At 61.1% G+C, this 109,750-nt stretch carries 76 protein-coding genes and 1 pseudogene (1 of these 77 running past the window's edge); 43 read left to right on the top strand and 34 right to left on the bottom strand.

Annotated elements, in window-relative coordinates; all coding sequences use genetic code 11:
• Positions 1-25 precede the first annotated feature (25 nt).
• Both FYK55_RS22615 and lpdA read right to left on the bottom strand, forming a co-directional pair.
• Entirely contained in the window at positions 26-520 is a 495-nt protein-coding gene (locus FYK55_RS22615; protein ID WP_161604689.1) for a DUF4870 domain-containing protein, read from the bottom strand.
• 281 nt (positions 521-801) lie between these two features.
• Positions 802-2,193 carry a dihydrolipoyl dehydrogenase gene (gene lpdA, locus FYK55_RS22610; protein ID WP_150078882.1) on the bottom strand — a complete coding sequence of 464 codons (1,392 nt, stop codon included), beginning with the start codon at positions 2,191-2,193 and terminating at the stop codon, positions 802-804.
• A gap of 412 nt (positions 2,194-2,605) precedes the next feature.
• Between lpdA and FYK55_RS22605 the strand changes: the two genes are divergently transcribed.
• The 3 genes from FYK55_RS22605 to FYK55_RS22595 all read left to right on the top strand — a co-directional run bounded on the left by FYK55_RS22605 (position 2,606) and on the right by FYK55_RS22595 (position 8,463).
• Complete coding sequence (locus FYK55_RS22605) at positions 2,606-3,640, top strand: UPF0104 family protein (protein WP_235908910.1); 1,035 nt, start codon at positions 2,606-2,608, stop codon at positions 3,638-3,640.
• 271 nt (positions 3,641-3,911) lie between these two features.
• Positions 3,912-6,950 (top strand): DUF1549 domain-containing protein, encoded by a 3,039-nt coding sequence (locus tag FYK55_RS22600; RefSeq protein ID WP_161604688.1) that lies wholly within the window; start codon positions 3,912-3,914, stop codon positions 6,948-6,950.
• Positions 6,951-6,978: 28 nt separating this feature from the next.
• The gene (locus FYK55_RS22595) at positions 6,979-8,463 is read left to right on the top strand and encodes a DUF1501 domain-containing protein (RefSeq protein WP_150078880.1); all 1,485 of its coding nucleotides are present in this window, start codon (positions 6,979-6,981) and stop codon (positions 8,461-8,463) included.
• A 19-nt stretch (positions 8,464-8,482) separates the two neighbouring features.
• Here FYK55_RS22595 and FYK55_RS30215 read toward each other — a convergent pair whose 3' ends face one another.
• From FYK55_RS30215 to FYK55_RS22585, 3 genes and pseudogenes are all read right to left on the bottom strand, one after another.
• Entirely contained in the window at positions 8,483-9,523 is a 1,041-nt protein-coding gene (locus FYK55_RS30215) for an ABC transporter permease (RefSeq protein WP_449314229.1), read from the bottom strand.
• Positions 9,523-10,120, bottom strand: a pseudogene (locus FYK55_RS30210) (ATP-binding cassette domain-containing protein); the annotation flags it as partial. The gene FYK55_RS30215 and the pseudogene FYK55_RS30210, both read right to left, overlap by 1 nt.
• Before the next feature lie 3 nt (positions 10,121-10,123).
• Positions 10,124-11,455, bottom strand: a complete 1,332-nt coding sequence (locus FYK55_RS22585; protein ID WP_235908909.1) for a hypothetical protein — start codon at positions 11,453-11,455, stop codon at positions 10,124-10,126.
• A gap of 600 nt (positions 11,456-12,055) precedes the next feature.
• Between FYK55_RS22585 and FYK55_RS22580 the strand changes: the two genes are divergently transcribed.
• Complete coding sequence (locus tag FYK55_RS22580; protein WP_235908908.1) at positions 12,056-13,195, top strand: leucine-rich repeat domain-containing protein; 1,140 nt, start codon at positions 12,056-12,058, stop codon at positions 13,193-13,195.
• A gap of 193 nt (positions 13,196-13,388) precedes the next feature.
• On the opposite strand, the gene FYK55_RS22575 is transcribed toward FYK55_RS22580, so the two are convergent.
• From FYK55_RS22575 to FYK55_RS22545, 7 genes are all read right to left on the bottom strand, one after another.
• Positions 13,389-15,014, bottom strand: coding sequence for a hypothetical protein (locus FYK55_RS22575; protein WP_150078877.1), 1,626 nt, complete (start codon positions 15,012-15,014; stop codon positions 13,389-13,391).
• A 7-nt stretch (positions 15,015-15,021) separates the two neighbouring features.
• Complete coding sequence (locus FYK55_RS22570; protein WP_150078876.1) at positions 15,022-15,798, bottom strand: glycosyltransferase family 2 protein; 777 nt, start codon at positions 15,796-15,798, stop codon at positions 15,022-15,024.
• A 415-nt stretch (positions 15,799-16,213) separates the two neighbouring features.
• On the bottom strand, positions 16,214-17,008 hold the full coding sequence (locus tag FYK55_RS22565) for a Nif3-like dinuclear metal center hexameric protein (RefSeq protein ID WP_150078875.1): 795 nt from the start codon (positions 17,006-17,008) through the stop codon (positions 16,214-16,216).
• Positions 17,009-17,010: 2 nt separating this feature from the next.
• A complete protein-coding gene (infC, locus tag FYK55_RS22560; protein ID WP_150078874.1) occupies positions 17,011-17,538 on the bottom strand; it encodes a translation initiation factor IF-3 in 528 nt (175 codons plus the stop codon).
• Between the two features lie 268 nt (positions 17,539-17,806).
• Entirely contained in the window at positions 17,807-18,148 is a 342-nt protein-coding gene (locus FYK55_RS30160) for an RNA-binding S4 domain-containing protein (protein ID WP_390621757.1), read from the bottom strand.
• Positions 18,145-19,305, bottom strand: a complete 1,161-nt coding sequence (locus FYK55_RS22550; protein WP_235908907.1) for an endonuclease/exonuclease/phosphatase family protein — start codon at positions 19,303-19,305, stop codon at positions 18,145-18,147. Before FYK55_RS22550 ends, FYK55_RS30160 begins: the two co-directional genes overlap by 4 nt.
• 93 nt (positions 19,306-19,398) lie before the next feature.
• The gene (locus tag FYK55_RS22545; protein WP_150078873.1) at positions 19,399-21,906 is read right to left on the bottom strand and encodes a hypothetical protein; all 2,508 of its coding nucleotides are present in this window, start codon (positions 21,904-21,906) and stop codon (positions 19,399-19,401) included.
• Between the two features lie 500 nt (positions 21,907-22,406).
• Between FYK55_RS22545 and FYK55_RS22540 the strand changes: the two genes are divergently transcribed.
• Both FYK55_RS22540 and dusB read left to right on the top strand, forming a co-directional pair.
• Entirely contained in the window at positions 22,407-23,453 is a 1,047-nt protein-coding gene (locus FYK55_RS22540; protein WP_150078872.1) for a transporter, read from the top strand.
• Positions 23,454-23,489: 36 nt separating this feature from the next.
• On the top strand, positions 23,490-24,536 hold the full coding sequence (dusB, locus tag FYK55_RS22535; RefSeq protein ID WP_150078871.1) for a tRNA dihydrouridine synthase DusB: 1,047 nt from the start codon (positions 23,490-23,492) through the stop codon (positions 24,534-24,536).
• A gap of 141 nt (positions 24,537-24,677) precedes the next feature.
• On the opposite strand, the gene FYK55_RS22530 is transcribed toward dusB, so the two are convergent.
• Together FYK55_RS22530 and FYK55_RS22525 are read right to left on the bottom strand one after the other, a co-directional pair.
• Positions 24,678-27,293, bottom strand: coding sequence for a DNA gyrase subunit B (locus FYK55_RS22530; protein ID WP_150078870.1), 2,616 nt, complete (start codon positions 27,291-27,293; stop codon positions 24,678-24,680).
• A 227-nt stretch (positions 27,294-27,520) separates the two neighbouring features.
• Positions 27,521-28,153, bottom strand: a complete 633-nt coding sequence (locus tag FYK55_RS22525) for a thymidine kinase (protein WP_150078869.1) — start codon at positions 28,151-28,153, stop codon at positions 27,521-27,523.
• Positions 28,154-28,285: 132 nt separating this feature from the next.
• Between FYK55_RS22525 and leuS the strand changes: the two genes are divergently transcribed.
• A complete protein-coding gene (leuS, locus tag FYK55_RS22520; RefSeq protein WP_150078868.1) occupies positions 28,286-31,120 on the top strand; it encodes a leucine--tRNA ligase in 2,835 nt (944 codons plus the stop codon).
• 328 nt (positions 31,121-31,448) lie between these two features.
• Here the strand turns inward: leuS and FYK55_RS22515 are convergent, their stop codons facing one another.
• Both FYK55_RS22515 and FYK55_RS22510 read right to left on the bottom strand, forming a co-directional pair.
• Positions 31,449-32,918 (bottom strand): DUF1501 domain-containing protein, encoded by a 1,470-nt coding sequence (locus FYK55_RS22515; protein ID WP_150078867.1) that lies wholly within the window; start codon positions 32,916-32,918, stop codon positions 31,449-31,451.
• A gap of 31 nt (positions 32,919-32,949) precedes the next feature.
• Positions 32,950-38,070, bottom strand: a complete 5,121-nt coding sequence (locus FYK55_RS22510; RefSeq protein ID WP_235908906.1) for a DUF1549 domain-containing protein — start codon at positions 38,068-38,070, stop codon at positions 32,950-32,952.
• A gap of 1,081 nt (positions 38,071-39,151) precedes the next feature.
• Between FYK55_RS22510 and FYK55_RS22505 the strand changes: the two genes are divergently transcribed.
• Positions 39,152-40,249, top strand: coding sequence for a DUF1559 domain-containing protein (locus FYK55_RS22505; protein ID WP_235908905.1), 1,098 nt, complete (start codon positions 39,152-39,154; stop codon positions 40,247-40,249).
• A 274-nt stretch (positions 40,250-40,523) separates the two neighbouring features.
• A complete protein-coding gene (locus FYK55_RS22500; protein ID WP_150078866.1) occupies positions 40,524-41,015 on the top strand; it encodes a carboxypeptidase-like regulatory domain-containing protein in 492 nt (163 codons plus the stop codon).
• Positions 41,016-41,254: 239 nt separating this feature from the next.
• On the opposite strand, the gene FYK55_RS22495 is transcribed toward FYK55_RS22500, so the two are convergent.
• Both FYK55_RS22495 and FYK55_RS22490 read right to left on the bottom strand, forming a co-directional pair.
• Positions 41,255-42,082: a phytanoyl-CoA dioxygenase family protein gene (locus FYK55_RS22495; RefSeq protein WP_150078865.1), complete on the bottom strand. Its 828-nt coding sequence runs from the start codon at positions 42,080-42,082 to the stop codon at positions 41,255-41,257.
• A gap of 146 nt (positions 42,083-42,228) precedes the next feature.
• Entirely contained in the window at positions 42,229-44,691 is a 2,463-nt protein-coding gene (locus tag FYK55_RS22490; protein WP_150078864.1) for an ATP-binding protein, read from the bottom strand.
• Between the two features lie 212 nt (positions 44,692-44,903).
• On the opposite strand from FYK55_RS22490, the gene FYK55_RS22485 reads away from it, so the two are divergent.
• From FYK55_RS22485 to FYK55_RS22470, 4 genes are all read left to right on the top strand, one after another.
• The gene (locus FYK55_RS22485; RefSeq protein ID WP_150078863.1) at positions 44,904-45,743 is read left to right on the top strand and encodes a purine-nucleoside phosphorylase; all 840 of its coding nucleotides are present in this window, start codon (positions 44,904-44,906) and stop codon (positions 45,741-45,743) included.
• The gene (locus FYK55_RS22480; protein WP_150078862.1) at positions 45,740-46,687 is read left to right on the top strand and encodes a purine-nucleoside phosphorylase; all 948 of its coding nucleotides are present in this window, start codon (positions 45,740-45,742) and stop codon (positions 46,685-46,687) included. Before FYK55_RS22485 ends, FYK55_RS22480 begins: the two co-directional genes overlap by 4 nt.
• Positions 46,688-46,782: 95 nt before the next feature.
• Complete coding sequence (locus FYK55_RS22475; protein WP_235908904.1) at positions 46,783-47,628, top strand: tributyrin esterase; 846 nt, start codon at positions 46,783-46,785, stop codon at positions 47,626-47,628.
• Positions 47,629-47,673: 45 nt separating this feature from the next.
• Positions 47,674-48,789: a hypothetical protein gene (locus FYK55_RS22470; protein ID WP_150078861.1), complete on the top strand. Its 1,116-nt coding sequence runs from the start codon at positions 47,674-47,676 to the stop codon at positions 48,787-48,789.
• A gap of 90 nt (positions 48,790-48,879) precedes the next feature.
• On the opposite strand, the gene FYK55_RS22465 is transcribed toward FYK55_RS22470, so the two are convergent.
• The gene (locus tag FYK55_RS22465) at positions 48,880-49,473 is read right to left on the bottom strand and encodes a histidine phosphatase family protein (RefSeq protein ID WP_150078860.1); all 594 of its coding nucleotides are present in this window, start codon (positions 49,471-49,473) and stop codon (positions 48,880-48,882) included.
• Complete coding sequence (rpe, locus tag FYK55_RS22460; protein ID WP_150078859.1) at positions 49,473-50,162, bottom strand: ribulose-phosphate 3-epimerase; 690 nt, start codon at positions 50,160-50,162, stop codon at positions 49,473-49,475. Before rpe ends, FYK55_RS22465 begins: the two co-directional genes overlap by 1 nt.
• Positions 50,163-50,663: 501 nt before the next feature.
• Between rpe and FYK55_RS22455 the strand changes: the two genes are divergently transcribed.
• From FYK55_RS22455 to FYK55_RS22445, 3 genes are read left to right on the top strand one after another with little or no spacing between them, the layout of a single operon-like run.
• Positions 50,664-51,824: an NAD-dependent epimerase/dehydratase family protein gene (locus tag FYK55_RS22455; protein WP_150078858.1), complete on the top strand. Its 1,161-nt coding sequence runs from the start codon at positions 50,664-50,666 to the stop codon at positions 51,822-51,824.
• A gap of 51 nt (positions 51,825-51,875) precedes the next feature.
• Positions 51,876-55,445 (top strand): hypothetical protein, encoded by a 3,570-nt coding sequence (locus FYK55_RS22450; protein WP_150078857.1) that lies wholly within the window; start codon positions 51,876-51,878, stop codon positions 55,443-55,445.
• Between the two features lie 15 nt (positions 55,446-55,460).
• The gene (locus FYK55_RS22445; protein WP_150078856.1) at positions 55,461-56,303 is read left to right on the top strand and encodes a hypothetical protein; all 843 of its coding nucleotides are present in this window, start codon (positions 55,461-55,463) and stop codon (positions 56,301-56,303) included.
• 117 nt (positions 56,304-56,420) lie between these two features.
• Here the strand turns inward: FYK55_RS22445 and FYK55_RS22440 are convergent, their stop codons facing one another.
• Positions 56,421-57,026 (bottom strand): hypothetical protein, encoded by a 606-nt coding sequence (locus FYK55_RS22440; protein WP_150078855.1) that lies wholly within the window; start codon positions 57,024-57,026, stop codon positions 56,421-56,423.
• 174 nt (positions 57,027-57,200) lie between these two features.
• On the opposite strand from FYK55_RS22440, the gene FYK55_RS22435 reads away from it, so the two are divergent.
• Both FYK55_RS22435 and FYK55_RS22430 read left to right on the top strand, forming a co-directional pair.
• Positions 57,201-58,502: an adenosylmethionine--8-amino-7-oxononanoate transaminase gene (locus FYK55_RS22435; protein WP_235908903.1), complete on the top strand. Its 1,302-nt coding sequence runs from the start codon at positions 57,201-57,203 to the stop codon at positions 58,500-58,502.
• A gap of 107 nt (positions 58,503-58,609) precedes the next feature.
• Complete coding sequence (locus FYK55_RS22430; protein ID WP_150078854.1) at positions 58,610-60,517, top strand: PQQ-dependent sugar dehydrogenase; 1,908 nt, start codon at positions 58,610-58,612, stop codon at positions 60,515-60,517.
• Between the two features lie 224 nt (positions 60,518-60,741).
• Here FYK55_RS22430 and FYK55_RS29525 read toward each other — a convergent pair whose 3' ends face one another.
• Positions 60,742-63,708: a hypothetical protein gene (locus FYK55_RS29525; RefSeq protein WP_201743782.1), complete on the bottom strand. Its 2,967-nt coding sequence runs from the start codon at positions 63,706-63,708 to the stop codon at positions 60,742-60,744.
• Between the two features lie 1,069 nt (positions 63,709-64,777).
• Between FYK55_RS29525 and pilM the strand changes: the two genes are divergently transcribed.
• The 4 genes from pilM to hemB all read left to right on the top strand — a co-directional run bounded on the left by pilM (position 64,778) and on the right by hemB (position 72,155).
• The gene (gene pilM / locus FYK55_RS22420) at positions 64,778-66,982 is read left to right on the top strand and encodes a type IV pilus assembly protein PilM (protein WP_150078853.1); all 2,205 of its coding nucleotides are present in this window, start codon (positions 64,778-64,780) and stop codon (positions 66,980-66,982) included.
• A 120-nt stretch (positions 66,983-67,102) separates the two neighbouring features.
• Positions 67,103-68,965: a hypothetical protein gene (locus tag FYK55_RS22415; protein ID WP_201743781.1), complete on the top strand. Its 1,863-nt coding sequence runs from the start codon at positions 67,103-67,105 to the stop codon at positions 68,963-68,965.
• A 91-nt stretch (positions 68,966-69,056) separates the two neighbouring features.
• On the top strand, positions 69,057-71,114 hold the full coding sequence (locus FYK55_RS22410; RefSeq protein WP_150078852.1) for a hypothetical protein: 2,058 nt from the start codon (positions 69,057-69,059) through the stop codon (positions 71,112-71,114).
• Between the two features lie 39 nt (positions 71,115-71,153).
• Positions 71,154-72,155 carry a porphobilinogen synthase gene (gene hemB, locus FYK55_RS22405; protein ID WP_150078851.1) on the top strand — a complete coding sequence of 334 codons (1,002 nt, stop codon included), beginning with the start codon at positions 71,154-71,156 and terminating at the stop codon, positions 72,153-72,155.
• A 174-nt stretch (positions 72,156-72,329) separates the two neighbouring features.
• Here the strand turns inward: hemB and FYK55_RS22400 are convergent, their stop codons facing one another.
• Positions 72,330-73,640 carry a DUF1552 domain-containing protein gene (locus tag FYK55_RS22400; protein ID WP_150078850.1) on the bottom strand — a complete coding sequence of 437 codons (1,311 nt, stop codon included), beginning with the start codon at positions 73,638-73,640 and terminating at the stop codon, positions 72,330-72,332.
• 8 nt (positions 73,641-73,648) lie between these two features.
• Positions 73,649-76,147, bottom strand: a complete 2,499-nt coding sequence (locus FYK55_RS22395) for a DUF1592 domain-containing protein (protein ID WP_235908902.1) — start codon at positions 76,145-76,147, stop codon at positions 73,649-73,651.
• Between the two features lie 661 nt (positions 76,148-76,808).
• On the opposite strand from FYK55_RS22395, the gene FYK55_RS22390 reads away from it, so the two are divergent.
• The gene (locus FYK55_RS22390; protein ID WP_150078849.1) at positions 76,809-77,627 is read left to right on the top strand and encodes a site-2 protease family protein; all 819 of its coding nucleotides are present in this window, start codon (positions 76,809-76,811) and stop codon (positions 77,625-77,627) included.
• Between the two features lie 22 nt (positions 77,628-77,649).
• Here FYK55_RS22390 and FYK55_RS22385 read toward each other — a convergent pair whose 3' ends face one another.
• Positions 77,650-78,030 (bottom strand): hypothetical protein, encoded by a 381-nt coding sequence (locus FYK55_RS22385; RefSeq protein WP_150078848.1) that lies wholly within the window; start codon positions 78,028-78,030, stop codon positions 77,650-77,652.
• A 58-nt stretch (positions 78,031-78,088) separates the two neighbouring features.
• On the opposite strand from FYK55_RS22385, the gene FYK55_RS29520 reads away from it, so the two are divergent.
• On the top strand, positions 78,089-78,265 hold the full coding sequence (locus FYK55_RS29520) for a hypothetical protein (RefSeq protein ID WP_201743780.1): 177 nt from the start codon (positions 78,089-78,091) through the stop codon (positions 78,263-78,265).
• Positions 78,266-78,313: 48 nt separating this feature from the next.
• Entirely contained in the window at positions 78,314-78,556 is a 243-nt protein-coding gene (locus FYK55_RS22380) for a hypothetical protein (RefSeq protein WP_201743779.1), read from the top strand.
• Between the two features lie 242 nt (positions 78,557-78,798).
• Here the strand turns inward: FYK55_RS22380 and FYK55_RS22375 are convergent, their stop codons facing one another.
• Both FYK55_RS22375 and FYK55_RS29810 read right to left on the bottom strand, forming a co-directional pair.
• The gene (locus tag FYK55_RS22375) at positions 78,799-79,893 is read right to left on the bottom strand and encodes an Mrp/NBP35 family ATP-binding protein (protein ID WP_150078847.1); all 1,095 of its coding nucleotides are present in this window, start codon (positions 79,891-79,893) and stop codon (positions 78,799-78,801) included.
• A 534-nt stretch (positions 79,894-80,427) separates the two neighbouring features.
• A complete protein-coding gene (locus tag FYK55_RS29810) occupies positions 80,428-80,715 on the bottom strand; it encodes a hypothetical protein (protein ID WP_235908901.1) in 288 nt (95 codons plus the stop codon).
• 1,177 nt (positions 80,716-81,892) lie between these two features.
• Here FYK55_RS29810 and FYK55_RS22365 point away from each other — a divergent pair.
• The 8 genes from FYK55_RS22365 to FYK55_RS22330 all read left to right on the top strand — a co-directional run bounded on the left by FYK55_RS22365 (position 81,893) and on the right by FYK55_RS22330 (position 90,787).
• Positions 81,893-82,246 carry a cupin domain-containing protein gene (locus FYK55_RS22365; protein WP_150078845.1) on the top strand — a complete coding sequence of 118 codons (354 nt, stop codon included), beginning with the start codon at positions 81,893-81,895 and terminating at the stop codon, positions 82,244-82,246.
• 264 nt (positions 82,247-82,510) lie between these two features.
• Positions 82,511-84,775, top strand: coding sequence for an outer membrane protein assembly factor BamB family protein (locus tag FYK55_RS22360; RefSeq protein WP_150078844.1), 2,265 nt, complete (start codon positions 82,511-82,513; stop codon positions 84,773-84,775).
• Positions 84,776-85,052: 277 nt separating this feature from the next.
• On the top strand, positions 85,053-87,224 hold the full coding sequence (locus tag FYK55_RS22355) for an outer membrane protein assembly factor BamB family protein (RefSeq protein WP_150078843.1): 2,172 nt from the start codon (positions 85,053-85,055) through the stop codon (positions 87,222-87,224).
• Complete coding sequence (locus tag FYK55_RS22350; protein ID WP_150078842.1) at positions 87,221-87,598, top strand: response regulator transcription factor; 378 nt, start codon at positions 87,221-87,223, stop codon at positions 87,596-87,598. Before FYK55_RS22355 ends, FYK55_RS22350 begins: the two co-directional genes overlap by 4 nt.
• Positions 87,595-88,119 (top strand): aspartate 1-decarboxylase, encoded by a 525-nt coding sequence (panD, locus tag FYK55_RS22345; protein WP_150078841.1) that lies wholly within the window; start codon positions 87,595-87,597, stop codon positions 88,117-88,119. Before FYK55_RS22350 ends, panD begins: the two co-directional genes overlap by 4 nt.
• Positions 88,116-88,697, top strand: coding sequence for a DMT family transporter (locus FYK55_RS22340; protein ID WP_150078840.1), 582 nt, complete (start codon positions 88,116-88,118; stop codon positions 88,695-88,697). The genes panD and FYK55_RS22340 overlap by 4 nt, the downstream gene beginning before the upstream one ends.
• A gap of 97 nt (positions 88,698-88,794) precedes the next feature.
• Complete coding sequence (locus tag FYK55_RS22335) at positions 88,795-89,427, top strand: sigma-70 family RNA polymerase sigma factor (protein ID WP_150078839.1); 633 nt, start codon at positions 88,795-88,797, stop codon at positions 89,425-89,427.
• The gene (locus FYK55_RS22330; protein WP_161604687.1) at positions 89,417-90,787 is read left to right on the top strand and encodes a hypothetical protein; all 1,371 of its coding nucleotides are present in this window, start codon (positions 89,417-89,419) and stop codon (positions 90,785-90,787) included. Before FYK55_RS22335 ends, FYK55_RS22330 begins: the two co-directional genes overlap by 11 nt.
• A 157-nt stretch (positions 90,788-90,944) precedes the next feature.
• Here FYK55_RS22330 and FYK55_RS22325 read toward each other — a convergent pair whose 3' ends face one another.
• Positions 90,945-92,600: a sulfatase family protein gene (locus FYK55_RS22325; RefSeq protein WP_235908900.1), complete on the bottom strand. Its 1,656-nt coding sequence runs from the start codon at positions 92,598-92,600 to the stop codon at positions 90,945-90,947.
• 291 nt (positions 92,601-92,891) lie between these two features.
• Between FYK55_RS22325 and FYK55_RS22320 the strand changes: the two genes are divergently transcribed.
• Positions 92,892-93,911 (top strand): DUF3500 domain-containing protein, encoded by a 1,020-nt coding sequence (locus FYK55_RS22320; protein WP_235908899.1) that lies wholly within the window; start codon positions 92,892-92,894, stop codon positions 93,909-93,911.
• A gap of 45 nt (positions 93,912-93,956) precedes the next feature.
• Here the strand turns inward: FYK55_RS22320 and FYK55_RS22315 are convergent, their stop codons facing one another.
• Together FYK55_RS22315 and FYK55_RS22310 are read right to left on the bottom strand one after the other, a co-directional pair.
• Positions 93,957-94,649 carry an MIP/aquaporin family protein gene (locus FYK55_RS22315; protein ID WP_150078836.1) on the bottom strand — a complete coding sequence of 231 codons (693 nt, stop codon included), beginning with the start codon at positions 94,647-94,649 and terminating at the stop codon, positions 93,957-93,959.
• Positions 94,650-94,652: 3 nt separating this feature from the next.
• Complete coding sequence (locus FYK55_RS22310; protein WP_315854071.1) at positions 94,653-95,186, bottom strand: NUDIX hydrolase; 534 nt, start codon at positions 95,184-95,186, stop codon at positions 94,653-94,655.
• Positions 95,187-95,422: 236 nt separating this feature from the next.
• Here FYK55_RS22310 and truB point away from each other — a divergent pair, with 236 nt between their 5' ends.
• Positions 95,423-96,337 carry a tRNA pseudouridine(55) synthase TruB gene (truB, locus tag FYK55_RS22305; RefSeq protein ID WP_150078835.1) on the top strand — a complete coding sequence of 305 codons (915 nt, stop codon included), beginning with the start codon at positions 95,423-95,425 and terminating at the stop codon, positions 96,335-96,337.
• Positions 96,338-96,345: 8 nt separating this feature from the next.
• On the opposite strand, the gene FYK55_RS22300 is transcribed toward truB, so the two are convergent.
• The gene (locus FYK55_RS22300) at positions 96,346-97,629 is read right to left on the bottom strand and encodes a cytochrome-c peroxidase (protein ID WP_150078834.1); all 1,284 of its coding nucleotides are present in this window, start codon (positions 97,627-97,629) and stop codon (positions 96,346-96,348) included.
• 251 nt (positions 97,630-97,880) lie between these two features.
• Here FYK55_RS22300 and FYK55_RS22295 point away from each other — a divergent pair, with 251 nt between their 5' ends.
• Together FYK55_RS22295 and FYK55_RS22290 are read left to right on the top strand one after the other, a co-directional pair.
• On the top strand, positions 97,881-98,582 hold the full coding sequence (locus tag FYK55_RS22295) for a LuxR C-terminal-related transcriptional regulator (protein WP_161604686.1): 702 nt from the start codon (positions 97,881-97,883) through the stop codon (positions 98,580-98,582).
• Between the two features lie 425 nt (positions 98,583-99,007).
• Positions 99,008-101,098, top strand: coding sequence for an FAD-dependent oxidoreductase (locus FYK55_RS22290; protein WP_150078832.1), 2,091 nt, complete (start codon positions 99,008-99,010; stop codon positions 101,096-101,098).
• Here FYK55_RS22290 and FYK55_RS22285 read toward each other — a convergent pair.
• Positions 101,077-102,357 (bottom strand): Hpt domain-containing protein, encoded by a 1,281-nt coding sequence (locus FYK55_RS22285; RefSeq protein ID WP_161604685.1) that lies wholly within the window; start codon positions 102,355-102,357, stop codon positions 101,077-101,079. The two genes, FYK55_RS22290 and FYK55_RS22285, sit on opposite strands and share 22 nt — an antisense overlap.
• Before the next feature lie 289 nt (positions 102,358-102,646).
• Here FYK55_RS22285 and FYK55_RS30000 point away from each other — a divergent pair, with 289 nt between their 5' ends.
• Complete coding sequence (locus FYK55_RS30000) at positions 102,647-102,775, top strand: hypothetical protein (protein ID WP_261344962.1); 129 nt, start codon at positions 102,647-102,649, stop codon at positions 102,773-102,775.
• A gap of 184 nt (positions 102,776-102,959) precedes the next feature.
• Positions 102,960-104,090: a tetratricopeptide repeat protein gene (locus FYK55_RS22280; RefSeq protein WP_161604684.1), complete on the top strand. Its 1,131-nt coding sequence runs from the start codon at positions 102,960-102,962 to the stop codon at positions 104,088-104,090.
• Positions 104,091-104,225: 135 nt separating this feature from the next.
• Here the strand turns inward: FYK55_RS22280 and FYK55_RS22275 are convergent, their stop codons facing one another.
• The gene (locus tag FYK55_RS22275; protein ID WP_235908898.1) at positions 104,226-104,780 is read right to left on the bottom strand and encodes a tRNA (cytidine(34)-2'-O)-methyltransferase; all 555 of its coding nucleotides are present in this window, start codon (positions 104,778-104,780) and stop codon (positions 104,226-104,228) included.
• A gap of 223 nt (positions 104,781-105,003) precedes the next feature.
• Here FYK55_RS22275 and FYK55_RS22270 point away from each other — a divergent pair, with 223 nt between their 5' ends.
• From FYK55_RS22270 to FYK55_RS22255, 4 genes are all read left to right on the top strand, one after another.
• Positions 105,004-105,666 (top strand): hypothetical protein, encoded by a 663-nt coding sequence (locus FYK55_RS22270; RefSeq protein WP_235908897.1) that lies wholly within the window; start codon positions 105,004-105,006, stop codon positions 105,664-105,666.
• Between the two features lie 46 nt (positions 105,667-105,712).
• The gene (locus FYK55_RS22265) at positions 105,713-107,116 is read left to right on the top strand and encodes an HD domain-containing protein (protein ID WP_150078827.1); all 1,404 of its coding nucleotides are present in this window, start codon (positions 105,713-105,715) and stop codon (positions 107,114-107,116) included.
• Positions 107,113-107,868: a glucosamine-6-phosphate deaminase gene (gene nagB / locus FYK55_RS22260; protein ID WP_235908896.1), complete on the top strand. Its 756-nt coding sequence runs from the start codon at positions 107,113-107,115 to the stop codon at positions 107,866-107,868. Before FYK55_RS22265 ends, nagB begins: the two co-directional genes overlap by 4 nt.
• 97 nt (positions 107,869-107,965) lie before the next feature.
• Complete coding sequence (locus FYK55_RS22255) at positions 107,966-109,060, top strand: NAD(P)-binding domain-containing protein (protein ID WP_161604683.1); 1,095 nt, start codon at positions 107,966-107,968, stop codon at positions 109,058-109,060.
• Here the strand turns inward: FYK55_RS22255 and miaA are convergent.
• Positions 109,057-109,750: the 3' portion of a tRNA (adenosine(37)-N6)-dimethylallyltransferase MiaA gene (miaA, locus tag FYK55_RS22250; RefSeq protein ID WP_150078825.1), read on the bottom strand. 287 nt of this gene lie beyond the right edge of the window; 694 of the gene's 981 nt are visible here — the last part of the coding sequence; its start codon lies beyond the right edge, outside the window — the gene reads right to left on this strand; it ends in the stop codon at positions 109,057-109,059. The two genes, FYK55_RS22255 and miaA, sit on opposite strands and share 4 nt — an antisense overlap.

Here is a 109,750-nt window from a genome sequence, read left to right as displayed (position 1 = left end):
ACCCCCGTCCCCTTTTCCGCTCGCGTTAGTCTTCCTGGAAGAACCGGATCGCCAAGGGGTAGGACCACAGCTTGCCGTCATTGGCTTTGACGGCGGCCACGATCGGAAAGATGAAGTCCAGGATCGCGACCAGAATCAGCAACGGGATTCCGATCAGGACCATACTCAGCAGGGCTCCGGCCGCGGCGTAAATCAAACTGCTGAGCAGCCAGTTCATCATCCTCGCGCCGTGGCGACGGGAGGCATCGGATTGATCCTTGCTGACCAGCCACATCGCGATGGGCACAATGATTCCCAGCCCGGAGTAGACCAGCAGTTGGGACAGGTGCATTAGCGCGCACCAGGTCTCTTCCTTCAATCCGTAAACCTGCCCGGGAACCGACGTGCCGCCAAACGGCGTTGCCCCGGGGGACTGATGTTCGTCAATGACGCGACGCTTCGCCTGCTCAAACTCGATCTCGCTGAGCGATCCCGAACGTCGCAATTCTTCCAGGCGTGCCAGTTCGTCGGACAGGTTCATGTTTTGCTCTGGAAATGAGGGAGGACCGGGGAATGCGCACCATGTTTCCCAGAACGGGTCGTTTCCGAGCATGTGGTCTGGGAAACATCGTCTTCGGGACCTGATGCAATTGCCGCGCCGATCGACCAATCACGTCTCGTCGCGCGGCGGCGTCGTTCCTTTGGACAGGAGGGGCCTGTCGTACGGGAGCTCGTGCAGGTTTGCATCCCGCACGAATTCCTAGGCCGAAATCCACGCCGGTCAGGGCGCTCCCCCCCTCGTTTCCAGCCAAGCGTCAGCGTTCAGGCGGTGTGAATGGCACGCTTGTCGACGGCCAAGGCCGCCTCATGCACGGCCTCCGACAGGGTCGGGTGAGCGTGGCAGGTCCTGGCGATGTCCTCGCTGCTGGCCCCGAATTCCATCGCTGCGGCGGCTTCGGCAATCATGTCACCCGCGCGGGCGCCGATGATGTGCACGCCCAGCACGCGGTCGGTTTTTGCGTCGGCCAAGATTTTCACGCGGCCTTCCGGTTCGGCAAGCGTTCGGGCGCGACCGTTGGCGCCGTAGGGGCACACGCCCTTGTTGTACTCGATGCCGGCTTCCTTCAGTTCGTCTTCCATCTTTCCGACGCTGGCAATCTCCGGGTGCGTGTAGACGATCGCCGGGATCACATCGTAGTTGACGTGGGTGTGCATCCCGGCCATCCGTTCGACACAGACCACGCCTTCTTCCATCGCTTTGTGGGCCAGCATGGCTCCGCCGATGCAGTCCCCCGTGGCGAACACGTTCTCCACCGACGTTTCGTAGTTCTCGTTGACCGGGATGAAGCCGCGGTTGTCGGTCTCCAGTCCAATCGATTCCAATCCGACGTCGTCGGTGCGGGGGCGGCGACCGGTTGCCAGCAAGACCCGATCGCACTCGATCGGATCTCCATCTTGGATTTCCACAACGCAGCGTTTCCCGTCCACCCGGGCGGATTTGACAAACGTCTCGGTGTGAATTTCCAGGCCCTGACGTTTGAGCACGCGGTGGGCAAGGTTGGCCAGTTCCGAATCGATGCCCGGAAAGATGCGATTCATGGCTTCGAGCACGACGACTTCGCTGCCCAGGCGATTCCAGACGCTGCCAAGTTCCATGCCGATGTAACCGCCGCCAATCACGACCAGCTTCTTGGGGACCTCCGTGTAGGACAGCGCGGCGGTGCTGTTTCCGATCCGGTCACCGTCTTCCTCGACCCCGCGCAGCGAGGCCGCGACGCTCCCGGTGCACAGCAGGATCCGATCGGCTTCGATGATCACCGGTTCGTCGCCTTCGACCACGACCGAATTGACGTCCCGGAGCTTTCCACGACCGCAATACGCGGTGACTTTTTGTTTCTTGAACAACATGTCGATGCCGCCGGTCAGCGTTTCGACCACCTTGTCTTTGCGGGCCATCATCGTTTCCAGGTCCAATTGGACGCCATCGACCTGCACGCCGTGTTGGCCCAGCCGGTGATTGGCTTCCTCAAACAGGTGGCTGGATTCCAGCAGGGCCTTGCTGGGGATGCAGCCCACGCGGACGCAGGTTCCACCGAAACGAGGGTTTTCGTCGATGCACGCGGTGTCGAATCCCAACTGTGCGGCGCGGATTGCCGCGACATAACCTGCCGGGCCGCCGCCCAGAACCACCAACTCGTGTCGAACCGTCTTCATGGGCCTGTTTCGTTTGAAAAGGAAGGTCTTGGAGCCTTGTCGGTGGTGATTTCAATCGTTCCGGCCCGGCGTTGGAAGAGGGGGCACGGGAGGAAGTTCGGCCGGCAGGCAGGAATTCGCGATCGTCTGCCAGGATGCCGGAGTGGAAGCCCGACAGGAAGTCGACCGGCCAGGAAAAGCCGGGTTCCGAGGCGGTCCCGGGAGAAGTCGCTCGGCGATTCGGCCCAGCGGTCGGGTGCCCGTTGGCACCGTCGGGGATCGCCGCTGAGGGAGCAGGCAGGAGAATGGCCGCCCGCTTGGGGCTTGTCAGCGGGGTGTGTCGCAGGACAATTCCCGACGAGCGACCGGACGCTTCGGCGGACACCGTTCGCCGCCTTCCCCGCCTTCCTACCGACCGGAAATCGTTTTTTCCTTGGCCAAATCACGCATCCGCAAGTACGCCGGTCCGGCCCTGGCAATCGCCCTGTTCCTGCTGGCGGTGCGTTTGCTCTATCACGAAGCCAAGCAAATCACGTGGGAAGAATTTGTCAGTGGCCTGACAGGCGTGCCCTTGAGCCAGTTGTTCATCGCCGCCTTTTTGATCGCGCTCAATTACGGGCTGCTGATCGCCTACGACATACTGGCGCTACGGTATGTCGCACGCTCGCTGCCCCTGCGGCGGATCGCCCTGGTGTCCTTCTCAGGTTTTTCGCTGGGCAACAATTTGGGCACGTTGCTGGCTGCGGCTCCGATTCGTTTCCGCTTTTATTCGATGTGGGGGCTGACCGCGGGACAGATCGTAGCCCTGATCTCGATCGTGGGGCTGACGTTTTGGAGCGGCTGGTGGTTCTTGGGCGGAATGGTGCTGATTTGGGTCCCGATCCAGCTGCCGGCCGACGTGGCGTTGCCTTTCGGGACGCGGACGATGGGGTTCGTGTTGATGTCCTTGGCCGTGACTTATTCGCTGATCTGCCTGTTGTGGCGCAAGCCCTGGCCGATCGGGGAGCTTCACTTGAGGCCTCCGGCGCCGGGGCTGATGTTTGTCCAGGCGTCGATCGCGGCGGTGGATCTGTTGATATCGGCGACCGCGTTGTACCTGGTCCTGCCCGCCGATTCCGCGGCCCCGTTCGCTCAGGTGTTGGCCGCCTATCTGGTCGCCATCGGCGTGGCGATGATGACTCAAGTTCCCGGGGGGTTGGGTGTGCTGGAGGTGATTCTGTTGACCCTCCTGAAGGGCAGCGTCGGCGACGCGGTGCTGGCGTCCGTTTTGATCTTTCGTGTGCTTTACTACTGGCTGCCCTTGCTGGGCGGCATGATTGCGTTGGTCGGCTACGAGATCTACGGCGGTGCGGTCACGGCTCGATCGGCGGTCGAGGGCGGCGTGCCGGAGGTCCCGGACACGAGCGAACCGGTGGTGTTGGAAACTGATTCGGGGGTGACCGAGGAAGACACCGGTGGGGTCAGCTGAGTCGCCATGGTGCCGGATCATTTGGCTGGGGTTCGCAACGCAGATATATTGGATCACTGACTGAGAAACGTTTGGGTCCGGTTTTGAACGATGCCGAAGTCGTCCGGATCCGCCCGGTTGCCGGGTTTGCGACAAGGCCTGGTCCGCAAACGTCTCCCGGTTGCCGTCCCCTTCGGTCCCGCCTCCTTCGCCTTTCCCCCCGCCTGTCATGTCGTTCCGCGATCTTGGTCCGTTTCCACGGCGCCGGCTTCCTGCCGTCTTTCGGCGCGGCATGTTTGTTTGCCGAATCGGACTTGCTTGTTTGGTCGGACAGTTGTTTCTGGCCGATCCCAGCTCGGTCCGGGCGGGGGAATCCGACGTCGACTATGGACGTCACGTGCGTCCGATTCTGGCCAAGCACTGCTTCACGTGTCACGGTCCTGACGAGGACGCTCGCCAGGCCGGTTTGCGATTGGACCAGCAAGAGGACGCGCACGCCGACCTGGGCGGCTATGCGGCGGTCACGCCGGGAGATCCGGAACACAGCGAGCTGATGGTGCGGGTGACTAGCGAGGATGAAGATCTGCGGATGCCACCGGCCGACGCGGACAACGCCCTTTCGCCCTCGCAGATTGAAACGCTTCGGCAATGGATCCAATCGGGCGGCCAGTACACACGTCACTGGGCGTTCGTTCCCGCACAGAAGCCGGCGCTGCCGAGCACGCGGCAGGCCGGATGGTGCCGGGGGCCGATCGACCGGTTTGTGCTCAAGCGGATGGAGCAGGCCGGTTTGGCGCCGGCCCCGGAGGCCGATCCGGAGACGCTGATCCGTCGCGTCTACCTGGATCTGTTGGGGCTGACCCCGACGCCGGAGGAAGTTCAGAGGTTCCTGGACGATTCCCATCCCGACGCCTACGAACGATTGGTCGATCGTCTGCTTGCGTCGCCCGCCTACGGAGAAAGGTTCGCGCGGTCGTGGTTGGACTTGGCCCGCTACAGCGATACCAACGGTTACGAGAAGGATCGTCCCCGAACCATTTGGCCCTATCGCGATTGGGTGATCGACGCGTTGAATCGCGACCTCCCGTACGACCAGTTTTCGATCGAACAGCTGGCCGGTGACATGCTCGCGAACGCCACGCGTGAGCAAAAGATTGCGACCGGATTTCACCGCAACACCATGTTGAACGAGGAAGGCGGGATCGATCCGTTGGAATACCGCTTTTACGCGCTGGTCGATCGCGTCGCGACGACCGGAACCGTTTGGATGGGGCTGACGACCGGCTGCGCGCAATGCCACACGCACAAGTACGACCCGATCACGCACAGCGACTATTACGCGCTGATGGCGTTGATGGACAATGCCGATGAACCGGAGCTGAATGCGGATCCGCCCGACGTGCTGGAACGTCGCCAGTCGTTGCTGGAACAAGTCCGTCAGGCGGAACAGGATCTGGTCGACCGGACGCTCTTTTCGCCGCAAGGTTCGGCGGACATCAAAGACGCTTTCGGTGAGTACTGCCGGCGGCAGCGGCAGCAGGTTTCCCGTTGGCGCACCGTCCCTCCCGATCGGCTGGAATCGACCAAGCCGCTGTTGACGCTGCAGCCGGACGGCTCGGTGTTGGCGTCGGGCGACGCGACCAAGCGGGATGTCTACACGCTGACGATGCCGCCACTTGATGGTTCCGATCCGGTGACCGCAATTCGCATCGAGGCGATGCCGCATCGGTCGTTGCCGGATACCGGACCGGGGTTGGCGTTCTACGAAGGACGCCGTGGGGACTTCTTTCTGAGCGAGTTGAAACTGGCGGCCGGTGAGGCTCCGATTGATTTGGGAATCGGTTCCACGACCGTTGCGGGCGGCGGAAAAAAGAACGGGACGACTTTTCCCGGAAACGTTTTGGACGGTGACGGTTCGACCGGTTGGTCCATCCCCCAGAATCAGGACAAGACCCAGCGGTTGGTGATTCCGTTGAAACAACCACGGCGGTTGGATCAGCCCTGGACGATCGAAATGCTGTTCGAGCGGCACTACGTCGCGGGACTGGGCCACTTCCGCATCGATGTCACGACGGACGACGCGCCCACCGCCAATGCTCTCTCCAGTGATCTTCAGCAACAGTTGGTGCGACATCAGGATGACGAAGCCCTGCCCGATTCGACCCGCCGCGGTCTGGCGATTGCCTTCGCGCGAACCTCCGAGATGCTTGCCGGCGATCGCAAGCCGATCGAACAGCTGCGGAAACAGATCCCCGATCCGGTGCGCACGCTGGTGATGCGCGAGCGACCGGCGTCCAATCAACGAGTCACCCGACGACACCACCGCGGCGAATACTTGCAACCGAAAGAAGTCGTGGAAGGTGGCATCCCCAGCGTCTTCGGTAGCGCAGCATCTGAACCCGCAGCATCTGAGGCCGCGGAATCGGGCCGATCCGACGTCGATCAACCGACCAATCGGCTGGAGCTGGCGCGGTGGTTGGTCAGCCGGAACAATCCGTTGGTGGGCAGGGTCACCGCGAATCGTGCTTGGCGAGAATTTTTCGGTGCCGGCATCGTGCGCACCTCCGGCGACTTCGGGACGCAGAGTGAACCACCAACGCATCCCGAATTGATCGATTGGCTGGATCGCTGGCTGCGAGATTCCTCTCCCTCGGGCGGCCGGTGGTCGATGAAACGACTGCATCGTCAAATCGTTCTATCGGCAACTTACCGCCAAGCCACGGGAGCGCCGCCGAGCGAGGATCCGGACAACCGTCTGTTGTCGGTCTTTCCGTATCGGCGGCTGGACGCGGAGCAGATTCGTGACGCGTTCTTGTCGGCAGCGGGACTGTTATCGCGCCCGATCGGAGGACCGAGTGTTTACCCGCCCCAACCTGAATCCGTGATGCAAATGGCGTACGGCAAGCCGGGCTGGCCGACGTCCGCAGGGGCCGATCGGTTTCGTCGCTCGTTGTACACGTTCAGCAAGCGGACGGCACCGTTTGCGGCATTCACGACCTTTGATGCTCCCTCGGGCGAGCTTTGCATTGCCCGCCGCGACCGCAGCACGACTCCGTTGCAGGCCCTGACCCTGCTGAATGATGCCATGTATTTGGAGATGGCCGAAGGAGTGGCCGACGATGCCGTGCGGCAAGTTCGCAGCCAGAACCCTGAAGCGGGCGATCGAGAGATCGCGACGTTCCTGTTCCGGAAGCTGCTGGTCCGCACTCCCGACCCTGCGGAGTTGGAATCGATCATGGCTTTCTACCACAGCCAATCCGATCATCCCGAGGCGTGGATGTTGGTCGCCCGCGCGCTGATGAATACCGATGAAGCGATCACGGCCCCGTGATCCGCGATCCCCATTTGAGATAACCGTGATGAGTTTTCGAAGTCGCAGCAGCAAGGATCCTGCGGAGACCTGCCACCAGGTCTCCGCCGCCAAGCAGGTGACGCGTCGCCAATTGTTTCAGTCCTGCGGCGTCGGGCTGGGGAAGATTTCCCTGGCATCAATGTTGGCGTCGGATTTCGCAATGGCCTCGGGCGATTCCGGTCCGTCGGCGAGTGCCGGGGACGCACCCGGATTGCACTTTCCTGCCAAGATCAAGCGGGTCATCTACCTGTTCATGGCGGGAGCACCCAGCCAGTTGGATCTGTTCGATCACAAACCCGAACTGACGCGATTGGAAGGCAAGCCGATCCCGCCGTCAGTTATCGCCGGCCAACGCTACGCCTTCATCCAGCCCGACGCGGCGGTGCTATCACCACGTTTTTCGTTCCAGCGTTACGGACAGTGCGGTGCGGAACTGGCCGAAACACTGCCGCACCTGTCGAAGGTGGTGGATGACCTGGCGATCATCCGCAGCGTGCACACCGACCAGTTCAATCATGCCCCGGCGCAGATCTTCGTCAATACCGGCAGCCCCATTCCCGGACGTCCCGCCATGGGCTCATGGCTCAGCTACGGAATCGGCAGCGACGCCGATGACTTGCCCGGGTTCGTGGTGCTCAAAAGCGGTGGGAACCTGTCCGGTGGCGCGGCGATGTGGAGCAACGGATTCTTGCCGGGACAGCACCAGGGCGTTCCGTTTCGTTCGGCCGGCGATCCGATCTTGCACGTCGCGACGCCTCAGGGGATCAGCCGCCAGACCCAGCGGGAAACGTTGGACCTGGTCGCTGATTTGAATCGTCACCGGTTGAACGATTTGGATGTCGACGGCATCCGGGCCCGCATCGATTCCTACGAGATGGCCTACCGAATGCAGTCGCGGGCTCCCGAGTTGATGGATTTTTCATCCGAGTCCGACGAGACGCTGGCCTTGTACGGGACGTCGCGGGAGGACGCCGGATCGTTCGCCAAGAACTGTCTTTTGGCGCGCCGTCTGGCCGAACGCGGTGTGCGGTTCATTCAGCTGTACCACGCCGGCTGGGATCATCACAGCAATGTCGAAGGCGGTCTGAGGACCCAGTGCAAACAAACCGATCAGGGTTGCGCCGCGCTGGTTCAAGACTTAAAACGTCGCGGGATGCTGGAAGACACCTTGGTGGTGTGGGGAGGCGAATTCGGACGCACTCCGATGGTGGAAGCGAGCGCCGCACTGGGCCGATCTCTCGGACGCGATCACCATCCGCAGGCATTCACGATGTGGATGGCCGGTGGCGGGATTCGCGCCGGACAGACGCTGGGAAAGACCGACGACCTTGGATTTCATCCCGTTGAAGATCCCGTGCACGTGCATGACATCCAGGCGACGATTTTGTACCTGTTGGGCATCGATCACGAGCGGCTCACTTTCACGTTTGCCGGACGCCCCTTCCGATTGACCGACGTCCATGGTCACGTCGTCGAGAAACTTGTCACCTGAAGCACAACCGGCGGTGCGATCAGAACTCCATCAACGCCACGGCGAAATGGACAACCAACACGAACAGCGTCGTCCACAACACGGTGGAAGTGATCGCGGCGCTGACGTCGCTGGCCGAGTGCTTCGGTCGCAGCCCCTGGTGATAGGCAATCGCGGCGGTTCCCAGGCCGCACGTGAGGTTCTTTAACAGGACCCAGGCCCATCCTTTGAACCACCAGGCCGAACCATCGATCAGATTGCGTTCAAAGTGCTGATCCCAGAAGTAGGGGCCGATTTGAGGATAAGAACCGGAGAAAGCAAGCATGCTGATGAACCGCGCGGCCTCAAACGCGACCCATTCCAGAATCGGCGTTCCGACCAGAAAGGCGATCGCGATCGGCAACATCAGGTAGGCACGCGGCGTGACATCCAACGTCCGCATCGCGTCGATCTGGCCGCCATATTGCTTGACACCCACGTCGGCGGCGACGGCCGCACCGCAGCGGGCCGCGATCAAAATCGTCGCCAAGATTGGGACCAGGATCCGGTACAACGCGAATCCGATCGAAGCCAACAGCTCGTCGATCAACAACGGTTGAGTGTACAAGCGGAACGGTAAGAATCGGAACGTGAAGTACGTCGATGTGAATCCGATGATCAGCCCGGCCAGGATCAGATAGATCCACGCCGACGGGCCGGCGACCAACCGGAGATAGTGCAACGTGAAGCGCGCCGCCCAGCGGACCCGCGGTACCACCGGAAGCAAATCACGCGGAAGTTGCAACGCGGCCGAGATCGCTCCGCCGGTGCCCTCAAAGAAATGCTGAACCAGTGCACCGGCGCGTTGACGCAGTGTTGTTGGGGGCGGTGCCGAATCGTCGTGACGTAACGCCGCGACAGGTACCATGCGGTCGGGTAACGCCTGCCACTGGTCCTCCGGGATTTCGACCAGTTTCTGCTGGGAGGGATCCAGCAAGTAAACTTTGTCAGCGATCGGCAGCAGCGTTTCGTAGTCGTGCGTGACGACGATGCTGGTGCGGTGATGGACCGACTGCGTTCTGCGGATCAGGTCGGCCACCATGCGACCGGTCGCGGAGTCCAAGCCGCTGGTGGGTTCGTCGTAAAGAAGCACATCGGGTGAAGACGCCAGGGTGCGGGCGATAGCCAGTCGCTGTTTCTGGCCACCGCTGAGCGCCGTGATGGGCGTGTTCTGCGGAACTCCCAAGTGTTCCAGCCATTGTCGGGCATTCCATTCTTCCGGTGGTTCTGCCGCGGCCCGTGGGTCGGCATCTTCATCGGGCCGAACTTCGGATCGATCCGCTGGCCGCCGCCGATGGTCGATCGCGAATTGAACGTTGCCGGCAGCTGACAATTCGTCGAACAACGCGAATTGTTGAAAGACGATGCCGACGCTTGGGCGATCGGTCGCGGCGCCGGTTTCTGCGACGGTGCCGGTCCAGTGCACCGCGTCACCCTGCGGCGGAAGCAACCCGGCCAGGATCCGCAGCAACACGCTCTTCCCCGCGCCGCTGCCGCCGACAATGACCGTAATCTTTGATCCGGGAAATGTCGCATCGACGCCGTCGAGTAGGCATCGATCACCGGCCCGGATCGTCAAATCGGAAAGGACCAGCGACTTGTCGGTCGCAGCCGTCGAATCGGAATCACGCTCACGCACCGTCTAGTCCTGATCGGCGAGGTAAACCAGCGGGTAGGCCATCGGACCGGTGGCAAGATGGATCCAGTCGTCGGCTGCGGCGTTGGCGTCGGCAATGATCCAACGTCGATCTTTCTTCAGGATTTGGCTTCGCAGGACGCGAGCAAAGTCGGGATCGATTCCGGTTTGCTCGCTGCCGAAGATCTCATCACCGATTTCGCGGATCACCGGTTCCAATCGTTCACTGGCCACCGCCAGAGCCTGCCTGGCGCGTTCACTGGACCAGACTTCGGCCCAGACCTGTTGCAAGCGTTGGTTTTGCACGAACGTGTCTTTCAGGATTGCTTTGATCAATTCGCGGCTGGCGGGATCATTGGCGATCTCTTGGGCGACCGCTCCCAACTCATCCCGGACAGCCTGGTTCGCCGCGACGTCGCGCATGCTGCGCTGGATCGCCACGACGACTTCATCCATGTGTTCGTTCAGAACCGGAAGTGCTTCGTCCTGGACGAACCGCTGCCATTCCTCCTGGAGCAAGTCTCGCCGCGGCAACGGAGTCTGGTCATAGATTGCCCGCCAGCCAAACCGGAACAGGGAAGCCCGATCCCAGATCTCTCGACCGATCGTTTCCACGGGTTCCTGTCCGTGTTGGCGGACGATGGGCAGGATCTCACGACGCGCCAACGGGATCAGGCGCTGGTCGACCACCTCGCGATTCCAGCGTTCCATGGCGACATCGATTTCATCGCGATGCTTGGCAACCGATCGACGGAATTCCTGTTCGATCACCGGCAACGACCGTTTCAAACTCTCCTCGACCAACGGAACGAACACGCGGGAAAGTTCCTCCCCGTGCCGCGTCATCACGTCCGCCAAGCGTTGGCGAATTCGCTCGCGTTTCTCCGGTGGCATCAACGTCGCCACCACCTCGCTCAAGCTTCCCGTGCTGTGATGCTGGGTCAGCTGGTAGTTGGCCGGAGCCTCCCCGCCGTACCACTGAAGCATCAATTCACGCGGATCGCCGCCAGCAACTTCCAGGACGGTACCGACCTGACGGAATTGGCCCGAAGCGTCTGCTTGAAACACCGGGTCACCCGGCCGGAGAAGCTGAGCCGGGTCCTTGCGCCGAATGGTGGTCTGGTCGCCCCACAGAAAGCTTCCAACGGACGATGCCGTCTGTTTCCACGTCACGGTTTCGCCGGAGGCCCCGGACAAACGGAAGCCCCAGAAGCATGCGACGGCCAACGCGAGGATCCAAAAGCTCTGGCCGAGCAGTCGTTTTTGGGAGCGGTTCAAAATGTGTGCGTCCTTCCCGAAAGATGTCGATTCGATCGTCAGCTTAACCGGTTTTTCCATGCTTTGGCGATGCATGGCTTGGTCCTGGTGTGTAGGGCTCCGTTGGAATCATTCTGAGGCGCAACGTTCGGCCTGACGGGTGTCCGAGAGCTGGCGGAGCCAGCTTGCCAGTGCGTTCCCGGGCGGGAGCCCGGGAACGAGGTGTGCGTCTTTCTGGTTCCAAGGCTCCGCCTTGGAACCCGCTGAAGGGCAGGCTCCGCCTGCCGGTTGAGATGCCGAGAGCTGGCGGAACCAGCGTGCCATTGCGTACCCGGGCGGGAGCCCGGGAACGAGGAGCGTGTCGTTCTGGTTCCAAAGCTCCGCCTTGGAACCCGCTGAAAAGCAGGCTCCGCCTGCGGATCTCTCAGTTGGCAGTTGGCGGCCCCGGCGTGCCGGTTTCGATCCATTCCCCCGACGGGCCTGCGATTCGACGCCGAGGCGGTTGATGAATTAAACTGGAGATCGCCGCGGCAGCCGCGGCAGATTCGTTCCCGAAAGGACCGCCGTGCGGGGGGCGTAGCCGAGACGTCGCCGCCTTGCGAAGGCTTTCCAACTGAGCAGGCGTTCCAGCCACCGAATCCATTTCCCACCCGCCTTCCCCACCCACCTTAGATGCTTTCGATGCAACGATTTCGACGGTTCTCCCACGTTCGCTTCATCCTCCTGTCAGCCATGTTGACGGGACTTCCGTCCGCAGTTGTCTGGGCCGACGAAAAGCCTGCCGCTGGTTCGCCGCAAGCAGCCGAACCGTCCCCTGCCGAGCAACCGTCCGACGAGAGTGGCAAGGCCGAGGGCAAACCGGCGGCGGACGAAAAAGCCGCCAAAGATGCCGATTCAAAGTCCCAGGAAAAAAAGAACGACGAAGCCAAACCGGAGGACAAGGCGGCTGATCCGGCGAAGGACAAGCCAAAAGCTGAGGACGACAAAAAGAAGCCGGCCAAGCCGAAGGAGATGAAGAAGAAGCCGGCCGACGAAAAGCCGAAAGAAGAGCCGGTCGCAGCGAAATCGGTCTTTCCCGACAAAGCGCTTGAAGAAGCGGTGCGCCAGGAAGTGTTTGCCAAACGCTACAACGATGAACCGATCACCGCCGATGATGTGGCAAAGATCTCTCGAGTGGTCGGAGTCGGAAAGCAGATCAAGGATCTGTCCGGGTTGGAGCATTGTCACGCTCTGATGCTGATCGATCTGCAAGACAACCAGATTGCAGATCTGAAACCGATTGCCGATCTGAAGCGTTTGCAGTCGGTCACGTTGTCGGGCAACAGGATCAAGGATTTGACGCCGCTGAGTGAGCTGACCGCCATGCAATTGCTGGATGTCTCACGCAACGAAGTTTCGGATCTGAAACCGTTGGAAAAGATGTCCAACCTGCGCACCCTGTACGTGGCGGAAAACAACATTGAAACGTTGCAGCCGATCGCCGAGTTGTCAAAGATCTGGTCGCTCGACGCCTCGGGCAACGAATTGAAAGCGGTCGACCCGGTCGCAAATCTGAAGTGGTTGACTTCGCTGGACCTGAGGAACAACGCCATCAGTGACGTCAGCCCGATTAGCCAACTTCCGGACATCAAAACGTTGTTGTTGGAGAACAACCAGATCAAAGATCTGACGCCGCTGGTCAACGCGGTTCAACAGGACAGCAATGGTGAGAATCGTTTCGCACCCTACCTGCGTTTGTATCTGGGCGGAAACCCGATTCCCGACGATCAAAAGCAAAAGTGGGTCGAGACGCTGAAAAGCTGCGGCGTCCGGATCAATTGACAGCGGGTTTTGCCACTTGAGTTCACCTTCCGTTCCAGGGAGGGTCGGGCGCAGGGAGGGGATAAGTCGCTCTTCTCGCTGACGGGTTGCTGTCGCCGCTTCGCGGCAGGTGGGACTGGCGATGTCCGTCGGCTGATTCCGACGGCAGGAAGCTTTCGTCGCAACGTGAGTTCCCGTCGTTTGGGACGGGACTTCAGCCGACGTGAAGCATGGATCGAAAGGTGTCCTGCAACCCCGCAAGCGGGTAGATGCAAAACGGATGTTCGCGGCTGTTCCAAATGGACGCCGCGCGGCTGCGGCGCTCCAACTGTTGGAACTGTTGATCCAATTCGGCCTCGATGTGTCGCAGACGCGAGGACATTTGCCGGTTCAATTCCGTCAGTTGATGATGCCACTGCGAGCGGTGACCCCGGGCCGGGATAGATGCCAACAGAGATCGTTTTTCTTCAATCAACTGGTCGGGGAGCTCTCCCGAGTCGGCAAAGCGTTCCGGCTGGTAGACCAGATCGCGTCGTCGTCGCTTCAGAGCGGCCAGGGCTTGTTCGATGTCCCTCGGGGAGTGGCTTTCAGCTTGCGGCAGCAGCGCGGTGGCGGAGATGACCATCATCTCCGGGGGCTGCAGGTTCCAAAACGCCGCGCTGATCAGGTCGCCCAGTTGATCGTACTTGCCGCCACCGATGCCGTGCAGAAACAAGTCGCTCAGCACCAGGCGGGCGTACATGGTGGTCACGAGTGCCCGGCTGCGGAGCTTGAACTCGGGGCTGCTCAGTGAGGCGAATGCGGCGTCCGCTGAGGGATCGTCGGCGTTTTCGATGGTGCGAAGTCGTTTGTCACGGTCGCTGATTTCCATCGTTTTTCCGCCGCGCGACAGCCGAACCCAGACGCTTCGGCGACGCGGTGATTGGTTTCCGTACAGCCAGAACGGGGCCTCCCACCAGTCGCCTTCGGTGCGAAGGTTCGGTACCGGGTGGGCATTGCTTCGAATCCCGTGGGCCAAACGGTAGCGATCCGCCGATCCGTTGTAACACCGGTGGTACCTGGGAAGATCCCGCAGGATGTGCATCGCAAACGACGCGAAGGCGTCGCTGCGACAAACAACACTTTGAGGAATCTCCAGAGTGTTCAGCCCCAATTCTGCTTCCAGACCATGGCGGGCCTGTGCAAGAGCGCAGCCGGCGAAACCGCAACGCTGAATCGCTTCGCGGGCGTGCCGCCATAACGGAACAACGGAAGGTCGTGAAACGATTCCGGCAAGCGCTTCCGCCACGCGTTGATCGAAGGTGTCAAAAAGTTGGCGATCTTGGACGAGCGATTGCTCGTAGGGAACCCCGGCGGTGCCGCGATCATAGCGGACCGTGGTGTAGCCGATTGAACCGTCGTGCGCCGAAAGGGATGGGACACGGATCGAATTGACACCCGAAACATCACTGTCCACCACCAAATTGATCGCCACGCTTGCGGTGGCTGACGCGACGTGATCCAAGGCAAAATTCTTGAACCAGACGCCTGGATGGAAGAGTTCCGGCTGGTGACCCGCCATCACGATGCGAGCATCGGCGGTGGGAACGGGGCCGACGTTCCGGTACGCGGACGTGTATCGGCCGGCGTCCCGAAGCAATTGCGCGCGAGCATCGGCCCGCAGAGAACTCAACTCGGGCGGATACGCTTCCGCCCGCTCCCGATTTTCAGAAATGGATTGGCCGGCCCGGCTGAGCTCAGGCTGAATCAATCGCTCCCCGTGTCCGCGCGGCGCGCGGAATTCCCGGAACTGTGGCAGCGGCTCAGCAAGCGAATCGGTTGACCCAATGTTCAACTTCAAACGTCTCTCAGTCCGTGGGGTGCGAGCAGACCAGATCGCCGCTGGAAGCGTGGGTGACGTGTCGGCCGGAAGCGCAAAGCCGAGCGATCTCGGTGTCGATGACGGCATTGTAATGAGCCAAACGCGTCTCGGCGTGATCGAGCGCGCCACCGAACGAACGTTCCAGATCCAGGTAGATCAATGGAACGGCCATCTCGACGATTCGCAGCCCGGCCTCGGCCGCCTGCACCCACAACTGCAGCGGCATGGCGTAGCCGGTGTCGGTGATCTCGAATTGACGCAGCGCCTCGCTGCGATAAGCCTTGAACCCGCAGAAGGAGTCTGTCAGCTTCAGCCCCAACCGGCGGTTCAAATCCGCCGTGATCCGGCGATTGATAAACATTCGCTCTTCGGGCGGAGCATCGTCACCATCGAAGTGGTGTAGGTAGCGGCTGCCGGAAACGATGTCAGCCGATTGGGCCGAATCGATGAACGCGGGGATCCGCTTGGGCTGGTGCTGGCCGTCACAGTCCAACGTGACCACGCCGTCGTAGCCTTGGTCCAACGTGTATTCGAACGCCGTTTTCAACGCGGCACCGTAGCCACGGTTTTGTTCGTGACGGATCACCGAAACGTCGCTTCGTTTCGCTAGCCGCTCGGAAGTTCCGTCGGTCGAGCCGTCATCGACAACCAGGACGTGATCGGCGTACTGGACCACCTGATCCAGAATTCCGTCCACGAAGTCGACTTCGTTGTAGACCGGCAATGCAGCCAGCCACGTTTCGGTTCCAGTTCGTCTCGTCATCTCGTTTCCTGGGGATCAAATCTCAGCCGTGCAACGGCTCTCGCAATCAGCGGCGTCGGCCATCGGAGGCGTCTCCGCCACAACCGTTAACGATGCCTTCCGCCTTGGAATACCCGTTCAACGGGCAGCCCCTTACATTTCAACGCGGGATCGCAGGCATTTTGGCGCCGGTACGGGGTTCAAATCCGGCGCCATCGGCAGGGCAAACGCCTGCCTTGGCAATGCTGGAAAGTTCTGCAATCTTTGCGCCGGATCGCGACCAGGTGCCGGATCCGCTGATAAAACGATAGGGGACCAGCAACCGCGCGGCGTTTCGTGGGCGATGCCCCCAGTGAGAACCCGCGGAGGTCCCCGGTGCGGGCCGTCCACGCTGCGTTAAACGCCCATTCTAGGGGTTGCGCCCCGTCGCACAGGCTCACAGTTGAACAATCGGATCCGATTCCCGACGGCTTGGCCAAATTGACAGTTGCGGCCAGTTGGCCGCCATTTTTTCTGCCAGGATTTCCATTGCGAAGCGTTCGCTCTGGTAGTGACCCAGCAAACCCAGCCCCATGCCCAATGCTTCCGCTTCCAGGCACTGGTGAAACGTTGCTTCACCGGTGATCAGCAACTGACAACCGGCGCGGTGGGCGGCGCTGACAAAGGAACCACCGCTGCCACAAGCGAAACCGACGCGTGTGACCGCCGAATCGGGGGTGCCGACCATCCGGACGGGGCCGGGCGAGGCAGCTTGCCGGGCGCAGCGTCGAACAATTTCCCCCACGGGCTGGGGTGCTGGCAGGTCACCGTAGCGGCCGCTACCAAGCGTGGCGGCGCCCTCGGGGGGCAAGATCGACTGGACGTTTCGCAGCTCCAACGACTCCGCCCACGTCTGGTTGATGCCTTCGGACGCCGAATCGAACGCGGTGTGGGCGCTGTAAACGGCGGTTTGCGAACCGCACAGGCTCCACAGCCATCGGCCCGTGAGCGTGTCGCTAGTAATTTGCGACAGGGGGCGGAACGGGATCGGGTGATGCGAGACGATCAGGTCGACACGTTCCTGGACGGCTTCGTCGACGACCGAATCGGTCACCGTCAGGCACGTCATCACGCGTTCGACCGACCGATTCGGGTCTCCGAGCAACAATCCGACGTTGTCCCAGGATTCGGCGAGTCCGAGTGGGGCGATTTCGGCCAGCCAACCGCAGACCGATTCGAGGGAAACCGACATCGCTACTTCGGAGCGATCATGCAGATCATCCGGCGGCCGTGCTGCTGCGGAGCGGTTTCGACCTTGCCGAATTCGCTGAGCAACTCGATGACCTGTTCCATCACCTTGCGGCCTTCTTCGATGTGAGCCATTTCGCGTCCTCGGAACAGCACGCTGACTTGGACCTTGTCCTTGTGCTTCAAAAACTTCTCGGCGCGGCGAATCTTCGTGCGAATGTCTTCGTCGCCGGTTTTGGGACGCAACCGAATTTCTTTGGTCTTGGTATGGCTCTGATTTCGGTTGGTTTTCTTGTTCTTGTCATACTTATATTTGCCGTAATCCATGATCCGGCAAACCGGTGGCCGCTCGTTTGGGGCGACCTCAACAAGGTCCAAACCGACATCCCGAGCACGTTCCAGCGCGTCTTCGGTGGGGATCACTCCTAACTGTTCGCCCGTTTCGCTTACCACACGGATGGGGCTGATTCGGATGCTGGAATTGATGCGGACGGTGTCGCGATTGTCTTGTTGGTTTCTTCGTGCCAATGCCACTAAAGAGTACTTCTCCTGCCGGTTGGCATTCCGGACATGATTGAAAGGGCCCGAACGGGAAACGTCCGGACCCCAATGGTCCGGCTCTTGTTCGGGGAAACAACGATCCGCAACGTGCGGGCGTTGCCATTAAACATAGCGTAGTCGAGCGTCCCGCGGGGAATAGGGGGCAAAAAACCGCCTCCGCCGGTGCACTCGCGGCATTAAGTATCGAGCGGTCGATCGGCGAGCGTCAACACTGAATTCAGCGGATCGCCGGACTTTTCGGCTAACATTCGAAAAACGATTCGTCCAAAACGACCCGTTGGCCCATGGTTTCCACGATGTCGCCGAGGAAAAGTTGTTTTCGACGCCGAGTCTCCACTTCTCCGTTGACCCGCACCTGACCATCCTGGATCCAGATCTTGGCTTGGCCGCCGGTCCCCACCAGCCCGCAACGTTTGAGAACGTCGTCCAGACGCATCATCGGCCGATCCTCCCCCGGCCGATCCCGCAGCCGTCCGGAAGCATCGTCGCCCTCGGGGCCGCTGGCGTTTTCTGCGACTGAGTCTTGTCGCGGGAGCGAATCCCCCGCTTGGGATGAGGCATCGTGCGGCGGCGGTGTGGTCATCGGATCCTAAAACTCGCCAGGACAGGGTAGTGATCGCTCAGGTCTCGTTCCTCGTCGGGGATCTCCCAGAAGTGTTCCCAGTGCCGCAGGGGATCGTCCCGTTCAGCCCGGATCGCCAGCGCCGGCAAAACAGAGACCGATTCGAAAACCAGATCCGGTGCCGCAGGATCGTCGTCCAGCAGCGACTGGCTGACCAGAATCCTGTCAAAGTGCTTGCCCAGCAGGTGCGTGCTACGCTCCGCCGCGGGCAGTTGCCGGGTCAAATCAACCAGGTCGTCATCGATGGCATCGGTTTCCATGCCGCACAGGATACCCAGGTCGGTCCCTGGCCGTGGCTCGTCGCCCGTTTCTTCGGTGTTGAAATCGCCCAGCACGATGACGTTGCCGCCTGCGGCGATCGCGTCGGCAATCCAATGATGCGCCAGGCGGGCCTGGCGTTGACGAATCGAGGCCGCTTCCGGACGGGAACGCATGTGAACGTTCAAGATCGTGACCCTTTCCTGACGGTCGCCGGCCGGGACCGAAAAAACGCCGAACAGATGTTTGCTGAGGTCAAAGAATGTTTGACTGCGTCGCATCGCCCGCGTCTGCTTTTGATGGGAAATCGAGAGTAGATCCGCGGGGTCGCGCACCAAAAATCCGACGTCCTGTTCGGTGTAATGGTCTTCGCTTTCCATCGCAAATTCTCGATACGCCTGCCGATGGTGTCGCGCAATCGCCCGGGTCAGGTACCACAGCACCCGTCGGCTTTCAACTTCTTGCACCGCGACCACCGTTGGCGACCGGGAGGCGATCGCCGATGCGACCGCGTCGCGACGCCCGTTCCAATCGTCTCGCGACGGGGAGGATTTCTCTTTCGCCAAAGCGCTGTGGTTATCGCCTTGGTACTCGTCAAAAAACCACTCCAGGTTCCAAGACATGACCGAAAACTCAGTCGGCGGTTCCTGAGCTTGGATGCGAATCCAGCGATCCGGCAGGCAGGCCGTCAAAACCAGCGAGATCAAAAGAACGGAACAACGCACGGCGGAAACATCGGGCGAGAGAGGATCGGAGTCGTGTCCCAGGCGGACCCGGCACTTCCGAAATCCTAACGCGTCGCACACGATTTGTCCCGTGTCCAGCAGGACCCCGCGGCGTTGAAACGGAAAGCTCGCCAAGCACGGGATCGGGTGGCCTGCTCCGCGAAAAGCGGCGTTGAGCGACGCGGCCTTCACGGATTGAAAGCCATCTCTAGAAAACCGGCCCGGCTGCTAAGCCGCCTGCTGTCGATCGCCGTCATCCAAGCCGTCAACCGCCGCACGCTCGCGTCGCAGCGATCGGATGGTGGCGGTTTGCTGATGAAGTTCTTCCTGCAGATTGCGAATCGTGGCGTGGGCCTGTTCGTTTGCGATCAGGCTTTGCTCGTGTTCGTCGCTGACACGTTTGAGATGCGTCATCAGGTCGGTGTTCTTCGCGCTCAGCAGGTCGTTGTCGGCTTGAAGCTGGTGCGCTTTGGCCAGCTCCTTTTCCAACTGGCTGACCACGGCCGATTGTGACTTTAGGTCGTCGGCTGTTTGCTGGTACTGCGAAACCAAAGTTTCACACTGCGTCGATTTGGCGGCCAGTTGGCGCTGCAGCTCTTCGATCGCCACGGCCTGGCTCTGGATCTCGGTCCCCAGATTCTCCAACTGCTGTTTCATCTGGACGTTCTCGGCACCCAAAGATTCGGCCAACTCGGTTGCGGCGGTCAAACGCTGCTGAGCGGTCTGCAGCTGTTTTTCGGTGACCTCCAGGCCGGCGAGTTGTTCGCGAAGTCGAACCACCTCGTCACGCTGCTCGGCAAAGGCCCTGGTTTGCAAGCCGCTTTGCTGTTTTAGCTGCACGACGTCTCGTTCGCTTTGGTGCAGCCGCTTTTCAAGTTCCACGACCGAATCGATCCGCGTTCGCAAGGCGTCGGCTTCCTGGCAGCGCCGGTCCAATTCTTCGGCAAGCTGTTCACCGTGTTGTTGGGATCGCAGCAGGCGATCCTGTTCGCTGGCAAGCTGTTGCTCCAGTTCATCCATCACCTGAAGCTGCTGCTCCAGTTGCTCAACAAGGGATTGCTGATCGGTCAATTGGGCAAGCAGGCGTCGGGTCTCGTTCTCGCTGTCCTGAATCGTCCGGTCACGATCGACCAGATCCTGTTGCAGCATCGCGTATTGCCGTTCGATTTCTCGCAGCGATTCGATTTCGCGATCTTGATCGTCAAGGCTTTCCCGCAGTCCGGCTGCATCCTTTTCCAAGGTGACAATGCGTGCCTCCAGCGTTTCCTTGCGTTGCAGCAGTTCCTGGTGGTTGGCATGCAGGGTTTCAAAGTCCCGCTGACTTGCCTCCAAGTCTTCCACGGTTTGTTCTCGCTCCGTCAACTGGCGTGTCAGTTGCTCGATGGTTTCCAGATGGGATTCCAGCTTTTCAGCGAGCGATTGGGATTCCAGTTCCAGCGGGGCGATCCGTTCGCAGCGTTTTGCCAGCTCGGCAATCTGCGTGGTTTTTTCGCTGACGTTCTGTTCCAGAGAAACCTTCGCGGCTGTTTCCTGTTCCAGTGATTCGGCCAAGGTCTCGGCGGCCGCAAGGTGTTGCTTCAGGTCGTCGCGCAGGGTCGCGATCAGGCGATCGCGATCGGTGACTTCGGCGGATCGGCTTTCGAGCTGTTCCTGCAGTTCGGCGAGTTCTGATTCGGCAACCGACAACGTTTGCGATTGCTGCTCCAGGCGTTCGATTTGCGCCTGTTTGTCCTCCACCAGGTCCGCCAACCGCTCGTTCTGGTCCGCCGTCCGTTCGGCCTGGTCCAGAGCGGCCACCAGTTGTTGCTGCATCGTTTCGATGTTACCGACGGTGGCGGTGTATTTTTCGGTCGCCCGATCGCGCTGCTGCCGGAGCGTCTCGATTTCATGACGCTGCCAATCCAGGGTTTCGTTGTGGTCGGTCGATTGTTCGGCTGCGTCGCGCGAAGATTGTTCGGCCGCCTCGCGCATGGCGTCCAGTTGCGAATTGAGTTGATCGATCACCTCGCCGCGGCGATGAATGACGGTTTCGCTTTGACCGATCTTCTCGTTCAGTGAGGCGACTTCCTGGCGCAAGGCGTCGGCGGTTTCCTGCGTCTGTTCAAGCTCCGCTTTGTACTGGCTGATCAGCGCTTCACGTTCCTGGACATCGGTCTGCGTGTGCGACCCCATGAACTCGATCCGTTCCTGCAACGCTTGGATGTCGTCCTGGCGAGCGAGGAGTTGTGCGCTCAGTGTTTCCATTTGCTCGCCCTGGAGGCGCAGCTGTTCTTCCGCGGACTGAGCCGACCGCTGATGCTCGGCAGCCTGATCCTGAGCGGTTTGTTTCTCGGACGTGGCGGCGTCCAGCTTTTCGACGAGTTGATTCTGCTCCCGCTGGGCTGCTTGAAGTTGCTCGGTCAGTTGCTGCAGTTGCTCGTTGGCGTCGTCATCGTCGTGGGAGGGTGCTTCAAATGCCGCTTGTTCCAGTTTTGAGTTCTCGCGGCGAAGTTCCGCAAGCGATTCGCGGGCACGTTTCAGGTCCTCGTGACTCTCCTGCAGCGATTTGGTCAGGGTCAGCTGTTCCTCGCGATTCGCTGCGGCATCGTGGTCGGCGACGGCCAGACGCTCTTCGTGCTCTTGAAGTTGCTGCTTGAGGGCCCCGGTGTCCTGGTACCAGATCAAATGGCCCAGCAGCAGACCGGCCGCAATGAAGATCAAGATCGAAACGATCGGGAGACCAAAGATAACGCCCATCTGATGATTCCGTTCTGCGTCAAATTGCACTCGCGGACCAGGGCCACCGCCGTCCGGCCATGGGGGAACACGAGAAAATGCGTGATTGGAGGTCTTTCAACCCGCGAAACCGGGGCTACACCCTCGGCACCGCCTGGGCGTATAGCAAACACCGTCGGTCAGCGTCGAGCCAGATTCGTGGCCCGCGGGCAGGGATGCGGAAGGTTGGCAGGCGGAGCCTGGGGGGCCGTGGGTTCCAAGGCGGGAGCCTTGGAACCAGAGGCGTGTCGGGTTCCGCCAGGGATCGTGTCGGGCTCCGCCTGGGACTTGGCGTAGCGACGCTCGCCAGAGCGTGGCGGTTGCCGCTCAGTCAGGCCCTTCATCGCCATCGGGTTTTCCGATTCTGTCGATCGGGCTGGCTGAACGGGATTCGTTGCGACGGGTGCTCGGGTTGGTCGATTCAGATGGCAACGGCTCTTGCCGCCCCCCCGGCTCACGCTCGACTCCGAATGGGATGCTCCATGGCCAAGTTTCAACTCTCCTGCCTGCTTTCGCTCGGCCTGTTCGTTGGGGCGACGACGGCCTGGGGCGACGATTCCGGACGCAAAGGGTTGGCGGACAAACACGGACCGGCGGGCATCATGGGGGACCACCTTCACGAGCAGGGTGAATGGATGGTGGAGTACCGGTACATGAACATGTACATGGACGACAACCGAGTCGGTGAAACGACGCTGAGCGATAGCCAGGCGATCGCATACGGTGCCACCAGCAACCCGATCACCAATCGCGGCGCGACGCCGACCCAGATGACGATGGAGATGCACATGGTGCACGTCATGTATGGTGCCAGCGATGACGTCACGCTTTACACCATGTTGATGTTGCCCAGCTTGACGATGGATCACCTGCGTGGCCCGGCGAACCCCGCGGGGCCCGGGACCGATTTCACGACACACAACAGCGGTTTCGGCGACACGACATTGGGGGCGTTGATCCGTCTGTACAGCACCGAACGCTGCGATTGGATCCTGAATCTGGGCGCATCGGTTCCCACCGGCGACATTTATCGCACCAGTTCGGCGCCGACCGGGGGCCTGGTCTCCCAGCCCTTGCCCTACCCGATGCGTTTGGGCAGCGGGACGTTCAACGCCCGTCCCGGGATGACGGTCAAGTACTTTGCGGATTGGTGGAGCTGGGGGGGACAGATCCAAACGGATCTGCCGATCGGAAAGAATTACCGCGACTACCAAGTCGGGTCGGAGGTGCGTCTGAACACCTGGACGCAGTACCTGTTGACCGATCAGGTGGCGTTGTCCTGGCGGGGTGAGCACGTGTGGCGTGACAACTACGACGGGGCCGATCCCGACACGCCCGATGCTTTGATCAGCACCAATGTCGAAAGTTTTCGTGGCGGCTATTGGTACAACATGGGATTCGGTGCCCAGGCGATGTGGCGGGGAAACTATTTCAACGCCGAAATCGTCCCCACGCTGGGTCAGGATTTGAACGGGATCCAGTTGGAGACGGACTACTCGATCATTGCCAGTTGGTCGCGGGCGTTTTAGAGTGACGGTGTTTCCACACCCCGCTCTGACTGTCCCATGTCGCGTCCCTTCCCGCCCCCGCCGTTTCGCATCGGCGACCTGGTCGTTGATCCGCCCTTGTTGCAGGCCCCGATGGCCGGATTCACGAACGCCGCTTTCCGCCAGATGGTGCGGGAGTACGGCGGCGTCGGTTTGATCGCCACGGAAATGGTCAACGCCCGCGGCTTCGCCTGGATGGACGAGCACGTGGCCGAGCACCCCGAACGTCTGTGGGGGGTCGCCGACGAAGCCCGTCCGCTGGCCGTGCAAATCTGGGACAACGATCCGGCGACGATGAGCAAGGTCGGACGGCGGCTGGTCGAGGAGTATCAGGTCAGCGTGGTCGACATCAATTTCGGCTGCCCGGTGCGTCAAGTCACCGAAAAGGCCCACAGCGGCAGCTACCTGCTGCGAACACCCGGGCGGATGTTTGAAATCATTTCCCGCCTGGTCAAGGCCTGTGCCCCGACGCCGGTCACGGCCAAGATCCGCTTGGGCTGCAGCCCCGAGACGATCAATTGCAATGAGGTCGCCCGGGTGGTCGAAGAAGCGGGCGCGGCGGCGTTGACGGTCCACGGCCGCACCGCCAAGGACATGTTCCGCGGGCATGCCGACTGGGATCGAATCAGCGAAATCAAGTCGCATCTGAAGCAGATCCCATTGATCGGCAACGGCGACTTGGACTCGGCCCAGAAAGTGGTCGATGCATTCAAGCGGTACGACGTCGACGGCGTGATGATCGCACGGGCCTGCCTGGGGCGACCTTGGTTGTTTGCCCAGGCCGCCGCGGCGCTTCGTGGGGAACCGGTGCCTGCGGATCCCTCACTGGCTCAACAGCGTGACTGCATGCTGCATCATTACGAGCTGGTCAAGCAGCGGTTCGGGGAAGAGAAGGGAACCGTGCTGATGCGGAAGTACGCCTGCTGCTATGCCCAGGGAAAGTACGGCGCCCGGCACTTCCGATCCCATGTCGCCAACGTCTCCTCGGCGGACGAGTTCTACCGGGTGGTCGAAGAGCATTTCCCGATGAAGTCCAAGGAAGAAATGAAGGCCGAAATGGCCTGAGGCGGCAGCGGCTGCTGTCGCCCCTCCGGGGCTCGGAAGCGGGAGAGGTCGGAAACCGGGGCCTGGCGGCCCCGGCAGGTGTCTGTCGGGCCGCCGGCCCTGAGTGTTGCCGGCCCTGAGTGTTGCCGGGCAGGTTGCCGGCTACACGTCCAGGTTGCGGACGTCCAAGGCGTGCTTCTCGATGAATTCGCGTCGCGGTTCGACTTTGTCACCCATCAGCAGGCGGAACATTTCGTCGGCCGCACCGGCATCCTTCATGTTGACTTTGATCAGCGTCCGGTTTTCCGGATCGAGGGTGGTCTCGCGAAGTTCTTCCGCGTTCATTTCACCCAGCCCTTTAAAGCGGGTGACCTGCAATCCTTTTTCACCGGCGGCGCGGATTTCGGGAAGCAGTTCCCGCAGGTCTTCCATCGGCCGGCGGATGTCTTCCCCGCGAACCAGTTCAAAGCGGGGCGTGGTCAATCCGGTTCGATCCGCCGGGATCAGGTCTTCCAGGTTGAAACCCAGCACCGCCAATTCTTTCAGCCCGCTGTTGATCGTGTTGACCTCGTGCAGTTCGGTCAGGTGGGCGATCAGCCGCGGCGGTTCCTCGGATTCCGCCTCGGAGGTGGCTTCGGACTCGCTACCCCCAGCGGCTTCTTCGCCAGCGGCTTCATCCTCAACGCCTTCTTCCTCGGGGGCTTCATCTCCCAGGGTTTCGTCGTCGAGCACCAAATGGTTTTCGTTCAGGAAATCTTCCACGCCGTCGGGGCTTTGAAACCACCGTTCTTCGTTGCCAAACGTGAGGTGCCAGGCGGGCAGCCTGTTGGAGACCGGATCGAGCCGCTGGGAATGGATTCGCAGATTCACCCCGCGGCGTTCCAGTGCCAGGATGGCGTCCTCCATCGAAGCCAACGCGGTGCACAGCTTCCGCATCAGTTCGCCTTCGATGCGGCGACCATCCTCGGCTTCAAACTGCGTGTCGCTCAAACCGCGGTCAAGCAGCTGGCTTTTCATCTCCTCTTCGGTCTGGACGTAGTACTTGGACCGCCCGTGGGTGACCCGGAACAGCGGCGGCTGGGCGACGTAGACGTGCCCGTCGGCAACCAACTGATACATTTGCCGATAGAAGAAGCACAGCAGCAGCGTGCGGATGTGGCTGCCGTCGACGTCGGCATCGGTCATGATCACGATTTTGTTGTACCGACGTTTGGAAATGTCCTGGTCGGCACCGATCCCGGTGCCGATGGCCTGGATCATGGACCGCACCTCCTCGTTGGCCAGGACCTTGTCTTCGCGGCTCTTGTAGGCGTTGATGATTTTTCCGCGGAGCGGCAGGATGGCTTGGTAGTCGCGCATCCGACCCCCTTCGGCCGATCCACCGGCCGAGTCACCTTCCACCAGGTACAGTTCGCAGCGATCCATTTCCTTGCTGATGCAATCGCGAAGCTTGCCGGGCAAGCCGCCGCCGCCCAGCGCGTCTTTCCGTTTCCGCAACAGATCCTTGGCTTTCCGAGCCGCCTCGCGAGCCTCGCTGGCCAGCAAGGCTTTGCGGACAATCGTTTTGGCGGTGCGCGGATTCTCTTCCAAGTACTTGGCCAGGCTTTCGCCGACCACGGTGTTAAGCGTGCTTTCAACTTCGGCGTTGGAAAGCTTGTTCTTGGTCTGACTTTGGAACCGCGGTTCGGGCACGCGAACGCTGATGATGGCCGTCAAGCCTTCGCGGAAATCATCGCCCGTGGGCGGATTGCCTTTGAACAGGTTTTCCTTCCTGCCGTAGTTGTTCAGCGTCCTCGTCAGGGCGCTGCGGAATCCGCTGACGTGGGTTCCGCCGTCTTCGGTGTGAATGTTGTTGACGTACGATTGCACACTCTCGGAGTATTCCGTGGTGTACTGCATCGCGATTTCGTATTCGATGTCATCGCGGGTCCCGCTGAATTCGATCACATCGGAATGGATGGGATCGCTGGTGCGGTTGAGGTGTTCGATGAATTCCGCGACGCCGCGTTCGTACTTGTAATCGCCGCCTTCGCCGTTGCGCTCGTCCAGGAACTTGATCCGCACGCCGGAGTTCAGGAACGCCAACTCCTGCAGCCGGCGATTGAGGACGTCGAAGACGAATTTGGTGGTGGAGAAGATCTCCGGGTCGGGTTTGAACGTCGTCTTGGTGCCGGTCTTTTTGGTCGCGTGACCGCGTTTGACCGGTTCGACCGCGACGCCGCGTTCGTATTGTTGGTGCCAGGTGTACCCGTCGCGGCTGACTTCGACCTCGGCCCACTGCGACAGGAAGTTGACGACGGTCACGCCGACGCCGTGCAGCCCGCCGGAGGTTTGGTACGCGCCTTTTTGAAACTTGCCACCGAATTTCAGCACCGTCATCACGCCTTCCAGGGTGCTGACTTCGCGCTCGGCTTCGGCGGAGAGCTGTTCGTGTTTGGCGACCGGAATGCCGCGCCCGTCGTCCTCGACCGTGACGCTGCCGTCGTTGTGCACGGTGACCGAGACGGTCGTCGCGAACCCCGCCATGGCTTCATCGATCGAGTTGTCCACGACCTCGCTGACCAGGTGGTGCAGCCCGTTGCGGTCGGTGTCACCGACGTACATCCCGGGCCGTTCGCGGACGTGTTCCAAGTCCGACAAGTGTTGCAGGTCGTCGCTGTCGTAGGCGTCGTTGGCCGTCCTGGCGATCGATTCCGCGACCGAGCGGGGCGTGGGTTCGACCGGGGGGGTGTGTTCGGGTTCGGGGGCGGACGAGTCGGAAGAGGGAGCGTCGCTCATTGAGACCTGAAAAGGAGGCGTGAATGGGGGCCGCGTGGGTGGATCACTACGATGCGAAAATCCGCCGAAAACCGGGCAAATCGCCGAAACCGCGGAGGCCGGAGCTGGGTCCCGACGCGAGCCGCATTTGGCAGCCGAATTGTAGCGTTTTTAGGTGACTTCCGCGACGTGGGGTGGCCGCCGACCGGGCACGCCAACGAGAGCCGAAAACGGCCCGCCGAGCCGTCTCAGGCCGGCTCGGAATCGTCCAGGGTGTCCAACAGCGGCAACTCCCCGGCGGCCGGCCGGCTCAGTCCCTCCTTGAAATGTCGCCGGCACACCGAAATGTACCGCTCGTTGCCGCCGATCTGGATTTGACGGCCGTCCTTGATCGGCCGCCCCCGGTCGTCGATTCGCAACACCATCGTGGCTTTGCGTCCACAATGGCAAATCGTTTTGATTTCGCTGATCGTGTCGGCCCAGGCGAGCAACATTTCGCTTCCGGCGAACAAATTGCCCTGGAAATCGGTCCTCAGCCCATAGGCCATCACCGGAACGTCCAGCCCGTCGCAAACGTCGCTCAGCTGGCGGACCTGCGGACGTGTCAGGAATTGGGCTTCATCGACCAGGACACAGTGCAGGGCGGACTCCTCGTGGGCGCGGTCAACGATTCCGTGCAGGTTATCGGCGGTGGTGAACGTTCGCGCGGGCGCCTGCAACCCGATCCGGCTGGCCACCGTCCCCGCCTTCACGCGGGTATCGATCTCCGGCAGCAGGATCATCGTCCGCATGCCACGTTCGCGGTAGTTGTGACTGCACTGCAACAGGATCGTTGATTTTCCCGCGTTCATCGCGGAGTAATAAAAGTACAGCTTTGCCACGCTTGACCCGCTACTTACGCCAAAATCGCCAATCCTTAGAATCTGCTACCACCGACGCCCAAACCAGGCCGGCGCGACCGGCAACGGCGGTCGGCCGTCTCCCGCTATCCCAACCATCCCCATTCGACCGACATGCCGCGTTACAACCCTGCCGATATCGAACCGCGTTGGCAAGCCTACTGGGAAGAGAATAAGACCTTTGCGACGCCCGAAAACCCGGGCGGCAAGAAGCGCTACGTGTTGGACATGTTCCCCTATCCCAGCGGCGACGGCCTGCATGTCGGCCATCCGGAGGGCTACACCGCCACCGACATCGTTTCCCGCTTTGCCCGGATGCGTGGGGAAAGCGTGTTGCACCCGATGGGCTTCGATGCCTTCGGGTTGCCCGCCGAGGAACACGCGATCAAGACCGGGGAGCATCCCCGGATTCAGACTCAACGCAACATCGATAACTTCACCCGCCAGTTGAAGATGTTGGGTTTCAGCTACGACTGGGACCGTGTCCTTGCCACCACCGACGAAGCCTATTTTCGTTGGACCCAGTGGATCTTCCTGGTGCTCTTTGACACCTGGTTTGATGCGGAACAGCAAGTCGGCCGCCCGATCGCCGAATTGCCGATCCCCGATTCGGTTCGCGCCGAAGGCCCCCGTGCGGTGGACGCGTACGTGGATTCCCGCCGCCTGGCCTACCAAGACGACGCCCTGGTCAACTGGTGCCCGGAACTGGGGACGGTGCTGGCCAACGAGGAAGTCGTCGACGGCAAGAGCGAGGTCGGCGGGCACCCGGTGAAGCGGATCCCGTTGCGGCAGTGGATGTTGCGGATCACCGACTACGCCGAACGGTTGTTGGAGGGGCTGGACGATTTGGAGTGGCCCGAAGGAATCAAAAAACTGCAGTCCGACTGGATCGGACGAAGCACGGGAGCGGAGGTCGATTTTTTCGTCGGCCAGGAGGAGCAGTTCGAAACATGGAAATCGGCCCGCGGTGAATCGGGATTTCCCCAACGCCCCGGCGGCGACGCGCTGCGCGTTTACACGACCCGGCCGGACACGTTGTTCGGGGCGACCTACATGGTGGTGTCGCCGGAACATCCGATGTTGCCGCAGTTGACCGCGTCCGATCAGGCCGATGCGGTCACGGCTTACTGCGAGAAAGCTTCGTTCAAGTCGGATCGCGAACGGACCGAAGGTGACCGGGAAAAAACCGGGGTGTTCACCGGCAGCCACGCCATCAATCCGGTGAACGGAAAACCCATTCCGATCTGGGTGGCCGACTACGTCCTGGCCGGCTACGGAACCGGGGCGATCATGGCCGTCCCGGCGCACGATGAACGTGACTTCGAGTTTGCCGTGAAATACGACCTGCCGGTGATTGCCGTCGTTGAGCCGCCGGCCGACGCGGAGAACCGAGCTGAAATCCTGGCCGGCAAGGCTTGCTTCGCCGCCGTCGGAAACGCCATCAACAGCGGATCGCTGGATGGACTGGACACCGCGGAAGTCAAAACGAAGATCACCGCCCGACTGTCCGGCGAAGGCTTGGGAAAACAAGCGGTCAACTACAAATTACGGGACTGGTTGTTCAGCCGACAACGGTTCTGGGGGGAACCGTTCCCGATCCTGCACGAAGTCGATCAGGACGGACGCGAAACCGGCCGGATGCGCGGCGTTGATCCGTCCGAGCTGCCCGTGCGGCTGCCGGAACTGGAGGACTTCAAACCCCATGGACGTCCGGAGCCGCCGTTGGCCAAAGCCGGTGAGGATTGGCTGTACGTGACCATCGACGGCCAACGCTACCGAAGAGAGACCAACACGATGCCGCAGTGGGCCGGATCCTGCTGGTACTACCTGCGGTACATCGATCCGCACAACGATGCCCGGTTGGTGGATCCGGAGAAGGAATCCGCCTGGATGCCAGTCGACCTGTATGTCGGAGGTGCGGAGCACGCCGTGCTGCACCTGCTGTATTCGCGGTTCTGGCACAAGGTGTTGTACGATCGCGGTCACGTGTCCACGCCCGAGCCGTTCCGGCGATTGGTCAACCAGGGCATGATCCTGGGCGAGGTGGAGTTCACCGCTTACTTCGATCCCGACGACCAGCCCGTGAGCAGCCAACACGTTCGCAAGAGTCCGGAAGGGGGACGTCAAAGCAAGGACGGTCGCCCCGTCGTCGCCAAGCCCGTCGCCGAAGACCAGGTCGAGAAGAAAGGTGAAGGCTTCGTGTTGAAATCCGATCCGTCGATCCGCATCGACAGTCGGGCTCACAAGATGTCCAAAAGTCGCGGCAACGTGGTCAATCCCGATGTGGTGGTCAAAGAATACGGCGCCGACGCCTTGCGGCTGTATGAGATGTTCATGGGGCCGCTGGAAGCCACCAAGCCTTGGTCCATGGCAGGCGTCGGCGGGGTCCGCAGTTTTCTCGATCGTGTTTGGCGGATGATCGTGGATGATCAGTGCGACGATCTGGTGCTGCAACCCGGATTGAGCGACGCCGACGGCGACGAAGACCAGAATCGGATGTTGCACGCGACGATCAAGAAGGTCACCGAAGACACCGAGTCGATGAGCTTCAACACGGCGATCGCCCGGATGATGGAGTTCACCAATTTCTTCACTCGCTGCGAAACTCGCCCCGTCGCCGCGATGAAAAACTTCCTGATTCTGCTGTCGCCCTATGCCCCGCACCTGTGCGAAGAATTATGGAAGATCCTTGGTCAGCAGGGATCCATCGCACACCAACCCTGGCCGAGTTGGGACGAAGCCGCTTTGGTCCAAAGCTCGATCGAAGTTCCCGTCCAGTTCAACGGCAAGGTCAAGACGAAGATTCACGTGTCGCCCGATTCGAAGCCCGATCAGATGATCGAAGCGGCGTTGGCCGATGACCGCGTGCAGGAAATGTTGGCCGGGAAAAACGTCGTGAAAAAAATCGCCGTCCCCGGCCGTCTGGTCAACCTGGTCGTGAAGCCTTAAAGGCAACCGGCCTGAGAATGAGGTGAAGCAAAAAAAGCAAAGCCTCCGGTCGCAAGACGACGAAAGCTCCCTGACATCGGCGCAAGCCGACGGAAACGGCGGGGCAGGAAAAGACGCGATTATCTGAAATTCACCCTCCCTCCGGGAGGGTCAAAGGTGAGGCACGAGCCTTTGGGGAGGGTGCCTTAAGGAACCAGCTGAAATCAATGCGTCGGCCGTGCCCTCCCCGCGTCGTCGCAAGCTCCTCCGCGACCCTCCCGGAGGGAGGGTGAAGCAAAGCTGCACGACCGAAAGGCGCGAGGATACAAAGCTTCAACCGCTGCGGAAATCAGCTCAGCAGCGACGTCAACGCGTGGGCCTTGACCAGTTCGCGGGGCTGGTTCAAGTGGTTGTAGACGATTGTTTCGGGATCGATCCCGAAACTGTGATAGATCGTCGCCAGCAATTCTGACGGATGGACGGGGTCTTCCAGCGGGGCCGAAGCCGTTTTGTCGCTCTTGCCGTGCACGTAGCCGCGACGTGTTCCCGCGCCGGCCATGACCGCCGTGTAGCAATAGGGCCAGTGATCGCGGCCGTCGTCGGAATTGTTGTTGCCGCTGGTGCTGACACCGCGTTGCGGGCTGCGTCCGAATTCGCCGACGGCGACGACCAGCGTGTCTTCCAGCATGCCCCGCTGGTCCAGGTCTTCGATCAAAGACGACAGGCCGTTGTCCAGCATCGGCGCCGATTGGTCTTTCATCCGTTTGCTCAACCCGCTGTGGTGGTCCCAGGAGTGGTTGTCGCTGTTGGCGACCTTGGGCCAGATCACCTCCACCACGCGCGTGCCGGCTTCGACCAGGCGTCGGGCCAACAGGCAGCTCTGGCCGAAGGTGTTGCGCCCGTACTGGTCGCGCAAGGCATCCGGTTCGCTGTTCAGGTCGAACGCTTCGCGGGCCCGGCCGGAGACGATCAGCGACAGAGCGCGGTCGTAGTACTCGTCCAGTTCGAAGTTCTCCACGGCCTTGTTGATTTCCGGCATTTGCGCGTTCAGCAGATCCCTCAACTGGGCTCGGCGTTGCAACCGCACGCTGAACACCTCGGGACGCAACCGCAGATCTTCGACCTTGATGCGATTCATCTTGCTCATGTCCATGTCGTCGCCATCCGGATACAGCGTGTACGGATCGAACGACTTGCCCAGGAATCCCGCGGTGCCGCCTTTGCCGACGACATTGGATTCCTGCAGCGGACGTGGCAACATGACGAACGGCAGCATCGGTTCGTCGATCGGGCGCATCTTGATGATGTTGCTGCCGAAGTTTGGGAAGTCCTTGGGGCTGGGCGGTTCCAACTGTCCCGACGGGCTGACCTTGTCGGTCGTGTAGCCGGTCATCATCTGGTAGATCGCCGCGGTGTGGTTGAACAGACCGTTGGGCGTGTAAGACATCGACCGGATCATGGTGAAGCGATCGTTCAGCTGACTCAGCCGCGGCAGGTTTTCCGTGAACTTGATGCCCGGCAGCTTCGTGCTGATCGGATTGAACTGGCTTTTGACGTTGTCGGGAACGTTTTCCTTGGGGTCCCAGAGGTCCAAGTGGCTGGGGCCTCCCTGCAGGTAGACCATGATGATGCTTTTGGCCTTGCCCCAGCCGGCACCGCCGACGGAGGCTTCGCCGGCCGAGGCGCTTTGCAGTTGCAGCAATGAGGGGAGCGACAAGCCCAACATCCCACAGCCACCGACGCGCAGAAACGTCCGGCGGGTCGGTGCGAGATGAGGATCGCACAGATCTTTCGCGGGAAAGCCTTTGAAAGAAAGCATGGCGGAATCTCCGGGTCGGGGTGGAGTGGGATCAGTGATTGAACAGGAATGCGGGGCTGTTGATCAGCGCCCAGGTCAAGTCTTCGGCGGCCGTCAAACGCAGGTGTCCGACTTGCTCGGTGCTTTGCTGGACGTCTTCGCGCAACTGCACCAACGAAGGATCATCCGGGGTGGGTTGGCGGAGTGCATCACGGCGTTGTTCCAGGCGGACCACGTCGGGGTGCGGCGGCACCGCTCGTTTCGCTTCGGCGACCGCGGCTTGCGCTTTGGCAAGTTCGGCGTCGGTCTTGGCGAAGTAGTCGCGGAGCAGCTTCTTGTCTTCGTCGCTACGGGCATCGGCCGAGTTGGAGACGACGGCCCGCAGCGTTTCGGGAAGGTCCAGCGGGATCTCACCGGTCGCGGTGGTCACACTGATGCGGAAACGCCCCAAGCGGTGCTCGGCGGCGTTGTGGAACTGGTGCAGTTTGAACGTCAGCACGCAGCCGTCCGGATTCTCGATCGGTTCCTTCAGCGTGAAGGTTGCCCAGTGGTCGACGCCGGTCGCGCCGGACACGGCCCATCCGCCCTGGTCACGCGTTTTTCCGTCGAAAGTCGCCTCTGCCGAGAAGTTCGATTGCAGAAAGTCCGCTTTGCCGCTGGCGATCGCGACCGACTGCGGTTTCGACTTTTCGCCCTTTGGCGACTGGCTCAGTTCCACCTCGGTCAGCACAAAGTTTCCGTTCGCTGGCAGTCCGGGGCCGGAGGAGGGCAACCGCGAATCCGAAAGCGCCTCGATCCGAAAGCCGGTGATCCGCGGCAGCGAGGTGGGGTATTGAATCGTGTAGACGCCTTTGTCCTTGGGCCCGGATGCCAGGATCGATCGATCGTCCAGCGTCGTCAGCACCGCCTTGTTCGTGGCGGTCGCTCGCGAGGGCAGCAGCGGATGCCATTCGACGGCCTGCTGGTGGTCTTTTTCCCACTGGACGATCCGCTGCGTCAGGCTTTCGTCGGCAGCTTGCCGTTGCTTCTCCGCTTCGGCGATTCTGGCTTCACGCTCCTTTGCCAGGCGTTCCTGTTCCGGCCGGACCGCTTCGATCTTGGCCTGCAACTCCGCTTCGACCTTGGCCAGGGCATCCTGACGCTGTTGTTCCAGTTCGGCTTTGCGAACCTTCCACTGCTCCTCCTTGGTTTGCAGTTGCTGCAGCAGACGTTCGTGGTCCCGCTGGATCTGTTGCTTGATTTGATCAAAGGCGGCAAATTCGGCTTCGGTCGGCAGGCGACCCAGCGAACGCAAAAAGATCTCTTCGGCCAAAGCTCGGTCGTCGGGGCACTCCGCGACGATCTGCTCCAATTCGTTCTTCGGATCGGAAATCGCCGATGCGATGGTGGGGCCGCTGATCAGCGCCATGATCGGACCGAGCTGCAATTCACTGGAGCGTTCGCATTCACAGGCGCTCTCGCGTGCCGGTCGGCCCAGATTCTGCAGGAATCCGTCCGCTAATTTGACTCCCGAATCGGTCAGCTCGGCGGCGCGAGTCCCTTTGGGCATGCCGGGGATTTCCGTGACGGCGCCGGTCAGTCGATGGACGGCGTCGTAGATCACCTCCGCCGGCAATCGCCGCGGCAGGGCGTGCGAGTAATTCAACGCGTCGTCTTCATTCAGCGGGTTCGTCTGGACGCCCAACTGGTAGGTGCGGCTGTTGCAAATCTCCCTCAGCACCGACTTCACGTCGAAGTTGGACGCGATGAATTCTCGGGTCAGGTGGTCCAGCAATTCCGGATTGGTCGGTGGGTTGCCCGCCCGGATGTCGTCGATCGGTTCGATCAGCCCCTTGCCCAGCAGGTAGCCCCACAAGCGGTTGGCAAAGCTGCGTGCGAAGTACGGGTTGTCCGGGTCCGTCATCCACTCGGCCAACTGTTCGCGCCGGGTCGCGTCGGGATCGATCTGGCAGGGAACCTCGTAGGGGAACAGCGGCGGGGCGACTTCACCGGTGCGGGCGTGTTCCATTTCGCCTTCGCCCCTGTCGACGACTTTTTCGTACAGCGGTTTGGCGCCTTCGACCGCGGTGCCTCCGATCCGCTTGTTGCCCGAGGCCGGATCGGTTTCCAGCCCGACCCGGCTGAAGAACGCCGCCAATTCGTAATACTGGTCCTGGGTCCAGCGTTCAAACGGATGGTCGTGGCACTTGTTGCAATTGAATCGGATGCCCAAGAACAGGTGAGTGGTGTTCTCCATCGTGTCCTCGGGATTCCGCAAGACCTTGAAATAGCTGGCCGCGGGGTTGTCCTTATTGGACCCGGACGCCGTCAGAATCTGGCGGACGAATTCGTCGTACGGACGGTTCTCGGCAATCGCACTGCGAATCCACTCGCGGTACTTCTGGCTGCCCTCAACTCCCAGGAACTTTCGATTGACCTGCAACAGGTCCGCCCATTTGTTCGTCCAGTATTCGACGTAGGCCTCGCTGGAAAGCAATTCGTCGACGACACGTGAGCGCTTAACACGGGTCGGAGCGGGGTCCTGCAGGAACGCTCGCACCGCTTCGCTGGTCGGCGGCAGCCCGGTCAGGTCCAGGGTGACGCGTCGCAGGAACGTGGCGTCATCGGCCAGGTCACTGGGGACGACCTTGACGCGATCCCACTTCTTGGCGACCAATTCGTCGATCTTCGACCACGTTTCGTACTCTCGCGTCTGGTAGCCCGGGCGTTCCCCCATCACCGTCAACGTGGTCGCGACATAGTTCCCTTCGTAGCGTGCCAGGATCGGCGCTTCCCCACGGCGGACCGCCGTCACCAGGCCGGTGCGATCGGTGGTGGCGACCTCGGAATTGCCGCTCTCGACAAACGCCTCGCGTGTCACATCGCGTCGGCTGCCGTCGGTGTAATGAGCCACCAGGCGAACCTGCTGCTGCGTGCCGATGGACTGGACGACCGGATTGCTGGGGAAGATCTCCAAGCGGTTGACGCGCGGGGCGTCCAGGTTCAGCTGGCTACCGTCGGCAATCCAACGCCGCAGGATGGCGTGGTACGGATCGCACTGGCTCATCAACGCGCCGCCCTGGTGCGGCGCCAGACCCAGCGGTTTTCGCAGCATCAACGATTCCTGAGGCGCCGCCGGGTTGATTCGTCGCGCGGCCAGGTCGTCGGTCAACGCTCGCAGGTCAAAGATCGGGTCGTAGCCACGCAGGGAAAGTTTGAAGCCCGCCTTGCCCTTCTGAGCACCGTGGCAGGTTCCCTGGTTGCAGCCCAATCGGCTGAGCACCGGATTGACGTCACGGATGAAGTCGACCTTGCCTGGATCAGCCAGTTCATCCGACCCCGAGACCGCGGTCGCGGCGATCGGAACGGAGGCCTGCAGTTGTCCGAAGTGGACCAGCAGTTCGCCGCTGCCGTCGCCGATCGGACGCACCATTCCGGTGCCCGTGTGGGTCAGCCAATCCGGCGCCACGATGTCGCATTGACGCGTGACATCCACCTTCGTTCCATCCGCGGTGGTCGCGGTGACGAGCAGCTGGCAGTAGGCGTAAGGAGAATTCAGTTCGATGGAGGACGGTTGGATTTCGATCGCAGAGACCGATGCGTCGTCCACCGGATCTTCGGAACGCGTTTCAATTTGCTCGGTCCAATTCGCTGCGTCGAACGTGTTCGCGATGGAAACTTCGCTGTCCGAATCCGGGACGACGTTGAACGTCTCCGCGAGCTGGCCGTCGGGCGTCAAGCGTCGCAGTTGTCCATCGGAGGACGTGATCACCAGAGACTGGTCCGGCGCGAAACTGATCGCGTACACGGCCGCATCGTCCAACGACCAGGCGGCCAGTTGTTGCGTCGACTTACCGCGGTATTCGTCAATCTTCTGTTTCTCTTCGGCCGAGCGATCGGCAATCCGCTTGGCCATCATTTTCTTTAGCTCGTCGGTCAGCGTCCCATCGAAGTCGTAGCTCCAGACGCGGACTTCGCTCTTCCCGTTCAAGGTCGCCGCCGCAGCAATCCGGGATCCGTCGTCACTGATGTCGACGCTGAAGATGCGGCCGCGTAGTTCCGGAAGTTCCCGGATCAAGTTGGCGTCGTCGCCGATCTTGCGCGCCGTTTCCCGGAAGATGCGGTAGACCTTGGCGACGCCGTCGGCACCCCCGACCACGATCTCGTTCCGCGAGGGGTGCACCGCGACGCTGGACAGTCCGCCGGACAGGGCTCCCGGAGTGATCGACGTGACGTTGTCGACAAACCGCTCGGTGGCCACCTCGGTCAATTTGCAGGACATGTCTCTGGCCACCGAAACCAGGTGGGTCCCGTCGGGTGTGAATCCGACGTCCTGGATCCAGTCTTCGTGGGCACCCTGAAACAGGACCTGTTCTCCGGTTTCCGCATCGATCGCGCGGACGACGTTGTCGGTTGCGCCGAACGCCAGTTTCGTGGCATCGGGTGACCAACCCAATCCGGCGAGTGCGTCATAGGTCAGGGTTTTCGAGAGTAACAAGTCTCCTGAAGCGGGGTCCCAGATCTGGACTTCGCCCTGGACCGAAGGCGTGCCACCGACCGCTGCCAACTTCTTTCCGTCCGGCGAGAAACCGACGGCATTGATTCGAGGACTCATGCCAACCAGCCGGGCAACCAGGCTTCCGTCCTGGGCGTCCAGCAACAAGACCTCGTGATACGCGGCCAGGGCGATCCGCTTGCCGTCCGGCGAGACATCGACCGAAGGAATCGACGGAGCCGCACTGTATTGTGGCGGGTTGGTCCGGCTATAGATCGGCCCGGTATCGCCGAGGTCGTTCTCGGCGCCCTGGGCGATCCAGCGGCGGATCAATTCAACTTCGACGTCGCTGAGCGGTTTGGCGGGCGGGAGCGGCATCGCCGCCTGGCCGTCGTCGACGGTGATTTGCGAGACCAGATAACTTTGATCGGGTTTGCCGGGAACGATCGCCGGTTCTCCGGTTTCCCCGCCGGCGACCAGCGACTGGAAGTTGGTCATCAGGTAATCGCCGCGCTGCTTGGCACCTTGGTGGCACCCGTAGCAGTTCTTCCGCAGAATCGGTTCGATCTGCTCCTTGAAGCTGATGGGCGATTCTGTCGCCGATTCGGCCGGACGCGGTTCGTCAGCGGTAACGGTCGTGACGACGAGCAGGGCAAGCGCAGCGGAGATCCCGCTGCCAAGATCGATCAATGATTTCACGGTAGATACCTGCGAGCAAATCGAGCGTGCCCGTGAGAGTCGATCGCCTTTGCGTGTGACTGGGTGTCGATTCGAACCAGCGAATCACGTCACAAGGGGGACGATTCTCGGCGAGGACGCGTCTTTCTGACAAACGCCGGTCCGACACCGAGAACGCCCGTTAGAGTGACCAGGACGTTCCGTGCAGGTAGCCCAGGAAGGGGCAGGCGGGGTCGCCAAATCCGACGCAAGGGAAAGATTCGGCACCCCTAAACGATACTGCGGGAAGATTGATTCGTCAACATTCTTCCTGCCGCCACGCAAGCTGCCCCGGCGGTGATGCGCAGGGCGAAATCCAGTTTCCCGGGCCTGGAAAAGACCTGCCTTCTGAGATTCATCCTCCCCGCGTCGTCGCGTGCCCCGCCGCGACCTCCCGGCGGCTGGTTGAAATCTGTCGTCACCGATCTTCGCCGCGGATCTGCCACGTTTCACGCCAAGCTGGGCCAGCAGATTGCGTGCGGTGGGAGGTCGTCATTGGACCGGGCGGAGGCGTCATTGGATCGGGCGGTTCGGCCGGTCAGTCTCTCTTGAATGCCCCGGCGGGGCCGTGGTGGGCTCAATTGCCCACATCTTGAGCGTTGCCGGTTGGATCGTCTTGCCAGGATCGCCCAACCCGATCGGCGGCCGGCCGACAGCTGTTTGGGGTGGCGTGCGACCGATGACCACACCCGATCCGGATCGCGGCTGCCCGTTTGGGTAGCAGATTGCCCGAGACGCGCGCGACTCGCCTCGGGTAACCCGATCGGGTGCGGTGTCGGCCCGGCGCCAATCGCCGCGGCGAGGAAAAAAACTTCAGATTTGGTCCCGCTTGAATGGGACTCTGTTCAGTTTCACGCGGGGTTGAGGGGATTCATCTCACCGCAATTTGATTTCGTCACCCCGGTGGGCGGTGCGACGTGGATCGATGGGCGACCGCTTTGGCACCCCTGCTGCTTACGAGCGGGACCGAGCGACGTCCCTCACCGGGCGTCTGGAAATTACACAGCATGTGAATGGTTCACATGCAAACGATTCTTCGATACAGGCAGATGATTTGCCTCCAATGAACATGACCCACCCTTCCATCCAATCTTTCGTTACCCGTTCGTCCCTGGACCGTCGTCGTTGCAAACGTGCCCGCCACGCCTTCACGTTGGTGGAGCTGTTGGTGGTGATCGCGATCATCGGTGTGATGGTTGGTTTGCTGCTGCCGGCCGTCCAGTCGGCGCGGGAAGCCGCCCGCCGCATGTCCTGCTCCAACAATCTCAAGCAGGTCGGCTTGGCGCTGCACATGTACCACAACACTTACAAGCAGATGCCGACGGCATCGACCACGGCGGAGATCACCGAGCAGCGACCGCCATCCTGGCTGGTCAAGATCCTGCCGTTCATGGAGCAGTCCGCGGCCTGGGACCGGACGACCTTCAATGGAACCGACTTTGCCTCGCGCAACGACGGCATCAACCGCAACTGGGAAACTTACAACGGATTGATCGTGCCGTCGTTCAATTGCCCGTCCAGTCCGTTGCCCCAGTCGCGATTTGATGATGCCAGTCCCGAAACCGTGGCGCTGGGGGCGCCGGAGACGTTGGAGATTCAAATTCCCAACTACGTCGGGGTGGCCGGTGATTACAACGAACGAAAGTCGCAGTGGAACGGCTATGCCGGGATGAGCGACTACAACGGCGTGATCGTCGCGTTGGACAACGGCAACCACGAACCGGTGAAGTTTGCATCGATCCTGGACGGAACTTCTCACACGCTGGCCGTGGGCGAGCAAAGTGACTTTGTTCGCGTCCGACCGCCGGGACAGACCGAGCCCGAATTCTACGACCAGCGGGCCGGCAACTGGTTCGGTGGTGCCTGGTCCGGAGGCGGCGGCGGTCCCAACAACGGTCCGGAGGGTTACCGGATGAATGTCGCCTCGACGCGCGTCGGGATCAACTACTCGCCGACCAACCGCTTCCTGGATCCCTACGGCATCGGGCCTTACTGGTACGGCCGTCCGGGCAACCACACCATCTTCAACTCCACGCACGGCGGCGGGGCGCAGTTCCTCAAGAGCGACGGATCGGTTGAGTTCATCAGCGAGAACATCCGCTTTGAAATCTTCTCGCTGCTCTCCAACCGCGAAGACCGCAAGGTCATCGAGCAGTTCTGAACTGGCCCCACAGGCTCCATCGGGCAGACGAGGTCCTGTCTGAAAACGGGCCCTGTCTGAGAACTGGCAAAACCCGGTAGCTGCTGTCGCCAGATGGCAGAAAGCCATGCTCTGGCGAGTGTAGCTACTTGTTTCAAGCAAAGCCTATCGCCGGCGGCGGATGCCCGTCGTTCGGCGAGGTCGGCACACGACGGGCTCGGACGACCGGCCGTGGTTCTCCGGGCCCGTTTTTCGATTCACATCCAACCACAAACATTCCGAAAGATTTCACGAGATGATTTTGAAAGAGAAAGCTTTTTATGCTTTGTCCCTGGCCACGGGCCTGTGCTTGGCGACCGTTGCCGGCTGCGGCAGCAGCGATCGACCTGAACTGGCGTCGGTCACCGGCAAGCTGACCAAGGACGGTATTCCGTACGTGAATGCCCGCGTGGAGTTCCATCCGACGACCAGCGGCGGAACGTCTTATGGCACCACGGACGACAACGGCGAGTTTGAATTGCGGTATTCCACCGGCGAACCCGGTGCCGCCATCGATACGCACAGCGTGACTGTCATCGGTGGCCAACCGAAGGGCGGGCGTCAGCCGGCTGTCACGTTGCCGGACACCGAAACGATTGAGAACGCGGCGGAAGGGGCCTTGGCTCCCATGGGCGACCCCACCGCGATGGCCCGACGCCGTGGCGGCGGGGGGCCGAAAGAGGTCAGCGGTCTGAAGGCTGTGATCAGCGAGGGTGGCGACAACCACGTGGAGCTGACGCTGCCCTGAACCCTTTCCGGTTCTGGATCCCGTGACGTGGAACCCGCCGCCGACGGGAAGCGTTTCCGAATCGGGTGAAAGCATTCACCGCCCATCCGCCCGCCAAACTTTCTTTGCGAAAACACCGACGAGCCGGCCGCCGTTCTTAGCGTCGGCCGCTTGTCGGTGTTTTTTTTTGAGGCCGTCGCTGGATAACGCCGGCGGGGGCTGCGCCGCGCCGATGCGATGGGGGGGCCATCGGGTCGAGATCAGGCGTCCGCCGGTCGTGGTTGATTGCTCCAGTGGCCACTGGGATCGGCGCCGCGAACGAAGACGCCTTTCTCGTTCCAGCCCAGCGCGGCGTGAACGTCCGCGCTGCAGTAACGGAGCGTCAGACCGCAGCGTCGCCGCGCGGAGTGATTGGCTTCGCTGCCGTGCAACAGCAGGTCGGCGTGAATGGAAGCCTGGCCGGCCCGCAGCGGGTCATACACCAGTTCGCCATACTGCTCCGGGTCATCGATCGTTTGGTTCAACACGTTGTGCTCGGTGGAGTCGCTGGGACGGTAGGTCATGTGTCCCTTGGTGTGCGAGCCGGCAATGAACTTCATGCACCCGTTCTCCTGATCGGCGTCGTCGATTGCCAACCACACGGTGACTGCTTTGCTGGGTGACAGCGGCCAGTAGCTGGCGTCCTGGTGCCAGGCGACACTTTTGCCGTCGCGGGGCATCTTGCAGAAAAAGTGGGATCCCCATCCGATCACGTTCTCGCCCAGCAGGTCGCTAACCGGTGAGACAATCCTGGCATCGGTCAACAGGTCATGGACCGGCCCGTACTTCAGATGGGCGGAGCTGATCGAGTAGCTGTCTCCGCCGCCGGCCGTGACCCGCCGCAACAGGTCGTCGAAGTATTCCCGAATCTTTCCGATTTCATCCGCCGTGAAGATCTCCAGCGGGGCGATGTAGCCTCGATCGTTGAAGTGGCGAATCTGGTCGGCCGACAGGGTTTCGGGGTGCTCGACTCCCGCCGGATGAAACGTCAGGTCACGCTGCAGCGATTCGAGTTCATCGTCGGTCGGGATGATTTGAAAGTCTTTCATCGGATGCTCATGGGGGAGGGGCGTTGTGTGAATGAGTGACGACGCCAAGGGCCAGATGAATCTCAAACGCCAGGTCAATAGCAAAGGCCTGGCCAATGGCAAATGCCTAATCGGCGCCCAAGGGCCGGTCAATGCGTCACGCTTGTTCAGCCGACGTGGTCCGGTTGGCTGTTCCCGGCGGGGAGGGTGTCAAACAACGGGATGGCAATTCCCGCGTCGTCCACTTGCCACGGTGTCCACAACACGGCGATGTCGTCGGTTTTTAAATCACTTTTGCGAGGGGCGATGTCCGTCGATTCCAATTCAATGTGGTCGATGTCACAGGACTCGGCCAGTTCCCGGATTTCATTTTGCAGATCGTGTTCCAATTCGCGGAGATCGTCTCGCAACAGTTCGACGGCCTGCTCGGCGCGCAGGACGTCGTCCCGCTGTTGCGATGCGCGACCGACGCCGCGGGCTGCCGTGGCGACGCCGCCGCGGCGACCGCCGACGAACGCACCCAGGATGGACGAACCGACCGAGACCAGGGTGGACCAGCGGGCCTGGTCGTATTGTGATTCTTCACGCCGCACCCGGTCCTCGGCCGTGCGGATCTTCTTTTCCAGCGACTCCATCTTGCTCTGGTATTTCGCCCGCAGCTTTTCCGTTTCCAGGTCGCGTTTTTCACGCAGGAGCTGTTGGAAATGGAGTCGCGCTTCGGCACGCGTGCTGCCGCCGGGCGCGTAGCCGGACAGCCCCGGGCACTTGTACAGCGTCATCGTGCAGTGGCGGTACAGGAAGTCTTTGAATTGCGATTTGTAACTTCGGAACTTGGATTTGCCGCCGACCGTCGCGGGCAGTTCGCTGAACGCGATTCCCGGTTCGGGATCGGTAAGCAACTCATTCTCCGGCGGGAGAGCTTGACTGATTTCCCACAGCGTGTCAGGGAAGCCTTCGGCGGTGCAGGGAAGGATGCGGCGGGTGTCGTGCCAGCGGTCCAAGTCGGCGCTGGCCCGGATGAAGTGCAGCGAGCCTTCGCCCAGCAGCGCCGGGCGGTACACCCGTTTCGCGTCCGCCTGCGGCGATTGCCAGCTCTCCAGGAAAAGCTCATCGATTCCGGCCGGCACGACGGGTCGGGCGACCGTCGCCGCTTCCGATTCGACCAACTCCCCGGCCTGTTCCAGCCGGTTCCGTCGGGTCTGCTTTTGTTCGGCCATCAGATCGGCGATCTGCCGCCGCGCCAGGGGGCCGGCCAGGAAGGACATTGCCCAGCGTGTTTGGAAGGTGACCGGGGCGTCGTCGTGGACGTTGTTCATCAAAAACACCCCCTTGCCCAGTGAAGCCAGGATCCGTTCCATCGCTCCACGATCGAATGTCGTTCCCGACTCGCCGGCCGCGCCTTCCAGGCCCTCCAGGACGCGCGCCTTGTCTCGTTCGGTTTGCAGACGTCCCAGGAACCAGGTGCCGATGTTAGAAAGTCCCTTGTAATCCAGGTCGACCGGGTTTTGCGTGGCCAGGACGATGCCCAGGCCGAACGCCCTGGCCTGTTTCAACAACGTCAGCATCGGCGGTTTGCTGGGCGGTTTGGCGACCGGCGGGAAGTAGCCGGCGACCTCGTCCATGTAAAACAACGCTCGCAACGAACTGGTCCCGGTCTGGGTTCGCATCCAGGTGACCAACTCATTGAGCAGGATGGTGACGAAGAACATCCGTTCGCTTTCGCTCAGGTGCGAGATCGACAGGATCGACAACCGGGGTTTTCCGTCGGCGGTGTGCAGCAACCGCTGGATCGACAGCGATTCGCCTTCCAGCCACGATGCGAATGCGGGGGAGGCCAGCAGGTTGTTCAATTTCATCGCCAACGCTGCCCGGTCGGCGACGGGCATAAACGTGTCCAGGTCCACAACGCCGACGCGGTCCAGTGGAGGAGATTGGATCAGACGAATCAGGCCGCCGATGGTGACGTTCTTGCCCGAGAGCCACTGATGACGCAGGATCGATGCGATCAAAATATGTTCGGGGGACGTCAGGGGATCGACGTTCATGCCCAGCAGCGACAGCAACCCGGACACGGCCGCGGTGATCCGCTCGCCCAGGGCTTCGGTGTCCGCCCGGACTTCGGGCGTTGGTGCGTCAAAGCTCTTCAACACGGTCAGGGGCAACCCGATCGAACTGCCCGGTGTGTAGATGGAGACTTCGGCGGCGTCCTTGAGGGCTCGAATTCGATCCGGCGACTGCCCCCAGGATGCCAAGCCTTCGGCCCACGACGTCGCCGTCTGTTGAGCGAACTCCTGGAGCGTGATCCCCCGCCGCGTCGCTTCACTTTGCTGCAACCAGGGCTGAAAGTCCTCCGGTTTCAGGTCGGGGAACGTCAGCATCAAATTCGCCAGATCGCCTTTGGGGTCCACGCAAATGGCGGGGATGCCGTCCAGGGCGGCTTCCTCCAATAGCGACAGGCACAGCCCGGTTTTGCCGCTGCCGGTCATCCCCACGCACATGGCGTGCGTGCACAGATCCTTGGCGTCGTACATCAGCAGGTGATCCAGCAATTGACGATTGCTCAAATCGTATTGACGTCCCAAATAGAACGATGCCAGTTTTTCGAAATCCGCTGGATCGGGGCAAGTCATGTGTCAGTGACCGTCCGTGTTTGGAAACGTTGGATGGTGGGGGCGATGCGGCGCGGGTCCAAAGTCTAACAATTCACCCACGCCGTGGCAGTGATCCGGCGGTGCGTTATCATCGGGCCGGCCGAAACGGATCGGTCTGCCCGGCGGCCCGAGAGGGTTCCCGGCAGCCGAAATCCACTTCCTTTATTCCGCCCGCTTTCCACTCTGATCCGATGCTTGATCTGTACGAAAAAATTGAAGACGCCGTCGCCGTGATTCGCAAGGAGTTCGACGAAACACCACGCGTGGCCATCGTGCTGGGGACGGGACTGGGCGGGCTGGTTGAAAAGATCGACGTCAAAGCCAGCATCGACTACGGGGACATTCCGCACTTTCCGACGTCCACCGCGACGGGGCACCGTGGCAGGCTGGTTTGCGGCCATTACCGTGGGGTCCCCGTGATGGCGATGGAAGGCCGCTTTCATCTGTACGAAGGCTACTCGTTGAAACAGATCACCTTGCCGATCCGTGTCTTCAAGCGGTTGGGCGCGGAATTGTTGATCGTCAGCAACGCCTGCGGAGGTCTGAATCCGTATTACCAAGGCGGCGACATCATGATGATCGAAGACCAGATCAACTTGATGGGTGACAATCCGTTGATCGGAATCAACGACGATCGCTTGGGGCCCCGTTTCCCCGACATGTGTGAGCCGTATGACCAGCAATGGATTGATCGGGCGATGGCGCTGGCGCGGCGGGAAGACATGGTGCTGCACAAGGGCGTGTTTGTCGCGGTCGCCGGCCCGAATCTGGAAACACGCGCCGAATATCGGTTTCTGCGCACCATTGGTGCCGACGTGGTCGGGATGAGCACGGTTCCCGAAACGATCGTTGCCGTCCACTGTGGACTTAAGGTGGTCGGAGTCAGTGTGATCACCGACATGTGTCTGCCCGATTCGCTGAAACCGGCCAACGTGGAGGAGATCATCGCCACGGCCCAGAGCGCGGCGCCCAAGTTGGAAACCCTGGTCGGCGGATTGGTTGTCCAGGCAGGTCAGACGCGCGTCGCATGACTTGCCAATCGACTCCCCCCGGTTCCCCGTCCCCCGACGTCCGGCAGGCCGTTGACGACATCTGTCGGCGGATCGGTCGCCCAAGTCCTGCCCACCCAAATGCTGCCGATTCAGATCTTGCTCGGCCGCACGTCGATCCGGCCGAACTGCCAACCACCGGGATCGTTCTGGGAAGCGGGTTGGGAGCTCTCGCCGATCGCATCGCCCCGGTGCGATCGATTCCGTTTGGGGAGATTCATGGCTTTGCCCGATCGACCGCGGCCGGACACCGGGGGCAATTGATCGTCGGGGATCTGATGGGGACGCGGGTGATCGCGATGGCCGGGCGGCTGCACCGCTATGAGGGTTGGACAGAGGCCCAGGTGCGTTTTCCGGTCCGGGTGATGGCGGCGCTGGGAGTGCGGACCTTGATCACCAGCAACGCCGCGGGCGGGGTCAACCCGCGATTACGCGTCGGTGACATCGTCGTCATCCGCGATCACATCAATTGGTTGCATTGCCGGCGGCAACCGGAGCAGGCGGAGAACCCGCCGCGGTCCGGCACTGAAATTCCCGGCCGCGACGGCGACGTCTATGACCGGCCGTTGGCTCGGACCGCGCTTGCCGCGGCCCGCCGCGAGGGATTTTGTGCCCAGGAAGGGACGTACCTGGCGACCTTGGGGCCGAATTATGAGACCCGTGCCGAATACCGCATGATGCGACGATTGGGAGCCGACGTGGTTGGGATGAGCACGGTTTCGGAAGTCCTGGCAGCGGCCCAGTGCCGGCTGGCGGTGTTGGCCCTGTCGATTGTTAGCAACGTAGCAGACCCCGATCGGCCGATCGTCGCCGATCACGCCGATGTATTGCAGGCAGGCGATGCCGCAGCCGTTAAGATGGAATGCATCGTCCGAGAAATCCTCACCCGTCCACCGGAATCCGAGGTGCCGTCTGACCCCGATTGATTTTCGCAGTCACGAAACGTCTTTTCTTTCCGCACATCACACCCGAGCGCACGTGATCGATCGACACCGCGGCTGTCGACCACGATCACGAATTGATGATGGCAAAAAAACAGGCTTCCGCCAAATCAACGCCAGCGGCCCGTCGGGGCCAGCTGCCGCTTGAACCCAAAACCATGACGGATTCGTCGGTCGGCTTTGACCGCGATTCGGGCATGTTGTTGGGCGGCGGTGCGACGCGACACGAGTTTTTGATGAACGAACTGTCGGCAAGCGAACTGGTGCAGGCCATCGCCACGGTGCCGCCGGCGTTGGACGAGGAGGAAATGACGCGCGTCGAGATCGTCGGCGCGGAGGGCCAGCACGGGGCGATGATGCGTTTGGACCACCCGGTCAAGCTCCGGGTTCGCGGGACGTTGGGGGACTACGCTTTTGCCTTCAATGCCCAAGCCATCGCCAAGGTGTTTGGCGACGTCGGCCACGGTGTCGGCGACGGCATGCTCAGCGGTTCGGTGCGTGTTCGGGGCAATGCGGGGCATGCGGCCGGAGTGGGCATGATTGGCGGGACGTTGGGCGTCTATGGTTCGGCGGGCGATCGCGTCGGTGCGATGTTGCGGGGCGGAGGCATTTTCGTCCGGCGGAATGTGGGTAACGATGCGGGCTCCGGGGCGATCTCCGGAACGATCGTGATTGGCGGTGACGCCGGCGAGAACCTGGGGGACGCCCGCAGCGATGTTTCGGTGTTCATCCGGGGACAGGCCGCCAGCCTCTCCGCCGGTGTGACGGAAGCTCCTTTGCGGAAGAAGCAGGAGGTTCAGTTGGGCTTGCTATTGATCAGCGCGGGGATCCGCGGCGACGCATCGGAGTTTCGACGCGTGGTCCCGATTGCCAAACTGGAAGCGGAAAAGGCGGCGCGCGGAGAAGTCGTCCCGAACTGGCGATGAGCGAATTTTGACTTGGGCCCTCAAAACTGGATCGAACCCCATCGCATGAATCATCGACTTGCTCCGCTGCAATTGTTGCCGCCCCGCGCCTTTACCAGCTGGTCGCCCGGGCAGCTGAATCCGGTCGCGTCGGCCATCAAACGGCCCGATGGGGCGGAGGTCCCTGTGCAAATGCCGCTGTTTTGGTACCAGCCGGCGTGGATTCGGCTGCAGCCCGCCCTCGCCGACCGTTTGGCCGCCGCGGTGGCTGGCCAGGACGTGATGGTTTCCGCGTTGCGCCGTGACCTGCAAACCGAGGATGATCCGATCGAACTGATGCGTGTGGTCGAACCGGCGGGCGAGGATGACGCGAGTGAAACCGACGCGCAGACAGATGTTCAGCGTCCCATTCACTTGCCTCGGATGACGCCTTATCGGATTGAGCGCTATGGTTTGTTGGTCGAAGATTTCGATGGGGCGCAAGTCATCGACGTCAGGTTGTCGCCGTCGCGGGACGGTTCCGGACGGTTGGCCTATTCGCCGGATCAGATGAGCCGTTGGGAACGACCGGCAGAGAACGAACCCGTCAGCGGCGGCGGCTATGTGGCCGTGTCCAGTTTTCCGCCCGATGTCGTTTCATTGAAACAGTTGGCCGTCAAATTGGACCAGCTGCGAATGCTCGCACCGACAGCGGCGGTGTTGGTGTCCATCGGTCCGTTTCACTTGGAGGAGGAGATCAGTTCGGCGCTGGTGTCCCAGCCCGACGGTTTGATCATCCGCTTTGATGAAGCCCGACTGTCGGGGCTTGAACTGGCGGGGCAGGTTCGGCGGGTCCGACAGTTGATGGACGAGCACCAGGCGGGCGACTTGCCGCTGTGGGTGGTTCCCGGACCGATTTCGGCCGACGACGTGGTCAAGTTGATCGCCCTGGGGGCCAATGCGGTCGCCGTGGACAGCTGGTGTAACGCGCTGGTGGATCAAGTGGTGGAATCGATGTCGGCGTCGGCTTACGACCGATTGCCCGTGGTCGATATTGCGGCGATGACGTCCGCGGCGCTGTGGTACGAGATTGACCGAGTCGTCGGCTTGTTGTCGACGTTGCCGGCCGGCGATGTTGCGACGCGACTGGGAACGTTCCAGCCCGATTGGGCCAATGCATGTGGAGCGAGCCTGCTGCGTTGAAGCCGTGCTGCCCGCGATTCACCCTCCTGCAAGCCAGAGGATCGCGGAGGAGCTCGCGACGACGCAGGAACGGATCGGAAAAGAAACCGATCAGCCCAATTCGGTTTCGATCATCGACCAGCTTGCCGAATCGGTTTCGCTGTCCCACACGCTCTTCAGTTCGTCACCGCTGAGAATGCTTTCGACGACCGTGGCCATCGGATCGGGGATGACCATGGCGATGACGCCTTCGCGGGCCCGCTTGACGCATTTTCGCAGGGCCTTGCCGACACGCGCCTTGGCATCGCCAACGGGTTCACCACCGGGCGGACAGAACGCTTCGGGAAAGTCCTCGCCCTGACGATAGAATCGCGGGTGATTGCGTCGCACTTCGTCGATCAGCTTGCCGTGCCACAAGCCGTGATCAATGTTCCGTAAAGCGTCGATCACCTTCACCTTCACGTCGCGGCCGGCGAGGTGTTGCTGTCGGGCCAAACGTCGAGCGGTCTCCCGCGCGGATTCACAGGGTGACGAAAAGATCGCCTTGACTTCCACGCCCGACAATTCTTTGGCGAGGTGTTCGGCTTGTGCCTCTCCCCGATCGCTCAGGGGCATGTCCAGGCTGCCTTTCATTCGGCCCTGTTCATCGAACTCGGTGGCGCCGGGACGGACGAGTAGCACGTTGGTCAAAGTTGCAGTACGCATCAGACGTTGGCTCCTTCGATCGCGGCTTCGAGGGCCGAGATAGCGGCGGAGTAATCATGTTGTTTGAAGATCGCGGATCCGACGACGAACAAGTCACATCCGGCGGCACGCGCCGGTCCGATCGTTTCCGAATTGATCCCACCGTCAATCTCGAGCAACAGGTGCGGGTGGGATTCCCGCAGCGTTGCCAGTTTTTCCAGCGCCACGGGATTGAACGCTTGGCCGCCAAACCCCGCGTCAACGCTCATCACCAACACCAGGTCCACCAGCGGCAGACAGGCGTCCAAATCCGACAACGGGGTTTCCGGATTGAGCGCCACGCCCACACCGACGCCCAGTTCGCGGATTTCTCCCGCGACCTGCTCGGCGTCTTGAACGGCTTCGACGTGAAACGTCAGCGAGCTGGCGCCCGCTTCGGCCATCGGTCGGGCGTAGTGAAGCGGATCGGAAATCATCAGGTGCACGTCAAGCGGCAGATCCGTGTGGCGACGCAATCCTTCGACGATTGGCATGCCGTACGTCAGATTGGGAACGAAGTGTCCGTCCATGACGTCCAAGTGCAAGACCTGGGTCCCGGCATCGCGCAGTCGATCCAGTTCACCTTTCAGGTCGCCGAAATCGCATAGCAGCAGGCTGGGCAGAACACTCGGTCCTGCGTCACGCATCATTTGAAGCTTGTCTTGCGACATGCAGTTCTCTCATCAAACACGGTTCAGTGGCCGGCCCGACGCCGCGGTGCCCGGAGGCAGGGCGACGGGATTGGAAAGGGGTCAGATCTGTCAGGCGGGGCCGTCCGGATCCAGGGCCACTGCAATTACGCGGCCGACAGGGTGGTCAACGAAGTGGGCGGTTGTCAATTCATCAACTTTTCGACGAGACTCTGGGTCCTGTCGACCTGGCGTTCATTTTCCCGAAAAATCGATCTTCACGCGGTCTTCGCTCGCGTTTAAGGCGCCTTTCGGCCCCCTTAAAAAAGGGCCGTTTCCGTCCGAATATCGATTCCCGGGGATGTCCGGTTTGCAGCGTCCGCGGAGAATTGCCGCGACGGCCCTGCGAACAACCTGATCGCTGTCCGGGCATCGCTGTCCGGGAATCACTGTCCGGGCATTACCGCCCGGGCATTACCGCCCGGGCATCACAGCCCGCCGTCCGAATCACCCGCTCCCACCACCAGCGAGCCAACTCAAAACATGCGTGTCCTTGTCACCGGCGGTACCGGACTGTTGGGAAACAACATCATCCGGCAGTTGTTGGCCGATGGTGACCAGGTGGTGGCGTTGGTCCGGGGGGAACCGGAGCCGGAGGTGTTTGCGGATCTGGATGTCGAACTGCTACGCGCGGAACTCGCACCAACCCCGCCGGGAAATCCGGAATCAACCCAAAAACCTGGCGACGCAGATGCTGCCGACGTTTCGGAGCAGGGCAAACCAGCCTTCCGTGACCAAACCAACCCGCCCATCGCCGGCAACCCGGGTACCGGGAACCGAGTCGATGGCGACTCGGACGTGGACGTTTTGGAAGCGGCGATCGCGGGGTGCGACGCGGTGATCCATGCCGCGGCGATGATCCACTTGGGATGGAAGCACTTGGAAGAGTCGATGTGGATCAATCGCGAGGGGACACGCCGCATTGCCCAGGCCTGTTTGCGGCACCGCAGCAAGCTGGTGCATGTGGGAACGGTCAACACACTGGCCGTCGGGTCCCGTCGCACCGTCGCCGACGAAACCACGCCGCTGGAGCATGCCGGCGGACAGATCCCGTGCAGTTACGTGCAAAGTAAGCGGGCTTCCGTCGAAGTCGTTCTGGAAGCGGTCAGTCAGGGCTTGAACGCGGTCATCGTGCATCCCGGGTTCATGCTCGGTCCGTTCGACTGGAAGCCCAGCAGCGGACGGATGATGTTGGAATTGTCACGCGGTTGGAAACCCGTTTCGCCTTCGGGCGGGTGCAGTCTGTGCGACGTTCGCGATGTGGCGGCGGCGACCATCGCGGCGATGCGGACCGATGTCGACTCGGGTCGCCAATACATCCTGGCCGGGCATAACCTGACCTACCAGCAATTGTGGACAGAGATGGCGCGGCGTGTGGGCCGTCGACCACCGATTCGCGCGGCCGGACCTGGCATGCAGTACCTGGCCGGGCTGGCCGGCGACGGTTGGACCTGGTTGACCGGAAGCGAGAAGGACGTCAACAGTGCCGGAGTGGCGATGAGCGCCCAGTACCATTGGTATGACAGCAAACGGGCGATGCAGGAAATCGGATATCAGATTCGCAGTGCCGAAACGACACTGGACGATGCCGGTCAGTGGATTCGGGAACGATTCGTCTTGCCCGAGGACGGTTCGGATCGCTAGGGTGGCGCGTCGGCTTACGCTCCACCCTCCGCCAATGCCCATGAATGCGTCATGCTCGGACACGGATGTCCACATGTTGCCGGTCTCACGCGTCTTGTCGGATCGGTCTTTCTGACGGGCGTCTTGCTGTTGGGACACGACCGCCCATCTTGTCCGGCGGCCGAGGACCTGGCGGCGACCCCTGTTGTCGAATCATCGGCCAGTGATTCAACGGCCAGTGATTCAACGGTCGCCTCGGCCTCGCCTTTCAACGTTCGCTATCCGGGTGCCGACGGCCCGCTGAGCCTTGCCGGGCTGAGCCTTGCCGGTCAGAGCGAGCCCCTGACGGTCGATGTGGTGGGGATGGCCGGCCACGCCGATCAGGAATTGATCCTGGTCTACGAAGTGCTGCGGGTCGATGATCGGGCTGTGGTGCGAAGCGAACGCAGCACGTTGACGTTGGACCAGGACGGTAATTGCAGACCGCTGACTTTGCTGCAAACGGTCCCGGAGCGCGAAGGCGTCTACGAGATTCGTTGCAGCCTGTTCACGCCGTCGGACAAGCTGTGGTCAAAGATCACGCGCGACAACGACAAGCTGGCTTCGGCCAGGTTTCCCTGGCTGATCTATCAACGTCAGGGCGAAGCCGAGGCGGACGAAGGGGCTGGCGAAACCGCCACTCCCGGAGCAACCGAAAACGCACGTTCCGCGGGTTGGAAAGAGTTTGTCACCGTCACACCGGTGAACGCCGATCAGTGGCCCGCTTCCAATTGGATCCCGCCGATCCCCGAAAGCGCGTCGCGGCTGGTGCCCGACGTCCGGCGGGTCACCAAGTCGTGGACCGGTTCGGCATCCGATGCGGAACACGCCAGCACCCTGCAACTGGGATCCGGAGAATCGATTGTCGCCAAGTTGCCCGACCAGACCGCTCACCAACCCTACCGGCTGACAATCCGGTACGGAGCGCCCACCGTCAATCGCCAGCAGCAGGATGCGTTGATCGAGTTTTCCGACGCACCGGACTTTCGCGTCATCACCCGTACCCTGCCGTTGGCCGGTGAAGTCGCTGTCGACTTGTCGACGGCACGATTCGCGTGGGGAAGCGAAGAACATCTGCTGTGTTTTTCGAGCGGGCGGTCGGAATACATCCGAATCACGAATCGGGCCACGGAACAACCGTTGTCAATCGAATCAATCCGCTTGGCCCATCCGGACGCGAAGGAACCGGCGTCCGCCGCGCAACCGTCGCAGCGGCGTGCGTATTTCCAAGTTCGTTCGTCCGATTGGTCCGCTCAACTGACGTCAGATTATGAAGCGTCGCTCCAAGCATCCGATTTTGCCGCACCCACGATCGAATTGTTTCGACTTTGGAAGGCGACCACGCGAATTCCGATCGTCGCCGACTGGTTCGGCTTTGACACCCTGGTCGTCCCCGTCACGGGGCCGGATCCGTCGGGCGTCGTCGAACACGGTGGACTGATCGAGAGCAGGTCTTCGGCGGGAGCGACGCGATATGACAAAGACAACGGACTGAAGTTGCGGGCGATGCTTCGTTGGCTGGACGGCCGAGGTGTTCGCCTTGTCGCCGATGTCGACGCCATCGCTCCACCGGCTTCCCTGACGGAATCACCGGGCACGCGGCCTGACTCGGACGCCTGGCCGGCAAGCCAACTGCCTGCCAGGCTGCAAGCGATCCAACAACTCGGGACCGTTGCGAGCTGTTGGGACGGTGTGGCGATCGACTTGCGCGATGACTTCAGCACCAGGGACCGACAGCAGCCGCCGACGCGCGACGACATCCGATCGTTGCTGGAATCGATTTCCGGCCCGTTGGTGGTGATCGCCGACGATGCCGTCGCCGATCAGATCGCCCGGGTCGTTGCGGAGGATGCCGACTCGATCGGATTCGTTCCGCGGATCCTCAGACGCTCCGGAAGCGGTCCCACGCCGCCCACGTCTCGGGAGAACGCCAGCTCGGTACCTGCAGAACTGGAGATCCGACCGCCGAACGACAACACGATCCTGGCGTTGGTGTCGTCCGCTGAGTCGTCCGCTGCGGCACCCGCGGGAACGATGCCGGAGTCGTCATCCACGGTCGCGGCACAGTTCGCTCAACTGCACCATCTGATGCTGGGGGAAAATCCCCGAGCCGTCTGGATCGAATCCGAATCGATTGCGCCGCCCGTTTCCAGTCAGCATCACGCCAGCTGGCTGAGCTTTCTGCGCACGCGTCCCGATCAGGTGCGGCGGTTGCCACCGTCCGATGCTGCGTCGGCCTTCTTGGCGGTCATCGAGCCGATCGCGATCAGTCGCGGCACTTCGTCAAGTTTGGATCACTCCTCGGTGACGTTCATCAATCACGCGCCGTGGTCGGCCGATGTCAAAGTAAGGTTCGCCAGCGGCGGCCCGTTCCGATGCGAGATCGACCCCGAACTGCAACCGGTCTGTCGCATTCGCGAAGGCGTGTCAGATGACCTGAGGCTGCTGACGCTGCATCCCAATTCGATCGTGAACGTCCGCCTGCAATCCACGGTGGGCTCGGTACGCATCGCGTCATGGCAAGCATCCATGGTCGGCGGCACCGGAACATTGGAAACGCTGAAGTCGCAGATCGGTGAAGTTGTCAAGAAGATTGGGACCCTGGCGCAGCCGGCCGACTACCCGGAACTTCGCAACGGCGGGTTCGAATTAGACGGCCAGATGGGGATCGTCGGATGGATGCACACCCAATTCCCAGAATCGGCCGTGGTGGTTGACCGCCAAGAGGCGATCGAGGGACAACATTCGATTCGGATGACGACGGATCAACGATCTTCTGGGAGGACGTGGTTGGTCAGTGAACCGATTCCCGTCCCCAGTTCAGGCAGGTTGGCGGTTTCGTTGGCGTTGCGTGCGGCCATCAAACCCGCCGGCACCGACGGTCCGGAATCGTCAGACCGGGCCGGATGGTCGGTCTCGGAGATCAACGTCCCGGGGTCGGGCCAGGCGGTAGCCCCGAGCAAGCCAACCCACCGTGTGCGGGTGTCCTTGGAAGGAACGTTGCGCGGCGCTCCGGTTCGCTTTCTCTCGGAGTTGGACGTCCCCTGCGATGGGAGTTGGCAGCCCCGCCACCTTGTGTTGGAAACCGATCAACTGCTGCCGGAAGAAATGGACACGGTGCGGCTGACCATCGACAGCCTTTCTTCGGGACGGTTGTGGGTCGACGACGTTCACCTGCACGACCAGTTTCCGATAAAGTCCGAACGTGTCGCGCTGCAGGGAAAAGCGTTTTTGGCGATTCAAGGTCTGCAACGCGGACAACTGGAGCCCGCCGCGCGGTTGATCGAAAATCATTGGGCGCAACATTTGCTTGACCACTCCGGTGAAACCTGGCCGACCACGCGACCCGGGTCGCGGGCTGTTGTATCGGATACATTGTTAGCTCCGCTGCCGGCCGGGTCGGCGGGCCGCACCGACGCAGCGCGTTCAGACGTCGCCGCGTCGGACACGGCGGCCGATCCGGAAGCACCGGTCGGTAACGTTGACCAGGCACCTCCGATGTCTTCACGACAGCCGTGGGACATGCGAGGCAGTCGGAATGGTGATCGACCCAGCGTCGCCGAACGAATCCGCCAGTGGTTGCCCCGACCGCTCCGCTTTTAAAAAGGAATCTGTCTTATGTGGCTGCGTTGGATCAAGCGAGTCTTGCTGGTCGGCGCTGTCGCATGTGTCCTGATGGGACTGGCGGCGGGTTGGGCCTTCCGCCAGTCACGCAAGGTCCCAGAGTTTTACGAGCGTGCGGTGGAGCTGCCGTCGCGAGAGCGGTTGGTCGCGTCGAGCGAACGGATGCAAGCCGAAGTCCAACAGCTGCAGGAGGACGTCGGGCAACTCGGACATTGGCAGGCGTCCTTCACGGCCGATCAATTGAACGCCTGGTTGGTCGAACAATTGCCGCAGAAGTTTCCTGAGTTTCGAGCGCGTGGGTTGCAGGATCCTCGCATCGTCATTGATGGAAACACGTTGCGGATTGCGGCCCGATTCAAGGACAAACGGTTCGATGCCGTGCTGTCCTGCGAATTGGAAGTCCAACTGACCGACCAGCCCAATTGCTTGGCGATCCGTGTCCAAAGGATCCGCGCCGGGGCTTTGCCGCTGCCGCTTTCTCAATTTCAAGAAAAGATCAAACAGTTTTCCGAACGAACGAATTTGAATCTGCAGTGGGAAACCGGTGACGAGGAAACCGTCGCGTTGGTGGATATCCCGTTGCGGTATCACGGCCAAGAGTCCGAGGACGTCGTGTTGGAGTCGATCGAACTGACCGACGATCGCGTGAGTGTTGCCGGACGGACCGGTAGCGAAGTCCACCAGGCCTACGCGCCCCAGGGACCTGTCTACACGGTCGCCCAAAATCTGTCGGAGGACCCGAGCTTGCTCGATCCGCCCGCCGAACCTGACGGAGCCGCATCGGAATCGCGGCCGCGAAAGCCGCCCGAGACCGACGCCTTCATGCAAAGCGAGTGAGCCCCCTCGGGCTGCCACTTAACTCGCGCGGCGACTCAACTTTCGCGGTGACTCAACTTTCGCGGTGACTCAACTGCGCGGCGACTCAACTGCGCGGCGACTCAACTGCGCGGCGACTTACCTGCGCGGCGACTCCGTTTCGGTTCCTGGCGTCTCGATCCGCAGCTGCCAGGATTGTCCGGCGGTGGTGGTCGGTCCCGAGTTCTGTCGCGAGAATTTCAAACGGTAGCCCACCGTCGGCGGTTGGGATCGATCGTTGACCGCGACGATCAGTTCGGCTTCAAACGGGTCGGAGGAAAGTCCCACGGGCCGGTAATGCCCGGTCGCGATTTGGGAAACGAAGCCGCGGTCGGCACCCAGGTCACCTTGGAAATCCAGGTAACGAAATCGGTGGTCGGCCAGCCGTGTCGCGGGCACTGACGTGAACGTCTCTGCTGTCCAGCGTCCCCAGCCCGATTCAGAAAGTGGCTCGGTCGCCCAGGTCCACAACGACCGCCGGTCCCGCATGGGGTTCGCGGCATCGGAGGGATTCTCCCGCGGCGTGATCAAACCCGTTCCCGGAACTGGCGGTGGTGCAAACAGCCAGTCCCAGTGGACTCCATGCGCCGGCACCGTGTCGGAGTCGCTTGCGGCCGATCGTCCCGCCCGGTCGCTGAGACGTTCCAGACCTTCGCCGATCGCGTGTCGAAGCACGGTGAAACGGGGCAGATCTTCAAGGCACACGATGTCAATTGCTCTCTCGTTGTCAGCCGCAACGGAATTGTCGGCCGCAGGGCATTCTTCGCCCCGCGGCGGAGGCCGGATTGTATCCGTTTGTCGCCGTCCCGCTCCACCGGTAGGCTGTCCGGCCGATTTGAACCTTTTCCGTGTGCCTGATGACGCCCGTCGGATTTGCCTGTGACGACGACCCACCAAGTGAAGCAAACGATCCCGCCCTGGCAGGCCGCGGGTCTGGACCACGTCTGGATGCCGTACTGCCAAATGAAAACGGCACCGACGCCGATCGCGGTGACGCACACCGAGGGCGTGTACCTGCACTTGGCTGATGGTCGCCGTCTGATCGACGGTTTGGCGTCCTGGTGGTCCGCCTGTCACGGCTACAACCATCCCCACATCCGGGCGGCGATGCATCGGCAGATCGACGCGATGTCGCACGTCATGTTCGGCGGGGTCAATCACGAGCCCGCGTCCAACTTGGCAAGGCGTCTGGCGGCGATTCTGCCCGGGGACCTCGATCGCGTCTTTTTTTCCGACTCCGGTTCGGTGGCGGTGGAAGTTGCCATGAAGATGGCGCTGCAATATTACCGCAACCGTGGGGACCGCGGCCGCACTCGGTTCGTTTCGTTTGCCAACGCCTATCACGGTGACACGACCGGTGCGATGTCCCTGTGCGATCCGGACCGCAGCATGCACGCGGCGTTCGGAGCGGCGCTGTTGCAGCAAACGAGTTTGCCGTTGCCCAACGACGCAGCGGCGCTCGAGCGTTTTGACGACCACTTGTCGCGTCACCGCAGTGAGCTGGCTGGGGTTTTCGTCGAACCGCTGGTCCAAGGTGCCGGCGGGATGCGGTTCCATTCGCCGCAAACGCTGGCCGCGATTTCCGAAGCCTGCGCCCGACACGGCGTGCTGCTAATTGCCGATGAACTGGCAACCGGTTTTGGCCGCACCGGAACGATGTTCGCTGTCGAGCAGGCGCAGATCGTTCCCGACATTTTGTGCTTGGGCAAGGCGTTGACGGCCGGTGCGGTTGGCCTGGCGGCGACGGTAGCGACCGAGCGGGTCTTTCGAGCGTTTTGGAGTGATGATCCCGGATCGGCCCTGATGCACGGTCCGACCTTCATGGCCAATCCGCTGGCGTGCGCCGCCGCGGGAGCTTCGTTGGATCTGTTCGAACGCGAGCCTCGGCTGGAACAGGTCGCGAAAATCGAACGCGAACTCCGTCGCGGATTGGAGCCGTGTCGGCATCTGCCGCGCGTGGTGGACGTGAGGGTCAAAGGCGCGATCGGGGTGGTCCAAGTCGACTCGCTGGACCACGTCGACCGGCTGCGTCAGGCATTTGTCGACCGTGGCGTTTGGATCCGCCCGTTCGGCGACTGCATTTACCTGACCCCTCCCCTGGTGGTCGCTCCGGATCAATTGCGCCAGTTGACCGAAGCAATTGTTGCCGTGACCGAACAATGGGCCGCGTGGTCGGTTTAAACTGTCGCGTTGCCAGGAACCGGTTTCCAGAAAACAATGGTCATCCGGACGTCCCAAAGCGGCGTTCGGTTTCCGTGCCTTCCCCATTTCCTCATGAACTCAAACGAATGATGCCTTCCAAATTAATCGGTCGTCTGACGGCGACGCTCACCTGTTTGACGCTGTCGCTGGTCGCCGGCGTGGTCCGTGCGGATTCGCCGGTCAACCAGCTTTCCGAAGCGGAACAGCGCAGCGGGTGGAAACTGTTGTTTGACGGGAAAACCGCGGACCAATGGCGAAACTACAAGAAGGATTCTCTGAGCGACGGCTGGAAAATCATCGACGGCGCGCTGGTGCGCGATTCCAAGGGAGCCGGCGACATCGTCACCAAGGAAACCTTTGACGCCTTCGAATTGCTGCTGGATTACAGAATCAGTCCGGAGGGGAACAGCGGGCTGATGTTCCACGTGACCGAAGATAATCCGGTGCCCTGGCACAGTGGCCCCGAAGTGCAAATCCAGGACAACATCAAGGGACACGATCCGCAGTTGAGCGGTTGGCTGTACCAACTGTATCGCCCCGGAAAAGAACGCGACTCGGACGACTACATCGATGCCACGCGTCCGGCCGGCCAGTGGAACCAAATCTATCTGCGGATCGCTCCGGGCGGCTGCGAAGTCTGCGTCAACGGTGTGCGGTATTACCAGTTCGACATCGGCAGCGACGATTGGCAGCGGCGTGTCGCCGAGAGCAAGTTCGCCAAGTTCGAAGGGTTCGGAAAAGCCGATTCGGGACACATCTGTCTGCAGGACCACGGCAATCGCGTTTCGTTCCGAAACATCAAGGTTCGCCACTTGGGCAAGGACGGGTCGGTACCGCAGCCCATCGATGGAAAACTGGGGCTGTCATCGGAACTCGCGTTTCCAAACCTGAAGTGGGACCAATGGGATCCGGTCGGAGCGAACGGACAACTTCGTCCGTTGCGGTTGATCGAATTGCGGCACGCACCCGATGGGAGCGGCCGACTGTTTGCCATTTCCCAGAACGGAGCCATCTGGACGTTCAAGAACGATCCGGAAGTCAGCCAGTCGCACTTGTTCCTGGATCTGCGGGACAAGGTGTTCGACTGGAAGAATCGGGGGGCCAACGAACAGGGGTTGTTGGGATTGGCGTTGCATCCGGAATTCAAATCCAACGGAAAGTTTTACATTTACTACACCCACGCCGACGGCCAGAAGTCGATCCTGTCGCAATTCAATGTCTCCGAGGATGATCCGAACAAGGCTGATCCGGATTCCGAAGTGGTGTTGATGGAGATCGAGCAACCGTTCCAAAACCACAACGGCGGCAGCATCGAATTTGGGCCCGACAACTACCTGTACATCGGGCTCGGCGACGGCGGCTTTCGCAACGATCCTTTGGCCGCCGGACAAGATCTTTCCAAGTTGCTCGGATCGATTCTGCGCATCGACGTCGACAACCAGTCGGGCGATTCCAAGTACGGCATCCCCTCGGACAACCCGTTTGTCAGCACGCCCGGCGCACGCGGTGAGATCTACGCTTACGGCGTTCGCAATCCTTGGCGGCTGGCGTTCGATTCCAAGACCGGTGATCTGTGGATCGGCGATGTCGGTCAGGAGTTGTGGGAAGAAGTGGACCTGATTGTCAAAGGTGGCAACTACGGTTGGAGCGTGCGTGAAGGAACCAATCCCTTCGGCAACGGCGTGGCCGGCACCGGCGATCCGATCGAGCCGGTGTGGCAGTACGACCATCGAATCGGTCGTTCGATCACTGGAGGACGGGTCTATCGAGGATCCCGCGTTCCCGAGCTGGCCGGCAAGTACTTGTATGCCGACTACGTGACCGGTGTCGTTTGGGCCCTGACGTACGATCAGGACAAAGGGGCGGCGGTCAAGAACCAGCAAGTCATCCCGGAGAGTGTTCCGGTGCTGGCATTTGGCGAAGACGAAAACGGCGAAGTCTATTACTTGACCGAAAGCGCCCGCGGTGACTGCATTTACCGCTTCGCGAACTAGAATTCGGGTTGCGATGCGGCCGCAAATGCCGTGTGTTCCGCCAGTTTTGAAAACGCGTCGAGCCTCCTCGACGCGTTTTTTTTGTTGGACGAAGCACAAGGAAAGGGGCGACGCCGCGAGACCGTGCTTGGAAACATGTCAGACGCCCGCAGCTGCCGTCTCGATCGCGGCGGAAAGCCACGCTCTGACGAGCGTCGCTATTGACTCGGGCATCCGCACCTCGCTCACACGTCGAAGACGACCACCAGTTCCACGGCTTGGTGGCCACCGAGCGACAGACTGACCACGCCGTCGGAACAACGGACGTCCTCCGGCAATTCTTCCAGCGAACGGTTGAGCCCCGCGTCGTCGAGTAAAAACGCGGCCACGGCAAAGTTGCAAAACTGCAAGCTGACGTTGGCGTGCTTGGGACGTGTTTGAACGACCTGCAGTTGCGCGGCCAGTTTGCCGTCGTCGCGACGCCGGGTCCGGATGTCGGTGATGATGACGTCTTTGGAAGATAGGTGGACCAACCAGGCCTGGTCATTCTTCGGCGGTCCGCTTTCCTTACCAACCGCCAGTCGGATCGGCGGGGCGATGCAAGATCGGGCCAGGGCGACCGGGTTGGGAGCATCGAAGGCGTAGGTCATCCGGAATGTCAACGTTTCGGAAGCCTGCTTCGCGGAGCCACCGGCCTGGTCCGGCGAATCGGTGCTCGCCGCACGGTGGGCCAACCGGCCAACCAGCGTGTCAACGAAACGGTCTCCGACGCGTCGGTGCAGTGGCAGGCCGTGGCCGGCCACCAGCGTTTGTTTTTCCGCTTCATCGATCAGCACCCCCAACGGTGCGACCAGACGCCTTGCCGATGACCGGTGCACCTTGTCACGCACCAGGGAGCGCACGATGCTTCCCTCTTCGGCGACGGCCGTGCGGACGGCAACGTAGTTTTTCCATAAACCTCCACTGCCGGCTGCTTTGGCGGCGTCGGCCGTGGTGCGGATTTCGCCTTCGACGTCCAACAACCGGCTGCCGCGGGCCAGCCGAAATGTCAAACGGTAGCTGGCGAGTGTCGTGTTTTTGTGGCGCAACGTTCCGGTGGTTTCGATGGATCCGGACAACGCATCGGAGTGCGTGATGCGAACCTTTTCACAAACCATTTCCAAGTCGTCGGTCCCGTCCACCACGGCCACCAACTTCATGGAAAGCCGATTGCCGCGCGAGGCGCTGTACACGCCCGCGATGCCGCCGGCGGTATCACTGATTGAAACCGCCATGAACTCGTTCTTCAACACCGCGTCTTCGGCGAGCTGTTTGTTGCCCGAACGCAACCGCTGCAGCAGCCCGGGACGGCGGACCGGTTCGCTGGCCCCGACGCGCGTGAATCCCATCGCCGGCAAGTCGTACGTCACGCCGCAGCGAGTACCGTCCAGTCCGGTGACGTGGTAGACGTAATCGCTGTTGGCCGGGGCGCCGCCGGACAGAACGGTTTGTTCGCGGAGCGGAACGCTGTGGGGATTGAACGAAAGGACGTCGTCCACCGCGTCAGTCGCGGAAGCACCGGAGGGGCGGATTCCCAAGGCGCTGCGGAGGGCATCGGCGACCTGCTCAGGCGTGGACTCCGGATCGGAATCGACGTCCTCCAGCAGTGCGGGTTTGGCCAGCGTCGCGATCGATCGGCTTGTCCTCCGAACCTCCTGCCGCAGCCCCTCTCGGAACTGGTCGGCCAACTCCGTCAGGCCCGGCCCGTCCGGTGCATCGATCTGATCGGCCAGGGCCATCGCCGCTTGCTTGGAGATCGCTTCCAGGGTGCCGGTGTGGTAGGGGCGTTCACCTTCGCGGAAATAACGATCCAGCTTCCAAAGCTTTCCCAGAGCCAGGCACCAGGTGGCGGCGCGACACAGGTCCAGGAAGCTGTCGCACACCCGGTCGGGCCAGTGGACCAGCAGGCCGGTGGCAATTTCGCCGCTGTCGATGGATTCTCCCAAGACCGCGCCCAAGGAAAGGAATGCGCGATCGCTGGCGGCGTCGATCGGCTTGGCCGTCAGCGCTTCGATCTCCGAGTTGCCGGCGGGGACGAGCACCTTGGCTTCTTCCCCGTGGCCGGTTCCGGCCACGAAGTCCATGGGGATCACGCCGCGGTAGCCAAGCGATGCCAGTTTGGGCAGCAGGTCGGCGGGGGTGATTCCGGACAGGCGGCCGTAGACGGTTGGACGCGCACCAACCGCTGCTTCGACCAATTCCATTTCCCTTTCGAGCTGCCGGGTCGCCTGACGGATGGTCAACGCATCGACGGTCGGCTCCGCCGTGGCCTCTGGTTTCACTGGGCCCGCCGTCACTGGGGTGCCCGAAGGTCCACCGCCGGCCCAGCCCACCGTGCCCTGCTGCAGCAGGCTGCGAAACGGTTCGTACAGATCGCTGCCTTCACGATCCGCTTCGGACATCGCCGCGGCCACCGCTCCGTCGATCAGCACATTTCGCGGGGTGGGCAGCACGCCGGAACTTTCATCGCTGGAACCCGAATCCGATTTCAAACGCTGGCACCATCCCGATCGGATCGCTTCTTCCAGGACCTGCGGCGTCAACAGTGTCAGGTCGATCAGGTGGGGATCGGTTGAAAAATAGTGGTCGCGCTCTTCGGACAGGCAGTCAAAAACGTCGTGCAGCGCTTCGGCGGTGGCTTGTCCCTGCCGATTCAGAAACGCCTGCGCCGCCGCGACGATCCGGCTTTGCAAATAGATCTCGTCCAGATTGCTCGTGTACCGCAGCCGTCGCGTCATGATTTGGATCTGCAGCGACAGGTACCCTGCGGCGAAGAAGTCTTCCACCGCGAGCGTCCGACCGTCATGCGTGATCGGGGCGGTTGCCGGATCGTCGTCGGAAAGCTCCAGGGCCGCGAGCATTGCGGTGCGGTCCGCTCCGGTGACCCAACGGCAGGCCGGGTTGGCATCGCACTTGCGCCGGTAGTCGCTCGGAACCTGCTCCAACGATGCGTCCGGCACGACGATGATTCGCGGGCCGTCCGGCGTGGGCGGTGCATCGGCTCGGTACCAAGACGGAACCTGTTCGGCCCGAGCCAGAAGCAGCGGATGCCAAAGCACGGTCCAGCCGGCCAACAGGCTGCGGGCGTCCGAGTCGTTTCCGCCGACCGGGAAGTCCTCCAACGTCGCCGAGGGAATCAGAACGGAACATTCGTCAAACGGTTGAACAGACATCCAAGTGATTGGCGGAGGGGCAAACGGTCAGGAGAATCACGATTGAAGAAGTTGCGTGCGGACGTCGGGGCGGATGCGATCGCGATTGGGGCTGGCGATCAGCCTTCGTGACGATGGGTCGGCTGAAGCGATTCACGAGGACGGAACGTTAGGGGGGAGGATGATCGGGATCGGCTTGGCCAGCAACGCCCCGTAGGCCGGCTCGCCACTCTCGGGCGAACGTCGCTACCTTGCGATCCCCCCAGCCGGTGGCGGTTGTGTTGGGGTGTTGGATCGGCGGGCGGCACGCAGGTGAAGACGGGCTGGCGGGCACCCGACGTGCGAGTTCACCACTGCGAAACAATTTGACGCCGGGGTGGTCGGAGGGATAGACTACTGCAAGGCGATTTTTAAGAGGTTGCCACATCAGTCAGGGTTACAAATGCCAGGCTGGTTGGAAATCGGCGTCTTCATTTCGCTTATCTTTTCGTGACTTATCTGTTCGCCGACTGCCCACGCGGTGGTGATTCTGAGACCTGCCGGGTGAACGCCCGGAACGAGTCGTGGAGCTCACCGTGAAGCCGCGCCCGTCCGTCGGCCGGTTCGTGGAGTTGATTTTGAACCGTTCGATCCCGCTCGCGGGACCTGAAACGGAGCTGCCGTCTTGCCAAGGAAGACTTGAGACTACCGAGGCGATCGTGTCGACCGCGTCCCGGTTCACCACGATCGGAACCACCACGGTCGGAACCGATTGCAAGGCCGGTTTTGCGTGTTGCACCTGGGGCGGGGGCCACAATGAAACAAAAAGAGGGAGTCGCTGCGTAGAAACGTGGAGCCGGCGGCTTGCCTGGAGTACCCTGATAATCTGGAATTTGCGGCAAAACTGGCGATGCGAACCCAATGGGACGCTAGAAATCTGCCACAATTTATCTCGGACCAATTGGGCGTTGTTCCGCGTAGGGACTGATCACAGCGGGACCGATGGCGACGATGGTTCCGATCGTTCCGAATGATGCGGCGTTTCCGCCGCGTTTTCATCGGCGGTTATCCTCGTCGATTCCGACCTTTCTAACTTGTCTAACGTTCAACCATGGCAAAAAGCTCATCCGTCTGGGGAATTGAAATCGGACAAGCGGCCCTGAAGGCGCTGCGATGTTCTTTGATTGACGGCGAGGTCGTCGCGGACGCGTTCGATTACGTCGAATACCCCAAGATCCTCAGTCAGCCCGAGGCGGACGCCGAGGAACTGATTGCCGAAGCGCTCGGCCAGTTGCTCGAACGCAACGAGGGCATGACGGACAAGATTTGCATCAGCGTGCCCGGGCAGAGCGGTCTGTCGAAGTTCTTCAAGCCGCCGCCGGTGGAAGTCAAAAAGATCGCCGACCTGGTGCGATACGAAGCCCGCCAGCAGATCCCGTTCGAACTGTCCGACGTGGTTTGGGACTACCAGATGATGCCGGGCAGCATGATCGAGGACGGTTACGCCTTGGAAAGCGAGGTCGGACTGTTCGCGATGAAACGTGAGCAAGCGTTCCGGCAACTTGCCCCGTTTGACAAAGCCAGCCTGGAGGTCGACGTCGTTCAGCTGGCGCCGATCGCCCTGTACAACATGGTCGCCTACGACCGCTTTGGTGAGCGGTTGGATGAGGAGGTGTTCAATCCGGACGAGCCGCCGCAGTCCAGCGTGGTCCTGTCGATCGGCACCGACTCTTCCGACCTGATTGTCACCAACGGTTTCCGCATCTGGCAGCGCAGCATGCCGATCGGAGGGAACCACTTCACCCGTCAGTTGACCAAGGACCTGAAACTGACGTTCGCCAAAGCCGAGCATCTCAAACGCAACGCCCGCGAAGCGACCGACCCCAAGTTGGTCTTCCAAACCATGCGTCCGGTGTTCAACGACCTGGTCACCGAGGTGCAGCGTTCGATCGGATTCTTCCGCAGCATCGATCGCAAGGCGGAGATTTCCGAACTGCTGATCACCGGGAACACGGTGAAGATGCCGGGGCTGGCAGCCTACCTGGGCAAGAACCTGGGCTTTGATGTGCATGTCCTGGATCGTTTCAACCGCTTGGGCGGCGACGACGTCCTGGCGATCCCGACCTTCCGCGATAACGCCACGACCTTTGCGGTCTGCTACGGGTTGTGCCTGCAGGGGCTGGGCGTTTCCCAGGTGCACGCCAGCCTGGTCCCCCAGGAGATCATCACCGAGCGGATGATCCGGGCCAAAAAGCCCTGGACGTTGTGCGGGCTGGCGGCACTGCTGTTCGGACTGACCGCAAACTTCTACTTCACCCAGGACAGTTGGCAGAAGAGCCACGAAAAGATTTGGAACAAGGCCAACACCGAAGTCAGCAGCATGGCCAGCTACGCGGACCAGCATCGCGAGCAGGACAGCACGCTGGAAAAGAAGTTGACGTACCTGAACGCGGTCGGCGAAGAAATCACCGGTGACGCCGAAGAACGCCTGGTGTGGCTGGAGTTGATCCGCGGCATCAACCAGATCATTCCCCGCGGTGTCTACGAGGGCGTCGAAGAGGGGAAGATGCCCACGCCCAAGCAAGTGCCGTACGAAGATCGCATCGATTTCCACATCACGTCTTTCGAAACCAAGCACTACGAGGACATCGCCCCGTGGTACGAAAAACGCCAGAAGCGGTTCACCGAGGAAAACGCTGACTGGAAGAAGTTGATGGGCATCAAGAAGCCCGAAGGCGACGCCCCCGCTGAGGTCGATACCGGGCCCACCGGCGAAGCCTGGGTGATCGAATTGCAGGGCTACCACTACTACAACAACCCCGAGCGGGTCGGTTTGGACGGCAACAACCACATCCGTCGTTACCTGACGACCGCATTCCGAGACCCGTCGCTGCTGCCCGACGACGTGCAGAGCAAGTCCATCAAGCTGCCCAATCCCAACAACCCTTCGGAGATCGTCGAATACACTCCCAAGGAATTGGGGATCACCTATCCGCTGCTGCTGGACATCGCGGAAACCGTGAAGGATTCGATCCCCAACCCGGACTACGAAGAACCGACGATCGGTGCCACGGGCAGCGCCGCGGCGCCGATGCCCGCCGGGGGAACCGGCGGTGTGATCACCGACGCAAACGGTGAGCCCAAATTCCTGACGCCTCGACGAATGGATTTTATCTTCCAGTTCGTGTGGAACGAGACGACTTACTCCCAACGCGAAGAAGCGCGGCGATTGAAAGCCGAGGAGGAGGCGCAGCAAGCACCGGAGGAAGGAACCGAGGGTGAAGAACTGGATAACTCCGTTGCCGCGAATCCCTAAAGCCATGATTGAGACGATGTGCGCATCGTCAATTCCAAGCGTCGGCCGCACCGCTCAGTCGTTCGGATGCCGGCCACACGACAAGCCTCCTTCTCACCTTTCAATACGCGAACCATCGTCATGGACCAGGTAAAAGAATATTTGGCCGTCGCCATCAAGCACGGATTCTGGATCGGCAGCACCGTCGTCCTGATCGGGGCGTTGGCGGTTTGGTTTCTGTCCACCAGCGATCTGAACAACCAAACGGAAACTCAGATCGGCAAGATCAAGAGTGACGTTTCGAAGGTTTCGCAGTATCGCAGCGAAATGCCCGATCAGCCCAACGATCTGACGCACGAAAAGATGCAGGAGATGATCGACGAGCGCAAGGTCGAGGTGTTGAATGCCTGGCAGAAAGTGTTCGATGCCCAACGCGACATCCTGACGTGGCCGAACAAGCTGCAAGACGAGTTTCTGCGTGAGTTCAAGTACGCCAGGGATCCGGAAACGGGCATCGTGGACACCAACACGCTGAAGCTGCCATTCGAAAAGTACGAGCAGTTTCCGCCCAGCGAGACCGACGACAACGTCAACCCCGCTTTGTTGCGTCGCTACGAGCAGTACATCGGCGAAACGTTGCCCGACTACGCCAAAATCGCGAAGGCCAAATGGACGGCGGATTTTGACGCGGCGAGAAGGCGTGGCGGCATGATGGGCATGGGGATGGAGTCGGGGATGGAGAGCATGGACATGATGAGGAGCGGGGCGCGATCGCGCGCAACGGTCGACATCACCGGTTCCACCGGCGAACCCGTGGTCAAGTGGAGCACCTCCAGCCAAGAAGCCGTGTTGAAGGATCTGTTTCCCTGGCGAGGCACCAAAGAGTATCCCTCCGAATTGGACGTCTATTACTCGCAGGAAAACCTGTGGATCTTGCGTCAACTGCTGCAGATTGTCGCCGCGGTTAACGGTGACGCCCAACAGCATTTCGAAGCGGAGATCCGCGAGATCAAAAAGCTCGCCATCGGCAAAAGTGTCACCTTCGACAACGGATCGATCAGCGATCCCGGATCTCGCGTCCGCGCCGGTTTTGGGATGGGCGGGGGATACGGAGACATGATGGACATGGAGGACATGGGCATGATGATGGACGAATCCATGGGCACCGGAATGGGGACCGACACGGTGATCGAAGTCGATCCCGGGGACGATCGTTACGTCAACACCGCTCTGGAACCGATCACCGCTTCGACCCTCCGCAGCGCCTTCACCAGCAACGATCCCAACCAGGTCGCCATCGCCGTCGCCAAACGCGTGCCCGTGATGATGCACCTGCAAATGGATCAACGAAGCGTTCCGAAATTGCTCGCCGCGTGCGGCAGCGCCCCGTTGATGGTGGACATTCACCAGGTGCGCGAGATGCCCAAAGGCAGTGCCACCTCCTCCGATGCCGGTGGCGGTGGAGGGTATGAAGAGATGATGATGGGCGGCGGCATGGAAGAGGAAATGGGTGGCATGGGAGGCATGGGCGGAATGGGCGGCATGTCAGCCAAGGAGCCGGAGAAGTATCCGTTGGACATGGAAGTCGAGATCTATGGCCTGATTTACTTCTACAACCCGCCCAGCGAAGAGTCGTTGGGAATCGAAAAGGTCACCGACGACGTGTCCATTGACGAGTCGGCGGAAGTTGTCGATCCGCTGCCAAGTCCGACCCCCACTCCGACTCCGGCTCCTCCGGCGACCGACGACGGTTCGACGCCGGCCCCCGAGGCCACTGGCACTCCGCCAGCCGGCACCCCGACCCCGGACGCCACCGGGACTCCGCAGCCCGGTCCGGAGCAGCCCACTCCGGACCAACCAGGCCCAGCTCAGCCTGGCCCCGGCCAGCCCGCTCCGCCGGCCGCGCAACCACCGGCCGCGGCCACGCCACCGGCCACCAATCCGACCGGCGCCGCGCCGACCGGACCTCCGACCGCCATCGCCACACCGGCTGGCGGCAATTGATTGATCCGATCCGACGGTCCGCACCAGGCGAACCGTTCCCCGTCACCTCATCGCGACCCGAATTCAAACTTCTCATCAGCCGGACGTAACCATGGACTCTGACAAGATCAAAGACTTCATCGTCTACAACTTTGAAAAGTTGATCGTGGCGATCGTGATTCTGCTGTCGGCCTACCTCGTTTACGAAGGCATGAACAAAGAGGACATCACGGCCCAGCACGATCCCGATCGACTGGCTGCCGATGCGACGGAAGTTCGACGGCAGGTCGACGAAGACCACAACGAGAACATCATCCCGGACCGTGTTCCGCAATTCGACATCGCACGAAAGCTGGATGATTTTAGCCAAGCAGTCGATCCCAAGTCTTACGCCTTGGATCCCTGGGACCCGGCGTTGTCCGAAGCCAGCCAGGTGCGTCGCGAAGATCCGACCCTCTCCCCGCCGGCTGGCATCCAAACCTTCGGAGTGATCGCATCACTGGCCTATCGGTCGCGCGACGGTGAGTACCCGTTAAGCGAGCTTGAGCCGGCCGAACCGGTTGAAAAGGTGGAGCAAGAGGTCAAGCCGCGCAGCCGCCGTCGCGGCCGTGGGGGCGACGCCATGGAAATGGAAATGATGATGATGATGGAGGGGATGGGCGACGAGGGCATGGGGTATGGCGACATGGAAATGATGATGGGCGGAACACCGACCGGATCCACCGAATCCTCCGGCCCGGTGCGAAAGTTGAATTCGACTGAGCGTCGCGGCGTCACGCCCAAGCAGACCAAAGATTTCATCAACGGTGCTGATCAGGAACCCGTCCCGGGCTTCGGCTATTTCATTACCGGATCCGCGGCGATCCCGCACAAGGACATCATCAAGGCCTACCAGGAAGCCCTTTCCAATGCCGCTGACTACGACCCGATGCGGCGCGACTTCCCCAATTACCTGGACTACGAAGTTCAGCGAGCCGACGTCACCAACAAGACCGTTGACGAATTGCAGGACTCGGATTGGGTGACTCGGGACAACCGCCGTACGACGACGCTGAACGCTGCCCGGTACTGGTCCGGATTTGCTCCGGAGCTGGTGCCTGCGGATTATCGGGTCGACGGGCTGACCATGTGGATCCCGCCGGTGCTATTGGACGACTACTCCGATTTCAGCCTGAATCCGCTGATCCCGATGAAGTCCCAAAGAGAACTGGAAATGGAACAGGCTCAACGGGAGGTGGAGCAGAAGAGACAAGGCCCAGCGATCTTCGATGAAGAAAAGGTCGAGATCGACATGACCGGTCGTGCCTCTCGCAGCTACGGGATGGGCATGGAGATGGAGATGATGGACAGCATGGGCATGGAGTCCGGAATGGAGATGGACATGATGATGATGGGCGGCACCGGCAACGCGATGGCAGGAAAGGCTGCCGAGGAAAACCCCGTCGATTACAAGTTGCTTCGCTTCTACGACTTCTTTTACCTGCGGGGTGCCCAGAGAGACCCCGACGCACCCAAGCGGGGGCACCAGTACGTGTACCGGATTCGGTTCTGCGTCGATGATCCGAACTTCCCCAAGAATCCGGAACTGCAACCCAAGGGCAGCGTATTGGCTCCGGAAGCGTATCAGCGAGTCAGCGAGCTTTCCGCCCAGGCCGCTCAAAACAACGTGCGAGATTTCAAACGTTGGAGCCCCTGGAGTGAGATCAGCGAACCGACCTCGTTGCCGCCGCTGGATCGCGCCGTGGTCGGACCGGTCAAGGCGGACAAAGTGCGCCGTGTGACGGAAAACAACCGGACGGTGGTCGTCGAAGGCGAATCGCCCACGGCTGAGATCATTGCTTCCAGCTTCGACCCGCGACTGGGTGTCTTTATTCCGGTGATCGTCGAGGCTTCCGAGGGAACCGTCTTGGGCCGAGAAGCCGAGAAGGCGGATGTGGTCGATCCGATCACGTTGGAAGTCAAGAAAGTCGAGAATCCGAAGATCGACTCGTCAGCGACGGTGATCGATATCGAAGGGGGAGTCCCGTTGCAGATCATCGAAGATGAGCAGATGCAAGAGCCGGGATTGTTTCTGATGACCGACTCCAACGGCAAGTTGATTGTCCGCGAGTCCGTTCAGGATCAGCAGCGATACCGCAGACAGTCGTTCGCCGAGGATCGTGGGCTGTAACAGTCGCGTCAGCAGAAAGGAATCAGCAGGCCGCTGAATATGTACGAATTCTCTCGCGGATCTTTTCCGCGCACTCGATTGAGGCGACTGAGACGTCACGATTGGTCGCGCCGTCTGGTCGCCGAGTCATCGTTGAGCGTCAACGATTTGATTTGGCCGATCTTTGTGCACGCGTCGACCGGCGCGCAATCCGTCGAAAGTTTGCCGGGCGTCGATCGGCTGGGAACCGACTTGGTGGTGACGGCCGCGAAGCGGGCTTGCGACCTGGGCATTCCAGCGATCGCCGTGTTCCCCGTGACGCCGCCGGAATTAAAGACCGAGGATGGTGCCGAAGCGATCAACCCGGACAACCTTGTCTGTCGCACCGTCCGCCAAATCAAGCAGGCGGTCGGAGACGCTTTGGGCGTGATCTGTGACGTTGCCTTGGACCCCTACAGCATCCATGGCCACGACGGTCTGGTTCGTGACGGCGACGTCGACAATGACGCGACGATCCAGGTGCTTGCCCGCCAAGCCGTCGTCCAGGCCGATGCCGGTTGTGACGTGATCGCTCCCAGCGACATGATGGACGGCCGCGTGGGGGTGATTCGCGATGCGCTGGAGACCGCGGGTCATCGTAATGTCCAAATCATGTCCTACGCGGCCAAATACGCCAGCGCCTTCTACGGACCCTTTCGCGACGCCGTCGGGTCCAAAGGCAATCTGGGCGGCGCCAGCAAGAAGACCTACCAGCAATCACCCGCTCAGTCGCGAGAAGCCCTGCACGAAGTCGCCTTGGATCTCGCCGAGGGTGCCGATTCGGTCATGGTCAAACCCGGAATGCCCTATCTGGATCTGATTGCCGGCGTCAAGCAAACCTTCGCGGTTCCGACGTTTGCCTACCAGGTTAGTGGCGAATACGCGATGCTCGCGGCGGCAGCCGAACGCGGTTGGCTGGACCGCCAGGATGTCGTGCTGGAAAGCCTGGCGGGATTCAAACGGGCGGGAGCCGATGGCGTGCTGACTTACTTCGCACCCGAGGTCGCCCAGTGGATCGGTTAGGCGTCCGAGCTTCCTAGGAATAGGCATGCCAGGCCCGCTGGGCCGACAGCATTCTGCCGGAGGCCTCGGCCGCCGGTGTGAACACCACGCAGTCACCAGCCCCGGAGGGCCGCCGTCTCGGCCTGAAAAAAATCGACCGGGCGCATCGGAAACATTCCGTCCCGCCGCACGCCTTTAAACGGCGTTCGGTTCCAGCCCGGTCATGGTGGACTTGCCACTGGAGAATTCGGCCGACGGGAGTCCGCACTGTTGCAACACCGAGACGAACAGGTTGGCCAAAGGATAATTGTTGTCTCGATCGAAGGCGAGGTGCTGCCCGTGGGCGAAACCGCCGCCGCCGAAGATCACCGGCATGTTGCGGTTGTCATGGCTGGAGGCGTTTCCAAGGTTGCTGGTCATCAATACCGCGGTGTTGTCCAACAGGGTGCCGTCGGTTTCCTCGATGCCGGCCAGGGATCGCAGGAAATCACCCCACGCCCCGACGATCTGTTCTTCGATCAGTGCCAGTTGGGCCAGTTTTTCTTCGTCGCGACCATGGTGGCTAAGTGAGTGATATCCCTGCTCGACCCCTTGGATCGGGACCTTGATGTTGTTGCCCGGCAAGTGCAGCGAAATGAATCGCGTGGAATCGGTCCGCAATGCCAACTTCATGATGTCCAGCATCAAGGCTTGGGATCCGACCATGTCGTTGGCATCCAACGGCTTGGGCGGTTCACGATCGATCTTGGGCTTGGGCAACTTGGCCCAGCGTTCGTTTGCGGCCATCCGCTGCTCCAATTCGCGGACGCTGGTGAAATAGGCATCCAGTCGGTTCCGGTCATCGGCCCCCAGTTCGCGTTGCAGACGCTGCGCATCGTCGTGGACGATGTCCATGATGCTGCGGCCGTTGCGAATCCGCTCCGCCTGCCGCAACCGTTCTTGCTGCGTATCGTCGATGAACAGTTGGGCAAACAGGCGACTGGGCGAGCTCTCAGCCGGGATCATCGCCCCCGTGTCGGTGTACGACGGGCTTTGCGTCCCACTGGTACTGAGCACCAACGACGGAAACCGAGTTTCATCGCCCAGGTGTTTCGCCAGGTACTGGTCGACGGAGATGGTATTCCGCGCACTGCCGCTGTTTCCGATCGGGGTCGCGGTCAGGATGCTCGCCTCGGCCCGGTGTCCGTTGGAAACGTCCGGGTGGCTGCTTCCGGAGACGACCGTGAACTGATCACGCAAATCTTGCAACGATTGCAGGTAGCGCGACGCTTCGTACGATTTGCCGGGTTGCTTAGGAAACAGGTTGTCACCGAGCAAGCCGAGTCCCAGGGAGACGGAGACGAAACGCCGCGGAGTCGAGGGGCCCGAAGCGGCACCGGCTGCCTGCATGGCCGACAGCCAAGGCAGTGACATGGCGACACCGCTGCCCCGCAGGACTCCGCGTCGCGAAAGTCGCGGGCGGGTCGTGTGGAAGCGTCCGAAGCGGAATCGATTTCGTTTGCGCATCACAGATCTTATTGGTTGAGGAATGGTTGGCTGGTGACGACGGCTTCGATCAGCGAACGAACGCCGTGTTGCTGTTCTTCGGTTTCAGCAACGATTTCATCCAACGCTTTTCGGTCGGCAAAAGTCGGTTCGCGACCGGTCGCGTAGGTGAGCACCTTGGCGGCGAAGTTTCGGGCCACGCGATCGTGATCGGTCGCGGCCAGGTCGCGAAACTCCATGAACGAGTCAAACTCACGTCCATCGGCAAGTTGGTAAGCAGAATCCACCTCGGGACCTTCCTTCGACGAGCGTTTGTTTCCAATGCGGTATCGATCGCGCCATTGGCCCGCGGCGTTAAAGTGCTCCAAGGCGAAGCCCGGCGGATCGATCCGGGAATGGCACGCGGCGCACTCCACTTGCGAGCGGTGCTTCTCCAGCATCTCCCGCACGGTGGTGGTGCCGCGGGTGTCCGGTTCAATCGCGGGGACGTTCTCTGGCGGGTCTGGAATGGGCACACCCAGCAATCGATCGCAAACCCAGACGCCGCGCACGACCGGTGAGGTGTTTGTCCCATTGGCCGTGACTTTCAAGATGGCTCCCTGCGTCATCAGCCCTCCGCGTCGCGGATGATCGGCCAATGAAACGAGGGTCCACTGAGACGGTTCCAGCGAACAGTCAATGTCGTAGTATTCCGCCAGTCGATTGTTCAGCCACGTGAAGTCGGCGTCGACCAGGTCGCGGGCCGGTCGGTTCTCAACCAGCATGGTATTCAGGAACCGACGCGTCTCCTCCAGCATCGCGTGCTGCACGACCTGATCGAATTCACGGAAGCGTCGGCGGTCGGGTTCGGTAAAGTCGATGTCAGCCAGATCCAACCATTGGTCGGCAAAGTCGGTGACGAAGTGCTCCAGGCCATCGCCTTGCAGCAACCGACGGGTGTGCTCCATGATCGTCTGCGGGTCGCGAAGCTCACCGCGATCGGCAGCCTTGCGGAGTGCCGCGTCGGGCATCGAACCGGTCAGCAGGTAGCTCAGACGGGTCGCGACGGCGTGGTCGTCCAAGCGGCCGGGGTGTTCCTGGAAGTAAACGAATCTGGGGGAGCAGAGCAGGGCGCGGTAGGCCTGACGCAAGGCCTGGGCGGAAGCGACGCCGTTCTCCAGCGCCACGTGCAACGCCTGCTCGTAAGGCCGCAACTGCTCGGCGGACACCGGCTGGCGAAAGGCCCGATCGGCGAAACGTTTCAGCTGGCGATTCAGATCGGCTTGCGGCGCTTCGCTCTCGAGTTCCCACCGCTTCGATTTCTTGTCGAATCGCACCTTCAGATCGCCGAACAAACTCTGTCGCACATCACTGACTTCTCCGCCCGGGAAGACGCGGCGGATCGAAAGCGAGTGCATTGCCAACCCGGGAACGTCTTGCGGTTCACCTTCACCAAACCCGACCTGCCCGCCCTGGAATCTCGCCTTCTCCACCATGCTGTCGGTCACCGTGATTTCCAGCATGTGATCGGCTTCGATCCAGGCGGTGAAGTGATACTCGGCCGGCGTCTCGGTCGCTTCAAAACTTCCGATCCAACTCATCAGCGGTGCGCGCGAAACGCACTCGCCGCTGCGGACCGTGCACCACAAACCGCGATCTTTGGGCAGCTTGATGGCGGAAGCGTTCAAGGTGATGTCGTACCAACCCGCATCGCGCAAACGGCTGTTGGAGATGCGTCCGTAAAAGGACATGTCGCAGGCCCAAACGACGGCTGCATCTTGACGCATTTCCGGATCACGATTGCGTTGCCCCTTGCGTTTGTTTGCGATGCGTTCGGGCGGCATCTCCAGTTCCAGTCCTGCGGTTCGGTCCTCGGCCCGCTCAAAGGCCGCATCCAACGCCGCATCAACGACCGTCAGGTGATCCTGCAGGTAGTAGTGCGACATTGCCTGCGCTTCAGCGATGTTTCGGAACCCTTCGGTTCGTTGTTCCTGTGGCATCAACCGGCGAAGCGGAATGTCGACGGACAACAGATCGCAGAGCGTGTTTTCCAATTGCAGATTGGTCAACCTTCGTGAGGGTACCCTGCCCTCCCGGGCGATCTGCTGCGATTGCGTTTGGTCCAACCACTGGAAGGTTCGTTTCAAGAATTTTGCTTTCTGTTTTGCGTCGACCTCGCCGTAGTCATCCGGTGGCATTTCTCCGTCGTTGACACGATCAAAGACGCGCACCCAGTGATGCATCGCCTTGGGATCCGGTAGGCCGTGGGCGCTTTCGCCCAGAATAACGTCCAGTCCGAATCCACCCTCGCCGGAGTCGCCGTCATGGCAATCCAAGCAGTGTGTTTGAAGAAAGTCGGCGGTCACCTTCGGCGGCATGACTCCCGATGGAAGCGAGTTCGGCGCAGAAGTGCTGTCAGTTTGAGACTCGGGCTCTACGGCGACCAGCTGGGTGGACCAGGCCACCAGCATGACAAAGATCAGCCAAGCGATGCCGATGCGAGTCGCTTCGACATCAGCACGAAGGCCGATCGATTTTGTTCGGGGCAACGGCTGAAGCGTGAAGTGGCGGTGCCGGGGCATCTCGGAAACCGGTCGCCTAGGGTCGTCGCTGGGCGCATGGACGAAGTGGCACTTCATTGATGGAACAACGATTCTTCAAGGTGGGATAGGGTGCGCCATGTTTCGGCGTGACGTTGCGGTTCAGGCGGCGACGGATCACGCATGACAGGTCAAGACTTCTGCAGTCGCGACCTGGCGGCGGAGAACCGTGTCAGCACAGAACTGTGTCAGCACAGAGCCATGTCAGCACAGAGCCACGCAGCACTAAGCCGTCTCAGCACTAAGCCGCATCAACGCAAGGCAGGGCACCGGCGGGACGTTTTGCGGCATTTCAGGTGGGAACCGCATCATAAAACGCTGCAAACATTGTACCCGATACGCCTTCAGGTCACGATCAGAAATCGTGCGATTGGCATGGATGGCTTCGCCCGGACGCGTCACTACGCTATTTTGGACCCCGGATTGGTGAATTTCGGATCAATTTGAGCGGCCGGGGGACGCCCCGGCCTTCAGCATCCGACAAGCAACCGACGACCGGGCGGTTTGGCGTGGAACTGCGTGCGTGACGTTGACCAGGGACCCGTGAGGACGCTTGCGAGCGGGCGGCGGGGCGAGTGAAAGACAGACCGATTGAAACAGGGCGATTGAAATGTTGTTGAGCGAGCCACCGGAAAGCGAATACGATCTGCGATTCATGTTGATGGGGTTTCCGGTCCGCATCACATGGACATTTTGGTTGGCGGCGGTCGTGATCGGACACGGTCTGTGCCAAGCCTTTGCCTTCTTAGCGGGCAGCCCTGTTCAGGCCTTTGGCACCTCAACGTTGGGAATCGCCCCATTGTTGTTGGTTTGGACGTTGTGCTTGTTGCTGTCCATCTTGATTCATGAATTGGGCCACACGTTTGCCTTTCGGCATTATGGAATCCAATCCTCGATCGTTTTGTACCACTTCGGGGGTCTGGCGATTCCGACCAGCAGCTCGATGCCGGGGCGGTCGCTGATCCGGATGGGTGAACGGGAGCAATTGATCATCAGTGCGGCCGGTCCGGCGGCGCAGTTGCTGTCCGCGCTGGCGGTGATCCTGGTGGTGAAGTTGGCCGGCTATGAAGTCGCGATTTTCCAGAACATGCCGGCCTACTTGGACCGGATTCCCTGGGTCAGCGACGGCAAGATGATCGACAGCGAAGGCCTGTATGCGTTGGTGTCGTTCTACGTTTTTCCGAGTGTCGTTTGGGCCCTGTTGAATCTGGTTCCGGTATGGCCTTTGGATGGCGGCCAAATCATGCGCAGCGTGATCCTGATGACCGGAGGAACGATCGCCCAGTCGCTGTGGATCAGTGTGATTTGCAGTGGTGCCCTCGCTTTCTACGCGTTTCGCAACGGCCAACCGATGATGGCCATCTTCTTTGCGTTCTTTGGGTTCAGCAGTTACCAGATGTTGCAGCCGATGAACAACAGTTGGCGATGACGAAATGATGCGCAAAGGTAGGTCACACGAGGTCGCAAGCGATGCTTGAAGGTGACTTGCGCACGTGATCGTTTCGGGTCGTTAAGACGCGCAACGCGATGAAAACGTCGCCAGATGACATCGAACCGGCGTGTTTTTTTGCAAAAACTTTTGCAGTAAACCGAAGCCATTTCGACACGTGAAAATCGGTGATGCGCCGTGGCCTTTGCTGGGCAGCGTTGCGCGAGAACGATGTGCTTTGAAAGTGGAGATGTTGATGCAACCGTACCGCAGTCCCATCAACATGATTTGCACAACGCATTGCTGTATCAATATTTGCGTCAACAGTTCGGATTGCACCCCGGGGCCGTTGTTGTGCGGCCCGTTGTTTGATGGGTTGCGTTTCTTGACGTTGCGATGCCACTTCCGGATCGCTTGCAATGGCATGCGGAGCAAAGACCCGTTAGCAAAAACGGCCTTTCATGCAAGCACAAATTTTGCAAAAAGATGTTGCGGAATTTGACGCAGCGCGTACAAATACCGCAGGTTTACGTCAGGTGATGTTGACTGGAAGGTTGGATGACCTATTTCAACGTCGTTTGACACTTGCTGACGAATGGCGGGCCGTGGCCGGTGGCTTGCAAGGGAACGTTCCCTGACAAGTCACAATGACTCGCCATCGTATTCCAATTCCGCGGAGGAAGAACGTGGCCAAAAAGAAAAAAGCGACCAAGAAGAAAGCTGCCAAGAAACGCGCAGCTAAGAAAAAGGTGAGCCGCAAGGGAGCCAAGAAGAAGGCGACCAAGAAGAAGGCAACCAAGAAAAAGGCAACTAAGAAACGGGCCGCCAAGAAGAAGGCGACCAAGAAGAAAGCCACCAAGAAACGGGCTGCCAAGAAGAAAGCCACCAAGAAGAAGGCTACCAAGCGAGCCGCTAAGAAGCGTCGCTAGTCTTCTCTTACCGGCCGATGTTCCTGTCGGCTTCAGTCAACCAATTCAAACCGCTCGGGCGATTGCTCGGGCGGTTTTTTTTGCGCTCCCAGACGAAGGTCGCGGAGAGTTTCGAGTGCGGAAAACACGTGTTTTCTTGACTTTCTCTCTGTTTCACCGTCCCGCAAGCGGGACGGTGAAGTGGCCAAACACGTCGTCGTTGGTCACAAATCCAGAATGGAAGAACCGCTTGCACCACCAGCCTACAGCGTTGGCAGCGAGGGTTTGGTGGGGGCTGAAACGCTGCGGGCAGCCAGTTGGCGGACGATCGCCTGGGTGATCGCGTCCAGCGGTGCCCGCGCGGCATCGTCTTGATTGAGCAGGCTGGAGAGTCGCCCTTCGTCTCCGGCGACGCGAAGCTTCATATCGATGGGAAGACCGCCCAGGTACGGCAGGTCCAGCTCCTCCGCTTTCGCGCGGGCGCCGCCCTTGCCGAAGATGTCGTAGGTCTTGCCGCAATCCGGGCAAAGAAACCCGCTCATGTTCTCGACCATGCCCAGGATCGGAATGTTGACTTTGCGGAACATGGCGGCCGCCTTGACCGCATCCAGGAGGGCCACTTCCTGGGGCGTGCACACGACCACGCTGCCGGCCAACGGAATTGCCTGGGAAAGCGTCAGTGCAACGTCACCGGTTCCTGGCGGCATGTCGATCAGCAGGTAATCCAGTTCGCCCCAATCGGTCATTCCCAGGAACTGGTTGATCGAACCGTGCAGCATCGGTCCCCGCCAGATCACGGCTTCGCTCGGGTCGACCAGGAACCCCATCGACATCACGGGCATCGGAAACAAGTTGGGATCGTCATCCAGCAGGATGGGGTCGATCCGCTTGGACTCACTGATCCCCGGTCGGCCTTGCAGGCCCAACAGGTGCGGGATGCTCGGGCCGTACACATCGGCGTCCATCAAGCCGACCTTGCTGCCCAGGCGTCGCAACGTCAGCGCGATGGAGGCTGCCACGGTGCTTTTGCCGACGCCCCCTTTTCCGCTGCCGACGGCGATCACGCTCTTGGCGCGCAGCGCGGTCTGGCCGACGCGTGCCGGCGGACGGGGGTGGTCTTGGAAGGTCAGTTCGACGGAGGAGCCAGGGAAGGCGGCGACCAATTTCGATTCGATGGCGTCCCGCACGTCGTCCGCGATCGGTCGTGAGTGCGTGGAAAGACCGATTTGCGCGCGGATCGATTGTCCGCTGACCTGGGACGAAACGATTTGGCCCATTGTTCCCATGGGACGCCCCGTTTCAGGATCGGGGTACTGGTCCAGCAATTCGCGAACGGCAGATTCAGAAAGCTCAGGCATGTGAGTGCATCAGGGGGCGGTGGAGTGCGGGCAAAGTCCGTTGACAGCTGAACCCGTTGACAGCCGAACCCGTAGACGGTGGGCCGTGGACGGTGGGCCGTAGGCAGCGGGATCGAAAGTGCAGCGGGATCGAAGTGACGGGCCGACCTGGTGAACGGGCCGACCGGAGAGGCTCACGGGGAAATCGGCGGAGGTCGATCAGGAAACGGCTGTGCCGACGCGAGGTCGCGATCCAATCGGGCGTCGGCGATCGTTGGGAATGCCGTCACCGCGATTGTAAGGCCTGGCCACCGATGGCCAAACACCCGGTACGAAACACCCGTTACGGCGGGATCCCGTCCAGGCGAGCATATCAGTGACGGACGAACAGTAACCGACGATTGGCGGTTGAGAAGTCTGGCAGGGGGGCGGTGGGGCCCGTTGGATGAACGAAAAAAAGCGGCTCGGCAGCGAACTGCCGAGCCGCTTTCGCGGTTCGCGTCTGAAGACTCAGCGATCGAGCAACAAGTTGCTCAATAGCCACGTGTCGCTTTTTCAGCGGACGTAGCGGGCGCTGGCTTGAATGACGCGACGCTTGTGTGAGATGCTGGCACTGGGATCAACGATCGGTGCCGGGGGCATCGGGGCAGCAGCCGGCGCGGGAGCCGGGGCTACGGCCGGAGCCGGAACGACGGTGGCGCCGCATCCGCATCCGCTGTCGCACATCGGAGCTGCATCGCAGCAGGAATCACATCCGTGCTTGCCGTGCAGGTTGCCGAACAGCTTCTTCAGCAGTCCGCCGCACGACTTCTTCGAGCCGCAGCATCCGCTGTCGCAGCCCATGTCGCATCCGCAAGGATCGGCGGCACAGGTCGGTTCAGCAGCGCATCCGCAGGGGCCAGCGGTTTCGCAGCCGCAAGCCGGCTCTTCGCAGCAGCCAGCGACGGGTGCTTCGCAACCGCAAGCCGGTTCGCAGCAAGAGCTCTTCTTGTGCTTGCCGAACAGGCCAGCCAGCAATCCGCAGTGCTTCTTGCTGCCGCAAGCGGGTTCGCATCCGCAAGCGGGCTCAGCGGCACAACCGCATGCCGGTGCTTCGCAACCGCAGGCGGGTTCAGCAGCGCAGCAAGCAGCCGGTTCAGCGGCACAACCGCAAGCCGGGGCTTCGCAACCGCAAGCCGGTTCGGCGGCACAACCGCAAGCGGGTGCTTCGCATCCGCATGCCGGTTCGGCGGCACAACCGCACGGATCAGCAGCGCAACCGGTGTCGCAGCAAGAAGAGCCACCGCAGCCCTTCATCATTTTGTGAAGCAAATCCATTCCCTGAGTTTGGCAGCACACGCTGGTGCCAATCACGAGGGTCAAAGTCAATAGTGTCCGGATCATCGGAACCACGTCTCCCTTCTTTGTTACGCGGGTCGATTTGGAAGTCGGGACAGGCCGTTGCGTCGAATCGCCATCCAGGCGCGGTCGCTGGACGAAGTTGCCGGCGATCGCACCTGAAAACACCCGTCGAGCACGGACGGACTGCGGTGTGGGACTCACAATCCGCCGACTTCGTTCAGCTCGATGGCGATTGGTTGTGGTGGAACAACGAATCGCCGAATTGGACGAATCGATTCAACCAAGCGCAGTCTCGTCTTCCAACTCCCCGACGCGTCCTGTGCGTCGGGGTATTCTGGGTCGATCCGCCGCCGACCGTTCAACGGGTTCGCATCAAGTTGGCGGGCTGGATCAGTAAACGTATCGGACCTGTTCTTGGCGAAGATTACTGTTAGGCCCCATTTTCACTACGTTGTGAAGGTTTGCTGGCTGGGCCGCGTGCTCCACATTTCCGGGCTGTCGCTGATACTCCGATTAGTCGCGTGGAATACGCGGACGAATCGGTATAGACTAAGCATGCGTGATCTCTGTTCGCCGGTTTCCCACCTGCGGCGGGGTGTCGGTCCCGTCCGGTCCGGAAAGCTGCCCGCCCGGGCATCCCACGGCGGTGGACTCGCAAACTGGGCTCCGAATGAGGAAAATGAGCGAAAGCGGTCCTGAGATCATCGATTTGGCGTCTCTGCCGGGTGTCGCCTGCCCCTGCGGGACGGCCCGGCGTGGGTTTGCCGATCGCGCCGACTTTGCGGGCACCATTCACCTGACGGAGATCGATCGCGCCGCCAAAACCCACTACCACCAGCAGCACACGGAGGTCTACGTCGTGTTGGAGTGCGATGCGGAGGCAGCCATCGAGCTCGATGGCAAGCGACATCCGGTCTCCCCCAAGACGTCCATTTTGATTCCTCCCGGAACCCGGCATCGTGCAGTGGGACGCATGCAGGTGCTGATCGTTTGTTTGCCCAAATTTGATCCCGATGACGAGCACTTCGACTGAATGGGGCCTTGATCCATCGCGACCTTCCGCGGTCGGGGCCGGTTCACGCGGTGATCCTGCCGGCCGGCTTGACGGTCGACGCGCGGACGCAGGTGTCGCGCGGTTCGTGGTCCCGCACCCCCTCGGGATCTGGCGAGTGCCTGACGGAACTCGCCAAATCACCCCGCCGAATCACCCCGCCTGCCGAATCCCCCCACCACCAACTGTCTAGCCCGCACTCGAATCTCTTTGCACTCTCCCGATTCCCTCCCGCCAAGATTCTTCATGATGCCACTGAAATCGATACTTCATCGCTCGATCGTCGCCGGCCCGCTGGCGATGGTGACGAGCGTCGCGTTTGTCTTCCTTGCCGCAACGGACGTGGGGGCCCAGTCGGCCGACTGGCCGTACTGGCGCGGCCCTGGCATGGATGGGACCGCCCAGGCCTCCGGGTTGCCGGATGATTGGGATCCGGACGGCGGCGAGGGTAGCAACGTGCTCTGGAAACGCGAAGACATCGGTGGTCCTTGCACCCCGGTGGCGATGAACGGACGACTGTACACAATCCAGCGACACTTGGCCGGCACGGCGCGCGAAGGCGAACGCGTGGTCTGTCTGGATGCCAAGACCGGGGAAACGATTTGGGAGAACAGTTACAACGTCTGGCTGTCGGACGTGCCGGCCGAACGCATCGGTTGGTCCAGTGTCGTTTGCGATCCGGATACCGGGTACGTCTACGCCCTGGGAGCCTGTGACATCTTCCACTGCATCGACGGCACCACCGGCGAAACGGTTTGGAAAGTGCCGTTGCACGAACAGTTCGGAATGCTCAGCACTTATGGCGGACGGACCAACTTTCCGATCGTCCATGAAGACCTGGTCATCATCAGCGGGATCATCATCAACTGGGGCGAATACGCCAAACCAAACCACCGTTTGATCGCGATGGACAAACGCACCGGCGAGTTCGTCTGGTTCAGCGGCACCCGCGACCTTCCCTACGACACCACGTATTCGGCACCCAGCCTGGTCACCATCGACGGTCAGCGGCAGCTGATTCTGGGGGCCGGTGACGGTTCGGTGTGGGGATTCCAGCCACGAACCGGCAAGCCGTTGTGGAGTTATGAATTGTCCCGCCGGGGGCTGTTCGCCACGCCGCTGGTTATCGGAGACCAGGTGTTTTGCAGCCACAGCGAAGAAAACGCGGGGGCAGCCAACGTGATGGGGGCCGTCGCCGCACTGCGGGTTTCCGGGACAGGCGATCAGACTCAGGCCACGGAAATGTGGAAGCAGTTGGAGGTCGTTGCCGGCTACAGCGAACCGGTCCTGGTCGACGGGCGACTGTACCTGGTCGACGACCGCTGCAAGATGTGGGTGTTCGACGCGGAAACCGGCGAAGCGATCGTCGAACGAAAGGCGTTTGTCGGCAGCCGGCAACGCTCCGCCCTGCTGTACGCCGATGGCAAGATTTACGTGACGACCGAAAACGGCCGTTGGGCGATCATCGAGCCGACCGAAGACGGTTTCGAAGTCCTCAACAAGGGCCGCGTCCGCGACACCGGCTTTGCGGCTTCGCCAATCCTGGCCGACGGTCGTTTGTATTTCCAAAGTACGACCGCGATGTACTGCATCGGAAACGATTCGGCGACTCAAACGCCCCAGACGCTTCAAGAAGCTCTGGGCGAAGAGACACCGGTCAGTGAGAACACGGAGATCGCCCAGGTCCAAATCATTCCCTGCGAGGCGTTGCTCAAGCCGGGCGAGTCGATCGAGTACGACGTCAAGGTTTACAACGCTCTGGGGCAGCTGTTGGACAAACCGGCGGACGTTTCATTCAGCGTCAGCGGACCGGCAACGGTCGACGGAAATAAGATCACGGCCAACCAGGATGCCGCCCACACGGGCTTTGTCGTCACCGCGGAGGTGGCCGGTGCCAGCGGAGAGGCTCGGGCCAGGATTGTTCCGGACCTGCCCTGGAAGTTCACCTTTGATGGCTTGGACGACCCGCCGTTGTCCTGGGTCGGTGCCCGCTATCGGCACGTGATCCGAGAAATCGACGGATCGCCCGTGCTGACCAAAGTCAATACGATTCCCAAGGGAGCGCGGAGCCGCTTGTGGATGGGCCCCAGTGACCTGTCGGAGTACACCATTTCGGCAGACGTCCGCGGAACCCGAATGCTGGACCAGCTTCCGGACATCGGCTTGACCGCTCACGGATATGTGCTCGACTTGATGGGCCAAAGCCAGCAGTTGCAAATCCGGACCTGGTCGGCGCAGCTGCGGATGGCCGAGTCAGTGGATTTCCCCTGGCAGGAAGACAAATGGTACCGGATGAAGTTTCGGGTCGATTTGGAAAGCGAGCCCCCCGCGACGGTCGCCGTGCTCCGCGGCAAGGTCTGGCCTCGTGATGAGGAAGAGCCCAAGGAATGGACCGTCACGGCACGTGACGAATCTCCGAATCTCAATAGCAGCCCCGGTCTGTACGGCAATGCGAAAGTCGCCGAACTGTACCTGGACAATATCGAAGTCGTTCCAAACAGTGAGGAATGAACGGCCAAGGTTTGGCGGCTGGCCAATCGGGGTCGGTCGCCTTTGCGGTTCTGTCTCGGCGACTTGATTGAACAAGTCGCGGCGCAGATCGCTAGTAGAAGAAGATGGTCAAGGATTCGATCGACGAAAGATCGACAGCCAGACGGTGAAAACGCGTTTTCGGAACTTTTCGAGCTGAAGCCCATTTCATCGTCGTCGCTACCGGGCATGTCGCGTCATGCGACGTGTCCGCCTGCCAACAATCACCCCCCATCAAACGCTTTTTGATCCAATCGCAATGCGAAAACAAGAACTCTCGGCCTTTTCCATGATTGTCGTGGCCAGCTTGCTGGGCTCGGCCGCAACGGTCGTCTTCAGCGGTTGCAACCCTCCCACGGCGGTCCCGCGTGCCGAATCGAACACCAGCGGTGACAACACGACCGGCCTGAATGCGAATCTGACCAGCGCGAACGTGACGGTGGCCGCTGAGACACCCGTGGAGACTCCGGCGGCAGCACAGGCTGATGCGAAAATTGCCGCGGCTCCGGCCGATTCCAAAAAGGCGGCCCCCGCCGATTCGGCGACCACGCTGGTGAACGAATACGCCGATCCGAAGAAGGTGCTTTCCGGTGGCGGCGATTGGCCACAGTGGGGCGGGACGCGACTGCGGAACAACGTTCCCAACGTGACCGGATTGCCGACCACTTGGGACATCGGCGACTTCGATCGTCGCACCGGCGAGTGGGACAAATCGGACGCCGAGAACATCGCCTGGTACTCCAATCTGGGTAGCCAGACGTACGGCAACCCGGTCGTGGCCAGTGGGCATGTCTTTGTCGGCACCAACAACGGTGGCGGACACCTGAAACGTTACCCGGCCAGCGTCGACTTGGGATGCCTGTTGGCGTTTGACGAAAAAACGGGTGATTTCCGCTGGCAACACAGCAGCGAAAAACTGATCACCGGCCGCGTTCACGACTGGCCGTTGCAGGGAATCTGTGACGCGCCGCTGGTGGAAGGCGAACGGTTGTGGTTTGTCACCAGCCGCGGCGAAGTCCGGTGTCTGGACGTCGACGGATTCTACGACGGCGAAGATGACGGCCCGGTGACCGACGAGGTGGCTCGGGTGGCCGACATCGCCCTTTCCGGTGATGCGGGCAAATCCACGATGGCATCGCTTCCGGAAGGCCAGGTGTCAGACGGATTTTTGGCGGCGATGAAGGAAGCCGGTGAAGAAGTCAGCGGCGATCTGAAAGTCGAAACGGTGACCGAAGGTTCTGCGTGGAAAGCGAGCGGAAACTTTGCTGGCGTCGATCGAACGATGCAAATCAAAAAGGCTGGGCCGAACCTGAGCGTTTTCAAAACGCTTGGCGTCGAGGACAAACGAGATGCCGATGTGATCTGGATCTTCAACATGATGGAAGAACTGGGGACCAGCCAACACAACATGTGTTCGTGCAGCGTGACCAGCTACGGCGACTTGCTGTTCGTCAACACCAGCAACGGACTGGATGAATCACACATCAACCTGCCGGCGCCAACGGCGCCCGCCTTCATCTGCCTGGACAAGAACACCGGCGAACTGATTTGGAGCGACGCGTCGCCGGGGACCAACATCCTGCACGGTCAATGGTCTTCGCCGACCGTCGGCGAGCTGGGCGGCGTTCCGCAAGTGCTGTTCGCCGGTGGCGACGGCTGGCTGTACAGCTTCCAGGCTGATCGTGGGACCGACGGGAAAGGTAACCTGCTGTGGAAATTCGACTGCAACCCGAAAGAATCCAAATGGATCCTGGGCGGTGAAGGCACCCGAAACAATTTGATCGCGACGCCGGTCATTTACAACGATCTGGTTTACATCGCCGTCGGCCAAGACCCCGAGCACGGCGAAGGTGAAGGACACTTCTGGTGCATCGATCCCACCAAACGCGGCAACGTGTCACCCCAATTGGCGATGAAAGTCGAAGGCGACTCGCGGAGCGAGATCGCGCACAAGCGGATCCAAGCCGTCGAACCGGAAAAGGGTGAAATCGCGGTCGACAACCCGAACTCGGCCGTCGTCTGGCATTATTCGCTGGCCGACACCAACGAGGATGGCGAAATCGATTTCGAGGAAGAGATGCACCGCACCATCGGCACCTGCGCGATCAAGGATGATGTGATTTACGTCACCGACTTTTCGGGACTGTTGCACTGTCTGGACGCCCAGGGTGCTGACGGCAAAGCCAAAGTCCATTTCACCTACGACATGCTGGCCCAAAGCTGGGGCAGCCCCCTGATCACGGACGGCAAAGTCTACGTCGGTGATGAAGACGGAGACGTGGCGATCTTCCAGTTCGGACCGCAGTACACCGAGCCGATGGAAGAAATCAACATGGGCAGCAGCGTGTACAGCACGCCGGTGGCCGCCAACGGTCGGATCTACATCAGCACCAAAGACAAGTTGTTCGCAATCGAGAAAGAAACGCCATGACGAAAACCGTTGTCGATTGCGGCAATTGTGGTCCTGACTTTCACTCGATTCGACAGTTCGTCACCGCCAACTTTGATGCCGTCGTCGTGCAGACGCACGACGCGGAGGAAACGTTGAAGCTGCTGCGGCAACGCAGCGACGTGGCACTGGTCACGGTCAATCGCAAACTGGACCGTGACTATTCCGACGGAATCGAGGTCGTCCGCCAGATCAAGTCCGCAGAGGATGTGGGTGATGTCCCGGTGATGTTGGTCACGAATTACGAAGAACACCAGCAATCCGCCATGCAGGCGGGTTGCGTGCGAGGTTTCGGCAAACTCGCTTTGCGGGACAACGCGACCGCCGAATTACTTCAACCCTACCTGGGAACATGACCGGACCATTGCGCAAAGTGCTGTCCGCCAAGATCCACCGTGCCACGATCTCCGAGGCCAATGTGGACTACGAGGGCAGCATCACGATTCCGCCCGAACTGCTCCAGGCCGCCGATATCGCTCCGTACGAGTCGGTTTGTGTCTGGAACGTGACTCGCGGCACACGGTTGGAAACCTACGCGATCAGCGGGCTTCCCGGATCCAACGACGTGTGCGCCAACGGGGCCGCGGCCCACCTGATCCAGCCCGGGGATCGCGTGATCATTGCCGCCTACGCGTTCATGACGACCGAACAGCTCAAGCAGCATCGGCCGCGTCTGATTTTCGTGGACGAACAAAACCGCATCACCCACAGCGGACCGGAAGTGCCTGGGCCGCAGCGGCGGTCGGATCCCGGCAGCATCTCTGGCAGCGATGGGGATCGGTCGACGAGCCCTCCGCCGTCCGGCGCCGGAACTTCGCCCAAACTTCCCCCCGCCAGCGACCTGACCGACGACTCCAGCCGCCGACAGTTCACTTGAGCCAGGCGACGACGTTGCTGCTGGTCGCTGTGGGTGTCGGATTGCTGGCCGGTGGGCTGCTCGGTGCCCAACCGAGTGTCAACGGAACCTTGGGCCGCAACGTCGCTCATCCGTTGCAGGCTTCACTGATCTCCTTTGCCAGCGGAACTGCGTTGTTGTTGGTGCTGACGGTGACGGTCGGCGGAGGCTTTCCGCCTCGATTCCTGCAGCCGCCGGCGTCATTGCCGTGGTGGGTTTGGGGCGGCGGCGCGATCGGGGTGGTGATGGTCAGCACGTCATTGTTTTGGGTGCCCAAAGTCGGCTCGCTGCCCTGGTTCGCTGCGGTGATGACCGGCCAGACCGTGGCGGCACTGTTCCTGGATCACTACGGGCTGCTGGGCAATCCCCGGGCCCCGGTGTCACCGCTGCGGTTGCTGGGGACGCTATTATTGATCGTGGGCGTGGTCGTCATCGTGGGGGCCAAGCAATGGGAACATTCGCACGCGCGGTTGTCCGACCCTTCGGCGATCGAATCCTCCTCCGCCAAAGTGAATGGGGCCGAAGTGAATCGGTCCGAAGTCGATGGGCGCGGGGATTGACCCTGCCAGGGCAGCGGTTGATCCTTGGTGAGCACTTCGGTTTGCCGCCTCGCTGCCACCACACCAGTCATTTCTCTCGTCGAACGTGGTGCGTTTGATGCGTCCGTCTTCTCAATCCGATTCCCCATCATCCCAGCCGACACCCCGCGAGACCGGAGACGGGGCGGCCTCGGGGAATCAACCGGGGAAGCAAGCCAACCAGGCCTCGTTGGAAGCGATCTGGCAGAATTTCGGCAGCCAGTTGCGGAGGCGCGCCAGGACGCGTTTGCGGCAATACGGGCTGTCCGGTCAGACGGAATCGATGGACATTTGCAATGAAGTCATGGTCGATTTGGCCAAGCGGGAGGAGGCGGCATCGTTCACGGCGGATGACGTTTTGTCCTACATCCTGAGGGCGATCGACAACGAAGTCGTCGACACCTTCCGAACCCTGGCTCGGCACTGTCGCGATTTCCGTCGCAACGAGGGCACCCCGGTGGACGAGATCCGATTGCGTGGTCAGGAATCGTCGCCCAGTCAGATCGCGTTGCGACGCGAGGTGGCCGATCGCGTGCGTTCGATTCTGGGGGATTCCGATGCGTTGGCGATCGACATGATGTTAAAGAATCATGACTGGAACGAAATCGGAAGACGCTTGGGCGTCAAACCGGACACCGCTCGGATGCGAGTCCGTCGGGCGTTGGATCGCGCCCGCGAAGAAATCGGTCTGCGAGACTTCCATGATGAATGATCGTTCGCCACCGCCGGTGGTCGCCCCGCCACCGAACGCCTCGGTCGAAGACTTGATCGGCTGGCTGGAACGAACGCGACAAGTCCAGCAGGCGACCGCACTGCGCGACTTGATCGGTGACCGTTCCCTGTCACGGGACCAGTGGATCGAACTGGCCTGCGTGGACCTGATCGCGCTTCGCCGGCGAGGGTGCGATGTACGCGTGGAAGACTACTTGCAGCAATTCCCGGAGCTGGCGGTCCGCGATGATTACCGGCTGGATCTGATTGATGCTGAATTGTGTGTGCGCCGTGAAACCGCACGGGAACTGCCGCGGGACCGCTGGCAGGACCGTTTTCCGGACTTGATCGAACCCATTGGCCAACTGATGCAGTTGGGGCAACACCTGTCCGGCGGCAAGCTCTTACCCGACGAATCGCTTTCGCCGGCAGCATCATCACTTTCGCCTGGGCCAGTCTCGCTTGGCGCGGGTCCGAATCCAGATCCACACGCGGTCCTGGGCATCGATGATTTGAGCGGGGATTTCAGCGTGCATCGGGACCTGACGGTTGCCGATGCAAAGTCGGTCACCGTGCGAAACGACGAAACGGAAGACGACTCGATCGATGTCCCGATTCCGATCAAACCGCCCGCCTGGATGGTCGGGGCCCGTTGCGTCGCAACCGGCCAGGTCGAAGGGCGACGGTACTGGTTGGTCAAAGGGCGGGACGCCGATCGCGGAGACGCGGTCGCGATGAAAATCTTGCCGTTGCCGCCGACGGTCGACAAGGCTCAACGGACACAAATCCTGGATCTGTGCGAAGCGACCAGCCGAGTGCTCCATCCGGCCTGGATCGCACCTCGGATTGCGGCGATCAACAACGGTCATTTGGCCGTTGTCCGACCCTGGATCTTCGGCGGTGCGTACGTCACGCCGGAGTCGTGCGATCCAACCGATGCAGCAGCCGCCTTCGAAGATTTGTCTCGAATTGCTTTTGCCTTGGCCGCGGCGCATCGTGGCGGAGCCACGCACGGAAATGTGATCGCGGCGAATCTGATTCGCGATCATGATGGCCGCCTGAATTTGGTGGATGCGGCGTCCAGCGTGGGCGGCTGGTCTCATGATCTTGCTTGCTGGAAGCAAGACCCCTCGACATTTCTGACAACCCGGATTCGGCATGACACCGTGGGGATGTTGCGTCTTGTCGTTGCCGTTTGTATGGGTGTTTGGGAGCCGCGAACGCGCGACCAATTGCTGGAGATTGTCGGTGGGGTCGATCCGTCGGCACCGGACGGATGCGCGATCATCGGGGAGAAGTTACAGGCTTGGTCCGACGGCGTCAGCACGCAAACCAAGCGGCGCTGGTGGCAAAGCGGTTGAGCGCCGGCGAAAGACGGTCGAACGTGCCAGCGGGCATTGCTCGCTGGACAGAGTGCCACTGGACAGAGTGCCATGGGCGGCAAGGCGCCAGCCGCCGGTCGATGCGAGAAAATCCGCGGCTAGCGCCACGTGGCTCCCGCAACGTGGCGCTGTCCAGCTAGTGCGGACGACGTTCTTCCAACCACGGTTGCTGGGGAACTTTCTCTGGATGCTCCTTGGCCCATTGGGGTTCGGGGAACCATCGCAATCCGCTCACGCGCGGGTAGGTTTCCCACACGTCAGCTTCCGCCGGGCGGGTCACCCGGACGTCGCCCGTGCGTTGCAGGTAGTCCGTCAATTGTTGCGACAATTCACTTTGCACGCTGGCGGATTGCGGCTGACCGGCAAGGTTGTTCATGCAGGCCGGATCACGGGTGATGTCATAAAGTTCTTCCGCGGGACGCAATCCGGTGGCAGCATCCAACAAGCGTCCAACGTCCGGCTGGTCCTTGTGCTCGATCATCCAGCTGAGCGTGGGGCAGGCATCGATGTCGTGGTAGCCGCCGTCTTGCGGTCCCAGTCGCGATTCGACCAGTTTCCCGGCATCGTCAAAACGGGCTTGGGCGTACTTTTGCGGCGCACCGGCCGGATACCGCTCCGGGGCAAAGTTGCGAATGTACAGGTAACGTTCGCTGCGGAGGCAACGGCAGGGGTAGCCCAACGTTCGAAATCGCGATGAGGAATGACGTTCGCGTCCGCTGAAGACTGCGCGACGAAGTGGTTCGCGTTGGGCGGCCTGGGCGGTCAACGTCGTCAACAACTTCACACCGGGCATCTGCTCCGCCTGTTCCGGTGACACCTCGGCGGCTTCGAATATCAACTGCGTCACGTCGATCAGGCTGACCAGGTCGTCGACGGTTTGTTCGGCCGGAATCTTCGTTGGCCAGGCAATCGCCAGCGGCATGTGAATTCCGTACTCGTACAGGTTGGCCTTGGCGCGCGGAAACGACATTCCATTGTCGCTGGTCACGATGACCAGCGTGTTCTCCAACTCGCCCGCTTCTTGCAACGCATCCAGCATCCGCCCCAAGTGTGTGTCGAACCATTCGATTTCGTACAGGTAATCCGCCAGGTCATTCCGGACGACGGAATTGTCGGGAAGGAATCCCGGCACCGTGACTTGATCGGGGGCGATCCCATTCTCCTGACCCAACCCGGCGCCAAAGCCGCGGTGTGGCTCCGTGGCCCCGTACCAAAAACAAAAGGGCTGGTCCGCATCACGGGCTTGCAAGAAGTCTTGGAAGTTCGCGGCGTAATCGTTGGACGAAATCCCTGCAGGCGACTTCATCTTTCGTTTCGAATATGCCTCGCCGGCCGGATTGTGGGGCCAGCCGACCGCTTTCCCCGGTCCCCAACCTTTACCGGTCATGCCGACGTGGTAGCCGGCCGCTTTCAGCTGGGCGGGGTAGACCGGAAGGTCGGCGGGAAAATAGCTGGCGTGGGTACCGGCTTCACGGTTTTGCCAGATCTCGCGACCGGTCAAGAAGGCCGCCCGCATGGGACTGCATCCGGGAGCCGGGGTGAAGGCGTTGGTGAACAGGACGCCGGACTTCGCCACGCGGTCGAAGTTGGGTGTCCGAGCCGCCGGATCACCGTAGGCGGAGGCGTGTGGGTAGGACTGGTCGTCGGAAACCGCCACCAGGATGTTGGGGCGTTTCGCGTGGGCATCAGGGCTGTGCCAGAAAGTCGAGACCAGAACAGCGAGGCCCCACACAAGTAGTCCGGGACGCGGACCGTTAGGGACGTCGGTGCCAAGCTTGATGATGCCGATCACGGTGATTCTCGAATGAGCAAGGATGCCGGGGCATGGGAGGCCGCCGGTCGGCCGCCGATGCGACCGGTTGAAAGGAAGGATGTGATTATCGTGAGCGGCCGTGACGGCCGACGCAAGGGTTTCGGAGCGACAAAGTCATATCCAGGGTGAGTCCGCTGCGATGGCCGGACATGAAATCGCAGGCAATTCGCCCGCGCGGGGCACGCAACACCGACCGGATTTCGCTAAACTCTCGTTCCCTCCGAATTGGTCCCACATCCCACCTCCCTCATGAATCAAGGGTTCATCCCCATGCGTGTCTTCGCTGTCGCCGTCGTTCTGCTCGCGCTCACCGCGATCGGATTGAAAGTTTCCGACCAGCCTGGTGAACGTGCCGTGACGTTTGCCAATTCGTTTCTGGAACAGTTGGACGAGAAACAAAAGTCGGTCGCGGTGATGCCCTACGACAGCGACAAACGTGTCGATTGGCATTTCATCCCCAAGAAGACTCGCAAGGGGCTGGTGCTGCGGGAGATGAATTCTGCCCAACGCGTCGCGGCCCTGCGTTTGGTCCGGGCGGCGCTCAGCGAAGCCGGCTATGACAAGGCCAGCAACATCATGTTGCTGGAAGGCGTCTTGCGGGAACTGGAAGGCGAAGGTCGAACGTGGGAACGCGACCCGCACAAGTACTACGTGACCATTTTTGGAACTCCGGGCGACCAGGATCCCTGGGCGTTCAGTTTCGAAGGGCACCACCTGTCGTTGAATTTCAGTTTTCGCGATGGGAAGGTCGCTGACAGCACGCCCCAATTCTTTGCCGCGAACCCGGCGACCATCATGAGCGAAGTCTCCGGTCCTTTGGGCAAGGGAACCCGTGTGCTGAAGGATGAAGAGCAACTGGCTTTCGACTTGGTCCAATCTTTAGACGACCAACAACGTGAGGTGGCCGTGATCGCCGAAGAGGCTCCCGCGGAGATCCGGTTTGCCGGCGAGCCGCAGGTCCAACCCGATGAACTGGTGGGCATCGCCTACGCGGACCTGGATGAAACCGGTCAAGCGACGTTGCGAAAGCTGGTCAACGTCTACATCAATGCCGTCGCTGACAAGGTCGCCCAAGCCCGCAGGGATGCGGTCAGCGAGGACGGCTGGGACGACATCCATTTTGCCTGGGCCGGAGCCACCGAACCGGGGATCGGTCACTACTACCGAATTCGCGGCAAACGTTTCCTGATCGAATTCGTCAACACGCAGGCAGATGCGGCCGGCAATCCCGCCAACCACATCCACAGCGTTTGGCGGGATGTCAGTGGCGATTTTGATTTGCAGCCCTGATCGCGGTCGCGGCCAAGGAACTGATCGCGGTCACGTCAGGCGGCATCAATCCGACGTGTCGGAAGCGGCATCGGATGGCGGTGGGGTCGGCGACATGATGCGATACAGCAGGGCACCGGCGATGGCGCCGAAGATGGGGCCGGCGAGATAAAGCGTGAAATGATCCCACACGCCGCTGACCAGCGCGGGGCCCAGACTGCGGGCGGGATTCATCGACGCTTTGGTCAACGGTCCGGCCACCATCGCTTCCATTGCGATCGTCGCGCCGACGGCAATCGCCGCGGTGATGGATTCTTCCTTCGCGCCCGTGGAAACTCCCATCACGACCATCATCAGCGCGGCCGACATCATGAATTCGACGCCCAACCCGGCGGCATAGTGGAGATCGGTGGTCGTGGCTCCCAAGTCCGCCTGATTGATTCCGACCACTGCCCTGATGCTGGCGGCTGCCGCGATGGCACCGATGCATTGGGCGATTACGTAGGCGAAGCAATCCTTTCCCGGCAATCGACCATGGACCGTGAAGGCGATCGAAACGGCCGGGTTCATGTGGGCGCCGCTCAACTTGCCGATCGAAAAAATCATGACCATCACGACCAGCCCCCATGTCAGCGCGACGCCGACGTGAGTCAGGACGCCGGTGTCGGCATCGACCGCCATGGCTCCACAGCCGAACAGCACCAATGCATAGGTCCCGACGACTTCCGCGATGAACCTCTTGGAAAGCGATAGAGCCACCGGTTAACCCTTTTGACGGAGGTAAGCGTACAGTCCCACCAGAGTCTTTGCGTCTCGAATTTTTGCTTCGTCGATCCAGCGTGAAACCTCTGCGGGCGTCGCGATGCGGTTCACGATCGATTCGGTGGCTTCACGGTGCGGGTCGCCTTCGACCAACTCCGTTGCCAGATACAGGTGCATCAACTCGTCGCAGATCCCGGGGGCGGAATAGAATTCGTGAAGCAGTTCCAACTTGCCAGCCGAATAGCCCGTTTCTTCCACCAGTTCCCTGGCCGCGGTGGATTCCGCCGGTTCGCCGGGTTCACGAGTCCCGGCCGGCAACTCCAAGAGCGTTTCGCGGACCGTGGGCCGCACGTTTTCGATCATCACGATGCGTCCGTCCGGAAGGACCGGTAACAGGACAACGGCGCCGGGATGACGGACCACCTCCCGCTGGTAGGTTTTGCCGTCCTTGCCGATCAGCGATAGACGATGCACATTGAAGCGGGCACCACGTAGCAGCAACGGTTCGTCCGGTTCGGTTGATTCGTCCATCATGTGATTTCTTTCTCGCGTGGTGTTTGCTGTTTCGCGGCGAAGACCGTGCGTTCCCCGTGGCGCGGGTAGCTTACCATGACCGTCACGAATGAGGCGATTGCACGGAGTTCAACGTGCTGCGGCTGGACGATCAATGTGCTGCGGTTGGGCGACCACCAATCGACATTTTCCGGCTCCGCTCGGAAACCCGTTCTTCACACCGTGGTGTAAATTCCGAGGAAAAGATTCCTGTCGGCATGTTTGGATTCATCAACTGTGATAAACCGGTCGGATTCACATCACGTGATCTGGTGAATGTCGTTCAGGGGCGCCTGCGCGGGGTCGTTCAGGGGCACCCGCGCGGGCGGAAAACCAAAGTCGGCCATTGCGGAACGCTGGATCCCCTCGCCGACGGCGTCTTGCTGATTGGCGTCGGGCCAGCGGCACGACTGGTTCCGTATGTGCACCAAGTCAGCAAACAGTACATCGGGTCTTTCCGGCTGGCCGCCGAAAGTCCGACCGGCGACATGGAGGTCGAGCCGACGCTTCACCGGGATCATCCGCGGCCGAATGAACAGGCGTTGCGAGATGCCTGCGTGTCATTGACCGGTTCGATCGAGCAGACGCCTCCGGCGTATTCCGCCATCAAAATCGGCGGCCAACGTGCCTACGATTTGGCCCGTCGTGGCAAGTCGGTTCAGGTACCCACGCGGACGGTCCAGATCGATTCGTTGAACGTCGTCCGGTACGACTATCCGGAACTGACACTCGAGATCGTTTGTGGCACCGGCACCTACATCCGCACCCTGGGCATGGATCTGGCGCGAGCGGTTGGGACGACCGCAGTGATGACATCCCTGCGTCGCACCCGAATCGGTGATTTCCAATTGGAGGATTCCGTCGCCGTGGACCGTTTGCGCAACGAAGACATGGAATCGCTGCTCGTGCCGGCGATTCGAGGCGTGTCACATTTGCCGTCCATCCAGGTCGATCAGGACAACTGTCGGCGTCTCAGCCATGGTCTGTGTTTGTCGCCCGAGCATGTTCCGGGGGCGGGAGAGTTGGCTGACCCGAGTGAAGAATGCGTTGCCGTCTCGCCCAGCGGTGCGTTGAAAGCGATTCTGGTTCGCAAGTCTGGCCGGTGGTGCCCCAAAAGGGTTTTTCCGGATTGACCGAGTCGTCAGTGCGCGGCCGGTTCGAACGGGTCGGCATACATCGGGTCGGTCAACAATTGCTCGTCCGTCAGCGTGCGCAGGAACTTTGCCAACGCGACCTTGGGAACTTCCGGCAACGCCAACCCGTTGGCGGCGAAGTCCCGCAAACGTTCGTCCAAGTTCTCGTGGGGGCGCACACTCCAGTTGTAGTGTTCGATGACCTGGTCAAGAGTGTGAAACCGACCGTCATGCATGTACGGACCGGTCACGGCGATGTTGCGCAAGGTGGACGGTTTGAACTTGCCCAAATCTTGTCTGCGACCGGTTGATCGTCCGAGTCCCGGGTCACCGCCCTCGGAATCGACGCCATTGTTCCCAGGACGTTCCAACTGAAAAATGGACCACTGTTCGGTGGACGCTTCGCGATCCAAACCTCGGTAGGTGGGCAGGTGACATTCGGCACAGCGACCACGCCCGAAGAATTGTTTCTTGCCAAGGTTCTCTTCGTCCGTGAAATTCGGAAAAGGCGTTTGCGGCGAATCGACCTGGGCCAAGCCGACATCGAAGCGAGATCGAAACGACACGATCGAACGCACGAATTGAGCAAGGGCCTTGGCAATGCGATCGCGACTGACTCGATCGTCCCCGAACGCTTTGGCGAACAGCGGCGGGTAGATCGGATCTTGTTGAAGCTGATTCACCAATTTCGACAGGTTGTGTCCCATTTCGATCGGGTTCTCGATCGGCATCAAGACCTGCTGTTCAAGCGTTGCGGCACGTTCGTCCCAGAAAAACTTCCCACGCTGGTAGTACCGCAAGTTGACCAGACTCATTGAATTTCGGTCGACCTGCTGACCGTCGAATCCGATGCTTTTGTCCCGCGGTTCACTGAACGCGTTTTCCTGTCGATGGCAGGACGCGCAAGCGGTCGTTCCGTTGACGGATAGGGTCGTGTCGTAGAACAAAACTCGACCGAGCGTGGCCCCGTCGTCGGTGATCGGGTTTTCAGGCGGCGTGTTGTCCAGGTGTGCGGCGTGCGGCCGGAAGTGATCGGGTATTTCCAACCGGCTGTAGGCATACGGCCGATCCGGCAGCGACAACTGACGAGCCTGGGCGGGGGCAACATCCGCGGGGCGCGGCGATTGGGGCGCCAGATTGTCCCGGATGGCCGGCGGTACGGCTCCACAGGGCTCCGTGGGAACAACCACGCCGAGCCAGGCCAGGATCGCGGCGGCCAGCAGGGTTCGGCGAACGAACGCCGGTGGGGCGACGTTTTCGGTCGGGAATCTGGTGAACTGGGGCTGAGGCATCTGTCTCCCCCTACGACGGGGATTGCACGTGATTCTTCACAAAAACGCCACTTTTGGCTAAAAACCGACGGCCGAGAAGGCGTTTTCCTGCGGGGTCATCGACGTGGCGACGCGTCGTCTAGTGGAGCGGTTTGGTCTCCCCACACCGGCTGCTCTCTGAGGGTTGGAGAAGCTGATGTCGGAACTTGCTGTGATCGCTTCTGCGACCAGCTTGCTCATCACAATTACCTTTGATATTCGGAGACCTTGCCGTGAACCGCGAATCAACGTTGGATTTGCCCCGGGCAACCGACTTTGTCGAGCCCTACTTTTTCTTTAGCAATCGGAACGTGACGGAAGTGACGTTTGTCAGCCCGTCGGTCCGTGGCGTGCTGGGGTACGACCCCAGTGCCATCCCAGGTCTATCCTACACGCACTTTCTGTACGAAGGGGATCCACTCAACCAAGACATTCCCGAATGTCAGCGAGTCGATCTTAGCGATGGTCAGACGTTGCACGCCCTCCGCGGCGTCCGCAACAGCGACGGCGAACGAAGGATCCTGTCCGTGCACACGGTCGGTGTGGCAGAGAATCCGGGTGGACCGGTGGTGCGTCGACACAACATTGCTCGCGACGTGACCGAGAGCGTTCAAACACACATGGACCTGATGTCCCGGTTGGAAAAGCTGGAACATGAGGCCCGGCAGATGTCACGTCAGGAACGGGATGTCGCCGAACGGATTCTTCAGGGAAAGATGAACCGGGACATCGCTCGCGAATTGGACGTCTCCGATCGAACCGTGGAACGCAGACGGGCTGCCATCATGAAACATCTCAACGCCGCAACGACGTCGGAGATGGTTTCCAAACTGGTAGAACGCGAGATGTTACGGACCTGGACCTACACGGCCGGCGACGTGCAATGGCAGCAAGCCCGTAACTCCCACTTGGCCCTGCAGCCGGCCGCGATTTGAACGGCCGCCAGTAGTCCGGTCGCAAATTTCTCGGCCGCAAATTGACCGGATCGGCCGTTCCGCGCGGTTCACCACACGCGGTCCGAAATGTCTTGCGTCGACGACGCACTCAAGTTCGGATCCAGGCCCCACCTTTTCATCGCCCGCTGATCATCCTTTGCTTTCTTTCGCACCAGGGCTTTGAGAGTCTGCGCATCGCCTTTGGACGAAGCGAGTTGACCCACGGTTGAGCGTTGACAATCTTGCACTTGTCTTCGCATCCGCCACCGATCGACCACCTACCATCGCCAGAGGTTGGTCGAATCCGTCGTCCGGCCCGACAACGATGGCGGAGAGAGTGATGACGTCAACTTGTGAGATTTTGACGTTACAATGGCCGGCGTCCGCCGCGTTGTTTTCTCTCCTTCCCCACCTCGGGTTCTGCGATGCGATCTCCTCGCCTGATTCTGTTTTCCCTGCTGTCACTCACTCTGACACTTCAGCAATTACCCGCTGCGGAATCGCAGGACGCAAACTTCGATCTGGTGATCTACGGCGCCACTTCCTCCGGCGTCGCTGCGGCGGTGCAGGCGAAACGCATGGGCTTGGCCGTGGTTTTGATTGAGCCGACCGATCGTGTGGGAGGTTTGACGACCGGCGGATTGGGGCAAACGGACATCGGCAACAAATCGGCCATCGGAGGCATTTCTAGAGAGTTCTACCGGGACATCGCACGACACTACGCGCAACCGGACGCTTGGAAGTGGCAGCAGAAGGATGCCTATCGAAGCGGGGGACAGTCTCGGACCACGGCTGGTGAAGACACCATGTGGACGTTCGAGCCAAGTGCCGCTTTAGCGGTGTATCAGCGGTGGATCCTCCAGAACGATATTCGCGTGGACTACCACGAACGGCTGGACCGAAAATCCGGCGTGATGTTGACTCGCAGCCGCCCGGCGAGGATCGTTTCCATCCGGATGGAGTCGGGGAAAACGTACCGCGGAAAGATGTTCATCGACGCCACTTACGAGGGTGACCTGCTGGCCGCTGCGGGCGTCAGCTACACGGTGGGGCGTGAGGCAAATTCACAGTACGGCGAGACGCTCAACGGCGTGCAAACCGAAAGGTCGGTGCACCATCAGTTGAAACCCGGAATCGACCCCTATGTGACCCCGGGGGATCCCAGCAGCGGATTGTTGCCACACATTGATCCGCAAGGTCCCGGCGCCGAGGGCGAAGCCGATCGCCGTGTCCAGGCGTACTGCTTCCGAATGTGCCTGACCGACCACCCCGAGAATCAGATACCGTTTGCAAAGCCGGAAGGATATCAAGCCGAATGGTACGAGTTGCTGTTTCGAAATTTCGAAGCCGGAGAAACAAAGACTCCCTGGGCGAATTCGGCGATGCCCAATCGCAAGACCGACGTGAACAATAACACCGGTTTCTCGACCGACTTCATCGGCCAAAATTACGACTATCCCGAAGCAAGTTACGCCCGGCGGGAACAGATCGTTGCGAAACACCTGCAGTATCAGCGGGGGTTGATGTGGACCCTTGCCAATCATCCCCGCGTTCCCGAATCGGTTCGCAAGGAAGTTTCGCGCTGGGGATTGTGCAAGGACGAATTCACCGCCGGCGACGGTTGGCAACAGCAGTTGTACATTCGCGAAGCGCGACGCATGGTGGGGCAGTACGTGATGACCCAACACAACTGCCAGGGACGCGCCGTGGAAGATCCGATCGGTCTGGCCGCCTACACGATGGATTCGCACAACCAGCAACGATACGTCAACTCCGATGGAATGGTCCGGAATGAAGGCGATGTCCAGGTGGGCGGTTTTCCTCCCTACGGAATCAGCTATCGGTCGATCTTGCCGAAAAAAGAAGAAGTGTCCAACCTGCTGGTTCCGGTCTGCCTTTCGGCTTCCCACATCGCCTTCGGTTCGATCCGCATGGAGCCCGTGTTCATGGTGTTGGGCCAATCCGCCGCGACCGCAGCGGCGATGGCCGCGGACGCTTCCACGTCCGTCCACGAAGTCGACTACGAAAAACTGGCCGAACGACTGAGACAGGACGGTCAGGTGCTGGAACACGTGGGGCCAAAGCCCGAGCCGGGATTGGATCCCAAAGCGTTGGGCGGCGTGGTGATCGACAACGAACAGGCGACGGTCGAAGGCCCCTGGGTATCCAGCACGTCATCCCACCCGCGTGTTGGAGCGGACTATCTGCACGACAACGATGGCGGGAAAGGAGAATGCCGGGTGACGTACCGCGGGAATCTGCCCGCCGCAGGCAACTACCGGGTCTTTGTCTACTGGCCGCCGCACCCCAACCGTGCCACCAACACAACCGTCACCGTGGTCGACGGCGAAGGGAAGCGAACATCCGTTTCATTGGACCAACGGGATGCGACATCGAAGGGGCGGAAGTTGATCGGTGAGTTCCGATTCGGAACATCCGCCGTTGCGGAGATCAGCAACGGGGATTCCGACGGCTACGTGATCGCGGACGCGATTCAATTTTTGCCCGTCGACTGACGCAGACTTTCAGTCTTTGCTTGCGTTTTTGAATGGCCGTTCGGCGTGATCGGTACGACCAGTCGCTTGCGGATGTCCAGTACCGCTCCCAGCGCCCTCTGGCATGCCAGGTGGTCTTTGGCTCTGGCGGAATGCATCAGTTCGATCGCCGGTTTGGTCAGAGCTTCGTAGCCCACCGTCCCGCCGCAACCTTTCAGCCAATGGGCCTCCTGTTCCAGCGGTTCGAAGGCGCCTTGTTCGACATGGGAGAGCATCAGCATCAGCCGCCGGTCAAATTGCTCAATGAATTCGTTGACGATTTCTCGGTAGTCGTCGTCATCCAGTGGGAGCGAGCACGCAATCGGCCCGGACGTTTGGGAATCGAATTCCAATGCGGCGGCGGTACTGATTTGCTCGATCAAGTCATCGATTTGACGCAACATTTCGGTGGCGCCCCGTGTGTCCGCTCGCAGAGCCGCCCGCTCCAACGCTTCCGCCGGTGCGAACAGCGCGTCCACTCCGCTGGCTTGTCCGAGTCCGCGGAGCGAACGGGCTTCCGTCCTCAGCGATTTGAAATCCGCGTTGTCAACCGCCAGGCGAATGTCTTTCAATCGAGTGTCCAGGCTGACCATCAAATCCAACAGCAAGTGTCGGTTGGGGAGGTCGGGGGCGGCTTCGGACGTCGGTGACGCGACGCTCGGACGGTCGGCCGCGGCGTCGCCCGTGGTACGACCTTGATTGCCCGCGGAAACCGTCGCCGTCGAAGTGTCCTGCCGGCCCGCAACGGGCTCCAGGTTGTCGCGGCGGTCGCGACGCAGCAAGCCGGGAATCAGGAAAGCGAACATCAGAAAGCAGGTCGGGCACACAAACAACAGCAGCCGGTTCAAGTCGGACCACGCCGGCGGTAGCGGCGCAAACGCCAGTTGCAGCGTTCCATACGACTTTCCGTCGGCGGACAGTGTTGTCGTCAGAGCCGAACCAGGCACGTTGCGACTACGTTCCCAAACGGCCGAGTGGTTGCTCGTTTCAAAGATCTTTGCACCGTCGGGAGAGACCAGCCCGACCGATTTCAGATCCGGATGACGAGCGACCCATTCCCTGGACGCCGCGGCGAAAGCGTCGGGACGTTCCGACACCAACATCGCAGCGCCGCCGATCGCGATCGTCTTGCTAAGCTCATGTCGGTATTCATGACTTGCTCGGCGGCTTTGAGGCACCAATCCTGCCTGATGGGACACCACCAAGGTGCCGGCGACGACGACCACGAGCGGAATCGCCACGCGTATTCGAACGGGAAGTCGCTGATAAGCTCGCATGGGGGTGTGGTTTGAAGGGGCGCTTCAGACGACAAAAAAGTGATGCGGTCGGAGTGCCCCCTACGTGTTGCAGGTCGTGCGTGATTCCGGTTGCGGAATTCCGCAGGTGTTCCACTCTTCCTCCGCCGAAAGGAGCTTGAAGTGACACCACATGACCTCAATGTGTCGGTGCGAGTCGGCAAGGTGATTTGTCCAACCGCGAATAGGTTTCTTCGGTCGATACCGACGCCACCAGGACTCAGGATCGATCGAAATGCCTGAACCCCCCGCGATCGCCTGCAAACGATCGACGGATGTTGCAGTCGACCCGGTGCGGCGGATGACGTTGAATGAACGGGTTGTGCCGGATGCGCCGAACAGTCAACCGGCGCTTGCGTTGTGATCGATCGGTACCTCCAATCGGATTGCCAGAACCGTGGTGGAATCCCGGGCCGGGTGCGGTTCGGCAGGAACTCGATCGAACGGATTTTGCAAACGCGAAAGGCCAGCAAGTTGCAGCCGGATCTGGCTATACTTGGTGGATTGGGAATTGCTGGAGCACCAGCCGACGAAACCGGAGCAGACGTATGCCCGTACTGTTGGAAGGCACCGCGGTCGTGATTCGAAACGACGCCTTGGATCGGTGTTTGGAAGGTGGTGCCGCAGAGTTCTCTTCGATCGCTCCCAACGCGATGTCTTTCGGCGATGATTGTCTGTCGCAAGCCAGTTTCATGTCATCGCGTGACGCGGAGCTGTTTCTGGAGAAGCTGGTGTTGATGGGGCTCAGCCATGATGATGGCGATCCCGAAGTGGTGATCGTGGATGCTCACACGCAGTCGGTGACTCCGGAATGCGATTGGTTGCAGCTGGCCGAGTACAACGGCAACTTGATCGCCAATCTGGTCGGCAATCCTTCGGAGATGGTGGTTGCGCCCAAGTCCTGGGACCCGGAGTCGGGCCCGGAGTTGCAGCACATGTCGGCCGAGGAGGTGCAGGCGCGTTTGGAGTTCGTTCGTCGCGATGAACGCGTGGACGTTTATCGGGACAAGGAGACCGGGCAATTGCTTTACACCGCCCGGTTGCACGAAACGCCGGACGAGCTATTCAAGAACGCCGCAGAAACGATTTTGGATCACCTGCGCCACCCGGGACAGCCACCGCCCCAGCCCGAGGTGCAAGAACAAATTCGCGAGGCCATCGGGGCATTGCAGCAGCTTTCGGCGACCAACCCCGACGCCTGGCGAATCTGGTTCTTGCTTGGGAAGGGGTGGCACGCGGTCGACCGTCCCGAGCGGGCGATTGAGTCGCTACGCCGAGCCCAGGAGTTGGCGGATCCGCCGGAAACGTCGATCTTGAAAGAGCTGGCCGGTCTGTACCTGGAGGTCGGCCAAACCGACGAAGCGTGCCGCGTGGGAGAATCCTCGGTTGCGGTGCGACCGGACGACGTTGAACTGCTGGGAAACCTGGCGGTTGCCTACCTGTTGGACGGCCGCGCCGACCTTGCGGAAAAGACGATTCGGCATGCCTTGAAGATCGCCCCGGAGGATCGGACCAACGGCTTCATTGCTGCCACCATCGATGCCGTGATTGCGGGACGTCGGCCGGTTCCCACGACGCTTGCCGAGTTGGAACGGGGAGGCGTCGCAGCGTCAACCTCGACCCTCAGCTGGCGCGATCGGTGGAAGCGACTGGTGCGGCGGTTGTTGCGCCGCCGATGAGCAGTTCGGCTGGCCGAGGAGCAGACCGGCTTGTCAGCGCTTCGCCAAGCTGATCGGCACGCCAGCGGCCTCGCTTGCTTCGGTGCGGATGAACTCCCGGCGGATGAACCCGTGCGTCGGTTCAAATTCTCTCGATCAAGTCCGCGGTTGCGAGTGCTCCGCCGAACTGAGAAGTTGACGCTGTTGTTCGAACAGCACGATGCCGACCGTGGTGGCGAGGTTCAGGCTGCGGACGTGCCCGCTGGTCGGCAGGCGTAATGCGTGCGGGTTGCCGGGTCGGACGATTTCCGGCGGCAGACCGGCCGTTTCCTGACCGAAGACGAAGGTGTCGCCGGGCAAGAACGTTTGCTCCCAGATCAGCTTTTCCGCGAAACGCGAGAAGAAAAACGTCCGCTGGGGCGATAGCCGTCGTGGGATCTCGTCCCAGGAGTCGACCGCTTCCAGATTCAGGTGCTTCCAGTAGTCCAGCCCCGCCCTGCGGACGCGTTTATCGCTGAAGTCAAAGCTGGCCGGGCGGACGATCCACAATTTGGCTCCCACGGCGACGCAAGAGCGGCCGATGTTGCCCGTGTTTTGCGGGATCTCGGGCCGGTACAGCACGACGTTGGCGACGGCGGGAACGGGGACCGGGGTTCCGCCGTCGCTCGCCCCGGCTGGCTGCGGGTTTTGGAAGTGTGGGGAATCGTTCACGGCGGTTTCGTGATGGGCCTGAGAAAGCGGATGCAACGCGGGGGCGGAAGGGTTGCAATGGGGGTCCGTAGCGTGACAATCTGACCCGACATCATGACAGATTGCGGTGATTTTTTGCAGCTCGCCTCCCTTCTTGTCTTCTTCCGTCCCCATCGTCGCTGGGAAAGACCGTCAACCTATGCCGATCCAAGTTACCTGTCGCCACTGCTTGAAACGATTTCAGGTGAGCGACAAATTCGCGGGCAAGACCGGGCCCTGTCCGAATTGCAAGAAGCCGATCGAAATTCCCAAGGAGGGGGAAGAAGTTGTCATCCACGCGCCCCGCGACGACTCGCCCAAGGACAGCACCGGCCAAAGCGTGCTGAAGCCGATCCGGCGAAAGGAAACCGATGTGACTCGGCGGGGATTGATCATCACGTTGGGCGCCATCCTGGCCGTCTTCGTTTGTGCGTTGGTGTTTCGCTTCACCGGCCCGGCCGGTGCTCCGCTATGGGCTCAATTGTTGGGCATCGTCCTGCTGGCGCCCCCGTTGGTCTGGGCGGGCTACCAGTTCCTGTACGACCAGGAACGCGAACCGTACGTCGGCCCGGAGCTTCGTAACCGGGTGCTGATCTGTTCGGCAATCTTTGCGGTGCTCTGGTGCGTTTACGCGTGCGTGCCCACCTACATCTTTGAGCTCAATCAAGCGGCGGAGATGTCTTACACGGTGTTCGGAATCACCCTGTGCATCATGATCGCTCTGGGGGCGCTGGCTTCGGCCGGAGCGTTTGAGCTGGAGTATTTCAGCGGGGTCATCCATGCCGGCTTGTATTTCATCACGATCGTGTTGCTGGCGTTGACCAGCGGGGTGGTGCTCGCCGGCTTGCCACATGAATTGTTGCCTTGACAGGCAGTCGTTTCCCTGACGCCCGCACCACTTGATTCCCGATTGAATGCTTCCCGTGCTAGACATCCCCGAAATCGATTTGCTGCATCGCGCCGGATCCGTCTCGGGGTCGCTGGTCCGGATTCCTCCCGCCGATTCCGTCCCGCTTTCCCAGCGAGTGCGGCGGGTGTTGGATACGGCGCCGCTGCGACGTCTGGCCGGTCTGAGTCAATTGGGGATGGTGTCCCTGGTGTATCCGGGGGCCATGCACACTCGGCTGGAACACACGTTGGGTGTGTATCGCAACGCACTGCAATTCCTGGCACGCTTCAAAGACGACCCGGTCACGTCGAAGTGGTTGGACAACACTTCCTGCGACGCGTTTGTGTTGGCGGCACTGCTGCATGATGTCGGTCATTGGCCGTTTTGCCATCCGATCGAGGACATGCAATTGGAAGACTTGCCGCGACATGAGTCGCGAGTCGCCGATCTTCTTCATTCGGGAGAACTGGCCGATTGCATCCGGGAAGATTGGCGCTGCACATCGGACGACATTCAATGTTTGTTGGATCCGGACGCTGCGGACAAGTTGCCTGATCAAAGCGACGCCGCCGGTGAACCGAATGCGGCGACCCGGTTCCTGCGAAGTTGCTTAAGCGGCCCCATCGACATCGACAAACTGGACTACCTGCAACGCGACAGTTTGCACTGTGGCGTGCCGTACGGTCGCAACTTCGATGCCGAACGGTTGGTGTCGTCTTTGGTGGCCGATCCGGAGTCGAATCGATTGGCCATCGGCGAAAAGGGGCGAACCGCCGGCGAGATGATGGTGTTCGCGCGGTACGTGATGTTCAGCGAGGTCTACTGGCACCATGCGGTTCGGGCCGCGACGGCCATGTTGCAACGCAGTGTGTTTCTGCTGCGGCATCGGATCGATTTGAACGCCGCCCTGAAACTCGCGGACGCCGAATGGATCGCATTGATTCGTCGGACCGCCGAAGGCAGCCTTGCCGAGCCGCTGGTCGAGGGATTGTTCGGGCCACGTCGCCAATTGTTCAAACGGGTCGCGGAATTCAGCGTGCTCAATGGGCCGGCGATTCACAGCCGATTGGCTCGCCGTCCCTACTGGTGGTTGGTCGCGCTTTGTGAAACGCTGGCGACGCGTATCAGCCGCCAGACGGGGATCGCCGTGGCGCCGGCCGATCTCTTGATCGATGCGCCACCGGTGAAGCTTGAGGTCGACATCAACACGGCGGTCCGCTTTGCGGACGGACGTTCGGTGACTTTGGGAGACGTTTCGCCGGTTGCCGCGGTGCTGGCACAACAACAATTCGACAATCACGTGAAACGGGTCCGTGTTTTTGTCAGGCCCGATTTGCGGGCGTGCCTTCGGAAAGAGTTTCCAGCGGCGTGTGATTGGTCCGCGCTGCTGGTCGACGCGATTGAAGCAGCAGACGAGGAAGTTGCGTGACGGTAGAAACAGAATCGAATTCGATCAACGTGGCGATTTTTTCGACCGCGGAAGAAGCATCCAGGGAAGTAGCGCGTCGCATCGCCGGCGCCGTCAACCGCCGGCCCGACGGGGTGTTGGGGCTGGCAACCGGTGGGACGCCGGTGAAGGCCTATCAGGCGCTGATCGGGATGTACCGGGACGGGAAGGTGGACTTCTCCAAGATCCGAACGTTCAACCTGGATGAATACATTGGATTGCCGGCCGACCATCCGCAGAGTTTTCGGCATTTCATGGATCAACAGCTTTTTCAATCGATCAACGTCGATCCCGAACGCACTTTCGTACCGGACGGGCTGGCATCGGATGTCGCGCAAGCCTGTTCCCAGTATGAAGCGATGATCCGGGACGCAGGCGGCATCGATCTGCAACTGTTGGGCATCGGCCACAACGGACACATCGCGTTCAATGAACCCGGATCGGCGGCGGACAGCCGAACACGTCAAGTCGCATTGACTGACGAAACGATTGAAAACAATGCTCGTTTCTTCGAATCCATCGATCAGGTCCCGCGTCACGCGATCACCATGGGGATCGGAACCATCTTGGAAGCGAGGGAAATCGTGTTGTTGGCACTCGGTGAGGGCAAGGCCGAAGCGGTCAAAAAAATGGTTCACGGTCCGATCACCGAGCAGCATCCTGCATCGTTGCTGCGGCGGCACCGGAACGTGACTGCCGTCCTGGACGCGGCTGCCGCACGTCGGTTGGCGTGATGCCCCGGCCACGGGGCGGGGGCGGTCAGCGGTTGCCAAGATTTTCCGTTCGGTACAATAGAACGCTGACCCCTCGATGCCCGCCCCTGGAATGCCGATGTCTTCCGCCGCCAACCGATCCACTCCTTCGCCTGCCACCGATCGATCCACCCGCGTGGTGATCGTCGGTGCCGGACCGATCGGGATCGAGCTTGCCGTCGCCTTGCAGCGTGCCGGGATCGCGTTCGAAATGTTTGATGCGGGGTCGATCGGTCAGACGATTTCTTGGTGGGCGCCCCAGACGCGATGGTTCAGCAGCAATGAAAGGATTGCGATTGCCGGCGTGCCGTTGCAAACCGTTGACCAAACCAAGGCCACGCGGGAGCAGTATTTGAACTACCTGCGGAGCGTCGTCACCCAATTTGGACTCCGCATCCACACACACACGCCCGTCCTGGATATTCAACGCGGCGAAGACACGATGACGGTCATCACCGGGGGCCAGCAGGTCCGACAACGGTGGCGGTGCCGCGAAGTGGTGCTGGCAATCGGCGGAACCGATTTTCCCCGGAAATTGGAGATTCCCGGCGAGGACCTTCCTCACGTGGACGGGTACCTCCGCGAAACCCACCGGTACTTCGGCCGACGGGTGCTGATCATTGGCGGTCGCAACAGCGCCATCGAAGCGGCCCTGAGGTTGCATCATGCCGGTGCGCAGGTCTCCATCAGCTATCGTGGCGAAGAACTGCCCGTTGATGGAATCAAGTACTGGTTGCTACCCGAGATGTTGGGGTTGCTAAAAGCCGGTCGCATCGGCAACCACTTGGGCACCGTTCCCGTCGAGATCACTCCCCAGTCGGTCAAGCTGCGTTCGATCAACGATGACTCCGCACCCCTGCGAGACGTTCCGGCAGATGACGTGCTCAGCCTGATCGGGTACGAACAGGAGAAATCACTTTTTCGTGCCGCCGGTGTGGAACTGGTCGACACGTCGCAGCGACCGACGCACGATCCGGTGACCATGCAAACAAACATTCCCGGGATTTATGTCGCCGGGACGGCTGTCGCGGGGACGCAAAATAGCAAGTACAAGACGTTTCTGGAAAACTGTCATGATCACGTCGACCGGATCGTCGCCCATCTTTCCGGAACAGCGCCTGAGTCGGTTGATCCGGAGTACATGAAACAGGTGGCGGCCCAGCCGGAGAGTTAGGCTTGCAGGTGTCCGATCACTCGGTCGACCAGTGACTGAAGCGTCGGCCGGCCGATCACGCCGTTGTCAGAGTTCATGTCGATCGGTGTCACTTCACTGAATGACCGAAACCAGGTTTCCTGCCGCCGTGCCAGTTGGCGTGTGTGAGCCGCCACCAATTCTTTCAGCTCGTCCTGGTCTGACGACTCCGATGACAACCATTGCAAAACTTCGCGGTAGCCGACCGCCTGGCATGCCGTCCTGGAAAGCTGGCCATAGTCTTCCAGCAACCCTTTGACTTCGTCGATCAAGCCAGCTTCAAACATGTGGTCGACCCGCTGGTTGATTCTTTGGTGCAGGGTGGGACGAGGCCAACGAAGCGCAAACACACTGCAGGAGTCCGCCGGACGCGATTGATCGAATTGGATTTGGCGGTGGCTCAGCGGTACCCCCGTGTGCTTGGCGACCTCCAAAGCGCGGATCATCCGACGGGTGTCTCCGGGAGCGATCCGATGGGCGGATAACGGATCGACCCGTGAAAGTCTTTCGCGCAGTGCGTCGACCCCGTGGACTTCCAGGTCGCGTTCGACCGACTTCCGGAATTCCCAGTCGGGCGGAGGCCCGGGATCAAATCCACGCAGGATTGCCTTCAGGTACATCGGCGTCCCACCAGCAAAGATCGGTCGGCGCCCACGCCGCAGCACCTCCTGG

Origin of the sequence: Roseiconus nitratireducens, assembly GCF_008629675.1 — a bacterium.
In the GTDB taxonomy this organism is placed as follows: domain Bacteria; phylum Planctomycetota; class Planctomycetia; order Pirellulales; family Pirellulaceae; genus Stieleria; species Stieleria nitratireducens.
This window is presented reverse-complemented; position numbering and strand designations above follow the sequence as displayed.

Bases quoted from the DNA above. Each gene is read 5' to 3' on its own strand.
- FYK55_RS22375 (WP_150078847.1), bottom strand. From the start codon at position 79,893: ATGCCTGAGCTTTCTGAATCTGCCGTTCGCGAATTGCTGGACCAGTAC.
- FYK55_RS22600 (WP_161604688.1), top strand. From the start codon at position 3,912: ATGTTTGTTTGCCGAATCGGACTTGCTTGTTTGGTCGGACAGTTGTTT.
- FYK55_RS22495 (WP_150078865.1), bottom strand. From the start codon at position 42,082: ATGAAAGACTTTCAAATCATCCCGACCGACGATGAACTCGAATCGCTG.
- FYK55_RS22490 (WP_150078864.1), bottom strand. From the start codon at position 44,691: ATGACTTGCCCCGATCCAGCGGATTTCGAAAAACTGGCATCGTTCTAT.
- FYK55_RS22585 (WP_235908909.1), bottom strand. From the start codon at position 11,455: ATGGAAAAACCGGTTAAGCTGACGATCGAATCGACATCTTTCGGGAAG.
- FYK55_RS30000 (WP_261344962.1), top strand. From the start codon at position 102,647: ATGCCTGAACCCCCCGCGATCGCCTGCAAACGATCGACGGATGTTGCA.
- FYK55_RS29810 (WP_235908901.1), bottom strand. From the start codon at position 80,715: ATGGGCTGCGACAGCGGATGCTGCGGCTCGAAGAAGTCGTGCGGCGGA.
- leuS (WP_150078868.1), top strand. From the start codon at position 28,286: ATGCCGCGTTACAACCCTGCCGATATCGAACCGCGTTGGCAAGCCTAC.
- FYK55_RS22365 (WP_150078845.1), top strand. From the start codon at position 81,893: ATGAGCGAAAGCGGTCCTGAGATCATCGATTTGGCGTCTCTGCCGGGT.
- FYK55_RS29525 (WP_201743782.1), bottom strand. From the start codon at position 63,708: ATGTCTGTTCAACCGTTTGACGAATGTTCCGTTCTGATTCCCTCGGCG.
- FYK55_RS22300 (WP_150078834.1), bottom strand. From the start codon at position 97,629: ATGCCTCAGCCCCAGTTCACCAGATTCCCGACCGAAAACGTCGCCCCA.
- rpe (WP_150078859.1), bottom strand. From the start codon at position 50,162: ATGTCGCAAGACAAGCTTCAAATGATGCGTGACGCAGGACCGAGTGTT.
- FYK55_RS22360 (WP_150078844.1), top strand. From the start codon at position 82,511: ATGATGCCACTGAAATCGATACTTCATCGCTCGATCGTCGCCGGCCCG.
- FYK55_RS22455 (WP_150078858.1), top strand. From the start codon at position 50,664: ATGCGTGTCCTTGTCACCGGCGGTACCGGACTGTTGGGAAACAACATC.
- FYK55_RS22355 (WP_150078843.1), top strand. From the start codon at position 85,053: ATGCGAAAACAAGAACTCTCGGCCTTTTCCATGATTGTCGTGGCCAGC.
- FYK55_RS29520 (WP_201743780.1), top strand. From the start codon at position 78,089: ATGCAAGCACAAATTTTGCAAAAAGATGTTGCGGAATTTGACGCAGCG.
- truB (WP_150078835.1), top strand. From the start codon at position 95,423: ATGTTTGGATTCATCAACTGTGATAAACCGGTCGGATTCACATCACGT.
- FYK55_RS22500 (WP_150078866.1), top strand. From the start codon at position 40,524: ATGATTTTGAAAGAGAAAGCTTTTTATGCTTTGTCCCTGGCCACGGGC.
- FYK55_RS22390 (WP_150078849.1), top strand. From the start codon at position 76,809: ATGTTGTTGAGCGAGCCACCGGAAAGCGAATACGATCTGCGATTCATG.
- FYK55_RS22515 (WP_150078867.1), bottom strand. From the start codon at position 32,918: ATGCTTTCTTTCAAAGGCTTTCCCGCGAAAGATCTGTGCGATCCTCAT.
- FYK55_RS22410 (WP_150078852.1), top strand. From the start codon at position 69,057: ATGGACTCTGACAAGATCAAAGACTTCATCGTCTACAACTTTGAAAAG.
- FYK55_RS22350 (WP_150078842.1), top strand. From the start codon at position 87,221: ATGACGAAAACCGTTGTCGATTGCGGCAATTGTGGTCCTGACTTTCAC.
- FYK55_RS22320 (WP_235908899.1), top strand. From the start codon at position 92,892: ATGCGTGTCTTCGCTGTCGCCGTCGTTCTGCTCGCGCTCACCGCGATC.
- FYK55_RS22485 (WP_150078863.1), top strand. From the start codon at position 44,904: ATGCTTGATCTGTACGAAAAAATTGAAGACGCCGTCGCCGTGATTCGC.
- FYK55_RS22335 (WP_150078839.1), top strand. From the start codon at position 88,795: ATGCGTCCGTCTTCTCAATCCGATTCCCCATCATCCCAGCCGACACCC.
- FYK55_RS22290 (WP_150078832.1), top strand. From the start codon at position 99,008: ATGCGATCTCCTCGCCTGATTCTGTTTTCCCTGCTGTCACTCACTCTG.
- FYK55_RS22265 (WP_150078827.1), top strand. From the start codon at position 105,713: ATGCTTCCCGTGCTAGACATCCCCGAAATCGATTTGCTGCATCGCGCC.
- FYK55_RS22280 (WP_161604684.1), top strand. From the start codon at position 102,960: ATGCCCGTACTGTTGGAAGGCACCGCGGTCGTGATTCGAAACGACGCC.
- FYK55_RS22580 (WP_235908908.1), top strand. From the start codon at position 12,056: ATGCAACGATTTCGACGGTTCTCCCACGTTCGCTTCATCCTCCTGTCA.
- FYK55_RS30160 (WP_390621757.1), bottom strand. From the start codon at position 18,148: ATGACCACACCGCCGCCGCACGATGCCTCATCCCAAGCGGGGGATTCG.
- panD (WP_150078841.1), top strand. From the start codon at position 87,595: ATGACCGGACCATTGCGCAAAGTGCTGTCCGCCAAGATCCACCGTGCC.
- FYK55_RS22540 (WP_150078872.1), top strand. From the start codon at position 22,407: ATGGCCAAGTTTCAACTCTCCTGCCTGCTTTCGCTCGGCCTGTTCGTT.
- FYK55_RS22255 (WP_161604683.1), top strand. From the start codon at position 107,966: ATGTCTTCCGCCGCCAACCGATCCACTCCTTCGCCTGCCACCGATCGA.
- FYK55_RS22545 (WP_150078873.1), bottom strand. From the start codon at position 21,906: ATGGGCGTTATCTTTGGTCTCCCGATCGTTTCGATCTTGATCTTCATT.
- hemB (WP_150078851.1), top strand. From the start codon at position 71,154: ATGTACGAATTCTCTCGCGGATCTTTTCCGCGCACTCGATTGAGGCGA.
- lpdA (WP_150078882.1), bottom strand. From the start codon at position 2,193: ATGAAGACGGTTCGACACGAGTTGGTGGTTCTGGGCGGCGGCCCGGCA.
- FYK55_RS22480 (WP_150078862.1), top strand. From the start codon at position 45,740: ATGACTTGCCAATCGACTCCCCCCGGTTCCCCGTCCCCCGACGTCCGG.
- FYK55_RS22430 (WP_150078854.1), top strand. From the start codon at position 58,610: ATGATGCCTTCCAAATTAATCGGTCGTCTGACGGCGACGCTCACCTGT.
- FYK55_RS22570 (WP_150078876.1), bottom strand. From the start codon at position 15,798: ATGACGAGACGAACTGGAACCGAAACGTGGCTGGCTGCATTGCCGGTC.
- FYK55_RS22475 (WP_235908904.1), top strand. From the start codon at position 46,783: ATGATGGCAAAAAAACAGGCTTCCGCCAAATCAACGCCAGCGGCCCGT.
- dusB (WP_150078871.1), top strand. From the start codon at position 23,490: ATGTCGCGTCCCTTCCCGCCCCCGCCGTTTCGCATCGGCGACCTGGTC.
- FYK55_RS22400 (WP_150078850.1), bottom strand. From the start codon at position 73,640: ATGCGCAAACGAAATCGATTCCGCTTCGGACGCTTCCACACGACCCGC.
- FYK55_RS30215 (WP_449314229.1), bottom strand. From the start codon at position 9,523: ATGGTGGCCGACCTGATCCGCAGAACGCAGTCGGTCCATCACCGCACC.
- FYK55_RS22595 (WP_150078880.1), top strand. From the start codon at position 6,979: ATGAGTTTTCGAAGTCGCAGCAGCAAGGATCCTGCGGAGACCTGCCAC.
- FYK55_RS22565 (WP_150078875.1), bottom strand. From the start codon at position 17,008: ATGTCGGTTTCCCTCGAATCGGTCTGCGGTTGGCTGGCCGAAATCGCC.
- FYK55_RS22310 (WP_315854071.1), bottom strand. From the start codon at position 95,186: ATGATGGACGAATCAACCGAACCGGACGAACCGTTGCTGCTACGTGGT.
- FYK55_RS22465 (WP_150078860.1), bottom strand. From the start codon at position 49,473: ATGCGTACTGCAACTTTGACCAACGTGCTACTCGTCCGTCCCGGCGCC.
- FYK55_RS22415 (WP_201743781.1), top strand. From the start codon at position 67,103: ATGGACCAGGTAAAAGAATATTTGGCCGTCGCCATCAAGCACGGATTC.
- FYK55_RS22615 (WP_161604689.1), bottom strand. From the start codon at position 520: ATGAACCTGTCCGACGAACTGGCACGCCTGGAAGAATTGCGACGTTCG.
- FYK55_RS22445 (WP_150078856.1), top strand. From the start codon at position 55,461: ATGTGGCTGCGTTGGATCAAGCGAGTCTTGCTGGTCGGCGCTGTCGCA.
- FYK55_RS22450 (WP_150078857.1), top strand. From the start codon at position 51,876: ATGCTCGGACACGGATGTCCACATGTTGCCGGTCTCACGCGTCTTGTC.
- FYK55_RS22470 (WP_150078861.1), top strand. From the start codon at position 47,674: ATGAATCATCGACTTGCTCCGCTGCAATTGTTGCCGCCCCGCGCCTTT.
- FYK55_RS22530 (WP_150078870.1), bottom strand. From the start codon at position 27,293: ATGAGCGACGCTCCCTCTTCCGACTCGTCCGCCCCCGAACCCGAACAC.
- FYK55_RS22505 (WP_235908905.1), top strand. From the start codon at position 39,152: ATGAACATGACCCACCCTTCCATCCAATCTTTCGTTACCCGTTCGTCC.
- FYK55_RS22330 (WP_161604687.1), top strand. From the start codon at position 89,417: ATGATGAATGATCGTTCGCCACCGCCGGTGGTCGCCCCGCCACCGAAC.
- pilM (WP_150078853.1), top strand. From the start codon at position 64,778: ATGGCAAAAAGCTCATCCGTCTGGGGAATTGAAATCGGACAAGCGGCC.